The following is a 115343-nucleotide window of genomic DNA, read 5'->3' on the forward strand; positions in this document are numbered from 1 at the left end:
CGAAGCCGTCGCCTGGCATGAGCGCGCGCTACGGGTGGCGCAGGAGCAGTCGAGCCGGTCCGCGGCCGCGTTCGCCGGCACCGGGCTGGCGTTGGCGGCGCGGCGGCGCGGCGACCTGGACGCCGCCGAGGCCCGGCAGCGGGACCTGCTCCAGTGGAACCGCCACGCCGGCTACCTGCCGGGCTGTGCGCTCGCGCTGGCCGAGTTGGGGTTCATCGCCGAACACCGCGGTGATGCCGCCCTCGCTGAGCGCCGGCACCGTGAGTCGCTCGACGCGGCGCGCGCCACCGGAGACCAGCGGGCCGTGGCCCTGGCCCTCGAGGGCCTGGCCGGCGCCGCCAGCCTCGACGGTGACCACCGCCGGGCCGCGCGGCTGCTGGGCGCGGCCGGGGCGCTGCGCGAGGCAGCCGGAGCGCCACTGCCGGCCGGCGAGCAGCATGACGTACGGCGCATCACCGCCCGCGTCCGCGAGGCGCTCGGCGGCGAGGAACTCGCTGCCGAGATGAGCCGCGGCCTGCGGCTGGACCTCGACGAACCTGGGCTCGACGGCGTCGGTAAGCCGACGGTCAGCAGCCGGTAAGCCGCCTCGGCACGGTTGATCGGGAACCGAGCCGACCAAGGAGGCAACCATGCAGGCGGACGCCAGAATCGCCGTCATCTACTACTCCGCCACCGGCACCGTGCACCGACTCGCGCGGGCATTCGTCGACGGCGCCGCCGACGCCGGCGCGGAGGTGCGCCTGCGCCGGGTGGCGGAGCTGGCCCCGGAGCAGGTCGTCGATGCCAAGCCGGAGTGGCGGGCCCACCTCGACGCCACCGCCGACATCCCGCTCGCCACCCTGGACGACCTCCGGTGGGCCAACGGGTACGCCTTCGGCACGCCGACCCGTTTCGGCAACGTCTGCTCCCAGCTGCGCCAGTTCCTCGACACCACCACCGCCCCGTGGCAGGCGGAGGAGCTGGCCGACAAGCCGGCGACCGGCTTCACGGCCACCTACGAGGAACACGGTGGCCAGGAGGCGACCCTGCTCAGCCTCTACCAGACCTTCCACCACTGGGGGTCGATCATCCTGCCCACCGGCTACCTGAACTACGACATCGCGCACGCCGCGGGCGGGAACCCGTACGGCGTCAGCCAGGTGGAGAGCCGCGCCAGCCGGGATCCGGAGTACGCCAAGGCCGTCCTCGAAGCGGCCCGCTTCCAGGGCGCACGCCTGGCCCGCATGGCGGCCGCCGTCGCCGCCGTCCGCGCGGACAGCCGGCTCGGGTAACCCCGGCGGCTCGGCGCCCCACGGGTGTGCCGCCGAGAGCGCCGAGCGACCCAGCGGAACCCTGCCCGGGTAGCGCGACCGCCGTCGAGGGCCGGTCGCGCTACCGGGCCGCGCGGGGGACTACGCCCACCACCGGCTCGGCGGCACGACCTGCGAGACTCGCTGCACACCGGCGACGCTGCGTCCGTGCCGCCAAGCCGGAACCGTCCGCGCCAGGAGGGAGCGAACGGCCATGACCCGACGAGCCGAGCGCCGCCACGACGAACCCGCGGGCACCGGTGCGGCCACCGCGTCGCGGAGCGGACGGTCTCGACGGAGGCGCCTCGGTCGCCCCGACATCGCCGCGCACGCCGGGCTGTTCGGCGTCCCGCCGGCCGCCGCGCACGAGCTCGGGGTGACCTTCCTCGGGGTCGCGACGCTTCTGCTGGACGACGGCCGGACGGCGATCATGACCGACGGCTTCTTCTCCAGACCCTCCCTGCTCAAGGTCGGCCTCGGCCGGATCGGTCCGAACGACAGCCGGATCGACGCTGCGCTGACCCGGCTGCGGCTCGGCCCACCGCCGGCTGGTTGCCGACTCGCCGCCGTGATCCCGGTACACACCCACTTCGACCACGTCATGGACTCGGCGGTGGTCGCACAGCGAACCGGGGCGGTGCTGGTCGGCAGCGAGTCGGCGGCAAACGTCGGACGTGGCGCCGGCCTCGCCGCGGACCGGATCCACGTGGTGAGAACGTCCAGACCCGTCACGTACGGCAGCTTCACGCTGACCTTCGTCGCCTCGGCGCACTGCCCTCCCGACCGGTTCCCGGGGACCATCACGGCGCCCGTCGTCCCGCCCGTCCGGGCAGCCGCCTACAGGTGTGGTGAGGCCTGGTCGGTCCTGGTCGAGCACACCAGCGGACGGACGGCTCTCGTCCAGGGCAGCGCCGGGTTCGTCCCCGGCGCGCTGGACGGCCAACGCGCCGACGTCGCATACCTGGGAGTCGGTCAGTTGGGCGTGCTGGACGAGGCGTACGTCAGGGCCTACTGGCGGCACACCGTCGAGGCGGTCGGAGCCCGGCGGGTGATCCTCATCCACTGGGACGACTTCTTCCGCTCGCTGGATCAGCCACTACGGGCGCTGCCCTACCTGGGTGACAACCTCGACGTCACCATCGGGATCCTCCGGCAACTGGCGGAAGCGCAGGGCGTGGCGCTGCGGATGCCCACCGTCTGGCGGCGAGAGGACCCGTGGACCGCACTGCCGTAGTCGGGTCGACCGGGACGTACGCCGGTCGCTAGGGCTTCCATCCGGGGTCGCGGCCGGTGAGCCCGAGGACCTGGTCGAGCAGGGAAGCGCCGGCGGGCCGGGTGATCGACGGCCCGAACAGGCCGGGGGTGCCGTCGCTGCTCGCCTGCTGGGACACCAGGCGGTGGACCGTCTCGACCGTCCGGTGGTCGACGTCGTAGGACTGCCCGGTCGCGCTGGCGAGATCCCACCCGTGGACGACCAGTTCGTTCAGCGCGACGATGCCCATGATCTCGGCCGGCAGGACCACCCCGCCGGCCGCCGTCTCGCCCGTCCAGGCGCCCGGTGCGCGCCACGCGGCGACCAACTCGTCGAGCCGCACCGGCAGTCGGCTGCGCCACCGCGGGTCGAGGTTGGCGACCGAGGGATCCCCCGGGCCGCCCGGTGCGGCGTCGGAGCCCTTCTCGGCGGCCGTGCGGAACGCGACCGTCAGCCCCATCAGGTGGTCGAGCAGATCGCCGACCGTCCATCTCGCGCACGGAGTGGGGGAGGTGAGCTGGTCGTCGGTGACCCCGGGCAGCAGCGCCTCCAACGCGCGCGCCGCGGGCTCGAAATCCACCCTGTCGTTACGGTCGGTCATCTGGCTTCCCTCCGTCGCGGACACCTTCCAGACGGTACGCGGCCGGACCGACAAGACAGCTCGCTCGGGCATGCTGCTGGTGACCACCGATCACCCTCTCGGGCACGGCGGGCCGGATCGGCGGCCCGCCGATCCGCTACGGCGCCGTCGGACGATCCAGCTGCCGGTCAGGCGGGCAGTTCGGGGAGAGGACCGGCGGCGACCAGCGCGGCGAGCGTGCGGGGCTGGTCGCCGTCGCTGTGCCCGAGGACGACGGCGAGGCGCCGGTCCGGTGCCTGGTCGGGCGTCCAGACGTGCAGGTCGCCGTAGAGATCCTGCCGGAGCAGCGCGTCGTAGACCGGCGGACGGTCGGCCAGCGGGTTCCGGATGAGGTGGTCGATGGTGAGGACGCGGTGCCGGCCCCACCGCTCGTCCAACGTCGCGGTCACGGTGGCCAGGTGTCGATCGCCGGCTTCCAGTTGCTCGGTCCACTCCGGGTCCCGCAGGCCGGTGAGGTCCGGTCCCTCCCACAGCGGAGCGAGGACGAAGCCGGCGGCACGGGTGGCCAGCCACTCGCCGGTGTGCGGGTCGGGGTCGACCAGGGTGGGGTGGCCCGCGGACGGGATCGGCCCGGTCAGGAGCGCCGCGATGGCCCCGAGGGCCCGGGATGCGTCGAAGGCGAGGCCACGAACGACGGTCACGGCACCCATCCTCACCGCAGGCCGCCGAATTGCCCAGACAAATCCGGGGCCGGCCTCTACCCTTCCGGGCATGGATTTCGATGATCTTCCACGCGCCGAGTTCGCGTTTCCTGGGCCGTTGCGGGACAAGCTGGTGAGCGCGATCCTGTCCGGCGCGAAGACCTCCACCACCGGGCTGCTGGTCGGGTACGAACGCGCGAACGAGCCGCTGCCCGAGGTCGGCCAGCGGTCGGCGGTGGTGGACTCCGCGGACCGGCCGGTCGCGGTGATCGAGGTGACCGAGGTGCGGGTGATCCCACTCGCCGACGTCGACCTGCGGCACGCTCTGGACGAGGGCGAGGGAGACGAGTCGGTGGCACAGTGGCGGGCCGGGCACGAGGCGTTCTGGCACAGCCCGGAGGTGCGCGCGGAGTTGGGCGACCCGGGTTTCACCGTCGACGACGACACCCTCGTGGTGGCCCAGCGGTTCCGGCTGGTGCACACCGTCTGAGCGGACTGGCCGTCCCGCAGATACGACACAGGGTGTCAGGTTTTCGGCGGAGAATGCCCTCACCGGCCGGCGTCGACGACGAGCGTGACGCGGCCCCGGATGGATGAGGACCTCAATGCGCGAAACCCCCGAAGAGCTCACCACGCTGCAGGCGCTGCTCGACGCGTCGCTGTCGCGTTCCACCGCTCACCTTCGCTCCATCGTCGTCGAGCGCACCATGACCGCGGAGCAGCTCACCCGGGTCCTGACCGGAATGTGCACGCTCGCCCTGTCGACCGTGACGGCGAAGGGCGAGCCACGGATCAGCGGGGCGGACGGGCACTTCCTGCACGGCAGGTGGCACTTCGGTACGGCGCGTGACGCCGCCAAGGCCCGGCACCTCGCCGCCCGCCCCGCCGCCAGCGTCGCCCACCTGCGCGGCGAGGACCTGGGCGTGTTCACGCACGGGACGGTGGAGATCCTCAACCCCCGCGACGGCGAGCCGGCCGCGGACTGGCCGGATCTGCTCGCGTACTTCAAGGACTACTACGGCGCCGACGCCTTCGACTGGGACAACGACGTGGTCTACTACCGGCTGCACCCGCACTGGATGACCGTCTACGCCCCCGACGTCGACAAGCTCATCGCCACCTCGTGAGCGGGCCCGCGGCGGCCCGACCCGCGGGGCCGCGCGGGACGTCGACCGATAACCGGTGGCTTATCCGGCGGTTCGATTTTTGGCGTTGTTCCCGCCGGCGGTCGGAGCGATCGTTGGTCCCATGCCCGAAGCCTTGATCAGCGTCGTCGCGGTGCCGGTCCACCCCCGGCGTCGCGGTGACACGCCCTGCCTGTCCCGACGGTGGTCCAGGACGTCGGACCCGCCCGTTGTTCCCGTAAGGAGCCCGCCGCCCCCGAGCCGAACCGCTCGGCGAACACGCCTCGTCGGCGCGACACCAGGGACACCGAAACGATGAAGAACCGACCTCCCACCAGCGACCACGGCGGGAAAGCCGCGCCCCTGCAACGGGCACCACCGCCTGGCGGCGCCCGGCACCGCCGGGGCGCGTGCGGCTCCAGGAGTATCCGGCGCCAGGACGACCCGCAATCGTGCCTCGGGAGGACTGCCGGCCGGCGATCCACGGGGCACGACGCCGGGTGGACCGGCACCGTGCTACCGACCTGCGCCGCCGGGGGTCTACTCGTCCGGCCGGCCTTCGCGCAGTTGCACGATGGCCGAGGCGATGAGTGCCACCAGCGGGTCGTCGTCTCGCGTCAGTTGCCGCAGGACGTCCAGCGCGACGGTTCCCGGCATCTCGGCGAGGGCCTGGGTCAGTCGCATCCGTACCGCCCGGTCCGCGGTGGGGCCGGCGAGTTCGTCGAGCAGCGCGCCCACGATCCGATCCGCCCACGCCGTGTCCCGCGCCAACGTACCCAGGACCTCGGCCGCCTCGACATCGTTCGGGCCCTCGACGACCATGCCGACGAGCGTCGGGACGGCTCGGGTCACGCCGCGTGCGCCCACGGCGAGAGCGGCCTGTCGGCGGATCGTCGGGTCGGTGTCACCGAGGGCGTCGGTGAGCACCGCTGTCGCCTCGTCCCCGGGTAGCTCGGTTAGCGCCAGGACCGCGCGCCGCCGGACGTCGACGTCGGCGGAGCGCATGCCGGACGCGAGGGCCGTCACCCGGTCACCGCCGGCCCGCGCGAGGGCCCATCGCAGGGCCCCGGCGACGTTCGGATCGGATTCGGTGAGGACCGCCCTGGCCAACAGCTCGGCGGGAACCGACGCGGGTTCGCCCGGGGCCAGGACGGCCTGCTGGCGCCGCGCGGCACTCCGCGAACCCAGTCCGTGCAGGAGAGCGACGATCCGCGCGACGTCCTGCCAGCCGACGGGCTCGGCCGCATCGACGGTACGGAGCCGATCGAGCAGTTCGCGCTCCCGGTTCAGCCGTTCCTCGGTCTTCCGGACGAGGTCGCCGACCAGTGCGGACGGGGTGAATCCGGGATCGTCGAGGGTGCGGGCGACCTCCCGCAGCGACAGTCCCAGCGACCGCAGGCCCTCCACGTAGAAGATCCGCCGGATGTCCTCCGGGGTGTACTCCCGGTAGCCGCCCACCGTGCGGCCCGTCGGCCGGACCAGCCCGAGGGAGTCGTAGTGTCGCAGCATCCGGGCGCTCACCCCCGAGCGGCGCGCCACCTCACCGATCAGCACCCGGTGTCTCCTCCGGCCGGGGACCGAGCGCGACGACCCGTACCGCTTCGTCGACGGCGAGGTCGAACCCGGCATCCGGGTCGCGGAGGAGCCGCTCGGTGGCGCTGGCATGGGCGCGCACAGTCGGGTCGTGATGGGTCATCGCCCGTCGCAGGATCGGCTCGACCACGTCGCCGAGTGCGACCAGGGCGCGGCTCAAGCTCAGCCGTACCTCCCGGTCGCCGCGACCGAAGTGCGTCGCGAGTGCGGCGGCCAGCGCCTCCTTCTCCTCCTCGGGCACGAGGACGACCGCGGCGCGCCACGCGGTCCGCGCGACCTCGTCATCGGGGTCGTGCAGCAACGACGGCGTGATCGCGGGCCACGCGGTCCGGTCCCCGATCTTGGACAGGGTGTGCAACGCCTGGCTACGGGCCTGGGCACGCGCGGAGCGGAGTTCCGCGCGCAGCCTCGGCACCGTGACCTCCGGCGGAAGACGGGTCAGCGCCCAGGTGAGCATGTCGCGCACGAAGAAGTTCGGCTCGACCGCGCACCGGGTCACGAGCACATCCACGAAACCGGGCTCGGGATGCGTACCGATGGCCAGGGCCGCCTTCAGTCGCGTCGACGCGCTCCCCGCGGCCAGGGCGTCGAGCAGGCGGCTGTGCCGGTTGTTCCGGTCTGTCGGGTCGATGGGGACCACCTCCGACCGCCAGTCAAGACCTTGTCACAGTGACAATGTCAAGACTGCGTGGAATGCTGCCCCCGCACGATGCCGTCCGGCCGGATGGTCATGGGCAGCGGACGATCTGCCCGGCGTACGACAGCCCTCCGCCGAAGCCCAGCAGCAGCACCGGTGCACCGGGCTGGAGCTCTCCGCGCCGGAGCAGTTTCGACAGCGCGATCGGGATGCTCGCCGCCGAGGTGTTGCCCGATTCGGTGACGTCGCGGGCGACGACCGCCGTCGTCGCCCCGATCCGCTGTGCGACCGGCTCGATGATGCGCATGGCGGCGTCGAGCAGCGCGTCCGGATCGGTGGCGCCGGTCGCGAGGGTGAGGCTGCCCCAGCCATCCCGGTGCGCGTCGAGGCGCCGGCGGACATCCGCCGGCTCACCGACACCCTGATGGCCACCATCCAGTCCCTCACCTGTCAGGAGTACGTGCAGCACTACGCCCGGACCTGACCGCGACACAGCTGTCCCGCAGCGCCGGGTGACGCTGCTGCTCGGGCACGGCGGCACCGGGGTCGGCGACCCGCCGTGCGACGGGCCCGAGCCGCCGCCGCGGCTGTTCCTCCCGGTTCGGGCTGGGGCGGTTGGACCGCGCCCGGGCCCCGGCTCCCGTTCGTCCCGGCTGGGCGTGGGTGGGCACCGGCGGGGACCGCCGCGCCGGCTGGCCCCGCTCCGAGCTTCCTGGCGTCGGCGGCCGGCGTCGCCGCGCCGTTGGCGGTGATCGGGCGGGGCATGCCGGGAGTTCGTCCGGGTATCCGCCGATGGTGACCTTCTCGATCGCCGCGCGGTGTCCGCGTACCGGCCAGCTCGGGGTGGGCGCCCTGACGGCCAGGCCCGCGGTGGGCAAGCTCGTCGCACACGTCCAGTCCGGGGGTGGCGCGGTGGCGACGCAGGCCACCCCCAACCCGTTCCTGGCCTACGACGGCCTACCGCTGCTCCGCGAGGGCCGCGCGCCGCGGGACGTGCTGACCGAGCTGCTGGCCCGGGACCCGGGGCGGGAGGTGCGGCAGGTCGGCATGGTCGACCACCAGGGTCGCTCGCACGCCTTCACCGGCTCGCGCACCGTCGAGTGGGCGGGGCACCACACCGGGCCGGGTTACGCGGTACAGGGCAACCGCCTGGTGGGCCCGGAGACCCTCGCGGAGATCGTCCGGGTGTTCGAGGAGAGTCGCGAGCTCGACCTGGCGGAGCGGCTGGTGCTGGCCATCGAGGCCGGCGAGGAGGCCGGCGGTGACCGGCACGGCGCCCGGTCGGCGACCGTGACGGTGAGCTGCGATCAGCCGTACCCGCTCTGGGACATGCGGGTCGACGACGCCGAGCATCCGGCCCGGGAACTGCGCCGGCTGCACGGCGTCTTCCGGGAGGAGGTGTTCCCGACCATCCAGCGACTGCCCACCCGGGAGGACCCCATGGGCGAGGGCGCCCGGCAGGCGCTCGGGTAGCCCTCGGGACCGCCTGACGGGACAGCGACCTACGTGTCGTGCTGCCGGCGCACCATCTCGCTGATCCAGATGGGCGCGAACGGGGACGTGCAGCCCGGGGGAGTCGGGTAGTCCTTGAGCACCTCCAGGCGCTCACCGATAGCGATCGCCCGGGCGCGGTGCTCGGCGTGGTCGATCCCGATCTGGGCCAGGCAGTGGTTCATCGCCCACTGGAGGCGATCCGGGGCGTCCTTCATCTCCGCCTCGATGACGTCGAGCAGGCCGGCGAGATCGAGGCCCTCGGGCTTCCTCGACACCCGTTCGGTGGTCAGCGCCCAACCCGCGCTCCGCACCACCGGATCCGGATCCGCGGACCAGGCCAGGCGCAGCTCCTCGGCGTGCGGGTTCTTCTTCACCACGTAGTTCACGAGCCAGTCGTGCACCTTGGGTGTGCGGGCCCCGCGCAGCATGACGTCCAACTCGTCACGCGCGAACGCCTTCGGGCGGCAGATCAGGATCGCCAGGAGTTTCGCCGCGGTGTCGTCGGTTGCCCAGAGCTGGCGCGCGAGTTCCTGCTGGGTCTTCAGCCGCTTGGCGAGCGCGCGCAGCTTGCCGAGGTTCACACCGTGATCGTCACCGTGCTTCTCGTTCACCGCGCGTGCCTTCGGGTCCTCCAGCTCGGCCAGCTCGGCCAGCACGTCGGCGACCGTCGTCCCGCTCAGCGTCGTCTCGGCCACCTCAGCCTCCTGTCCGTCATCCGCGAGATGCAGCCTACGACGGAAGTCCGCCCCGGTCGTACCCGTCGATCCGGGGCGGTTGCGACGCGCTGTCGGAACCTGGCTCGCGCCGCCCATCGAGGGCGGGCGGTGAACCGCCCGCCGGGACCGGTCCGGCCGGCGCCCCGGCGCCCCCGATCCGTCTCCGTCCCGGGTGACGCGATCGGGTGGGGTGCGGGCATGTCGGCGGTCGGGGCGGGCAGGACCCACTGGTATGGGTGGCGTGCTGGGCGAACGGTGGCTGTCGGAGGCGGTGGACCTGCTGGTGCGGGTGGTGGAGGCCGCCGGCGCCCTGGTCATCTTCGTCGGCGCCATGGTGGCGCTGGTGCGTTTCGTCGTCGTCGGGCTCCGGGATCGGCGCAGCCGCGCGTTCGTGCCGGTACGACTCGGCCTGGGCCGGTTCCTGGCCCTGGGCCTGGAGTTCCAGCTCGCCTCCGACATCCTCCGCACGGCCATCGCGCCCACGCTGCGGGAGATCGCCGAACTGGCCGCCGTCGCGGCGATCCGGACCGCGTTGAACTTCTTCCTCGCCCGGGAGATCCGGCAGGAGCGCCGCGAACTCACCGAGGCCGGCCACCCCCGCCACGTCGACCCGGCCCACCCCGGCGGTCACCCGGCGTGACGACACTCCTCGGGTACGCCTCCCTCGCCTGCGTCGCGGCGGGCCTCGTCTCGGCCGCGGTGGTGCTGCTGGTGTCCCGCAGCGGCCGGCTGGCCCTCCAGGCCGCCCTCGACCTGTGGGTGGCCGCGGGCCTGCTGCGGCTGACCATGCCGCCGGAGTGGGAGCACCTGCTCGGCGCGGCCGCGATCATCGCGATCCGCCAGCTGGCCGGGGCGGCACTGGCACACCGCGCGGACCGGGAGGCGGGCGGGACGGGCGGTGTCGTCCGGCCGCCGCTCGGACCGTAGGCCCCCGCCGGCACACGCCCCCGAGGTGGTGACGGCCACGCGGTCGAGGACCGGCCGCAGCGGTCACCGCGGCGATCACGCCGGCCCTCGCCGTGGTCGGCGCGACCGGTGGCGCCTAACTGGGTGGTCCCGTCGGGGTGGGTCGGCGACCATGGTCGGCATGGCAGGGGACCGGGCATGAGATTGCCGCTCCAGGGCGGCCTGCCTCCGGTGGAGACCGTCGCCGGCACGGCGGTGGAGATCGCCTGTGACGAATCGGGGTTCTCCGGCACCAACCTGCTCGATCCCGCCACCCCCGTGATCACCCACGCGAGTGTCGACCTGAGCGGCGGGGAGGCGGCCGAGCTGATCGCGACACTGCGCTCCGGCTTCCGGTTCTCGCCGGACGAGGTGAAGTCCCGGCAGTTCCTCCGCCGGCCACAGGCGGGCGAGGCACTGGAGTGGTTCCTGGTGGCGCTGCGCGGCCGGGCACACGTCCACCTGGTCGACAAGCAGTACTTCCTCGTCACCCGCATCGTCGACCTGCTGCTGACCGAGCCGTCCTACGCGGCCGGGACCCGCCTGACCCAGGAGCACCGGCCGGCCGCCCTCGCCCTGTACCGGGCCGGACGCTCGGCCGGGTCCGACTGGGCGGCCTTCCTCGCGGCCTTCGTCGAGATGCTCCGGACCAAGGGGCGGCACCGGCCGGATCAGCGGACCGTCGACCGGTTCTTCCAGGCCCGGGACGCGCTGGTACGACCCGGGTTGGGCGCGCCGGCCGAGGCCGTCCTCCACCGCCTCAGCCGCACCCGGGTGCGCACCCTCCTCGGCAGGCTGAGCGACGAGGACCGGTCGATCCCGCCACCGCTGGAGCCGATGCTGCCGGCGCTGGCCGAGACCGTCCTGTTCTGGAGCGGCGGGGTGCGGCGGGTGCTGGTGATCCACGACGAGCAGAGCGCGCTGACCGCCGACCGCTTGCGCCGCCTCCAGCAGGTGCTGGCCGAGGGGGCCGGGCTGTCGCCGGGCGGGGGGTCGCCGCTGGCCGGGCTGGTGATGGTCGACTCGCGGGACGACCCGCGGGTCCAGGTCGCCGACCTGCTCGCCGGGGTGGCCCGGCGGCTGCCGGGGATCGTCGACGACGGCCCGCTCCAACCGTTGCTCTCGCCGACCTCACTGCGCGATCCGGTCCGAAACGCCCTGCCGACCTGACCGCGCGGGTTCTCCGGGGACCAGCCGGCCGGGCCGGAGCGCGAAATCGCGTTCCGGTCCGCCGGTCGTCGGACCGGTGCGACGATGGGCGCGTGCCAGCCCCGCCGGCGCCCCGGCGCCGGTCGACCTGAACCGGCAGGTGGAGAGCATGCCCAACGACAAGGAAATTCGTCCCTTCCGGCTCGACACGCCGGACGAGGCGATCACCGACCTGCGCCGCCGGATCGCGGCCACCCGCTGGCCCACCCGGGAGCTGGTCGACGATCGTTCCCAGGGCGTGCAGTTGGCGACGGTCCAGGAGCTGGCCCGCTACTGGTCGACCGATCACGACTGGCGTGCCTTCGAGGCGAGGCTGAACGCCCTGCCGCAGTACACGACCCTGATCGACGGCGTCGAGATCCACTTCATCCACGTGCGGTCGCCGCACGAGGACGCGCTGCCGCTGATCATGACGCACGGCTGGCCGGGCTCGGTCGCCGAGCTGCTCGGGGTCGTCGGCCCGCTCACCGACCCGACCGCGCACGGCGGACGGGCCGAGGACGCCTTCCACCTGGTGCTGCCGTCCCTGCCCGGCTACGGCTTCTCCGGCGAGCCGACCGAACTCGGCTGGGAGAACGGCCGGATCGCCGGCGCGTGGGCGGAGCTGATGGCCCGCCTCGGCTACTCGCGCTACGTCGCCCAGGGGGGCGACGTGGGCGCCGCCGTGACGGACGCGATGGGCCGCATGGCACCCGAGGGGCTGCTCGGCATCCACGTCAACCTGCTCGCCGGGGCGATCGGGCTCAAGGACCGGCTGCCGGCGAACTCCGATCAGGAACGCGCGGCGCACGACGCGCTCAACATGTTCACGACGGACGGCTTCGGCTACTTCCTGGAGCAGTCCACCCGGCCGCAGACGATCGGCTACTCGCTGCTGGATTCACCCGTCGGGCTGGCGGCCTGGATGCTGGACCACGACACGGACAGCTACTACAAGATGTCCCGGGCCCTGGTCGACAAGCAGCCGACGGGTGGCCTCACCCGGGACAGCATCGTCGACAACATCACGCTGTACTGGCTGACCGGCACCGGCGCCTCGTCCGCCCGGTGGTACTGGGAGTTCGGGCGGTTCCGGGCCGCGATGGGCGGCCAGGCTCCGCCGCCGGTCAGGGTTCCGGTCGGCTTCACCGTGTTCCCCGGTGAGATCTGGGCTTCGCCGCGCAGCTGGGTGGAGACGGTCTACCCCGGCCTCGCGTACTTCAACGAGGTCGACAGGGGCGGCCACTTCGCCGCCTGGGAGGAGCCCGAGCTGTTCGCGGCCGAGATGCGGGCCGCCTTCGGGCCGCTGCGGACGTCCTGAGCCCGCGCCGGATCGCGCCCCCGGCGGTCGTCCGCCACCGCTGACGGGCGACCGCCGGATCCGGGCACGGCTGCGGGCGGGGAAGGTGCGAGCCGCCGCGTCAGGCTCCCTTGACCCAGTCGAGGCTGAACCGGGCGAAGTAGATGCCTCCGCTGTTGCCGACCTCGTAGAGGTTGCCGACCGTCCCGTCGGAGAGCACGGCCATCGTCGAGTAGCCGGCGCCGCCCGGCTTGAGCAGCGCGCGGGCCGGCCAGGTGGCGCCGTCGTCGGTGGACATCCGTACGGTGAGGTCGTTGCGTGCCGTCGGGTGCGCGTTGTTGCTGAACAGCGCGGTACGGGTGCGCACCGGCGCCCCGTTCGCGCCCACCTCCGACGGGCGCAGGTAGGACAGCTCGTCGGCGTTGCACAGCGGATCGGTGAGCACCGGGCTGGCCGACGCGGGGCCGAACGTCGCGCCGCCGTCGGTGGAGGTGGCGTAGAAGCGGCTGCGGGTCGAGTTGTGGCGCATGTTCTGCACGACCGCTCCGGTGCCGCGCTCGATCGCCTTGCTCTCGTTGACGGTCCCGCCGGCTGACCCGCCGCGCCGCCAGGTCACGCCGTGGTCGTCGCTGTAGACGTTGCCGGCATGGCTGGTGCCCGCCGCGTCCCGGTAGACGATCGGCTGGATCAGCCGTCCGGTGCTGGTCTGGATGCCGTGGCCGGAGGAGAAGAACACCTGCTGCCACGCCGGGTCCTTGAGCACCGGGTTCAGCTCCACCGGCGCGCTCCAGGTGGCGCCGTCGTCCCTGCTGGTGATGTACCGCAGGTGCAGGCTGTTCGGGTCGTCCGCGGTGTTGACCCCGGACCCGCCCGACCAGAAGCTGACACCCGGCCGGGGGGAGTAGGTGAAGAAGCAGTAGACGACGCCGGTGCCGCGGTCCACCAGCAGGCTGGGATCGCCCGCTCCCTCCCGGGTGGTGGCGGGGGCGTGGATGACGCGCGGCTGGTCGAAGGTACGGCCGCCGTCGGTGCTGCGGACCATGGCGATCTGGATGTTGTTGGTGCCGCCGCCCAGGTCGTACGAGCCGTCGACGCGCGCGTCGGCGACGGCGATGACCGTGCCGTTGTTGGTGACCGCCATGCCCGGGATGCGGACCGAGGCGGCGGTGCCGTCGTAGCGGCCGTTGGCGCCGTTCAGGTTGCGGATGACGGTCTGCGTGGTGAGCAGGGTGGTGGTGGTCATCTGCGGGGTGCCGGCCGCCATGCCGCAGGCGGCCACACCCCGCTGCGTGGTGTCGAAGCCCGCCGCGGTGACCCGCAGGCTGTAGGGGGTGCCGGCGGCGACCGTCCAGTAGTGCAGGACGTTGCCCCCGGCGGCGACCGTGCGGGTCCACGGTGAGCCGGTGCGGCCGGGCCACGTGACGGTGAAGTCCCGGGCGGTCGTGGTGCGGTTCTCCAGCACCAGTTGCAGCCGGCTGGCCGTGCAGTCGAAGCTGGTCAGCGCGGACATGCCGGTGCCGCAGTGGAAGATGCCGGCGGAGGTGTCGTCCAGCCCGGTCGGGGTGGTCGTCCGCAGGGTGTACGCGGTGCCGGCCGCCAGGGTCCAGTACAGCTGGGTGCTGCCGCCGGCGGGGACCGTCCGGGTCCAGGGCGAGCCGGGACGCCCCGGCCAGGTGACGGTGAAGGTCTGTGCCGTGGTGCCGCGGTTGTCGAGCAGCAGGAGCAGCCGGCTGGCCGGGCAGTCGGCGCTGACCGTCGCGGTGACTCCGGCGGGGGCGGCGTGGGCGGGCGTGCCGGGCAGCATCCCGGCCAGGCACAGGGCGGCGGCCACGACGGCCACCGCCCTGCGCGGTATCGCTCGGACAGCAGACACGGGACTTCCTTCCGGGGGTGGGGCGAAGGAACGAGGGCGAGGATAAGACGTCAGATGTCTGACGTCATGACGCTAAGCCGCCCCGTGCGGATCGTCAAGACATCGATATGCGCGGACATCCGGCCCTGGTGGCCACCGCCGCCGGCCCGCGGATCACGAGTACATCAGGTGCAGCGTCATCCCGGCGTCGGCGTGCGCGAGGTTGTGGCAGTGGTTGGCCCACATCCCCGGGTTGTCGGCCCGGAACGCCACCTCCCAGACGTCGCCGGCGCGTACGTCGAAGGAGTCCAGCCACAGGGGACTGCCGGTCGCCGGCCTCCCGTTGCGGGTCAGCACCAGGACGTGGTGCCCGTGCAGGTGCCACGGGTGCACGATCTGGGACCGGTTCACGATGGTGAACGCGACGACGTCGCCGCGGCGGACGACCTGGGACGGGATGTCCGGGTCGGCCGCACCGTTGACGGTGTGGGCGTACCGGGGGAGCAGTCCGCGCAGGTCGAGGCCGCGGTCGAGGACGAGGGTGAACTCCTTGTCGGTGCGCGACCACGGCGCCGGGGCGGCCGCGCCGTAGCCGAGCGGATCCAGCACCGGCCAGGCGTCGGTCGCCGTCGACACCGGCCCGGTGGAGTAGACCTCGCGCCCGTCGACGAACAGCGCCACCGGCGTGGCGGGCGCGGTGAACACCAGGTCGTAGCGGCCCCCGGCCGGGATCAGCACGGCGGTGTCCACCAGCGGGGTGGGGCCGCGCAGGTCGGAGCCGTCGATCGCGGCGACCCGGAACGGCGTGCCGGCCAGGGCGTACCGGTGCGTCGTGCTGTCGGTGTTGATCAGCCGCAGCCGCACCGCCACCCCGGCCCCGACCGGCTCCGTTCTCGGCGCGGGCAGCGGAACGCCGGACAGGGTGTGCACCGGCACCGTGACGTCGACCCCGGTCACCGGCGCCGGGCGCACCACCAGCACACCGTAGAGCCCCTTCCGCACGCCGACGTCGGACGCCGAGTGCGTGTGGTACCAGTACGTCCCGACCTGGTCGGCCCGGAACCGGTAGACGAACTCCTGGCCGGGCAGCACCGCCGCCTGGGTCACCCCGGGCACCCCGTCCTGGCTGTTCGGCACGTCGTACCCGTGCCAGTGCAGGGTGACCCCGCGCGCGATGTCCCGGTTGCGCAGGGTCACCTCGAGGACGTCGCCGACGGTGGCGGTCAGCTCCGGCCCGGGCACCTGCCCGTTGAACGCCCACGCCGCGACGTCCCGGCCGCCGGCCTTCACCGTGGCGGTCCCGGCCGTCAGGGTGAACCGCCTGGTCGGTTCGCCGACCGGCGGCGCGTCCGGATACCGGTGGTCGTGCGGTACGGCCGGAGCGGCGCTCGGGGTGACGGCCAGCCCGGTCCCGGTCACCAGTGCCGCGGCCGCCACCGCGAGGGCCGCCCGGGACACCGCCGGGGACGGGCGGGAACCGAGCAGGCGCCAGGTGGCCGCGGTCGCCGCGACGACCCCGGCGACCGCCAGCAACCCGACACCCGGCGACGCCGGATAGCCGTGCAGGACCGTCACGAGCAGGCCGCCGCTCGCGGCGTACCCGGCGAAGAGGAGCGGTACCGCGACGGACCGGATGTCGGCCGGGGCCCGCACCAGCCGCGGCCCGGCGACCACCACCCCCGCGAGCGACAGCGGCGCGGCGATGAGCACCTTCTCCGCGGCGAACCACCAACCGGCCCGGGCGAGCGCGGTGACCGTGGCCGCGCGGGCGAGCGTGGCGAGCAGCGCCAGGGCGGCCAGGCCCAGGGCGAGCGGTCGGCGCCGGGCGGCCGCGGCGGCGCCGCCGCCCAGCCAGCCGGCGGCCGCGAGGACCGCGATCACCAGGTCGGCCGCGAGCAGCGAGCCGGTGGTCATGCCGGCTCCCCTTCCGGTACGGCCACCGCGGTGGCGTCGGCCGGCGCCGGCTGGGCCAGCTTCCGCGCGGCCTGGAGGACGGCGACCACCACGTGTACGGCGATGATGCCGTTGAGCGCGTGCAGCCCGGCGACGGTCAGGCCGAACGGCGTGCTGGCGCCCGCGGCGTCGGTCAACCCGTTGGCGAGCCCGGCGATGAGCGCCTGGAGCACGACCAGGCCCAGCGGCAGGGCCGCCAGTGCGACGACCCGGCCCGGCGCCTTCGCCAGCGCGGCGAACAGGATGGTGAGCAGGGTGAGGACGGGGATGACCGCCATTCCGGTGACGCTGTGCAACGTGTACGCGTCGTCGCCCGCTGGCTTCGTGAACGCGCCCACCGCGGCGAAGATGAACTGCAGGGCGAACGCGACGAGCGACCCGGTGCTGGCGATGACGAAGGCCTTGCGCATGGTGGACTCCTAGCGGTGAGCGGGGGACAGTGCCTGGGCGACGTGCTCGGTGGCGGTGATCGCGCCGTACGCGACCAGCCGCACCAGATCGGCGTCGTCCGGATGGGAGTAGCGCCAGAGCGCGACGTCGCCGGGGCTGATCGCGCTGGGCGCGAACGCCGCCAGCAGCGCGATCCGCGTGCCGACCCGGTCGGTGCCGGGCACGTCCCGGACCAGGTCGACGGCCCAGTCCGCGGGCCGGTTCGGGTACCGTCCGTCCTCCCACCGCACGGTGGCGGTGACGGTCTGGCGGGCCACGTCGCCCAGGAGTTCCCCGCCCCGGGTGGCGGCGTCCGTCAACGCCGCGTACGCGACGCCGACCGGGCTGTCGCCGGCCCAGGCCGGCGCCGGGGAGCCGGCGTCCAGGAGCGGGAGGCTGCCGCCGGGCTCCCTCGGCTCCCGGGCCGCCCGGGCGTAGAGCCGGCCCCCGACCGACCGCACCAGCGGGGAGCGCTGCAGGCCGCCCGGCAGCAGGTCCGGATCGAGCAGTGCCGAGACGATCCGGTTGATGAAGTGGAAGGCGAGCAGGGTGCCGGTGACCTCGGGGCGGTACTCGCTGGTCCAGTCGGCGGCCCGGGGGTTCCGGCTGGCCTCGGCCCAGGTGACCAGCTCGACGTGCCTCGGCTCCGATGGCATCCCACCCCGGGCGATCACCTCGGCCAGCTCGTGCTCGCCCAGGGCGTGCAGCAGCAGCACGTGCGCGTCGACACAGAACCGGCAGCGGTTGGCCCGGGACACCGCCGACGCGACGACCTCGCGGTCGACCCGGGACGCGTCCCCGGCGAGCAGGGCCTCGCGCATCAGCGCCCAGGTCGCGGCCTGCACCGCCGGCACGGCCGAGAGCGCCTGGAAGGTGGGCACCGGGCCGAGGAACTCGTCGCGCAGCTGCCGGTAGACCGCCGCGCTGAGACCGGTCGCGGCCTTGACCGGAGCGGGGGTGAAGAAGCGGTATGTCATGGCGTCGATGCTCGTCGCCGGGGGCGGGGAAGGCGTCGTGCCGCCGCAGGCACCTGCCCGCCACCGATACCGCGTCCGCGGTACGCCTCGGCTACCGCGGACGGGGGATGCTCCCCGCTGACGGCCGCTCTACAGTTCGATCATGCGCCGCGATCTGCCGTACGCCCTCAGCGGCCTCGCCCTCGGCGGCCTCCTGCTCGGCAACGCCGCGCTGGCGCCGGACGCCGCACCGGTCGGGGCGCTCGACGTCGCCCTGGTCCTGGTCATGGCGGCGGCCCTGGCGGTGTGCCGGCGCTACCCGGTGCTGGCGCTGAGCGTGGTGACCGCCACCATGCTGGCCCTGCACCTCCGGGTACACGCCGGGGTGTCCGCCGCGTTCCCCGTCCTCGGCACGGTCTACCTCGCCGCCTGGCGCGGGCACCGGGCGGCCGCCGCCCTGGCCAGCGTCGTCTTCCTCGGCGGCTTCCTGGCCCGCGACTTCTCGGTCGCGCCCGCCGACCGGCCCAGCCAGCAGATCGCCGAGCGGAGCGCCCTGCTGCTCGGCTGGTTCTTCGCGGCCAACGTCGCCGGGCTCGTCGCGCGGCAGCGCCGGGCGTATCTGGAACAGGTCGAGCAGCGGGCGATCGAGGCCGAGCGCACCCGCGAGGAGATGGCGTTGCGCCGCGCCGGGGAGGAGCGGCTGCGCATCGCCCGCGACCTGCACGACTCGCTGACCCACAGCATCTCCGTGATCAAGGTGCAGGCCGGGATCGCCGTGCACCTGGCCCGCAAGCACAACGAGGAACCCTCGGCCGCGCTGCTGGCGATCCAGGAGGCCAGCGGCGCCGCGATGCGGGAACTGCGGGCGACGCTGGACGTCCTGCGCGCACCGTCCGACGGGGACCGGATCGGGCTGGCCCGGGTGGACGAACTCGCCGAGCGGACCCGGGCGGCCGGCGTACCGGTGCGGGTGACCGTCACCGGTACGCCGCGGGACCTGCCCGCCGAGGTCGACCAGGCCGGCTATCGGGTGATCCAGGAGGCGCTGACCAACGTCGCCCGCCACGCCGGCCCGGCCACCGCGCAGGTCCGCATCGAGTACGCCCCGGAACGGCTGGCCGTCGCGGTGGACGACGACGGCCGGGCGTCGCCGGACCGGCCGGTGACCCCGGGGGTGGGCCTGCGCGGCATGCGGGAACGGGTCACCGGGCTGGGCGGGACGCTGCGGACCGCCCCCCGCGACGGCGGCGGGTTCGCGGTACACGCCACGTTTCCGCTGGACGGTCTTGCATGATCCGGGTGCTGCTCGTCGACGACCAGGCGCTGATGCGGGCCGGATTCCGGGCGCTGCTCGACGCCGAGGACGACCTGGAGGTCGTCGGCGAGGCCGCCGACGGCGCCGCGGCCGTGGAGCTGGCGCGGCGGCTGCGGCCGGACGTGGTGCTGATGGACGTGCAGATGCCGGGACTCGACGGCATCGAGGCCACCCGGCGGATCGCCGCGGCCGGGGACCTGGCGGCGGTCCGCGTCCTCATCCTCACCAACTACGGGCTCGACTCCTACGTCTTCGCCGCGCTCCGCGCCGGCGCCAGCGGGTTCCTCCTCAAGGACGCCGACCCGGCCGACCTGCTGCAGGCGATCGCCGTGGTGGCGCGCGGCGACGCGCTGCTCGCCCCGACGGTCACCCGCACGCTGATCAGCGAGTTCGTCGCGGGACCGCCGCCGGCCGACCCGGCGGCCGGGCGCGACGTACTGACCGCCCGGGAACAGGAGATCGTCGAGCTGGTCGCCCGGGGGCTGAGCAACGACGAGATCGCCGAGCGCATGGTGATCAGTCCGTTGACCGTCAAGACCCACGTCAACCGGGCGATGATGAAGCTGCACTGCCGCGACCGGGCCCAACTGGTCGTGTGGGCGTACGAGTCGGGGCTGATCTCGCCCCGCCGCCGGTGACCCGACCCGTGGGAGCGACCAGTGCGCGTCAGCATGGCGACCAGCGCCGGTAGGGCCGGCCAACCGAACGAGGACTTCGTCGGCGCCGTCCCCGGGGCCGTCGTGCTGCTGGACGGTGCCGGCATCCCGGGCGCCGGGTCGACCTGCCGCCACGGTGTCGCCTGGTACACCCACCGGCTCGGCGGCGCGCTGCTCGGCCGGCTGTCGCGCGACGACGGGCGGGACCTCGCGGCCGTCCTCGCGGCCGCGATCGCGGAGACGGCCGACGGCCACCGGGACACCTGCGACCTCGCCGACCCGAGCAGCCCGCAGGCCACCGTGGCGATCGTCCGCGCCCACCGGGGCCGGCTGGAGCATCTCCTGCTCGCGGACTCCTTCCTCGTCCTCGACCCGGTCGGCGGTGGCCCGCGGGTCGTCACCGACGAGCGTGAGGTCGCCGCGCGGCGGATCTGCGCGGCGCCCCTGGACGGCGTCCCCCGGGGAACCCCGGAGTACGACCGCGTCCTGGACTCCTGCCGCCGGGCGTTGCGGGCCCGGCGGAACCAGCCGGGCGGCTACTGGATCGCCAAGGACGACCCGCGCGCGGCCGAGGAGGCGGTGACCGGCAGTCAGCCCCTCGCCGACCTGGCCGGCGTGGCGCTGCTCAGCAACGGCGCGAGCCGCATCGTCAGCCCGTACCGCCTGACCGACTGGCCGGGCGTGCTGGATCTGCTCCGCGTCGCCGGGCCGGCCGAGGTCGTCCGCCGGGTGCGGGAGGCCGAAGCCGGCCCGGGCCCCGACGCGCCGGCCCCGGACGACGCCACCGTCGCGTACTGGACCCACCCGTCCGGCCCCGGGGCCGACGACCTGCCCTGAGTGCCCGAGCTGCCGGGGCGCCCGTTGGACCAGCGTGTCCAGCGTCGGAGCCGGCGGTGCGCTACGGCGCCTGCTGGGCGCCGACCGCCCGGCCCATGCGGGTGACGGCCTCGGTGAGCACCGCGGGGGTGGTGGCGAAGTTGAGCCGTACGAAGCCGGTGCCGCCGGTGCCGAAGACGTGCCCGGAGCTGAGCGCGACCCGCGCCCGGTCGAGGAACATCCTCGCCGGCCCGGCGAGGTCGCTGGCCACGCCGGGTTCCCCGGCCGGCGGCTCGGTGTCGACGCCGAGCCCGGTGCAGTCCAGCCAGGCGAGGTAGGTGCCCTCGGGGCGGCGGTAGCCGACCGACGGCAGGTGCTTGGCCAGCAGCGTCTCCAGCAGCGTGCGGTTGGCGTCGAGGCCGTCCAGCAGCAGGTCGAGCCATCCTCCGCCGCCGCGGAACGCGGCGGTGTGCGCGAGGATGCCGAGGTGGCTGGGGCCGTGGCCGACCTCCTCCGGCATCCGGGCGAGGTCGGCGGCGGCCCGTGGCCCGGCGATCGCGAGCGCCGCCTTGAGCCCGGCGAGGTTCCACGCCTTCGACGCGGAGGTCAGGGCGAACGCGTTCTCGGCGCCGGGCACCGTCAGGTACGGGGTGAACCGCGCCCCGGGCAGCGCCAGGGGAGCGTGGATCTCGTCGGAGACCACCCGTACGCCGTGCCGGTCGGCGAGTTCGGCGACCGCCTCGAGTTCGTCCCGGCGGTGCACCACACCGGTCGGGTTGTGCGGGTTGCAGAGCAGGAACGCCGGCCGGCGACCGTACTGCCGGGCGCGGCGGAACGCCTCGTCGAGGGCGGCGAGGTCGATGCGCAGGTCACCGCCGAGCGGGGCCTCGATCACCCGCCGGTCGGCGTGGCTGACGAACGCGTAGAAGGGCGGGTAGACGGGGGAGCAGACCACCACCGCGTCGCCGGGGTCGGTCACCAGCCGGAGCACCTCGACCACGCCCATCATCACGTCCGGGACGACGGTGGTGCGGTCGACCCGGAAGTCGTGCCAGCCCCAGCGCTCGGCGGCGAACCCGCCGAGCGCCTCGGCGTACGCGGTCCCGTGCGGGTAGCCGGTGTCGCCGAGGTCGATCGCCCGGCGCAGCGCGCCGGCCACCGCGGGAGCCAGGGGTACGTCCATCTCCGCCACCCAGAGCGGGAGGACGTCGGGCGGGTGCATCCGCCACTTCACGCTGGTGCGCTGCCGGAGGTCGTCCAGCGTCAGCAGGGTGAGCGGATTCTGTGCCGGGGAGCCGTCGGCGGTGGGGCCTGCCATGCCGCCAACCCTAGGCCGTGGCGCGCCGCCGCTGCCCGGGCGTGATCGAATTCATGACCCGTCGCCCCCGGCCGACCGCCCGTCGCCGAAGACGGAGACACGGGACCGATGGTGGCGCGGGGTCTCGATCTCGTCGACCACCGCCACCGCCAGGTCGGCGTACGACAGCTGCCCGGACTCCGGGTCGGGAGCCACCTCCCCACCGATCCGGTAGCGGCCGGTACGCGGACCGTCCACCCGCAACAGCACCGGTGGGGTGAGCATGAGCCAGTCGACAGTGGTGCCCGCCGCCCGGAGCCGGTCCAGGCCGGCGGTGTGGGCGAGGGCGAAGGGTCGCAGCTCGACGGGGAAGACGGCGGGATCGTCGAGCAGGAGCCGGCCGTGCGCGTCGGTGAGGTTGGCGAACAGGCCGATCACGACCAGCCGGGGCACTCCACCCCGGGCGAGGCCGTGCAGGAGGGCATCGGCGGCCTTGGCGAAGAAGTCCGGGTCGAGGTCGAGGGTGGCGAGCGCGGCCGGCCCGGACGCCGGACTGACCGCGTGGACCACGGCGTCGTGGTCGGGCACGATCGCGGAGACCGAGCGTGGGTCGGTGACGTCGCCGCGGACCGCGCCGGTGAGGTCGGGGTGCCGGTCCGGGTCCCGGACCACCGAGGTGACGCGGTGCCCCCGCCGGCGTGCCTCGGCGGCCACGGCGCGACCCGCCCGGCCGCCCGCTCCGAAGATTGCGATGCTGGACATGGCGGGACGCTAACCGGCGGGGGGCCGGTTACCGCAACGGAACTGGGGGAGGTTCGGGCGGTGACGATGCGGCTGGACGCGGACATGTTCGATCCGATGTGCCCGTCGAGTGCGCTGCCGTTCCAGGTCGGCGACAAGTGGACCGGGATGGTGGTGCGGTGCCTGGAGCACGGACCGCGCCGGTTCGGCGAGCTGCGGGCGCCGCTGCGGGCGGTCACGCCCAAGGTGCTGACCGAGACGCTGCGGGCGATGGAACGCGACGGTCTGGTCACCCGCACCGCCTACGAGGAGAACCCGCCGCGGGTCGAGTACGCGCTCACCCCGCTCGGCCGGAGCCTGTTGACGCTCATCGAGGCGGCCCGGGTGTGGACCAGGGAACACCTGCCCGACCTGCTGGCGGCCCGCGCGGCGTACGACGCGGGTGGGGCGCCTGCCGCACCGACCGGGTCGGGTGTCTCCGCGGCCGGGGTGGTCTCCGGTCCGCCCGACAACGCCTGAGGATGCCCGGCGGCGGCCGGTGGGCGGCCGGGACCGGGGCGGGCACGACCCCGGTCCGGGCCCGCCGTGATCGGTGGACCGCGTGCTCGCGGCCGGCGCGGGGTGGTCCATCATGTGCTGACCGCCGAGGAGGTCGCCATGTCCGTCCCGCACCGGGTGCCGCCCCCGGCTCCGCCGAGCGCCGAGGTCCGCCGCGCCGGGCCCGCGCCCACCGGCGATCCCGCCCGGCTGCGCGCGCGGGCCTGGGTCGCGGTGGTGCTGCTCGGCCTGGTCGGCCAGATGGCCTGGACGGTCGAGAACATCTACCTGAACCTCTTCGTCTACGACACCGTCACCGACGACCCGACGGTGATCGCCACGATGGTGGCCGCCAGCGCCGCCACCGCGACGCTGGCCACCCTGCTGCTGGGCGCGCTCTCCGACCGCCTCGGGCGGCGCCGGGCGTTCATCGCCGGCGGCTATCTGCTCTGGGGTGTCTGCACGGCCGCGTTCGGGTTCCTCACCGTGGGCGCGCTGGACGGCGTCGCGCCGGTGGCGAACGCCGTCCTGCTCACCGTGATCGCGGTGATCGCGCTGGACTGCCTGATGTCGTTCCTCGGCTCGGGCGCCAACGACGCGGCGTTCCAGGCGTGGGTCACCGACGTGACCCGGCCGGCCAACCGTGGCCGGGTCGAGGCGGTGCTGGCGATCATGCCGCTGCTCGCCATGCTGGTGATCTTCGGCGGCTTCGACGGGCTGGCCCGTGCCGGTGACTGGCGGACCTTCTTCCTGGTCATCGGCGCGGTGATGGCAGTGGCCGGCGTCGCCGCCTGGTTCCTGGTGCGGGAGAGCCCCGCCCTGGTCCGCAACGACGCCGGTTACCTGCGCGCGGTGGTCCACGGCCTGCTGCCGTCCGCGATGCGCGCCAACCCGCGCCTCTACCTGGCCCTGGCCGCCTGGTCGGTGTGGGGCGTCTCGACCCAGGTCTTCCTGCCGTACCTGGTGATCTACCTCCAGCGCTACCTGGAGGTCGAGGGGTACGCCCTGGTGCTCGCCACCGTGCTGGTGACCGCCTCGGTGGTCAGCGTGGCCTGCGGCCGGGTGATCGACCGGGTGGGCAAGGTCCGGTTCGTGCTCCCGGCCGCGGCGGTCTACGGCACCGGCCTGCTGCTGATGTTCCTGGCCCGGGGCACGCTGCCGGTGATCGGCGCCGGGATCGTGATGATGTCCGGTTTCATGCTGGTGCTGGCGCCGCTGGGCGCGCTGGTGCGCGACCACACGCCGCCGGGCCGGGCCGGTCACGTGCAGGGACTGCGGATGGTCTTCGCCATCCTGGTGCCGATGCTGGTCGGCCCGTACCTGGGCGCGGCGGTGATCAGCAACGCCGGCGAGACGTACCAGGACCTCGGCGTGGTCCGGCAGGTGCCGACGCCGGGCATCTTCCTGATGGCGCTGGCCGTGCTGGCGTTCATCGTCGTACCGGTGCTGGCGCTGCGCCGGCGGGACGGGAGGGCCGACGCGTGACGCTGACGACCCGGTGGGGCGAGGCCCTCGACCCCGACCAGGTGCTGCCCGAGTACCCGCGCCCGCAGCTGGTCCGGGACAGCTACCTCAACCTCAACGGCCGGTGGGCGTACGCCATCACCGACGACGCGCGGGAGCCGCAGCGCTACGACGGCGAGATCCTGGTGCCGTTCTCCCCGGAGGCGCCGCTGTCCGGCGTGGGGCGGCAGCTGCTGCCCGGCCAGACCCTCTGGTACCGCCGCACGGTGCGCCTGCCCGACGGTTTCCACCGGCCCGGCCACCGGGTGCTGCTGCACTTCGGCGCGGTGGACCAGACCTGCGCGGTCCGGCTCAACGGGGTGCCGGTGGGCGGGCGCACCGGCGGCTACCTGCCGGTGCGCTGCGACGTCACCGACGCGCTGCGCGAGGGCGAGAACGTGCTGGTCGTCGAGGTGCGCGACGACAGCGACACGAGCTGGCACGCGCGCGGCAAGCAGAAGCTGCGCCGGGGTGGCATCTGGTACACCGCGCAGTCCGGGATCTGGCAGACCGTCTGGGCCGAGTGCGTCCCGGCGGCCCACGTCGAGCGGCTCACCCTCACGCCGCACCTGGCGCAGGGCTGCGTCGAGGTGACAGTGCACGCCAGCGCGGAGGCCGGTGCCGCCGAAATCCGGATCCTGGCCGACGGCGCGGTGGTGGCCGAGGCGAGCGCGGTCGCCGGGACCGCCGTGCGGTTGCCGCTGCCCGCGGTGCGGCCCTGGACCCCCGAGGACCCCTTCCTGTACGACGTGACCGTCGACTACGGCGACGACCGGGTCCGCGGCTACGTCGGGATGCGCTCGTTCGGCGTCGGGCCGGACGCCGACGGGGTGCCGCGGCTGCTGCTCAACGGCGAGCCGTACTTCCACGCCGGGGTGCTCGACCAGGGCTACTGGCCGGACGGCCTCTACACCGCGCCGTCCGACGCCGCGCTGGTCGCCGACATCGTCGCGATGAAGCGGCTCGGCTTCACCATGCTGCGCAAACACATCAAGATCGAGCCACTGCGCTGGTACCACCACTGCGACCGGCTCGGCATGCTGGTCTGGCAGGACATGGTCAACGGCGGCACCGGGTACCGCCCGCTGGTGGTCACCGCGCCGGTGCTGACCCCGCTGCGGCTGCCCGACCGGGGCCGGTGGCGGCGCTGGTTCGGCCGGGCCGACGCGGCCGGGCGCGCGGAGTTCCGCGCCGAGCTGCGGGAGACCGTCGAGCACCTGCGCAACGTGGTGAGCGTCGCCGTCTGGGTGCCGTTCAACGAGGGCTGGGGGCAGTTCGACGCCGCCGAGGTGGCCCGGGAGGTGGCCGCCCTCGACCCGACCCGGACCGTCGACCACGCCAGCGGCTGGCACGACCAGGGCGGCGGCGACCTGCGCAGCCTGCACGTCTACTTCCGCCGCTTCCGGGTGCCCCGGCGGCGACCGGGACGCGACGCCCGGGCCCTGGTGCTCTCCGAGTACGGGGGTTACACGCTGCGGGTCGACGGGCACAGCTTCGGGCCGGCCGAGTTCGGCTACAAGCGGTACCGGGGCGCGGACGGGCTGGCCGAGGCGTTCACCCGGCTGCACGACGAGCAGATCGTGCCGGCCATCCCGGACGGGCTCGCGGCCACCGTCTACACCCAGCTCTCCGACGTGGAGGACGAGCTGAACGGCCTGCTCAGCTACGACCGGCGGGTGCTCAAACTGCCCGAGGAGGTCATCCGGCGGGTCAACGACCGGCTGCGCCTGCCCCGGCCCTGAGCCGCCACCGCCGGCCACGCCGGCGCTACCAGCGGTTGCGCGCCTCCTCGGCCCACCCGACCAGGCCGGCCAGGTCGACCCGCTCGCCGTCGTCGGTCGCCGCCCAGCCGGTGAAGTGCCCGAAACACTGGTGCGTCTCGTTGGCGAGCACCCCGAAGTTGGTCCGGGCGATCTTCTCGTGGAAGGGGTGGAACTCCACCGCCACCCGCTCGCCGCTGATCCGCCACGGCCGCAGCCAGTCGGTGCGGTCGTACTCCCAGCGCAGCTCGTCGCCGATCTTGTGCAGCCGGCCGTCGACGAAGAGGCCGTTCTCGGTCGAGCCGGTGCCGTCGGTCCACGTGCCACCGAGCTGGATCGCCCGGCCCGGGCCGCTGCCGGCGGCCCAGTTCCAGCGGATCGCGTACGGCCACCGGCCGCGACCGTGGTCGAGCACGGCGAAGGAGTCCGTCTCGGCGACCGGGTGCTCCACCCCGTTCACCCGCAGCGTGCCGCGCACCGGGCGGCCGACGTCCTTGACGGTGTACTGGAACCGGCGGGTGCTCCAGGGCACCACCACGGCGAGCGACTCGTGCCCCGCCGGCAGCGGCACCACCAGGTCGACCTCCAGACCCGGGGCGGTGGCGCGGATCGTGGTGCCCGACGGATCCTGGTCGATGTCGATGGCCAGCCCGCCGCCGCGGGCCCGCACCGCGCCGGCCCCGCTGACCGGCGGGAAGTGCGTGCCCCGGGCGAAGGGGACCGCCGCGTTGCGGTCGATCTCCACCTTCGTCGCCCGGTCGAGCACGTAGAGACCGTGCACGCCCGCGTAGTCCAGCGACGAGGCGACCAGGCCGACGATGTGGCCCGGGGTGACGATGCCCCAGTACTCCCAGCGCTTGGTGCGGCCCCAGCCACGCAGGTTCGCCCGGTGCACCGGCCGGCGGCTCCAACCCACCGCCGCCGGGTGCAGCCGCCCGTTCGGCAGGCACAGGTCGACCGGCTCGGTGATCTCCTTCTCGTGCGTCACGACGGCGAGGGTATCCCCCTGCGTCGCGCCGGCTCTCCGCCGGCAGGACGCGCTGCCGCGGTCTTGCTCGTGTCGGCTTGCGGCGGCCTCAGGCGATGGTGGGATCGGCAGCCATGGCGGCCCGCTCGATCTGCGCGCGCCTGGTTTCAGGCGGCCGGGGGCCGCCGCGGATCCGTGGGCGTGCGGAGCCGCTCGACCAGCTCGCGCGCCGCCTCGACGAACCGCTGGTCCGACTCGCAGGCCCGGTGCCCCTGGATCGGCGGCGGGACGCTGTCGCCGGGCGGGGTCACCACGTCGGTGGGATCCCGGAGCCGGCGGTCCACCGTCGCGGCGGGGCGGTCGACGGTGACCTGCGCGGCCGGCCGGTGGGCGGAGAAGACCCAGCCGCCGATCGGGTCGGTGTCGCGCCACAGGTTCACCCACCGCCAGCCGACCCGGGCGCCGACCTCGTGCAGCACGTCGTCGTCGATGTAGGCCGGGAAGATCCGGCCGTAGACCCGGCGCAGGGGTGACGCGTGGGTGAGCAGGGCGACCCGGCTGCTGACCCGGGGCGGCAGTTGGAGCACCGTCGCGGCGGCCAGGACCGAACCGTAGCTGTGCCCGGTGAGCAGCACCGCGTTGCCGCGTCCGACCAGGTACGTGATCCGCCGGGTCAGCTCCGGCACGGCCCGCTCGGCGTAGCAGGGCGGCGCGAACGGATGGGCGGCCCGGGGCCAGAACGTGCCCAGGTCCCACAGCACGCCGACATGGCGCCGGAACTCGGCGGTCCGGTAGGCGAAGATCCCGCCGGCTACCAGGGCCAGGATGGCCGCGGCGGTCACCCAGCTGCCGAACGCGATGGCGAAGGTGACCAGGTCGCCGGGGACCCCCGCGTACCGTTCCAGGGCGTCGCCCGGCAACAGGTCGAGCAGGCCGATGGTGGTGGTGGCCGTGCCGATTCCGGCGAGGCAGGCGTAGACCACGGCCAGCGGGATCAGTTTCTCGGTGAACCGGGCCTGGGCTATCGCCTTCCGCACCTGGCGCAGGCGGGTCGCCGCCTCCGGTGGCGGGTCCGGGTAGTCGTGCGCGACGATCGCCGCGGCGGCGCGGCCCCGGCCGCGCCGGGAGACCAGCGCGACCAGGGCCGCGACCACCGCCGTGATCAGCACCGCCCGGAAGAAGCCGTAGATCGCCCAGCTGTACGCCCGCGGCGGGCCGCTGGCGATGCCCACCCCGGTCGGGGTGTCGCGGTCCAGGAAGTCCGCCACCCGGTAGACCAGTTCGGCGGAGTACGCCACCGCCAGGCTGATCGCCACGGCCACGATCACCAGCGACCCCAGCCCGAACAGCGGCATGGCGTCCGGCCGGCGGTCCCGGCCCCAGAGCAGTACGGCGCCCAGCGCGACCAGCAGGGCCGTCTGGGTGACGAACAGCCCGGTGAGGATCGGGTCGTATCCGGGCAGGCCGCCCCCCGCGGGCCAGGGCGCCGGGCTGGTCAGGACGTGCGCCGTCACCACGGCGGTGAGGACGAGTGCGGTCGTGCGCAGCGTGCGGGTGATCCGGTCCCGCCGCCGGTGCGTGGCGGCCCGGTCGATCAGCGCGGGCGTGCAGAGCAGCACCGTACACGCGGCCAGCACGGCCCCGGCGGCGACCGCCAGCGTGATGGTGCCGGCCGAGGCGCTGGCGGAGAGCCGGGCGGCGAGCAGGGTGAGGTCCAGCGTCGCGAACGCCGCCGCGACGTGGATGGCGCGCAGCCGACCCACCAGCGGCTCGGCGTCCCACTGGCCGACCGCGCTGAGCCGGTGCCGGGAGACCTGCGCCTCGGGAGCGCGGAACGCCTCGAACACCCGACCCGGGCGGGTGCTGGCCCGCCAGAGCAGGCCGATGGCGGCGGCCGGCACCAGCGCGGACACCGCCAGCCGCAACCCGGCCGGCCGCCCACCCAGCCAGGACAGCCACCCGCGCCCGGCCACGCAGGGCGCCGAGGCCAGGCACTTCCACGCGATCAGGTCCAGCGCGACGCCGGCGACGGCCAGCACGTACAGCGCGGTGAGGGAGAGCGCCAGCAGCCGGCACAGCGACCGGACCACCGGGTCGGAGCCGGGACGCGCCGGGCGCATCCAGATCGCCACGTTGACCAGCATGAACGGCAGCAGGAACACCAGCGACAGGGTGCGGGCCATGGTCCCCGCGGGCAGGTCACCCCAGCGGTACGCCTCCAGCGTCACCCGGCCGCCGTCGTCCGTGCCCGACGGCGTGCGGGCCCGGTAGAAGCCCCCGCTGCGGTCGCCCGCGACCTGCTCGATCCGCGGCAGGTCCAGCACCTGGCCGGCGCTCGCGCTGGCGGCCCCGTGCACCCGCAGCTCCACCACCTCGTCGGGCAGCCCCGGCCCGCCCCACCGCGCTGACGCATCCGACATCGGCCCCCCGAGCCGTCCTGGCGGTCCGGAACCGGGCGAACCCGGCCGGGGACCGCCCCGCACAGTCGCGGCGGTCTACCCCACCCGGCCGGGCCCAACCGTCGTCCAGCGGCCCGGCCCGCTCCGCCGGAGGCCGGGGGAGCGGGCCCGATGACCTCCGCCCGGCGGGTTACCGCAGGTGCGCCTCGATGGCCTCGATGACCCGCGGACGGAGTTCGGCCGCCCGGATGACCGCGTCGACCGAGCCGACCTCGACCGCTCGCTGGATGCTGTGCACCCGGTCGAACTCGGTGGCCACCTCGCCGAGCTTCTCGGCGCGGACCGACGCGCGCAGCTCGTCGAGTTCCGCGGTCAGCGCGGCCCGGTCCGCGCCGGCGGCGGCCGCGACGCGGGCCTCCAGGTCCCGCACCCGGGGGTCGGCAGCGGTACGGGCGTCGACGTCGCCGGAGAACACCACAGCGGCGGCGGGCGCGCCACCGAGCACCGACGCGAACGAGCCCTCCAGCGCCAGCACCGTCATGTTCGGGTTCAGCGCCTTCGAGAACACCACGAACGCGCCGCCGTGGTACCGCGAGATCACGCAGAACACGATGGGCCCGCGGAAGTTCACGATCGCCCGGCCGATCTCGGCGCCGTACTCCAGTTGCAGCTTGCGCATCGACTCGGGCGAGCCGTCGAAGCCCGACAGGTTGGCCAGCACCACCAGCGGCCGGTTGCCGCTGGCCGCGTTGATCGCCCGCGCGGCCTTCTTCGACGAGCGTGGGAAGAGCGTGCCGGCGGTGTAGGTGTCCGGGCCGTCGGTGGGCGGGAAGCCCCGCCGGGGCACCGAGCGCGACTCGATGCCGAGCAGGCACACCGGGATGCCGCCGAGGTGGACGTCCTGCACCACGGCGGTCTCCGCGTCGGCCATGCCGGCCCAGCGTTCCAGCACCGGGTGGTCCTGGTCGGCGAGCGCCCGCATCACGGTCCGGATGTCGAACGGCTTCTTGCGGTCCGGGTTGGCCGTGGCCGAGAAGATCTCGCCCACGGTGGTGAAGTCGCTGCCGGCCACCACGTGCGGGAAGTCGGAGATGTCCCGGTCGGTGGGGTCGGTGGTGGCCGCCCGCCGCGGCGCGTCCTCGCCCGGCGCGACGTACGTGTGGTCGTAGTGCGCCATCAGCACGTCCCGCGCGGCGGGCAGGCTCGGCGCCCAGTACTGCGCCTGCCCGTTGGGGCCCATCACCCGGTCGTAGCCGCCGATGCCGAAGTTGTCCTCGGCGGACACGCCACCGGAGAAGTCCAGCGACTGCTTGCCGGTGAGCACCATCGCCGAGTCCGGCGTCATCACCAGGACGCCCTTGGTGTGCATCAGCATCGTCGCCTCGGCGTTCCAGTACGGCTGCGCGCCGACGTTGATGCCCGCGACCACGATGTTGATCTCACCGCCGCCCTGGGTGAACTCGACGATCCGCTTGAGCGCCGCGGCCACCCAGTCCATGTTCTCGGTGCCCGAGGTCATCGAGATGCGGGCGCCGGCGGAGAGCGCGTACCACTCCAGCGGCACCCGCATCCGCTCAGCCAGGTCCAGCGCGGCGATCACCCGCCGGCACTCCGGCTCCGACAGCGCACCCAGCGACTTCGTCGGGTCGCCGAGCAGCACCACCCGGGTGACCCCCTCCGGGTGCCGTACGGTCGGCGTGGTCACCACGCCGGCGACGATCGCCGCGGTGTTGCGTCCCCTGGGCCGGTCGACCGGCACCAGCGCGTGGTCGTCGTCGAGGTCGTGCTCGACGAAGTCGCCGAGCAGGCCGGTCAGCTCGTACGGGTACACCGTGTTGCGGCTGGCCGCCCGCAGCACCTTCAGTCGGTAGTCGTCGAGCGGCTCGACCGGGTCGACCGGCGGCTCGCCGATGGTCAGCTTGGCGCCGCCGGTGGCGTCGAAGGAGATCCGTACCGCCATCTTGGTCAGCTCGCCGGTCGTCCGGTCGCGCTGGCGCGCGATGAACAGGATCTCCTCCAGGCGGGCACCGCCGGTCGTCGGGCGCACGCGCCCGGCGATCATCTCCATCTCCTCCCGGGTGAGCTCGCTCGGCGGCCAGACGTAGATCACGATCCGGTTGGTGTTGAACCGCGCCTTCGACGAGCGCCGCGCCTGGGCGCGGCGGATCGAGTCGAGGCAGGCGGCCACGGTGTCCTCGGTCGTCGGCAGCGCGACCAGCCGGCCGTCGTGATCGCGCAGCTCGGTCAGGTCGCGCACCTGAGCGAACGCGATCAGTCGCTCGTCCGACGGGTTCTGTCGCGCCACGCAGCGGAAGAGGTAGACCTCCTCGTCCGCCGACGGCAACCGGGTCAGGTCGAACTTGTGCAGCCGCTCCAGCTGCATCCGCTGCGCGATGTAGGGGTGCAGGCCGCGGATCAGCCGCTCCTCGGCCATCCCGGCGCCGGACGGGCGGAAGGTGAAGTGGTGGTGCATCACCGCTCCGGCCCGGCCCGCGACGGTGGTGGTGACCCGGCGGACCTGCGGCGGCAGCGGGTGGGCGTTGATGACCTCGAGCAGCGCAGCCACCGTCGCGTCGAAATCCTCCGGCTGGCTCTCCCAGGCGAGGTAGATGTCGGCGTCCACGGCGTCCTCGCCGCTGGCCAGCTCGGCCAGCCCGCGCAGGGCGCCGTCCAGCGCGTCGAAGCGGACCGCGGCGGAGACCACGCACGAGTCGGCGCGCTCGGCGACCACGAACGTGCAGCCGGCGACCCGACGGGTGCCGACGGCGGTCAGCCCCTTGTTGCCGTAGTAGCGCCGGGTCAGCACCTCCAGCATCACCGCGTTGTCGAGGTGGTCGCGCACGAGCCGCTGGCCGAGCAGCCGCACCAGCGGCTCGGTGCTGCGGACCATCTCGGCGACCCGCTCGGCCCGGTCCGGCGCGTCCGGGTGCGCGTCCAGGTGGCGCAGGTGCCGGCGCACCTCGGCGTAGACCCGGGCCCGGTTGCGGCGCAGCAGCGGCTGGGCGAACCAGGCGAACACCACGCCGCGGGCGAGGTCGGCGACCACGGGGAAGCGGACCTGCGTCGCGGCCACCAGCCGCTCCAGCGCGAGGCCCGCCGGTTCGCGCAACGACTCGTCCGGCGGTGACTCCCGCAGCCACGCGCGCAGCAGCGTCGCGACGACAGTGGCGTCGGCGGCGGCGCGCTGCTGGGCGAGGAAGATCCGGAACACGGCGGCTTCCAGCTCGGGGGAGCGCTCCAGCTCCGTGACGCCGTAGTGCCCGAGCGCCTTGGCGAGCTTGGCCTGGAACGAGGTGGGCAGTCCGGCCCGCTCGACGTCGAGGCTCTGCAGGTAGGTGTGGAAGTACTCGCGGGCGCTGTGCACGTGGGCCTCGCCGCCGCCGTCCTCGCCGGTGGGCCGGTTGCGGCTCAGCTCGGCGAGGTCGACGAAGACGGTGACCAGGTCGAGTTCCTCGGCCAGCGGCCGGTGGCCGTCCTCGATCATCGCCCGCCGCGCGGCGAGGTAGTCGTCGATCACCCGGCGGTCGTCGTGCGGGTCGACGTCGAAGCCGAGCAGCAGCCCGCGCAGGTCCTCCCGGCCGCGGGCGGCGCGCTGCCGCGCCGGCGCCCCGCCGTTCGCGGCGGGCAGGTCCAGCTCGACGGCCACGGCGGCCGGACCGTCCGCCACCTCCTCGGCCGCCTCGGCCAGCGGCTCCAGCCGCAGCAACGGCGCGCCGGCCGCCACCTGGCTGCCCACGGAGACGGCGCACTCCTTCAGCCGCGCCCGGAACGGCGCCCGCAGCACCGTCTCCATCTTCATGGCCTCCAGCACCAGTACCGGTGCGCCGGCCTCGACCTCCGCGCCCACCTGCAGCGGCGTGGCCACCACCAGCGCCGGCATGGGCGAGCGGACCACCCCGCCCTCGTCGCGGCTGATCCGGTGCGTCACGCCGTCCACCTCGACCAGGTGGATCGGCCCGTGCGTCCCGGTGAGCAGGCGGTACCGCGCGCCGTTGACGGCGATCTGCCCGGTGTGCCGGTCGAAGCGGTCCAGCTCGACGTCGGCGGTGCGCACCGCCGTGCCCACCTCGATGCCGACCCGGAACCGGTGCGCGCCGACCCGCGCCACCCGCATCCGGTAGCTGACGCCGCGCAGCTTGAGGTCCAGCGGTCGGCCACTGGCGTGCCGCACCTGCGGGCGCCCGCCGGCCGCCGTGGCGAGCAGCCGCTGCCGCTCGACGCGCTCCTCCTCCTCGTACGCCTCGATGGCGGCGGCCGCCAGCGCGACGGCGGAGTGCCGGTGCGCGACGAGCCGGCCCGCGCCACGGACCCGGTCGATCCAGCCGGTGTCCGCGCTCGCGTCGATGACCTCGGGCTGGTCCAGCAGGTCGAGCACGAAGCTCTTGTTGGTCGCGCCGCCCTCGATGACCACCGTGGTGTTCGCCATCGCCCGGCGCAGCCGGCCGAGCGCCTCGTCGCGGTTCCGCCCGTAGGCGATGATCTTCGCGATCATCGAGTCGAAGTCGGCGGGGATGGTGTCGCCCTCGCTGACGCCGGTGTCCACCCGGATGCCCGGCCCGGCGGGCAGGTCCAGCCGGGCGATCCGGCCGGGGGCGGGCGCGAAGTCGCGGTCCGGGTCCTCGGCGTTCAGCCGGGCCTCGATGGCGTGCCCGCGCTCCACCGGCGGCTCGCCGTCGAGCCGCCCGCCCGCGGCGACGTGCAGCTGCGCCTTGACCAGGTCGAACCCGGTGGTCGCCTCGGTGATCGGGTGCTCGACCTGGAGCCGGGTGTTGACCTCGAGGAACGCGAACAGCCGGTCGCCCGGGTGGTAGAGGAACTCGACGGTCGCCGCGCCCCGGTAGCCGACCGCGACGGCCAGCCGCTCGGCCGACGCCTTGAGCTCGGCCGCCTGCGCCGGGCTGAGCACCGGCGACGCCGACTCCTCGATGACCTTCTGGTTGCGCCGCTGCACCGAACAGTCGCGGACCCCGAGCGCCCACGCCGTGCCCTGGCCGTCGGCGATGACCTGCACCTCGACGTGCCGGGCGCCGGTGACCAGGCGCTCCAGGAACACGACGCCGCTGCCGAACGCCCGCGCCGCCTCCTGGCTGGTGCGCTCGTACGCGTCGGCGAGTTCGGCGGAGTTGGTGACCACGCGGATGCCGCGCCCGCCGCCGCCGGCGGTCGCCTTCAGCATCAGCGGGTAGCCGATCTCGTCGGCCGCCGCCAGCGCGGCGTCCAGGGTCTCGACCGCGCCGCGGCTCCACGGCGCGACCGGCACGCCGACCTCCTCGGCGATCAGCTTCGCGCCGATCTTGTCGCCGAGCTTGCGCATCGCCTCCGGGCTCGGCCCGACGAAGGTGACCCCGATCTTCTCGCACAGCTCCGCGAACGCCGGGTCCTCGGCGACGAAGCCCCAACCGACCCAGGCGGCGTCGGCCCCGGTCTCCACCAGCGCGCGTTCCAGCGCCGTCAGGTCCAGGTACGGACGGGCGGACGCGGGACCGAGGTCGTAGGCGACGTCCGCCTCGCGCACGAACGTGGCGGTGCGGTCGACGTCGGTGTACAGGGCGACGGTCTCGATCCGGACCCCGGTCTCCGCGGCCAGCTCCCGGACCGCGTGGATGAGCCGCATGGCGGCCTCACCACGGTTGACGATGGCGACACGGCTGAACACCCGACCGACCCCTCCGGTTGACCCACGATGTACGCGCCGCGAGATTCCGCCCCCCGGCATTGGTCACCTTTCCGCCTGCCGGCGGGCCGCGCCATGTCGTAACCACCGAACCCTGTGCGGCACCGTTTGTAGGAACCGAACAAAACTTTTTGGCGTCCACACTTCGGGCTCGGACTGGTGCTAAAGGCGGTGACGGAGCGGTCCCGAAAGGGTTGGAGTTCGTGCGGCCGGATCGGGCAGCATCGCGCGGGTGATGCTCCTCGTTCCCGCCGACCCGCTGCGGCCGCGCCGCCCCGACGAGCACTTCGCGCCGGAGGCGCGGGCGGCCCGGGAGGCGGGCCTGACCGTCGCGTTGGTCGACCACGACGCGCTGGCGCGCGGCGACGACCCGGATCGGGCGGTGGCGTCCGTACCCGCCGGCGGCCCGGCCGTCTACCGCGGCTGGATGCTGCGCGGCGAACGGTACGCCGAGCTGACCGAGGCGCTGGCCCGGCGTGGGGTGAGCGTCCGCACGACCGCCGAGCAGTACCGGCGCGCGCACGAGCTACCGGGCTGGTATCCGGCGCTGGCCGCTGTCACGCCCCGCTCGGCGTGGACCACCGGCGCGGAACTGGCCGACTTCGACCGGGCCCGGCGGGCGCTCGGCGCGGGCCCGGCGATCGTGCGCGACCACGTCAAGTCCATGAAGCACCACTGGCACGAGGCCACCTTCATCCCGGACCTCGGCGATCGGGACGCCGCGTGGGCGGTCGCCCGCCGGCTGCGGCAACTGCGGGCGGACGACTTCGTCGGCGGGTTCGTGCTGCGCGCGTTCGAGCCGCTCGGCTCGGCCGAGGTGCGGACCTGGTGGGTGCGGGGCCGGTGCGCCCTGGTCGGGCCGCACCCGGACACCCCGCACGACCACCCGGCGGGCGAGGTCGACCTCGGGTGGCTCGCGCCGCTGGTCGCCGGATTGCGGCTGCCGTTCGTCACGGTGGACCTGGCGCTGCGCGCCGACGGGGTGTGGCGGGTCGTCGAGGTCGGGGACGGGCAGGTCAGTGACCGGCCGGTCACGGTCGAGCCGACCGCGCTCCTCGCGGCCCTGACCGCGGAATCCCGCTGACCGGAGCCACCGCACCGGAACCCCTCGTCGCCCGCCGCCCGGACGCGCCGGAACTCCGGCAGCCGACGCGCGGCGCGGCGGCGGGTCGTGGCCGCCTGGTCCAGCAGCGGGTACCGGCCGTGCGGGAGGCCGCCGCCGGGGTGTCGGCACGGCGAATCGATTGACTTTCGATAGGAACCGAGTGATAGTCGATGCATGATCGAAGTGCGCGGGCTCACGAAGCGCTACGGGGACGTCCTGGCCGTCGACGACCTGAGCTTCGTCGTCGAGCCGGGAAAGGTCACCGGGTTCCTCGGGCCGAACGGGGCGGGGAAGTCCACGACGATGCGGATGGTGCTCGGCCTCGACCGGCCCACCGCCGGCCGGGCCCTGGTGAACGGCCGGGCGTTCGCCACCCTCGGCGAACCGCTCCGGGAGGTCGGTGCGCTGCTGGATCCCGGCGCCGTGCACCCCGGCCGCACCGGACGCAGCCACCTGCGGGTCGCCGCGCGAGCCAACGGCATCCCGGAACGCCGGGTGGCGGAGGTGATCGAGCAGGTCGGCCTCGGCGGCGCGGCCCGCCGCCGGATCAAGGGCTACTCGCTGGGCATGCGCCAGCGCCTCGGGATCGCCGCGGCACTCCTCGCCGACCCCCGGGTGCTGCTGTTCGACGAGCCGATGAACGGGCTGGACCTGGACGGCATCCGCTGGGTCCGCGGGCTGCTGCGCGAACTCGCCGACCAGCAGCGCACCGTGCTGGTCTCCAGCCACCTGCTCAGCGAGATGCAGCAGACCGCCGACCGCCTGATCGTCATCGGTCGGGGCCGGCTGATCGCCGACGCGACGACAGAGGACATCCTGCGGGGGCTGGGACACGTCGAGGTACGCGTCCTCAGCACGCAGGCGGACGCGCTGCTCGCCCGGCTCCGGGAACGCGGCCTCACCGTCCGGCGGGTCGACCCGGACGAGTTGCGGGTCGAGGGCGGCACCGCCGTGCAGGTCGGTGAGGTCGCCAACTCCTGCCACATCCCGCTGCACCACCTCTCCGAGGTCCAGCAGTCGCTGGAGCACGCGTACCTCGAACTGACCAGCAACCACGTCGAGTACCACGGCCGCCAGCCGACGGCGGCCCGGGTGAGCCCGGAGGGGGAGCGGTGACCGCTTCGTCGACCATTCCGGTCCAGCGCGGTGCGGCCGCCGAGCCCGCCACCGGACGCCTGTTCGCGCGTACCTGCGCCGCCGAGTGGACCCGGCTCTGGACGGTCAAGGCCACCTGGTGGTTCCTGGCCGCGGCCGCCGCGGCGATGGTGGGGATCGGCGCTGTCGCCGGCTTCGAGGCCGCCGCGAGCCCCGACCCGCCACAGGGGGAACCGGCCTGGGCCATCTCGGCGATCACCGCCATGCCGGCGCAGTTCGCCCTGCTCGCGCTCACCCTGACCGCTGTCACCTCCGAGTACGCCACCGGCGGGATCGTGCCGACCCTGCAGTGGACGCCACGCCGCGGCGTCCTCTTCCTCGCCCGGACCGTGGTCACGGCCGGCGCCGCCACGGTCGCCGGGGTGCTGCTCGGGCTCGCCTCCGCGCTGGCCGCCTTCGCCGCGGCCCGGCCGGGACTGCGCCTGCCGGTGGGCGAAGGCGTCGAGGTGCTGGCCACCGTCGCGTTCGTGCTCGCGGCCGGCACCGTCCTCGCCGTGGGGCTCGGCTTCCTGCTGCGCAACACGGCCGGCGCCCTGGTCGCGGTGTTCCTGCTGATGCTGGTGCTGCCGCTGCTGCTGCCGCAGTTCGGCTACCAGTGGATGTCCGCGCTGGCCGACGTCCTGCCCGGGACGGGGGCGGCGTTCCTCCTGCTCGGCGAGGTGCCGGGGATGACGACGGCGTCGTCGGTGCTCGTCCTGCTGGCCTGGGCCGCCGGCGCGCTGCTGCTCGGCGGGCTGCGCCTGATCCGCGACGACGCGAACCGATGAGCGTGGACGTGCTGGTGGTCGGGGCCGGGCTGGCCGGCCTGCATACCGCCACGCTGCTCGCCCGGGCCGGTCACCAGGTGCTGCTGGTCGAACGGCGGCCCACGCTCACCGGCGCGATCCGCACCACGGGGATCTTCGTCCGGCGTACGCTCGACGACTTCGCGCTGCCGCCCGGGTGCCTCGGGCCACCCATCCGGCGGGTGGTGCTCTACCCGCCGGGGCTGCGCCGGCAGGTCACCCTGGTCAGCGCGCGTGACGAGTACCGGGTGGGCGACATGGCCGCGCTGTACGTGGCGGCCGCCCGCACCGCTGCCGAGGCCGGCGTACGGATCGCGCTCGGCACCCGCTACGCCGGGCGGCGAGCCGGCTCCCACCTGCTGGCCGGGGATGACGGGCCGACCCGGGTCCGGGCCCGGTTCGTCGTCGGCGCCGACGGCGCCCGCTCCCGGGTCGCCCGGGAGCTCGCCCTGGACCGCAACCGCCACCTGCTGGTCGGCGCCGAGGAGGTGTTCCCGATCCCCGCCGGGGCGGAGCCACCGGCGTTCCACTGCGTGCTCGACCCGTCGCTCGCGCCCGGCTACCTGGCGTGGGTCGTCAACGACGGCCGGCACGCCCACGTCGGCGTGGCCGGCTACCCCGACCGCTTCCCCGACGGTCTCCGGGGGGCCCTGCAGCGGTTCCGGACGGTGGCGCCCGGACTGCCCGGCGTCGACCGCCCCGAGCAGGTCGAGCGGCGCGGCGGCCCGATCCCGGTCGGCGGCGTGCTGCGCCGGATCAGCTGCCCGGACGGGCTGCTCGTGGGGGACGCCGCGGGTGCCGTCTCGCCACTCACCGCCGGCGGTCTGGATCCGTGCCTGCGGCTGTCCGAACTCGCGGCCGCCGTCCTCGACGAGGCCCTGCGCACCGGCCGGCCGGACGTGTTGACCCGCTACGACGGGGCCGCGCTGCGGGCCCGCTTCCGTGGCCGGCTGATGCTGCGCCGAGGGCTTGCCCAGGTGCGGACGCCCGCCCTCGCGGCGGCGGCGTTCACGCTGCTGCGCACGCCCCCCGGGCGGGCCGCGGCCAGCCGCATCCTCTTCGGCGACGGGTCCTTTCCCGACCCCTGACTCCTCGGTGACGCCGACGGCCCCGGCGGTCGACCAGGCGACCGCCGGGCGGGGCGACTGCGTCGGTGCCTCAGTTCGCCTGGTCCAGGAAGGCGAGCGTGACAGCGGCGAAGAGCGGGGAGCGGAAGATGTCGTAGTGCGTCAGCCCGGGCAGGATGGCCAGGGCGTGGCCGCCCGCCGGCCGGCCCTCGCCCGCCCAGCCGCCGTCGCGCAGCCCGCCGTCGAGCAGGTTGAAGACCTCGACGTAGTGGCTCGGCGGCGCCATGTCGGCGTCGGCGGCGACCACCAGGGTCGGCACCCGCAGGCCGCGCACCTCCTCGGTGAGGTCGAAGTCCTTCGCCATCGCCTCGCCGATCTTGTCCAGCAGGCGGGGGAAGTCCTCGGGGCGCGGCGCGACCCGTTGGTAGAGCTCGTACATCGGGGTGTCCTTCATGAACTCGGCGGCCGCCCCGGTGACCTGGCCCTGCTGCTGGAGCATTTCCGGGTAGATGGCGTTGCGGCGGATGTTCGCCGACGCCGCGACCAGGCGGCCCACCTTCTCCGGGTGCCGGATCGCGACCTGGAGCGCCACGCCGCCGCCGAGCGAGTAGCCGACGACGTCCGGCTTCTCCAGCCCGAGGTGGTCGATCAGGGCGGCCACGTCGTCGGCCATCAGGGCCACGTCGATCGGCCGGTCGATGTCGGCGGTGCGGCCGTGCCCCTGGAGGTCGACGGCGATGACCTGGTGCTGCTCGGCCAGCGTGGGCAGGACGGGCCCGAACATCTCACCCGAGCCGAGGCCGCCGTGCAGCAGGATCATCGGGCGGCCCGTCCCGTGCGTCTCGTAGTACAGGTTGATGCCGTTGACGTCGGCGTACTGCCCGGCGGTGGTGGTCTCGGCGCTCCACTGGGTGGTGGTCATGACGTGCTCCTCGTCTGGTGTCGTGTGCTGACAACCGGTAGACCGGGCGGGGAGCACGGACTCATCGGCGCGGGGGCGACGAATTTTCCACCGGGCGGCTACGTTGTCGGAGTGGGTGATGTGGCGACGAGCGCACCGATCGAGTCGCACCTGGAGGCGTACCGGTCGGAGCTGACCGGCTACTGCTACCGGATGCTGGGCTCCGCCTTCGAGGCCGAGGATGCCGTGCAGGACACGTTCGTGCGGGCCTGGCGCGGTTTCGACCGCTTCGAGGGGCGGGCGGCCCTGCGCACCTGGCTGTACCGCATCGCGACGAACGTCTGCCTGAACATGCTCTCCAGCGCCCAGCGCCGGGTCCGGCCGATGGATCTCGGCCCCGCCGGGTCCGGCGACGCCACCCATCCCGGGGAGCCGCGCCCCGAGGAGATCTGGGTGGGCCCGGTGCCGGACAGTCGGGTCCTGCCGGAGGGCAGCGACCCGGCCGAGGTGGTCGCCGGGCGCGAGTCGGTCCGGTTGGCGTTCGTCGCGGCGTTGCAGCACCTGCCGCCGCGGCAGCGGGCCGTGCTGATCCTGCGCGAGGTGCTGGCCTGGTCGGCCCAGGAGGTGGCCACCCTGCTCGACACCTCGGTGGCGAGTGTCAACAGCGCCCTGCAACGGGCCCGGGCCACGCTCGCGGCCGCCGACGTCACCGCCGAGGTCTACCGGCCGATGGACGACGAGCAGCGGGCGCTGCTCGCCCGGTACGTGCGCGCCTTCGAGGCCTACGACCTGGAAGCCCTCACCACGCTGCTGCACGAGGACGCGACGCTGTCGATGCCGCCGCTGCCGCTGTGGCTGCGCGGCCACGCCGACATCCTCGCCTGGATGGCCGGCACCGGGTGCGGCTGCCGCGGGTCCCGCCTGGTGCCGGTGGTGGCCAACGGCATGCCGGCGTTCGGGCAGTACCGGCCCAGCCTCGACGGCGCGGGGCACGACCCCTGGGCGCTGATCGTGCTCGAGTTGTCAGCCGGCCGGATCGCCGCGGTCAACAACTTCCTCGACACCGCCCGCCTGTTCCCGCTGTTCGGCCTGCCCGACCGGCTCGAATAGCACGTCGCTCAGGCCGAGCAGGCCGGCGAGCTCGCGCAGGCCGGGGCCGGCGCCGCTGACCACGAGCCGCCAACCGTGCCGTCGCGCGGTCAGCCGCAGCCGGGCCAGCGCCTCGATCGCTACCAGGTCGGGGCCGGCCAGGCCCGTCACGTCGCAGACCACCACGCCACGCTCACGCCCGCGCAGCTCGTCGGCCAGGTCGGTGCAGAGGACGGGCAGGTCCGCGCGGGTCACCGTGGCACCGACGGCGAAGCGGATCGTGGAGGTGGTCATCCGGGTAGGACCGCCGGGCACCGGGAAAGTCATCGCTGCCGCGTCGATGAGTTCGGGACCAGCCCGGGGTCTGACGGGCATGACGATTCAGCAGACACTCCGCATCGACGGCCACGTCCTCCTCCCCGGCGACGAGGGCTACGACCACCATCGCAAGGCCCTCAATCCGGCGCTCGACCCGCGGCCGGCCGTCGTGGTGCGGGCCGCCGGCGCCGCCGACGTCCGCCGGGCGGTGCTGGCCGCCCGTACCCACGGCCTGCCGTTCGCCGTCCAGGCCACCGGTCACGGGACGCACGTGGCGCACGACGGCGCGCTGCTGCTCAACACCGGCGCGATGACCTCGGTCGTGGTCGACCCGGACCGCCGGGTCGCCCGCGTCGGTCCCGGGGCCCGGTGGCGCGACGTGCTGGCGGCGGCCGCGCCGTTCGGGCTCGCGCCGCTGTCGGGCTCCTCGCCCGACGTGGGGGTGACCGGCTACACCCTCGGCGGCGGCCTCGGCTGGCTGGCCCGCGCGCACGGCCTGGCGGCCGACAGCGTGCTGCGCGCCCAGGTCGTCACGGCCGACGGCACGCCGCGGACGGTCAGCGCCGACCGCGACCCGGACCTGTTCTGGGCGCTGTGTGGCGGTGGCGGCTCGTTCGGCGTGGTCACCGCGCTCGAGTTCCGCCTCTACCCGGTCACCCGGGTGTACGCCGGCGCGCTCACCTTCGGCCGGGACCGGGCCGCCGAGACGCTCGCCTACTACCGGCGGTGGATCGAGCGGGTGCCGGACGCGCTCAGCACCGCGGTGCTCCTCACCCGCGACGGCTCGCTGGTGGTGAAGGCCATGTACGCCGGTGACGCCGACCGGGGCCGGGCGCTGCTGGAACCGCTGCGCCGGGTGGCCGGGCCGGTCGTCGACGACGGCATGCGGGTGGTCGACTTCGCCCGGGCGGCGATGGGCGGCACCTTCGCGCGCACCTTCGACCAGGTCCGCGCGCTCGACGACGACCTCGTCGCCGCGCTCGTCGACGAGCCGGACACCACCGTCGAGATCCGCCACTGGGGCGGCCGCATCGCCGCCGGCTCCGGTGCCGCCGCCCACCGGGACGCGCCGTTGTCGGTGGTCCTCGACAGCGTGGCGTCGCCGCGGACCGCGGCGGCGCTGAGCCGCTGCGGGCTGGGCAGCGGCTTCCTCAACTTCCTCCACGACCCGGCCCGGCTGCCGTCGGCCTTCACCGCCGCGAACTGGGCGGCGCTGCGCCGGATCAAGGGCACCTACGACCCGGAGAACGTCTTCGCCGCCGGCCTCGCCGTCCCGCCCGCCGCACTGGTCGCCGCCTAGCCGCGCACCCCGTCCGGTACCGCTCGGCGTGGTCGGGACGCGACCGCCGGCCCGCCCTCAGAGCGCGAGGACGACGGTCATGGCGGCGTAGCTCACCAGCAGCAGGACCCCCTCGAAGCCGAGCCGGCCCCATCCGCAGGTCTGGCGGATGAGCAGCCCACCGAGCAGCGTGGCGGTCATGAAGAGACTGGTGGTCGTGGCGAGCAGTTCGGGATCGCCGGCGCTGTGGTAGATCGATCCCTGCCCGTAGGCCAGGTCGCCGGCGACCAGGGTGAGCACGTCCAGGATGTTGCCGCCGAGGACGGCGGCGATGGCGAGGGTCACCGCGCCCCGGCGGACGGCGGCGATGGCGGTGACCGTCTCCGGCAGCGCGTTGACGATGCCCATGAGCACCGCCCCGACGAACCCGGCGGTGAGGCCGGTGAGGTCGACGATGCTCTCGGCGGCCAGCGCCACCAGCCAGCCGCCGGCGGCGACCACCAGCCCGACCAGGGCGAAGCGGCTCCACAGCCAGCCCGGCGGACGGCGGTTGAGGGGACTCTCGTTGTGCGGGACGTCGGGTCGGGTCTCGGCGGTGGCGATCGCCTGCCACATCGGTTGCGCCCCGGCCCGGCGGATGAGGACCAGCCCGCCGACGTAGGTGGCGACGAGGACGACGGACATCGGGTCGACGCCGACGATGGTGGTCTCCGGCACGTAGCTGGCCAGCAGGGCGAGCGCGAGCAGCGCGATGAGCAGGCAACCCGAGAGCAGGTTCGACAGCGACGCCGCCGCGTGTTCGAGGTTGGCGCGCCGATGGAAGGCGTCGGCGACGGCCACCGCCGTGGTCTGCGCGGCGATGCCCCCGACGGCGTTGCCGTAGCCCAGGCTGGCCTCTCCGCTGGCGGCGGCGACGATGGTCATGATGATGCCGGACAGGCCGGTGACGAGGCCGAAGAACGCCACGCCGAACAGGGCCTCGCCCCAGCCGGTCCGGTCGGCCAGGGCGTCGCCGAGGCTGGCCAGGCGGATGCTGCCCGCGACGGTGACGACCCCGGCCAGGACGAACACGGCGGCACTCCAGGGCAGGGGCCAGGGCAGAGCGGTCACGTCCGGCACCGGCCGGTGGTTCCCCGAACCGCGCCGGTGATGCCCCCGTATCCCACCCGGGGTCGCCCGGCCGGCGCCGGCCGCCGCGACGCCGGCGCCCGGATCGGCCGTGGTGGCGTGGGTCCTCGGTCGACGCTACGTGGCTCCCCGGGGCAACAATAGTAAGGTTTGTGAACAGAAGGTGTTAGAGTCACTCCCGTCGATGGGTTACGGCCATCGGCCCGTCTCCCCGGAAGGAGTGGTCAGATGTCGAGACTGCGCGCACTGGTCGCGCTCGCGGCGCTAGCCGTCGCCGGCGGACTGGTGGCGATCATCCCGTCGACCGCCGCGTCGGCCGCCGCCTGTGCGACCCCCTGGCAGTCCTCGGCCGTCTACACGGGCGGCGCCCAGGTCTCCCACAGCGGTCGCAACTACCAGGCCAGGTGGTGGACCCAGAACGAGGCCCCGCCGGGCACCACCGGCGTCTGGCAGGATCTGGGCGCCTGCGGCGGCGGCAGCACGCCGCCGCCCACGGGAAGCTGCAGCCACCCGAACTGGGTGGCCGGCACCCGGTACGCCGCCGGCGCCATCGTGCGGTACACCAACGGCCTGTACTACATCGCCGAGCACGACAACCCGGGCTACGACCCCACCATCAGCACCTGGTACTGGAACCCCTACAGCTGTAGCGGCACGCCGCCCACCAGCAGCCCGCCGCCCACCAACCCCGGCGGCTTCGTGGTCACCGAGGCGCAGTTCAACCAGATGTTCCCGAGCCGCAACTCCTTCTACACGTACTCCGGGCTCGTCGCCGCGCTCAGCGCCTACCCGGCGTTCACGAAGACCGGCAGCGCCACCGTCCAGCGCCAGGAGGCCGCGGCGTTCCTGGCGAACGTGCACCACGAGACCGGCGGGCTCGTCCACATCGTGGAGCAGAACACCGCCAACTACCCGCACTACTGCGACAGCAGCCAGCCGTACGGCTGCCCGGCCGGGCAGGCCGCCTACTACGGGCGCGGGCCGATCCAGCTGAGCTGGAACTTTAACTACAACGCGGCCGGCAACGCCCTCGGGCTGCCCCTGCTGACCAACCCCTGGCTGGTGCAGAACGACGCCGCGGTGGCCTGGAAGACCGCCATCTGGTACTGGATGACCCAGAACGGGCCGGGCACCATGACCGCCCACCACGCGATGGTCAACGGCGCCGGGTTCGGCGAGACCATCCGGAGCATCAACGGCTCGATCGAGTGCAACGGCGGCAACCCCGCCCAGGTGCAGAGCCGGGTCACCCGGTACCAGCAGTTCGTCGGCATCCTCGGGGTGCCGGCCGGAGCCAACCTGTACTGCTGACCCCCGGACCGGGCCTCGTCACCCTCGCGCGTCGAGGGCGACGAGGCCCGGTGCGTGGGCGGCGCCGGTGGGGGCGGACGCCGCCGCGCGGTCGACGCCGCGGGCGAGCCGGCGGTGCTGGCTGGGGCTGATGCCGCGGACCCGCTTGAAGGCGGCGCTGAAGGCGAACTCGCTGGCGTAGCCGATCCGGCGGGCCACCGCGGCCAGCGTCATGCCGCCGTCGGCCAGCAGTTCCGCCGCCAGCGCCATCCGCCACGAGGTCAGGTAGGTCAGCGGCGGCTCGCCGACCAGCGCCGTGAACCGCTTGCCGAGCGCCGCGCGGGACACCGAGGTGTGCGCCGCCAGCGCTGCCGTCGTCCACGGCCGGGCCGGTGCCTCGTGCATCGCGCGCAGCGCCGGGCCGACGACCGGGTCGGCGAGCGCGCGGTACCAGGCGGGCGGCGCGGCGTCCGGACCGTCGAACCAGGCCCGCAGGGTGCACACCAGCAGCCAGTCGAGCAGCCGGTCCAGCACGACGGTCTGCCCGGCGCGGTCCTCGGCGATCTCCGCGCTGATCAGGCGCAGCAGGCTGTCGTCGCAGGTCGCCGGCACGACGAGCACCGGCGGCAGCGCGCCGAGCAGCCGGCGTCCGGTGTCCCGGTCGTTCCGGTACACGCCGACCGCCAGCGCGGTGGCGCCGTCGCCCGCGCAGATCTCGGGCCGGACCGCGGCGCACGCCGCCCGATCCAGGCAGCGGACGTCGATCGGTACGCCACGCGGGGTCGGGCCGTCGGCGAACAGGAACGGCTCCGGCCCGCGAACCACCGCGATGTCGCCGGTCCGCAGCTGCCGCGGTTCGCCGTCGGTGGGCACGATCCACCCCGAGCCGCGGGTCATCACGCACAGCGTCAGATCGGCTCCGTCGGCGAACCGGAGCGACCACGGGGCGGCCAACGACGTCTCGCCCAGTACCGCGCCGTCGCTGCGTACCCCGCGCAACAGGTCTCCCAGTACATCCACGGGTTTCACGGTAGCCGGACGGACATGCGCCGGAGCCGCTGACGTATGGTCCGCCCGGACGGCGCTCGGTTGACTGGACCCATGACCGCAGGAACGACCCTGGTATTGGGAAGCACCGGCAAGACCGGACGTCGGGTGGTGCGGGCGCTCAGGTCGCGCGGCGTCCCGACCCGCGCCGCGTCCCGCTCAGCGGAGACGCACTTCGACTGGAACGACCGCGCGACCTGGCCCGCCGTGCTGCGCGACGTGCGCGCGGCGTACCTGGTGGCGCCGGAGGAGCCCGACCTGGCCGCGGAGTTCGTCAAGACCGCGACGGCGGCCGGGGTCGAACGGTTCGTGGTCCTCTCCGGGCGCGGCGTGGACGTGTGGGCGCAGCGTGCGGGTGCCGACCAGAGCATGATCGCCGCGGAGCGGGCGGTGCGCGACTCCGGCGCCGAGTGGGCGATCATGCGGGCGAACAACTTCGCCCAGAACTTCAGCGAGGACCTCTACCACGCGCCGTTGCTGGCCGGGCGGTTGGCGCTGCCGACGGGCGGCGTTCCGGAGCCCTTCGTCGACGCCGACGACCTCGCGGAGGTCGCGGTCGCGCTGCTGACCGAGGACGGGCACGCCGGCCGGACGTACGAGCTGTCCGGCCCGCGCGCGCTCGGCTACGCCGAGGCGGTCGACATCATCGCGCGCGCCAGTGGCCGGCGGATGCGCTTCGTGGAACTGACACCGGAGCAGTACGAGGCGGAGCTGCGAGCCGACGGCGTCGAGGACCCGTGGGTCGGGCTGTACACCTCGCTGTTCGAGGTCACCCGGGAAGGGCTCCTGGCCGAGCCGGTGGACGGCGTCCGGCAGGTGCTGGACCGGGAGCCGACGGACTTCGAGTCCTACGTCGCCGCGGCGGTGGCGGCGGGGGCGTGGCGCTGAGCCGGCGCCCGTCGCCGACCGCCCGGGCGGTGCGGCGGAGGCCAGGGCTCCCCCGGGAGCCCTGGCCTCCGCACGCTCGGCTCAGCGGCCCTGGAGCGCCTTGACGTTGTCGCCGAACGTCCAGCCCTTCGACCCGTCCCAGTTCAGCGACCAGGTCATCAGCCCCTTCAGGCCGCCGCGGTAGGTGTTCCACGCCTGGGCGACGGTCGCCGGGGCCATGTGGCCGCCGCCGGCGCCGGGTTGCGCCGGCAGGCCGGGGACCTGCTTGTCGTACGGGACGCGGATGGTGGTGCCCTGGATGACCAGGCCGGCGTTGAGGCAGTCGGTCTGGACGGTGAACCCCTGCACGGTGCCGGCCGGGTAGGAGTCACCGGAGCAGCCGTACATGCTGCCGTTGTAGTACTGCATGTTCAGCCACCAGAGCCGCCCGTTGTCGGCGTACCGCTTGATGATCGGCAGGTACGCGCCCCAGATCGACCCGTAGGTGACGCTGCCGCCGGTGACGTACGCGGTCTCCGGCGCCATGGTGAGGCCGAAGGTCGGCGGCATCTGCGCCAGCACCCCGTCGATGATCCGGATCAGGTTCGCCTGCGACGCCGAGAGCTGGGCGATGTTCCCGCTGCCGGTGAGCCCGGTCTCGATGTCGATGTCGATGCCGTCGAAGTTGTAGCGCTTGAGGATCGGCACGATGGTCGCGACGAACCGGTCGGCGACGGCGGACGAGCTGAGATCGATCCCGGCGGTGGCGCCGCCGATCGACATCAGGATGGTCAGCCCGGCGGCCTTGGCCCGGCACATCTCGGCGGGGGTCGGCACCCGGACCGTGGCGTCCATGCCGTCCTCCCAGAGCACCGTGCCGTCGGCGCGGATCACCGGGAACGCCGCGTTGATCACGTTGTAGCCGTGCGCGGGGATGCGCGGGTCGGTGATCGGGATCCAGCCCAGCGGCGGGTGGACGCCGTTAGCGGCTCCGTCCCAGTTCTCCCAGTAGCCCTGGAGCACCTTGCCGGCCGGCTTCGGCTTGCCCGCGCAGGTCTCCGGGCCGGGTGGGGTGCTCGTCCCGGTGGGCGTGGGCGTCGGGGTGGGGGAGGGCGAGGACGTGCCGGTGGGCGTGGGCGACGGCGCGCCGTCGCAGGCGCCGAGATCGGTCCACAGCGAGGGGGTGGCGGCCGGGTTCCAGCCGGCGCCCGGTGGTGGGGTGTGGGTCACCAGCGCCTGGTACGACCGGCCCGCGTAGCTGACCCGGCTACCGGCGGGGTAGGTGGTGCCCTCCGCCCAGGCCGGCGCCGTGCAGGCGGCCAGCGTGTCGTGCTGGCCCGTCGTGGTCGCGGCGAAGCCGTCCACTCTCGGCAGTGCCGCGAGCGCGGCGACCAGTGCCACGCCGGCCAGTACGGCGGGCATCGTCCGTCGAAGTCCCATGACATTCCTCCTCGTCGATGAACCGGAGGCTATCAATTAACTTTGTTAAAAGTAAGAGGCGGCGTGCTCGGCGGGGTTTCACCCGCGTGCGGGTCGTTATCCTGACGCTCGTGCCGGCACGTCTGTCGCCCCGTCTGGCCGCGATCGTGGCCGCGCTGCCGATCCGGCCGGACTCCCGGGTCCTCGAGATCGGCTGCGGTCCGGGCGCGGCGGCCCGAGCGGTCGCCGCCCGCCTCGCCACCGGCCACATCCTGGCCGTCGACAGGTCCGCCAGCGCCGTCGCGCAGGCCCGGGCCGCGGCGGCGGCCGAGATCCGCTCGGGCCGGATGAGCGTCCGCCAGGTCGCGGCGGAGGACCTCGTGCTGGGCCGGGACGAGGAGCCGTACGACCTGGTGTTCGCCGTCCGGGTCGGCGCGCTCGACGGGCGGCACCCCGAGGCGGGCCGGCGGGCGTTGCGACGGATCGCGATGGCGACCACCGCGGACGCCCGGCTCTTCGTCGACGGCGGCGACCCGCTTCGCGCGCTGGAGATCCCGCGACCCTGAGCCGCCGGGGACGCGGGATGGGCCCGGCCGGCGCGGCGGTTAACCTGTGCCCATGCGGGTTGCGACATCCGGCGGCGACGTCCATGGCTGACGCGGACGACGTCCGCCGCCTGGCCCTCGCCCTGCCGCACGTGGTCGAGATCGACAGCGAGGGTTTCGACTTCCGGGTGGCCGACAAGGGCTTCGTCTGGTCCTATCCGGAGCGCCGGCCGGGCCGGCCGCGGGTCATCCGGACCGACATCGCGGTGCTGTACGTCGGCGACGAGGCGGAGAAGCAGGCCCTCCTGCTCGGCGAGCCGGAGCTGTTCTTCACCACGCCCGCCTACGACGGGTTGCCGCTGGTCATGGTGCGGCTCGCCGAGGTGAGCGTGGCACGCCTGCACGAACTCGTCACCGACGCGTGGCGGATGCGCGCACCGGACGCGCTCCGCGCCGACCTCGACGACCACGCCGACCCGTCCAGCCCGACCCCGGCCTGAACGCCCCCGGCCCGAGCGGTCCCGGCCCGAGCGACCTGGGTCCGAGCGGCCCCGGCCCGAGCGGCCCCGGCCCGAGCGGTCCCGGCAGGTCGCCGGGGCGACTCCGCCGGACGCCACCGGCCCGCCGGGCGGTGCGGCGGCGGGCCGGTGGGGGATCGCCGGGTGGACCGGGTGCGGCTACCGCGTCCCGAGCCCCAGGCCGATCGTCTTGGTCAGCGTGGCGTTGTCGTCGTCGCCGTCCAGCGACCAGACCATCGCTCCGCCCAGCCCGGCCCGCCGGATGTACAGCGTCTTCTGCAGCACCACCGCCGGATCGTCGTACGTCCAGAAGGTCGTACCGTCGAACAGCCAGGCGTGCCCGGCGCGCAGGTCGCGGTGGACGGTGTAGCCCTTGCCGGGCAGGGTCTTGAGCTGCTTGTAGTCCTCGAACCCGGGGGCGTGGGTGGCCGGCGCGGGCCCGGCGGCGGGCTGGAACAGGCCGTTGCCCCCGCCGGTGACGCCGGTCCAGCCCTGGCCGTAGTACGGGATGCCGAGGACCAGCTTGCCGCGCGGGGCGCCGCGGGCGATCCAGCCGTCGATCGCCACCTCCACGGAGAAGTCCGGGTTGTCCGGCGCACCCGCCGGCACCCGCAGCGCCGACTGCTGGTTGGTCACCCGCTCCCAGGTGCCGTGGAAGTCGTAGCCCTGCACGGTGGCGAAGTCCAGGTACCGGAAGATCTTGCGGCCCTCGAATCCGGCGTCCATGGCGGCCGGGTTGGCCGGCAGGAAGGCGGTCAGCGGGTAGTGCTTGCGGGTCTGCCGGCCGTACGCGTCGAGCTGCCGGCGGAACTCGGCGAGCAGCTTGGTGAAGTTCTCCCGGTCCTCCGGGCGGACCACGTTGCCCGGCTCGCCCGGCCAGTTCGGCCACTCCCAGTCCAGGTCGATGCCGTCGAACACCCCGGCGGCGGATCCGGGGCCGCCGCTGCCGCCGTCGAGGATCGGCAGGTTGCCCTTGAGGTAGAGGTCGATGCAGGAGGCGACGAACGCCTTGCGGGAGGCGTCGGTGCGGGCGGCGTTCGAGAAGTACGTCGACCAGCTCCAGCCGCCCAGTGAGATCATCACCTTCAGGTCGGGGTGCCGGGCCTTCAGCTTGGCCAACTGGCCGAAGTTGCCGTTGAGCGGTTCGCCCCAGGCGTCGGCGACGCCGTCGACGCTCTCCTCCGCCGGGACCGGACGCTGGTAGTCGGCCCAGGCGTCGCCCTCGCCCGGCCCGCCGTCCACATAGCAGCGACCGTCCTCGCTGACGTTGCCGAAGGCGTAGTTGACGTGGGTGAGCCGGCTGGCCGCCCCGGAGGTGTCGAGCTTCTTGACCGGGAAGGCCCGGCCGTAGATGCCCCACTGGGTGAAGTAGCCGACCCGGTGGTACCCGGGGCGCTTCCCGCCGTCACCCGCGCTCGCCGCGGTCGGCGGGGCGGCGGCGACCAGCACGGTCGCCAGGGCGGCGAGGGCGGTGAGACGGCGGTGGCGGAATGGTCGCATCGGCACTCCCGGGAGGGACGCGGCTGAATTAGTTAAGACACCTTTCTGATCGATGAAGCTAAGCGGATCGTCGCCGGCGGTCAAGAGCCCTGAGGTCGCCCGCGGCCGGCCGCACGGGGGATTGTGAGCGTGTTACCGGGCGGTGACCATGTCGTGTCATGGACTCGGCCCTGACCCTGATCGGACTGCCCATCGCCCTCGGCATCATCATGCTCGGCCTGGGTCTCGGGCTGACCGTCGACGACTTCCGGCGGGTGGCCCACCACCCGAAGGCGGCCGTCATCGCGCTGGTGTGCCAGGTGCTGCTGCTGCCGGCGCTCTGCTTCGCGCTGGTGCTCGCCTTCGACCTGGCCCCGGAACTGGCCGTCGGGATGATGCTGCTGGCCGCCTCCCCCGGCGGCACCACCGCCAACCTCTACAGTCACCTGTTCGGCGGGCACGTGGCCCTGAACATCACCCTGACCGCCGTCAACTCGGTGCTCGCCGTGTTCACCCTGCCGATCGTGGTCAACCTCGCCGCCGGGCACTTCCTGGCCGACGGGCGGAGCATCGGCCTCCAGTTCGACAAGGTGCTCCAGGTCTTCGCCATCGTGCTCGTCCCGGTCGCGATCGGCATGCTGGTCCGGGCCCGGGCGCCGCGGGTCGCGGAGCGGCTGGACCGTCCGGTCCGGATCCTGTCCGTCGTCGTGCTGGTCGCGGTGATCGCCGGCGCGGTGCTCGGCGAACGGGACAACATCGCCGACTACTTCTTCTCGGTCGGCCTGGCCGTGCTCGCGTTCAACCTGCTGAGCCTCGCGATCGGATACGGCGTGCCGCGGCTGGCCGGGGTCGACCGGCGGGCCGCGACGGCGGCCGGCTTCGAGATCGGCATCCACAACAGCACCCTGGCCATCACGATCGCGCTCAGCCCGGCGCTGCTGGACAGCACGCAGATGGCGATCCCGGGGGCCGTCTACGGCATCGTCATGTTCTTCACCGCGGCGGGCTTCGGCTACCTGGTGACCCGCGGCCGGTCCGTCGCCCCGTCGACCGAATCCGCCACCGCCTGAGGCGCCGGCGGGCGCCTCGTTCCGGCCCGGCGGCGGCTTAGCTGATCGTTAAGTAATGGGCCCGGCTGTTCACCCGGCGGTCCGGGCTGGGCAGACTGGGGCGATGCCCGGCCCCGACCCGTCCGCTCCCGCCACCCACCGCCGTCGTACCAGGACGCCGGTCGCGGTGGCCGTCGCGCTCGCTGTGGCGGTGGGGGCCGGCGCCTGGTCGCTGCGGGACCGGGTCGACGGCGACGGCGGTACGCGGGCGCGCGGTGACGCCGCCGTCGTCGGCGTGGCGCCGGACCCGGCGGGCGGCGCCCGCGACTGCGCGGGACGGGCGGCCGGGGCGCCCCGCGAGCTGCGCGGCATGTGGATCACGACGGTGAACAACATCGACTGGCCGAGCCGGCGCGGGCTGCCGACCGCGACCGTGCAGGCCGAGTTCCGGGCCTGGCTGGACCTGGCCGTGCGCAACAACCACAACGCGGTCTTCGTGCACGTGCGGCCGAGCGGGGACGCGCTCTGGCCGTCCAGCTACGCGCCCTGGTCGGAGTGGCTGACCGGCCGCCGCGACGGCCGCGACCCGGGCTGGGACCCGATGGAGTTCATGGTCGCCGAGGCGCACGCCCGCAACCTGGAGTTCCACGCCTGGTTCAACCCGTACCGGGGCGGGCAGCCGGCCACCGTGGGCGGGCCCGGCCCCCGGCTGGACCAGTTGGCGCCGACCCATCCGCTGCGGCGGCACCGCGACTGGGTGGTGACCTATCCCAGCGCCGACCGGCCCGGCAGCCGCCTCTACTTCAACCCGGGCATCCCGCAGGCGCGCGCGTTCGTCGAGGACTCGATGCTGGAGGCGGTCCGCCGCTACGACGTCGACGGGGTGCACTTCGATGACTTCTTCTACCCGTACCCGGAGGCCGGGCAGGACTTCCCGGACGACGCGGCGTTCGCCCGGTACGGCCGGGGCTTCCCGGACAAGCACGCCTGGCGCCGGCACAACGTGAACACGCTGGTCCGCGAGATGAGCGAGCGGATCAAGGCGATCAAGCCGTGGGTGAAGTTCGGCATCAGCCCGTTCGGCATCTGGCGCAACAAGCGCACCGACCCCGCCGGCTCGGCCACCGCCGGGTTGCAGAGCTACGACGCCATCTACGCCGACACCCGGCTCTGGGTACGCGAGCAGTGGCTGGACTACGTCGTACCGCAGCTCTACTGGCACATCGGGTTCGACAAGGCCGACTACGCCAAGCTGCTGCCGTGGTGGACGGCCACGGTGAAGGGCACCCGGGTGCAGCTCTACATCGGCCAGGCCGACTACCGGGTGGGCGAGCGCGGCGCCTGGCGCGACCCGGCCGAGCTGGACCGCCAGCTCGCCCTCAACCGCCGGCACGGCGTGCACGGAAGCGTGCACTTCAGCGCCAAGCAGGTGCGCGCCGACAAGCTCGGGGCGGTGAGCCGCTATCGCGCGGCGCACTACGCGGGCCCGGCGCTGCTGCCCACGATGGCGCAGCTGCCGGCGGCGCCCCCGGCCGCCCCGACGGTCACCGGGACGCGGCGGGCGGACGGCGGCGGTGTCGAGCTGGCCTGGCGCGGCGACGGCGCGACCAGCTTCGCCGTCTACCGGGTGGACGGCGACGCCGCCCGGCTCGTCGGCACCACCCGGGACACCGGCTGGGTCGACCGCACCGCCCCGGCCCAGGGGCCGCTCACCTACTGCGTGTCCGGCCTGGACCGCAGCGGGAACGAGGGCGGGCTCAGCGCGCCGGCCGCGGTCGCCGGCTGACGCGGCGGCCGGACCGGGAGGGTCCGCTCGGGGCGGGCGCTCGCGCTGTGACCTGCGTTACCTCGGGTCGGACCGGGAATCAGATCATCGGATCCGGATTTGGAGTCAGGTGTGACTCCTGAGCTGTTTCCCGCCCGACTGCCCGCCGACCGCCCGGAATCGACCCGATGAGCGCCGTCGTCGAGGTTCCGGAGGCGGCCCCGCCGACGCCCGGTGACCTGATGAGCACCCGGCAGCGCCTGCGGCTGGTCCTCGTGCTCGGGTCGCTGATCGCGGTCGGACCGTTGACGATCGACATGTACCTGCCGGCGCTGCCCGCGATCGTCGCCGACTTCCACACCACGTCGGCGGCGGTCCAGCTGACCCTCACCGGCACCCTGGCGGGCCTCGCCCTCGGCCAGTTGCTGATCGGCCCGCTGTCCGACGCCGTCGGCCGCCGCAAACCGCTGATCGCCGGCATCGCGCTGCACGTCGTGGCGTCGCTGCTCTGCGTCGTCGCACCGAACGTCACCGTGCTCGGTGTCCTGCGGGTGGTGCAGGGCCTCGGCGTCGCGGCCGCCTCGGTGGTCGCCATGGCGGTGGTCCGCGACCTGTTCAGCGGCGCGGCCTTCGCCCGGCTGCTCTCCCGGCTGCTGCTGGTGATGGGAGCCGCGCCGATCCTCGCGCCGACCCTGGGCGGCGGGCTGCTGCGCTGGACCGACTGGCGCGGCGTGTTCGTGGCCCTGGCGGCGTTCGGGGTGCTGCTCGTCGTGGTCGCCGCCCTCGGCCTCCGGGAGACGCTGCCGGCCGATCGGCGCCGGCCCGCCGGGGTGGCCGCGACGGTCGCCGTCTACCGCTCGCTGCTGCGGGACCGGACCTTCGTGGGCCTGGTCCTGGTCGCCGGACTGGCCATGGCGGCCCTGTTCGCCTACGTGGCCGGGTCGTCGTTCGTGCTCCAGGAGCAGTACGGGCTGGACGAGCAGCAGTTCGGCCTGGCCTTCGGCGCCGGGGCGGTCGGGCTGATCGCGGCGACCCAGTTCAACGTACGGCTGCTGCGCCGCTATCCGCCGCAGCGGATCCTCGTCGTGGCCCTGGGCGTGGGGACCGCGGCGGGGCTGGCGCTGCTCGCCGTCGCCGCCACCGGGTTCGGCGGGCTGCCGAGCCTGCTGGTGTCGCTCTGGGTGGTGCTCGCCGCCGCGGGCCTGGCGATGCCGAACGCGCCGGCCCTGGCGTTGTCCCGGCACGGGGAGGCGGCCGGAACCGCGTCCGCGCTGCTCGGCGCCGTGCAGTTCGGCGTCGGCGCGCTGGCCGCGCCGCTGGTGGGCGTGCTGGGCACCGGCGCGGTGGCGATGGCCCTGGTGGTGGCCGGTGGCATGGTCGCCGCGACGGCGGTGCTGCTCGTGGTGGTCCGGCCGGCCCGGCTGGCCGAGCTGGGGTCGGAGCCGATCGTCGTGGCGGCGCACTGACGACCGGCGCGCCGGCGGTCACGGGCGTTCGACCCGGGTGGGGTTGCCGCGGACGAGTTCGTCGTGGACCCGCCAGCGGGCGGCGGTGACCGCCTGCCGGGCCGCCTCGTCACCGCGCTCGACGCGCTGCCGCAGCAACTGGACGGCGATCCGGCGGTTGAGGCTGAACCGCCGTTCGGTGTCGACCACGACGACCTGGCCCGACGGGCGGTGGGTCGCCCGCACCGCCGTGCTGACCTTGTTCCGGTGCTGGCCGCCGGGGCCGCCGGTGCGGCAGGCCACGATGTCGACGTCCGCTTCGGTGAACGTCGTGGTCGGGGCGTCGAGCGGGCACGGGTGGGCGATCACGTACCAGTTCTTCCGGCCGGCGCTCGGCCGGTACGGGCTCGGCGCCTGCCAGCACAGGGTTCCGGTCCACGACGCGGCGAACGGCTCCGCGCCGGCGCCGGCGATCCGGATCAGGACCGACCGGTAGGTGTCGCGCCGGTCGCCCGGCACCGTCCGGAGTCGACCGGTGGTCAGGCCGTGCCGGGTGGCGTCGGCTTCCAGCCGGCGCAGCAGCCGACCCAGCGCCCAGGCGCACTCCCGCGGGCCGCGTCCGGCGGAGATCAGCAGGTGGACGGTCACGGCCGGCCCCGCCGCCGACGGTCGTCCCGGCGGTTCGGCCGGGCTGCCGATCCGACGTCGGCGGTCTTGTAGGTGACCAGCGGAACCGTGGTGGCCACGGGCGTGGCCAGGCCGTGGTCGGCGAGGTCGCCGATCACCCGCTCGATCCGCTTGTAGGCGGTGGGCGCCTCCTCGAAGAGCAGTTGGCGGTCACCGCAGACCACCAGCGACCCCACCGGGGTGCGGCGCAACTCCTCGACGGTGTGCTTGGCCCGGCCCCGGCGCAGGGCGTCGGCGCGCGACATCTTCCGCCCCGCGCCGTGCGCCACCGAGTGGTTCGCCTCCGGCCCGGCGTGGGTGACCACCAGGTAGGAGGGGGTGCCGCGGGTGCCGGCGACGAGCACGTCCCGCCCGTCGCCCGGCGCCGCGCCCTTGCGGTGCAGGTAGACCCCGTCGTGGACCTCGACCAGGTTGTGGCACTGGTCGAGGACCGGCTCGGTGGGCTCCGCGCCGAGGGCGTGGGCCACCCGGGCGGCCAGCAGCCGCCGGTTGAGCGAGCCCCACCGTACGGCGTCGTCGTGCGCCGCCAGGTAGGTGGCGGGGTCCGGGGCGGGGCCGGCGCCGTGGACCTCGGTGTGCGCCCGCAGGATGCGCTCGCCCAGCCCCCGGGAACCGCTGTGCACGACGAGCACGAGGTCGCCGGCGTCGAGCCCGAGCCGGCTCGCGTGGCCCGGTTCGAAGACGGTGCCGATCCGGGCCAGTTCGACGAAGTGGTTACCCCGGCCGACCGTCCCGAGCCCCTCGACGTGACCGGCGGGCAGGTCGCCCGGCACGACCGCCCAGGCCGGGTCGTCGGCGTCCCGGTCCGGGTCGAGCGCCCGGTCGAGGTCGGGGAACCGGGCGGCCAGCCGCTCGGGCACGGCGCGCTTGAGCGCGATCGGGAAGACGGCGATGCCGCAGCCGATGTCGGAGCCCACCAGGAACGGATACAGCACCGTCGAGGTCATCGCGGCGCCGATCGGGGCGCCCTTGCCGGGGTGCAGGTCCGGCATGCCGGCGACGTGGATCATGCCGGCGAGGGCGGCCACCTGGTGGCACTGGGCGACCGCGGCGGACTCGATCCAGCTCGTGGGGGAGGCGAAGACGGTGACGGTGGCAGGGCCGGGCGGCGGCAGGGGCTCCTGCCGCACGGGGTGCTGGGACAAGGACGCTCACTTCCCGACGGGAGAGGGATGGACGGACGGAGGCGGCACCGGTCGGCGCCGGGCGGCCTCGGGCGGGGTGGGTCCGTCAGAACGTCATGGCTGTCACCCTGCCGGAGCCGGCCGTACGGCGGCAAGCGACTTTCGGCGGCGGACGGACGCCCCGCCGCCACAGCCCGCTGACCTCGCGCGGCGGGCGGCCCCGGCGGGGTCCCGGGTGGCGTCCGACATTCTTTCTTGACTCATTCCAGAAAACCGGCCACACTTCCGGCGTGACCACGGCTCTGGACCTCCAGCAGATGCTGCGTGGGGCCGCGTTGCGCGTGACCCGCCCCCGGGTGGCAGTGCTGAACGCGGTGCACGCGCATCCGCACGCCGACACGGACTCGATCATCGGTGCCGTGCGCCGGGACCTCCCCGAGGTCTCCCGCCAGGCGGTGTACGACGTGCTGCGCGCGCTGACCGCGGCGGGTCTGCTGCGGCGCATCGAGCCGCCCGGCTCCGTGGCCCGCTACGAGGCGCGTACCGGTGACAACCACCACCACGTCGTGTGCCGGTCCTGCGGCCTGATCGCCGACGTCGACTGCGCCGTCGGCGCGGCGCCCTGCCTGACCGCGTCCGACGACCACGGCTTCGCCATCGACGAGGCCGAGGTCGTCTACCGGGGCCGCTGCCCCGACTGCTCCACCGCTGGCAACTCCTGATCCCACTGTTCCCCCCACCACGGAAGGAAAGCGTTGTCCGAGAACCCGATGTCCGAGCACCACGAGGCCGTCGTCCACGACGCGGAGGCGGGTAGCGAGTCCCGCTGCCCGGTCGCGCACGGCCGCGCCCCCCACCCGACCCAGGGTGGCGGCAACCGCGCCTGGTGGCCGGAGAGCATCAACCTCAAGATCCTCGCCAAGAACCCCGCGGTGCGGAACCCCCTCGGCGAGGAGTTCGACTACGCCAAGGCGTTCCAGAGCCTCGACCTGGCCGCGGTGAAGCGGGACATCGCCGAGCTGCTGACGACCTCGCAGGAGTGGTGGCCGGCCGACTTCGGCCACTACGGGCCGCTCATGATCCGGATGGCCTGGCACAGCGCCGGCACGTACCGGATCAGCGACGGCCGGGGCGGCGCCGGTGCCGGCATGCAGCGCTTCGCGCCGCTCAACAGCTGGCCGGACAACGCGAACCTGGACAAGGCCCGCCGCCTGCTCTGGCCGGTCAAGAAGAAGTACGGCCAGAGCATCTCCTGGGCCGACCTCATGATCCTCGCCGGCAACGTCGCCCTGGAGTCGATGGGCTTCAAGACCTTCGGCTTCGCCGGCGGCCGGGCCGACGTGTGGGAGCCGGAGGAGGACGTCTACTGGGGCCCCGAGACCACGTGGCTGGGTGACCAGCGCTACACCGGCGACCGCGAGCTGGAGAACCCGCTCGCCGCGGTGCAGATGGGGCTCATCTACGTCAACCCCGAGGGCCCGAACGGCAACCCCGACCCGCTCGCCTCGGCCCGGGACATCCGCGAGACGTTCCGCCGGATGGGGATGAACGACGAGGAGACCGTCGCGCTGATCGCCGGCGGCCACACCTTCGGCAAGACCCACGGCGCCGGCCCCGCCGACCACGTCGGCCCGGAGCCGGAGGCCGCCCCGATCGAGCAGCAGGGCCTGGGCTGGAAGAGCAGCTTCGGCACCGGCAAGGGCGCCGACACGATCACCAGCGGCATCGAGGTGACCTGGACCTACCACCCGACCCGGTGGGACAACGAGTTCTTCCACATCCTGTTCGCCTACGACTGGGAGCTGGTGAAGTCCCCGGCGGGCGCCAACCAGTGGCGTCCGAAGAACGGCGCGGGCAGCGACATGGTGCCGGAGGCGCACGACCCGACGAAGCGCCGCGAGCCGCGGATGCTGACCAGCGACCTCGCCCTCCGGTTCGACCCGATCTACGAGCAGATCTCGCGGCGCTTCCACGAGCACCCGGAGGAGTTCGCGGACGCCTTCGCCCGGGCCTGGTTCAAGCTGACCCACCGCGACATGGGCCCGATCCAGCGCTACCTCGGCCCGGAGGTCCCGTCCGAGGTCTTGGTCTGGCAGGACCCGGTCCCGGCGGTGGACCACGAGCTGGTCGACGCCGACGACGTGGCCGCCCTCAAGGCGCAGATCCTCGCCTCCGGGCTGTCGGTGCCCCAGCTCGTCTCCACCGCGTGGGCGTCGGCGTCGACGTTCCGGGGCGGCGACAAGCGCGGCGGCGCCAACGGCGCGCGGATCCGCCTGGAGCCGCAGAACAGCTGGGAGGTCAACAACCCCGACGAGCTGGCCCGGGTGCTGCACACCCTGGAGGGGATCCAGCAGGCGTTCAACGCCGCCCAGACCGGCGGCAAGAAGGTCTCGCTCGCCGACCTGATCGTGCTCGCCGGCGGCGCCGGCGTCGAGCAGGCCGCCCGCAACGCCGGTTTCGACGTCGAGGTTCCCTTCACCCCGGGGCGCACCGACGCGACCCAGGAGCAGACCGACGTGGAGTCGTTCGCCGCGATGGAGCCGACCGCCGACGGCTTCCGCAACTACCTCGGCAAGGGCAACCGGCTGCCGGCCGAGTTCCTCCTGGTCGACAAGGCGAACCTGCTGACCCTGACCGCGCCCGAGATGACCGTCCTCGTCGGTGGTCTGCGCGTCCTGGGTGCCAACCACCGGCAGTCGCCGCTGGGCGTCTTCACCACGAACCCGGGCTCGCTGACCAACGACTTCTTCGTCAACCTGCTCGACCTGGGCACCACGTGGCGGGCGACGTCCGAGGACGCGAACACGTTCGAGGGCGTGGACGCCGCCACCGGCGAGGTCCGCTGGACCGGTACCCGCGTCGACCTGGTGTTCGGCTCCAACTCGGAGCTGCGCGCGCTCGCCGAGGTCTACGCGGGCGACGACGCGCGGGAGAAGTTCGTCCGGGACTTCGTCGCGGCGTGGGTCAAGGTGATGAACCTGGACCGGTTCGACCTCGTCTGATCCCGACGGAGCGGGCCGGCCGGCGTACCCGCCGGCCGGCCCGCTCGTCGTCGGTCGGGTGGTCGGCCGCCCGGCAGCGGTGCCACGGGACGGCGGGGCGACCGGGGGTGGTTGCGGGACGCCTGATTTGTCGCATACCCGTCCCGGCGGTGCCCCGTGCCTGTGCGAGGATCGACGGGCGTCACGTCGACCGGCTCGCCCGCCGGTCCGCCCACGCACGATCGCCGGCCGCCAGGCAGGTGAGCAGCGACCACTCCTCGTACCTCCTTGGAGAGCACCATGTCCCTCTCGCCGGCCCGGGTCTTCGCGGCGCTGAACCAGGTGCGACCCCCGCAGCGGTCGTGGCCGGTGCTGGGCAAGGCGGTGGTGGTCGGCGGCAGCGTCGCGGGGTTGCTGGCCGCGCGGGTGCTGTCCGACCACGCGGAGAGCGTCGTCGTCCTCGACCGGGACGACCTGCACGTGCCCGGCGGGCGGCCCGGCGTGCCGCAGGGCACGCAGCTGCACGCGCTGCTGCCCGGCGGCTTCCTCCAGCTCGAGCAGCTGTTCCCGGGCTTCCGCGAGCAGGCCCTGGCCCAGGGGGCGGTCGAGGCCCCGCCGGCGGCCCGGCGGAGCTATCTCGACGGTCGACGGAAGGTGGTCGTCCCCGACGACGCCGACAGCCTGGCGGGCAGCCGGCCACTGCTGGAGGGGCTGATCCGCCAGCAGGTGCTACGCCTGCCCAACGTCAAGACGGTCACCGCCCGGGCCACCGGTCTGGTGATCGACGGGGCCGTCACCACCGGGGTGCGCTTCGACGTCGGCGGGATGTCCGGCGTGGAGAGCGGAGATCTCGTGGTGGACGCCATGGGGCGGTCGAGCCGGCTGTCCGACTGGCTGGAGCGGGCCGGTTGGGACCGGCCGGTCACCCGGCGGATGCCGGTGCACCTCAACTACGCGACGGCCCTGTTCCGCCGCCGGGAGGCCAACCCGGCCCTGACTGTCGTCATGGCGCTGCACACCCCGAGGATGTCGTCCGACGTGGCCGGGGCCGCGTTCTTCGCCATCGAGGACGGCCGGTGGATGGCCATGATGGCCGGTTACGGGGACCACCGGCCGGGGTGTACCGCCGAGGACTTCGTCCGCCGGCTGCGCGAGCAGTTCCCGCCGGAGTTCGGCGAGGTCGCCGACAGCGAGCTGCTCGGCGACGTGCAGACCTACCGCCATGCCGACAGCCGGCGGCGGGAGTTCGCCGCGTTGGAGCGGTTCCCGGCCGGGCTGGTCAGCGTCGGCGACGCGGTGGCGTCGTTCAACCCGGTGTACGGGCAGGGCATGACGGCGGCGGCGCTGCACGCCGCCTGCCTGTCGACGTACCTGCGATCCCGGCCGGACCTGCGGGTGCCCGCGCGCCGGTTCCTCGCCCTGCAGAAGGTCGTGGTCGACGCCGCCTGGTCGATGTCGACCTCCGCGGACCTGGCACTGCCGCACGTCGACGGGCCCTACCCGCGCGGCTACCGGCTCTCCAGCTGGGTCAGCCGGCAGATCGTCGCGGCGACCGTCACGCACGTGCCGACCGCGCGGCGCTTCAACGAGGTGGTCTCCATGCGCGCGCACCCGCGATCGCTCGCCACCCCCGGCGTGGTCCTGGGCGCCCTGCGCGCCAACCTGCGCGCCCGCTGACTGGGTCACCGCCGGGTCAGCGCCGGGTGGCGCCGGGTCAGCGCCGGGTGGCGCCGACCTGGAGACCGTTCCCGGTCATCCGGGCCGGGCGGCGGCGGTCGGCCGGACCTGCCGCCCGGGGATCCGGGTCGCTGTCGGCCAGGAAGTTCTCGATCCCGGGATCGCGGCCGGTCACGCAGTTGTCCAGGATCTCCCGCGCGGCGGACCGGCTCGACTCGGCGAGGCCGACGTCCCCGGTCATCTGGTGAACCCGGGCGGACTGCCGCAGCACGATGCCGTACAGGAAGGGGCGGCCCAGGCCCTCGGCGAGGTGACCGGCCCGGTGCAGGTCGGCGAGGGCGGCCTCGGCTTCACCGCGGCGCACGGCCACCTCGGACCGGACGATCAGGCCGTGCCACTCCGCCTCGCCGTATCCCACCTCGCGGGCCTCGGCGATGCCGCGGTCCAGCCACCAGATCAGCGGCGTGCCGTCGGTGTAGAACTCGTGCTGGTCCTGCCGCCGGCACATGCAGGTGTAGCAGCCGGTCCGATCCGGCAGGAACGAGCCGACGACCGTCATCGGGCCGGTGTAGAGGGCCATGAACCAGGGTGTGCGGGTGCGCAGCGCCGCCTCGTTCGTCCAGCTCTGGATGAGCTGCACGGGCTTGTCCGCGCAGAGCACGAAGGCGTCGCGGTCGGCCATCAGCGGGGCGAGGTCCGCGGCGGAGCGCACCTGGCACTCCTCGCCGGTCACCTCCACCCCGGAGTTCATCGCCCGCAGTCGCTCCACCGCGACCTTCACCTTCGGCTGGCCGACGTCGCGCTCGGTGTAGAGCAGCTGGCGGGTCAGGTTCGGCTCGTCGACGACGTCGAAGTCGACGCAGTGCAGGCTGCCGACGCCGCTGGCGACCAGGCCGGCGGCCACCGCGGTGCCCGTGCCGCCGAGGCCGAGCAGGGCCACGCGGGCCCGCCCGATCCGCGCCTGGACCTCGTAGGGCGACCGGCGCGGAGTGGGGTCGATCCAGGAGTAGAAGTGCCGCGCGCGGTCGTACCGGGCGGCGGCCTCGGGCGGGAAGCCGTCGGGCAGCGGCGCGCCGGCGTCCTCGACGAACCCCTGCTCGATGAGCTGGTCCACCACCTCCCGGACGCTCTCCTCGTCCAGATCCGGGTGGGTGACGGCGAGATCGGCACAGACCTGGGCCAGGTCGCGGGTGCCGTCCAGCAGCGCCAGGATCCGGGCTACGCTGCCCTCCTCGTCGTCCTGGATCTCGGCGGCGACGCCGTACTGCATCAGCCCGATGAGCAGTCGACTCCCCGGCAGGCGGTACGGCTGATGGACACGCTTGACACGTGGCCTGAGCATGGGCATCCGCGACCTCACAACCCTCGCTGGGACAGGGGCGCCCGGGCCGGCCGGGAAGGACCGGAGCCCGGACGAAACCTGGTCTGGCGACGGCACTTCGGTCGCTACCCCCGATATTCCGTAGCGACCGAAGCGCCGTCGCCGGATCAGCCGCCGACGGCGTCGCGGACGCCCGTCGTCTCCAGCTTCTCCAGCTTGCGGACCTTGAGCGCCAGCTTCTTCGTGCCGGTCTGCTCGACCTTGGCCTTCTCCATGGCATGCCTCCTCGGGTCGCATCGCCTCCCGGTCACCCCGGCAGGTGAACCCCACCCTGTCGCCCGCCGTCATCAGCTCGACACAAGTCGATCATCAACGATCGGCCGCGACCGTCGCGGCGGTGAGTTCGCCAGCGCTCCGGTAGTGCTGGCCTGCCCGCGCGGGACGGCGGCGCGGCGACCGCGATCCACTGGTGGCGGGAGAGCCGACCCGATCGGGTGGTTGGATGTGCGCCGTGCGGCTGTCTGCTGGAACGGTGTGCTGGTCGGTGGTTGCCGGCGCGGTGGTGGTGCACGTACTCGGGGCGCTGTCGGACGCGCCGGTGCTCGCCGGGCAGGCGACCGGGGTGGCCCTCGCCGGGCTCGCCGCCATCGTGCTGCTCGGCGGCGGGCGGGGGCGTGTCCTGGTGGCTGCCGGTGCCGGCGTCCTCGCGGTCGACGCCGCGCTGTCGGCGCGCGACGTGGGCGGGCCGAGGTACCTGTCGCCGTTCTACGCGCCGCTGGGCGCGCCCGAGCCGTACTCCGTCGGCGCGGATCTGTCCTGGCTGGGGGAGGCGTTGTCGGCGCAGCTCACCGCGCACTGGCCGATGGTGCTGGGCACCTGGTTGATCTGCGGCGGCACGGTGGTGACGCTGGCCGACCGGCCGCGGACCGAGGCGCGCTGGCCGCGTCGCGTCGCCTGGGCCGTCGTCGCGGTGGTGGCGGCCGTCCTGCTCGTCGACGTCGACGGCGGGACGCTGGCCCGGCGGCTGGTCACGCTCGGCGCGCGGGTGCCGACCATGGTGGCGGTCGCCGCCGGGCTTGCGGTGCTCGTGGTGGCCGCCGGCCGACGGTGGCGCTCCGGGGTGCCGGCCGTGCTGGGCGGTTTGCTGCTGATCACCGCCGTGCTCGCCGCCGACCTGGCGGGCGCGGGGCCGGCCCGGCCGATGGTCTGGCAGGCGGCAGAGGTGGTCACCGGGGGCTCGGCGTTCCTGGAGCCCGGGTACCGCCGGGAGGCGGTGGTCGCCGTGGCGATCGGCCAGCCCTCGTCGCCGGGGCCGGCCACGGCACCGCTGCCGGCGTTGCTGCCGGTCCTCGCGGTCGCGCTGCTCGCGCTCGCGGTGCCCGGCCGGCGCCGCAGCGGGGCCGTCCGTGGTGACGGCCCCGACGCGACCGGCGACTGAGGGCGGCGGGCGCGCGGCCGCCGTGAATGGACGGATCGGCGATGGATCGATCGACGGGACTGCCGCCCACGCCCGCCATGTGACATGTTCGGGGGCACCCCTGGCCGACCGTGGCCACGGCCCGACGAAGGGAGCCGCGCGTGCGTCGATCCCCCTATCTGGCCCTACTCGGCGTCGGCGTGTCCGGCGCGTTGCTGCTCAGCGCCGCCCCGGCGGCGGCCCGACCCGCGGCCGCCCCACCATCCGGCATCGTGGTCGTCGACGGCATGACCCAGCCGGTCTTCTCGCTCGCCGACGCGATCGAGGAGCGGGTGTACGTGCAGACCACCGTCGACACCGACCACGGCGGCCGGCTCGACCGGGTGGCGATCGACATCTCCCGGCCCCGGGAGACCGCCACCCAGGGGCTCAAGGTGCCGGTCATCTTCGAGCACAGCCCGTACCGCAAGGACGTCTGGGGCGACGTGCCGTACCCGAGCGTGCTGGTGGACGAGCTGCCGCAGAACGGGCTGACCCGCGGCTCCGGGCTGCGGGCGCTCGACCTGGGCGTGCAGCGCGCCGGGGCGAAGGCCAACCTGCCCGGCTCGCTGGACGACTACTACGTCCCGCGCGGCTACGCGGTGGTGCTCGGCCAGAGCGTCGGCACCGGCGACTCCGACGGCTGCCCGACCAGCGGCGACCACGCCGAGACGCTCGGCACCAGGGCGGTCGTCGACTGGCTGAACGGGCGGGCGCCGGGGTACGACGCGAACGGCGCGCCGGTCACCGCCGGCTGGACCACCGGCGCGGTCGGCATGACCGGCGTCTCCTACAACGGCACGCTGCCCAACCAGGTGGCCACCACCGGGGTCGAGGGACTCCGCACGATCGTGCCGGTCGCCGCGATCAGCAGCTGGTACGACTACTACCGGGCCAACGGTCTGGTCGTCGCGCCGGGGACGTTCCAGGGCGAGGACACCGACGTCCTGGCCCGGTTCACCGCCGGCCGGGCCCGGGCCGAGGGTCCCTGCGCCGACGAGATCGCCCGGCTCACCGCGGAGCAGGACCGGGTCACCGGCGACTACACGAGCTTCTGGGGGGACCGCGACCACCTCGACGCCCGGCGCGTCGAGGCGAGCGTCTTCGTGGTGCACGGCCTCAACGACTGGAACGTGAAGACCGAGCACTTCGCCGGCTGGTGGGACGAGCTCGCCCGGCGGGACGTACCGCGCAAGATCTGGCTGCACCAGGGCGGGCACGGCGGCCCGGGCAGCAACGCGTCGGTGACCCTGCCCGACGGCCGGACCTGGACCTACAAGCAGACCGAGAACCGCTGGTTCGACTACTGGCTCTGGGGCGTGCGCAACGGGATCATGGAGGAGCCGACCGCGGTGGTGCAGCGGGAGAACCGCGTCTACACCACGTACCGCAACTGGCCCGACCCGGGCGCCCGCGCGGTCGCCCTGAAGCTGGCCGCGACCGACGCCACCGGACCGGGCACGCTCACCACGGGCGGGCGGCCACAGGGGAGGGTCGAGCAGGGCTTCGTCGACGAGGGCCGGACCATCCACCCGGACGCCCTGGTGGCCAACCCGGACGCGGCGAGCCCGAACCGGCTCGTCTACCGGTCCCCGGCGCTGAGCCGGGACGTCCGCATCTCCGGTCGCCCCGAGATGCGGTTGCGGATGGCCATCGACAACAAGCCGGACGCGAACCTCACCGTGTACCTGGTCGACTACGGCCCGGCCGGCTCGACCGCCACGCCGACCGTGGTGACCCGGGGCTGGATGGACCCGCAGAACCGCAACGACCCGGCCCGCACCCAGCCGGTGAAGCAGGGCAAGCGGTACGACTACCGGTGGACCCTGGAGCCGAAGGACTACGTCTTCCCGGCCGGCCACCGGATCGGGGTGGTCGTCTTCTCCAGCGACCAGGAGTACACCCTGCTGCCGCTCGGCGGCACCCGGCTGCGGGTCGCGCCGGGCGACAGCGAGCTGCGGCTGCCGGTGGTCGGGGGCAGGGCCGTCCTCGGCTTCTGAGCCGGCCCCGAGCGGCGGGAGCGACCGGCGGCTTCAGGTGGCCGGCGGTCGGCTGTGGCACTGACCGAGGTGGGGCGGTTCCGGCGGGTCGGAACCGCCCCACCGGGCCGTCCGGTGGCCGCCTGGTCAGGCCCAGCCCCGCCGGTTGCGGCGTCCGCGACGTTCGCCGCCCGGCGTCGGGCCGCCGGCTACGAGGGCACTGATCCGGATCTGCCCACCGCCCGTCGTCCGGCGAACGGCGTGCTCGCCGGGATCGGGCCGCGGGACGCCTTCCACGTGCACAACCTGACCGGACGCGCGGATGTGGTCCGACGTGGTCGGCGGCTTCTACCTGTATCCGGGCACCGCCAGCGCCGCGGGCGCCGTGGCCGGCCTGGCCGGACCGGCGGCGGTCGCGCCGGGCGGCGGGGAATACGTCCGCCGCTGAGCCGCCGACCGAACGGGGGCGCGCCGGTCCCGCCGGTGCGCCCCCGCCGCGCGCCTCACGCCGTCGCGGTCAGGAAGGCCACGAGCGGGTCGACCAGTCGGGCCGGCGCGCGGTTGATGCCGTCGTGGCCGCAGCGCGGCACCGGCAGCACCCGCATCCGCGGCAGGGCGGTGGCCAGGGCGGCCGCGATCTTCGGGTAGTACGGCGGCCCGGCCTGCCCGTAGGCGAACAGCACCTCCGCGTTCACGCCCGCGTACTGCTCGGGCGCGCCGCCGTGCGCCGCGACCAGGGCGGTCTCGTCGAGGGTGATGTCGAGCAGTTCGCTCATCTGCCGCCCGATCCGGGTGCGCAGGAAGAGCCGGCAGAGCGCGGTCTGCGCGCCGAGCGGCAGTCGGGACGCCGGGAGGTGCGGGTTGGCGGCGGCGCCGACGATCGCCATCGCGCGGGCGGGGTCGCCGGCGCGCAGCGCGGCCCGCGCCGAGGCGATGAACTCGCCGGTGAGGATGCCGTCGACCGAGACGGCCGGGTCGTAGAGCGCGAGCCGGGCGATCGGCAGGGTGAGCGCGGCGCGCAGCGCGATGAAGCCGCCCGAGCTGTGCCCGACGACGGTGCGGGCGCCGGTGTGCGCGAGCACCGCGCCGAGGTCTTCGATCTCCTGCGCCACCGTGTACGGCTCGCGGCGCGCGGGGGCGTCCGCCCGGCCGCGCCGGTTGTAGAGGTGCACGGTGCAGCGTTCGGCGAGGGCGGTGGCCAGCCTGCGGTAGGGCTCGATGGTGACCCCACCGCCGTGCACCACGACGACGTCCGGGCCGGCGCCGGTGGAGTGCAGCACGATCTTCTCGCCGTCCGGGGCGATGATCCGGTCCATGGTGTTCCGCCTTCCCCGCGTCTCCGCGTCGGCCAAAAACTGCGAACGGCGTTTGCAGTTTACAGTGGATCGGTGAGCGACGCAGCCCCGAAATCCGGCCACTCCCAGCGGGAGTCGATCTGGCGCCGACCCGAACGTGGCACCCGGGGCCCGACCCCGGCCCACAGCCGGGACGACATCGTGGCCGCGGCGATCGCCATCGCGGACGCCGACGGGCTGGCCGCGGTGTCGATGCGGGCGGTCGCCACCCGACTGGAGACCGGTGCGGCCTCGCTCTACCGGTACCTGTCCTCCCGGGACGACCTGCTCGACCTGATGGCCGACCGGGTGGCCGCCGAACTGCGGCCGTATCCGGAGCCGGAGGGGGACTGGCTGGACGCGATGCTGCGGATGGCCCGCGCCCAACGGGCCGTGCACGAGCGGCACCCCTGGCTGTCGGAGTTGAGCCAACGGGCCTCCGCGATCGGCCCGGAGGCACTGGCGTTCTTCGACGCCTGCCTGCGGATCATGGCACCGGTCCCGGCGACGCCGGTCGCCAAGTTCGAGGCGATCGGCGTGATGAACGGGATCTCCATCCTGTTCGCCCGCAAGCGGACGGCCGGGGAGGGGTTCACGTTCGCCGGCCTCGACGTCGGTCCGTACCCCCATCTGGTGGCAGCCCTGACCCAGCCGCCCGCCGCACCCCCGGCCACGGACCTCTTCGAGCGGGCCCAGCGGAGCCTGCTGTGCGGCCTGCTCGCGACTGACCCCGCCTGAGCCGTGCCGCGCGGCACGTCGACGCCGGACGGGGTGCACACCGCGGAGACCGCGCGCACCCGCCGCCGGGTCACGACACGCACCTACCAGCCGCGCCGAAGCACCGAGGTCCGTGCCCGGGCATAGTCGGCCGCCCGCAGGGGTAGAAGTACATCACTGCGCCGGCGGTGGCTGGCGGCAACGTCGCCGGGCCAGCCAGGGCTCGACCTCCCCGCCGGCGGTGCACCGGACGTAGCGCGAGTGGAGGCGGTCAGCATGATCTTGTTGAACGGATGCGTAGCTCGGCAGGCGGCGCTGCCCGGGACGTCCGGCAGCGTGCCGGCCCGGCGCCCGTACCCGGTGGTCACGTCGCGCCGGCGGCACGGCCCGGCCAGTTGTCCGGGGCGGTGACGGCGATGTCCGCGCTGTCCACCACCCGACTGGAGTTCGCCACCCCGTCGATTCCCCGTGAGTACGTGGCGTATCTGCAGTCCAGGCTGCTCGAGGCGGAGGCCAGCCTGGCGGCGATGACCGAGAAGTACGACCGCACCAAGGCCCGCTTCGACCGCTGCTGCGCGCGCCGGGGCATCGACCCGGAGACGGACATCGTCAACTACATCAACTCCAAGTCGATGAACCCGGAGCTCAAGTACTGGTACGCCAAGGTCGAGCACTTCCAGCGCGAGTTGACCGCGTACGGGGCGGCGCTGACCGGGCTCGAGGCCGCGCGCCGGATGCTCGGCGCCGACGGCCGGACGGAGAACGTCCGCCGAGGCAACGGCCGGCGCGGCCTGAGCCGGGTCACCTGACGGTCGCCCGACCGGCCCCGCGGACCTCGCCGCTCGCGCGTACCCCCGCGAGCGGGCGGGGTCCCGCCGGATGCCTGCCACCGGCCGACCATCGTGCGCCCGTCGCGCCCGGGCGGTCCCGCTGCCTGACGTGGGATGAACCGGCGCTGTCCGGGTACCCCGCCGTGTCCTGTCGCGGTGGGACCTGCCACGGCCGTCGCACCGCGGACCGCCCGTTCGCGCGCAGGAGGTGCGGAAAGTGCCCGTGTTGGCCGCGCTCGACCCTCGGCACACCGTCGCGCCCCCCGGATACAGCCGGTGGCTGATCCCGCCGGCCGCGCTCGCTGTGCACCTGTGCATCGGCCAGGTCTATGCGACCAGCGTGTACAAGAACTCGCTGATCGCCCGGTTCGACGTCAGCCAGACGGCGATCGGCGTGATCTTCAGCATCGCGATCGTGATGCTCGGTCTCTCGGCGGCGGTCGGCGGCACCTGGGCCGAGCGCAGCGGGCCCCGCAAGACGATGTTCACCTCCGCGTGCTTCTGGGCGGCCGGCTTCCTGATCGGCGCGCTCGGCATCGCCACCCGGCAGCTCTGGCTGCTCTACCTGGGCTACGGCGTGATCGGCGGCATCGGGCTCGGCATCGGCTACATCTCGCCCGTCTCCACGCTGATCAAGTGGTTCCCGGACCGACCCGGGCTGGCCACCGGTCTGGCGATCATGGGATTCGGCGGCGGCGCGCTGCTCGCCAGCCCGGTGTCGCGCCAGCTGCTCTCCCTCTACGACCCCGGCTTCGACCCGGCCAGAGCGGGGGCGGTGGCCTCGGGCGGCGCGCTCGTGGGGCTCTTCCTCACGCTCGGCATCGGCTACTTCGTGATCATGATGTTCGGCGTGTTCAACGTGCGGGTGCCCCCGCCGGGTTGGCGCCCGGCCGGCTTCGATCCCTCGTCGGTGGCGCGGAAACCCATGATCACCCGGGCCAGCGTCTCGGCCGCGAACGCCATCCGCACCCGCTCGTTCTGGCTGCTCTGGATCGTGCTGTTCACGAACGTGACGGCCGGTATCGGCATCCTCGAACAGGCCGCACCGATGATCCAGGACTTCTTCCGGGACAACGGGGTGTCGGCGGTCTCGGTCGCCGCGGCCGGCGGCTTCGTGGGCCTGCTGTCGCTGTTCAACATGGCCGGGCGCTTCGTCTGGTCGACGACGTCCGACCTCATCGGCCGCAAGCCGATCTACGTGCTCTACCTCGGCCTCGGCATGGTGCTGTACACCCTGCTGGCGGTGGTCGGACAGAACGCCACCGTGCTGTTCGTGCTCCTGGCCGGCGTCATCATCTCCTTCTACGGCGGCGGTTTCGCCACCGTTCCCGCCTACCTGCGGGACCTGTTCGGCACCCACCAGGTCGGCGCCATCCACGGCCGGCTGCTGACCGCCTGGTCCGCCGCGGGCGTGGCCGGCCCGCTGATCGTCAACGGGATCCTCGACACGCAGGGCAAGCCGGGCACCCTCACCGCGTCGGCCTACCGGCCGGCCCTGTTCACCATGGTCGGCGTGCTGGCCGTCGGTTTCATCGCCAACCTGCTGGTCCGCCCGGTCCCGGAACGCTTCCACGAACCGGACACCGGCGGCGCCGTGCCGGTGGCGCCGGCCGAGAAGACCGACCCGGTCGCGCTCGGGCCGCAGAGCCGACCCCCGGCGCCGGCCGTCGGCACGCAACAGGCCCGGCTCTGGATCTCCTGGGCGCTGGTCACCGTGCTGCTCGGGTACGGCGTCGTGCAGACCCTGACCACCGCGGCGAAGCTCTTCACGGAATGATCCGCCGCGCCACCCGGGAGCCGGAGCCTTGCCGGCGTCTGCCATGCTTCGGGCGGTGACGACCGGCCACCCTCCAGCCCGACGCCGCACCCGCCGCCACGCCCGCAGACGCAACCTCCGGTGGATCCTCGCGCTCGCCGCGGCCCTGGCGCTCGTCGCCGTCGCGGTGGTCGTGGTGCCGCTGCTGCGGCCGCCCGGCCCGCGTCCGCTCTTCCAGCTCCCGGTGGCCTGCGGGGAGACCTGGCAGCTCGGCACCTACCCCGGCCACGACGACTTCGACGTCGACCTGTTCCCCACCACCGGCGAGGCGTGGGGGAGGCCGGTGCTCGCGTCCTACGCCGGCACGGTCACGGTCGCCGGGATCAACGGCTCCCTGGGCGGGCGTACCCCGGACAACCCGAACGGCCCGCGCGGCCGGGGCGGCGGTTACTGGGTGAAGATCGACCACGGTGGCAAGTGGGAGACGCAGTACCTGCACCTGCTCGAACCGCCGCTGGTCGCCGAGGGCCAACGGGTCGCCCAGGGCCAGCAGATCGGCCGGGTCGGCAGCACCGGCAACTCCGGCGCCCCGCACCTGCACTACGAGCAGCGCCGCGGCTGGGAGAAGGTGGAGACCTACTTCGACGGCCAGCCGTCGGGCATCACGAACGACGACACCGAGTACACCGTCACCCGCAAGAGCAACAACTGCGCCGCCGGGCAGCCGTAGCACCGTCGGCCGCCCGCACCCGCCTGTCCCCGGTCATGGGCCGGGAGAGGCGGGTACGGGCGACCGCGTCACGGCGCCGGCTCACCCCGCCGGGTCGCCCGCCGACCGCTGGCGGCGAACACGGTGTCAGGAACTGGTCAGGATGACCAGCTGCTGGGTCGCCCGGGTCATCGCGACGTAGCGGTCCACCGCCCCCTCGATGCCGTCGCCGAACGTCTCGGGGTCGACGAGGACGACCAGGTCGAACTCGAGCCCCTTCGACAGCTCCGGGGTCAGCGAACGGACCCGGGACGTCGCGGCGAAGGTGGGATCGCCGATGACGCAGGCGATCCCCTCGGCGTGCGCGGCGAGCCAGGTGTCCAGGATCGGGCCCAGCTCGGCGGTGGACCCGTGGACGACGGGCACGCCGCCGCTGCGGATGGAGGTCGGCACATTGGCGTCCGGGAGCGCCGCCCGGATGACCGGCTCGGCTGCCGTCATGATCTCCTTCGGCGTCCGGTAGTTGATGGTCAGGGACGCCAGGTTGATCCGGTCGAGCCCGATCCGCCCGAGCCGGTCCTGCCACGACTCGGTGAACCCGTGCCGGGCCTGGGCGCGGTCGCCGACGATGGTGAAGCTCCGGGACGGGCAGCGGAGCAGCAGCATCTGCCACTCCGCGTCGGTCAGCTCCTGGGCCTCGTCCACGACGATGTGCGCGAACGGGCCGGCGAGCCGGTCCGGCTCGGCGCCGGGCAGTGCGCCGTCGTCGACCAGGGCGTCCTTCAGGTCCTGCTGACGCAGCATCGTCATCAGGCCTTCGCCGTCGTCGTACGCGTCGGATGCGATCAGGTCGTCGACGACCTGGTCCATGTGCTCCCGCCGGGCGGCCACGGTGGCCTCGTGCCGGTGCCGGCGTCGGGACGCCTCCGGGTCGCCGAGCCGCTGCCGGGCCGCGTCCAGCAGCGGCAGGTCGGACACGGTCCAGGCGCGGGGGTCGTCGCGCTGTAGCGTCCGGATCTCGTCCGCGCTCAGCCAGGGGGCACATGTGCGCAGGTAGGCGGGGACCGACCAGAGGTCTCCGACGAGGTCGGCCGGGTCGAGCAGCGGCCAGGCGCGGTTGAAGGCCCGGCGTAGCTCCGCGTTGCGCAGCAGCGACCTGCGGACCAGCTCCTCCGGCTCGTCGCCGTCGTACCTGTCCGTCAGGATGGTGAGCAGCTCCTCCCAGATCTCGTCGCGCGCCTCGTTGTGCGGGGTACCGGGATCCGGTGCGTCGAACGCCTCGGCCCAGTCGTCGGCGGTCAGCCGGATGTCGGAATCGTCGGTGCTGACCGTCATCCCCTTGCGGGGCGGCTCCTCGTAGAACCGGACGGCCGCCTCGATCGCCCGCACCAGGTCGGCCGACGACTTCAACCGGGCCACCTCCGGGTCGGTCTCCACGGTCGCCGCGGCGCCCTCGGGGACGAGGTCCCGCAGGGTGCAGATCTGCACGTCCTCCTCGCCGAGGCTGGGCAGGACGTCGGCGACGTAGGCCAGGTAGGGCTGGTGCGGACCGACGACGAGCACGCCGCCCCGGCGGCTGCCGAGCCGCGGGTCGGCGTAGAGGAGGTACGCGGTGCGGTGCAGCGCGACGACCGTCTTCCCGGTACCCGGACCGCCGTCCACCACGAGCGCGCCGCTCGAAACGGCGCGGATGATGGCGTCCTGGTCGGCCTGGATGGTGCCGAGCACGTCCCGCATCCGGTTCGACCGGCTGCCGCCGAGGCTGGCGATGAAGGCGGACTGGTCGTCGAGCGCGGCGGCGTGCCCGTCGAACCCGTCCGGGCTGAACACCTCGTCCCAGTAGTCGGTGATCCGGCCCTTCGTCCAGCGGTACCTGCGGCGGCTGGCCAACCCCATCGGGTTGGCGTGGGTCGCGCCGAAGAACGGCTCGGCGGCGGGGGAGCGCCAGTCGAGCAGCAGCCGACGCCCCGAGCTGTCGGTGAGGCCACGCCGTCCGATGTACACCGGCTCGGGGTCGTCGGCGCTGACCATGTGCCCGAGGCAGAGGTCCAGACCGTAGCGACTCAACGTACGCAGGCGGGCGGTCAGCCGGCGGATCTCCTGGTCCCGGTCCACCGCCTGCCGGCCCTTGCCGCCGGGCGCCCTGCGCGCCGCGTCGAGGCGGTCGGTCAGGTCGGCGAACACCTGCTCCAGGCTCTCCGCCATGGCCGCGAAGTGCTGCTCGTCGCGGCCGATCAGCGCTGGGTCGGCCTTGGCGGCGAGCTGGTCGGGCAGGTCGAACACGCTGCTGGTCGGGGGAGCCGTGTCGCCGGCCGCGCGGCCTCCGGCGCCACCGGCCGCGGGTCCCGCCACCGGTCCGCCATCCCCATCCGCCCCAGACGTCGACAAGACGGTACCCATATCGCAATTCCCCCCAATTCCCGAGGTTCCTGACCTCGGCCAGCGATTCTGCGGCACGACCCGGGTCTTGCGGCAAGCCCCCCGGTCCGCTATACCTTGAAAATGGAGGGGAGCGATTCCCTCTTTTTTCGTGCCCGTCGACCCTCCCGGAGACCCTCCGCACGCCGCGACGGCACGCCGCGGACGGCGGCGCGACGGCACGCCACGGCGGTCCGCCGGCCGGGGAGGAGCGCCTGGGCCTGGCCCTACCGCCGCGGACCCGCTCCGATCGCGGCCGGTCCGCCGGATCGCGGTGCCCGGGTGCTACCGGGACGCGCCGGCCGGTGGGGTGATCCGGTCCCAGGCCGGGATCGGCAGCGCGATCACCGCCGCCGGGAAGAGGCCGTGCTCCTCGTTGTCGATGTGCCGGTGCAGCCGGTCGAGGGCGGCCAGCACGGCCGGCCAGTCCGGCGCCGCGCGGTCCACCCCGCCGAGCACGCCGTGGATGTCGTCGTGCTCGGCGCAGAGCTTGGCCACCGCGTCGGCCAGGCTGTCCTCCTCCCGCAGCGCTACGAAGAGCCCCTGCTCCTCGGTGGCGGTGTGCGGCAGCAGGAGGTCGAGCAGGTCGTCGAGGGCCGCGTACGGGTCACCGCCGTCGCGTACCGCGGTGCGGAGCCGGCCGGCGGCGTTGGCGATCGCCTCGTGCTCGGCGGAGAGCCGACCGATCAGCGGGAACTCGCGGCAGCCGCAGTAGTTGCACACCGCACTCACCTCCCGGTCCGGTCGGACGCCTGCCGGCATCGTCCGCCCGGCGGGCACCCCGCCGGCAGGGCCGGACGACCCGGAAGACCGGGACCGTCGGCCCACCGCTGGCGGGTTTTCGCGGACCTACTGCCTTGTAACGTTGGTCAGCGTGGAAACGCCGAGAAACGGGCCGGTCGGCGAGCGGATCGATCCCCGCCGCCATCGGGCGCTCGGCGCCGCCAGCCGGGCCGAGATCCTCGACCTGGTGCGCAACGCCGACACCGGGCTGACCATCGCCGAGGTGGGGGAGCGGACCGGGCTGCACCTGTCCACCGTCCGCACCCACCTGGACCGCCTGGTCGACGCCGGGCTGCTGGTCCGGGCGCGGGCCAGCGGTGGCCAGCCGGGGCGGCCGGCCTGGCGCTACCGGGCCGCCACCGTCGCGGCGCCCGCCCCGGCGCCGTACCGGGCGCTCGCCGCCGCCCTGCTCGACCACCTCTCCCGCCGCGACCCCGGCGCGGCTCGGGCCGAGGCCGTCCACGCCGGCCAGGGCTGGGGGCGCCACCTCGCCGCGGCCGCGACCGCCACCGGCGACGATCCGGTCGACACGTTGCTCGACGTGCTCCGCGGCCTGGGCTTCGACCCCCGCCGGCACCGGACCGCCGACGGGACGGTCGAGGTCCACCTGCGCACCTGCCCCTTCCTGGAACTGGTCAACCGCAGCCCGGACACGATCTGCGCGCTGCACGTCGGTGTGGTCCGGGGTGCGCTCGAACAGGCCGGCGCGCCGGCGACCGGCGCCGTGGTCGAACCATTCGGCGCACCCGACGCCTGCGTGGTGCGGCTGGCCCTGCCCACGGTCGCCGCCGACCCGGCGCCCGTGCCGTCCGTGAGGTGACCCGTGTCCGCCGCCACCAGCACCGCGCGACCGGTCGGCCCCCGCCGGCGGGTGCGCCGTTTCCTGCCACCGCAGCACGGGGCCTGGGCGATGCTCCTGCTGCCGTACACCGCCGGGGTGGCGCTGGTCGGCCCGCGCTGGCCGCACCTGCCGCTGCTCGGCGCCTGGCTGGCCGGCTACCTGCTGTCCTACTACGCCTTCCAGGCGATCAAGACCCGCCGACCGCGCCGTTTCGCCGAGCAGTTGCTGGTCTACGGCCTGGTGGCCGCGCCGCTGGCGGTGACCGTGCTGCTCGCCCGGCCGGCCGTGCTCTGGTACGCCCCGGGCTACGCCGCGCTGCTGGCGGTCAACGCCGGATACGCCTGGCGCCGCCGGGAGCGCGCCCTGCTCAACGACCTCGCCTCGGTGGCGCAGAGCTGCCTGCTGGTCTTCGTGCTGGCGACCATCGCCGGGGTGCCCCTCGCCGAGGTAGTCCCCGCGTTCCTGGCCCTGCTGCTGTACCTGGTCGGCACCGTGTTCTACGTCAAGACCATGATCCGGGAACGCGGTGACGCCGGTTACCTGCGCCTGTCGGTCGGCTTCCACGCGCTCGCGCTGCTCGCCGCGGCGGCGCTGGACCCGCTGCTCGCGCCGGTCTTCCTGCTGCTCCTGATCCGGGCGGTGGTCCTGCCGGGCCGGGGGCTCCGGCCGGCGCAGGTCGGGATGATCGAGATCGGCTGCTCCCTGCTCGTGCTCGCGGTCGTGCTGATCGCGCTCTGAGCGCCGGCTCGATCGCGCTCTGAGCGCCGGCGCTCCGGCCGGTGGCCAATCCGGGCTCGTTGGGCACCGGTCGCCAGCGCTCCGTCCCGACCCTGACCCGCCCTCCGCGACCCCCTGCACCGGGCCCCGAGGCCGGTTTCACCGGGTGCGCGTGAAAACCGCGTCAATAACCGCGCGGTCGCCGTCACGGTCGCGTCAAAGCCCCTGTCGGCCCGGTTCGGGCGGCGCTTTGATTGCCCGGCGCGGCCGGGAGGCGGCCGCGGGAACTCGTCCGGTTGGAGGAGTCAGGCGTGTCTGACGTGCTGTTCGTGGGGTTGACGGTGGGGCTGTTCCTGGCCCTCGCCCTCCTGGTGCGGGCGGTGGAGAAGCGGTGAGCGCGGTCAACGCCGTCGGCCTGGTGCTGGCGATCGGTGTGGGTGTCTTCATGGTGGTCGCCCTGCTGTTCCCGGAGCGCTTCTGATGACCATGACAACGGCCGGTGCCGTCTTCGTCCTGTCGCTGGTGGCGGCGCTGGTCGCCGTGTACAGGCCGTTCGGCGACCACATCTACCGGGTGGTCGCCGGCACCCGGCAGTCCCGCGTCGAGCGCGGGATCTACCGGCTGGTCGGGGTCAACCCGGCCGCCGAGCAGACCTGGGGCGTCTACGCCCGCAGCGTGCTGGCCTTCTCGGCCGTCTCGCTGCTGTTCCTCTACCTGTTCCAGCGGGTGCAGGACCGGCTCTGGCTCTCCCTGGGTTTCGACCCGGTGGTGCCGCACGGAGCCTGGAACACAGCGGTGTCGTTCGTGACCAACACCAACTGGCAGTCGTACTCGGGTGAGTCGACCATGGGTCACCTCGTGCAGATGGCCGGCCTGGCGGTGCAGAACTTCGTCTCCGCGGCGGTCGGCATCGCCGTCGCGGTGGCCCTGCTGCGCGGCTTCGCCCGGCACCGGACGGAGCAGTTGGGCAACTTCTGGGTCGACCTGACCCGGATCACCGTGCGCATCCTGCTGCCGGTCGCGGTGCTCGGCGCGCTCGCGTTGATGATCGGCGGGGTGGTGCAGAACCTCTCCGCCGGCACCGACGTCAGCACGCTGACCGGCGGCAGCCAGACCATCACCGGCGGGCCGGTGGCCAGCCAGGAAGTGATCAAGGAGCTGGGCACCAACGGTGGTGGCTTCTACAACGTCAACAGCGCCCACCCGTTCGAGAACCCGACGGCCTGGACCAACTGGATCGAGATCTTCCTGATCCTGTTGATCCCGTTCAGCCTGCCCCGGGTGTTCGGCCGGATGGTCGGCCAGAACCGCCAGGGGTACGCGATCGCCGCCGTCATGGCGATCCTCGCGCTGACCAGCGTCACCCTGACCAACGTCTTCGAGTCGACCGGCCACGGCACCGTGCCGCAGGCGGTCGGCGCGGCGCTGGAGGGCAAGGAGGTCCGCTTCGACGTGTCGAACTCGGCCACCTTCGCCGCGGCGACCACGCTGACCTCCACCGGCGCGGTGAACTCGTTCCACGACTCGTACACCGCGCTGGGCGGGATGATGCCGCTGGTCAACATGATGCTCGGCGAGGTCGCCCCGGGCGGCGTCGGCGCCGGCCTCTACGGCCTGCTGGTCCTCGCGGTGGTCACGGTCTTCGTGGCCGGGCTGATGGTCGGCCGGACGCCGGAGTACCTCGGCAAGAAGATCGGCGCCCGCGAGATCAAGTTCGCCGCGCTCTACTTCCTGATCACCCCGACGCTGGTGCTGATCGGCACGGCCGCGGCGTTCGCCACCGGCAACAACGCCACCGCGCTGAACGTCGGCCCGCACGGGCTGTCGGAGGTGCTCTACGCGTTCACCTCGGCCAGCAACAACAACGGCTCCGCCTTCGGCGGCATCACCGTGAACACCACCTGGTGGGACACCGCGCTCGGACTGTGCATGCTGCTCGGCCGGTTCCTGCCGATCATCTTCGTGCTCGCCCTGGCCGGTTCGCTGGCCCGGCAGCAGCCCACCCCGGCGTCCGAGGGCACCCTGCCGACCCACCGACCCCTGTTCGTCGGGATGGTCGTCGGCGTCACGGTCATCCTCGTCGCGCTGACCTTCCTGCCCGCCCTCGCGCTCGGCCCGCTGGCCGAGGGGCTCTGATCTCCATGAGGAACGAGAACATGTCCGTCCCGTCGGTGACATCGGGGGCCGGCGACGCGCCGACCGCCGGGACGCCCGCGACCCGGGGCAACCGGGTCGGCGGCGGCCTGCTCGACCCGAAGCAGCTGTTCCGGTCCCTGCCGGACGCGCTGCGCAAGCTCGACCCGCGCACGCTCTGGCGCAACCCGGTGATGCTGATCGTCGAGATCGGCGCCGTCTTCACCACCGTGCTCGCGGTCGCCGACCCGTCCGGGTTCGCCTGGGCGATCACCGGGTGGCTCTGGCTGACGGTGCTCTTCGCCAACCTGGCCGAGGCCGTCGCGGAGGGCCGGGGCAAGGCCCAGGCGGCCACCCTGCGCCAGGCCAAGCGGGACACCGTCGCCACCCGCCTGATCGGCTGGACCCCGGGCCTGCCCGCGAACCGGTACCGGGACGAGGCCGTACCGGGCCCGGAGCTGAAGCAGGGCGACATCGTCCTGGTCGAGGCGGGCGGGATCATCCCGGGCGACGGTGACGTGGTCGAGGGCATCGCCAGCGTCGACGAGTCGGCCATCACCGGCGAGTCCGCGCCGGTGATCCGGGAGTCGGGCGGCGACCGGAGCGCGGTCACCGGCGGCACCCGGGTGCTCTCCGACCGGATCGTCGTGCGGATCACCCAGCAGCCCGGCGAGAGCTTCGTCGACCGGATGATCGCCCTGGTCGAGGGGGCCAACCGGCAGAAGACGCCGAACGAGATCGCGCTGAACATCCTGCTCGCCGCGCTCACGATCATCTTCCTGCTCGCGGTGGTCACCCTCCAGCCGCTGGCGGTCTTCTCCAAGGGCTACCAGGCGGCGGCGCCGGACACGACAGCGATCACCGATGCCGGCGTCAGCGGTGTGGTGCTGGTGTCGCTGCTGGTCTGCCTCATCCCCACCACGATCGGTGCCCTGCTGTCGGCGATCGGCATCGCCGGCATGGACCGCCTGGTGCAGCGCAACGTGCTGGCGGTCAGCGGCCGGGCGGTCGAGGCGGCCGGCGACGTGAACACCCTGTTGCTGGACAAGACCGGCACGATCACCCTGGGCAACCGCCAGGCCGACGAGTTCCTGCCCGTCGAGGGCGTCGCGGCGGCGGACGTGGCGGACGCGGCGCAGCTCGCCAGCCTGGCCGACGAGACCCCGGAGGGGCGCTCGGTGGTGGTGCTCGCGAAGAACGAGTACGGGCTGCGCGAGCGCGAGCCCGGCGTCGTGCCGCACGCCACCTTCGTGCCGTTCACCGCCCAGACCCGGATGAGCGGCGTCGACCTCGGCGCGGAGAGCGTCGACGGCGGCGTACGCCGGATCCGCAAGGGCGCCGCGGCGGCGGTGCTGGCCTGGGTACGCGACAACGGCGGGCACCCGAGCGGCCAGGTCGGCGAACTGGTCGACGCGATCAGCGGCAGCGGCGGCACCCCGCTGGTCGTCGCCGAGCACCTCGACGGCCAGCCGGCTCGCGCGCTCGGCGTCATCCACCTCAAGGACGTGGTCAAGTCCGGGATGCGCGAGCGGTTCGACGAGATGCGCCGGATGGGCATCCGGACCGTGATGATCACCGGTGACAACCCGCGGACCGCCAGGGCGATCGCCGACGAGGCCGGCGTGGACGACTTCCTCGCCGAGGCCACCCCGGAGGACAAGCTCGCCCTCATCCGGAAGGAGCAGCAGGGCGGGCGGCTGGTCGCGATGACCGGCGACGGCACCAACGACGCGCCGGCGCTGGCCCAGGCGGACGTCGGGGTGGCGATGAACACCGGCACGTCGGCCGCGAAGGAGGCCGGCAACATGGTCGACCTCGACTCCGACCCGACCAAGCTCATCGAGATCGTCGAGATCGGCAAGCAGTTGCTGATCACCCGGGGCGCGCTGACCACGTTCTCCATCGCCAACGACGTGGCGAAGTACTTCGCCATCATCCCGGCCATCTTCGCCGGCCTGTACCCGAGCCTGGACGCGCTGAACGTCATGCGGCTGGCCAGCCCGGAGACGGCGATCCTGTCCGCCGTCATCTTCAACGCGATCATCATCGTCGCGCTGATCCCGCTCGCCCTGCGCGGCGTGCGGTACCGGCCGGCGAGCGCGTCGAAGCTGCTCAGCCGGAACCTCTGGCGCTACGGCCTGGGCGGCCTCCTCGTGCCGTTCGTCGGTATCAAGATCATCGACCTGTTCGTCCAGCTCATCCCGGGGATCTCCTGATGCGCCTTCCCAGCTGGCTCGCCCAGCACCTCGCCGCCCTGCGGGCCCTGCTCGTCTTCACCGTCCTGCTCGGCCTGCTCTATCCGCTCGCCCTGGTCGCCGTGGGCCGGCTCCCCGGTCTCGACGGCAGGGCGGCCGGCTCCCTGGTCAGCGCCGACGGGCGGACCGTCGGCAGCCGCCTGATCGGGCAGTCGTTCACCGACGCCGACGGCAACCCCGTCCCGCGCTACTTCCAGAGCCGCCCGTCCGCCGCCGGCGACGGCTACGACCCCACCGCCACCGCGGCCAGCAACCTCGGCCCGGAGAGCGTGGTGGACACCATCGCCACCGACCCCGAGGAGTCCACGCCGAGCCTGCTCACCCAGGTCTGCGCGCGCAGCAAGGCGGTCGGCGCCCTCGACGGTGTGGACGGCGGCCGCCCGTTCTGCACCCCGGACGGGGTCGGCGCGGTGCTCGCGGTGTTCCGCGCCGACGGGCTCACCGGCCCGGTGACCCGGGCGGTGAGCGTCAACCAGACCGCCCCGGCCACCCCGTTCCTCGCCAGCTACCAGGGCGTCCCGGTCGAGCTGGCCGAGCCGGGCCGGGACTACGTGGCGGAGGGCGGCATCGTCACCCCGATCCGGGGCGACGCGCCCGCGGAGCCCGCGGTGCCCGCCGACGCGGTCACCGCCAGCGGCAGCGGCCTCGACCCGCACATCTCCCCGGCGTACGCCGAGTTGCAGGTCGACCGGGTCGCGCGGGAGCGTGGCGCGGACCCGGACGCGGTCCGCCGCCTGGTCGCGGCGCACACCACCGGCCGGGCGCTCGGCTTCATGGGCGAGCCCGGGGTCAACGTGCTGGCGCTCAACCTGGCCCTGGACCGGGAGTTCCCGGCCCGCTGAGCCTCCGGTCGCGCGGGGCGGGGCCTCCTCGGCGGCCCCGCCCCGTACCGTCATCGCAGCGAGAGGATGGTCCCGTGCCACGAGGAGAGCTGCGCATCTACCTGGGCGCCGCCCCGGGCGTCGGCAAGACGTACGCCATGCTGGAGGAGGCCCACCGGCGGGCCGAGCGGGGCACCGACGTGGTGATCGGGCTGGTGGAGACGCACGGGCGCAAGCACACCGCGGCGATGATCGGCGACCTGGAGCAGGTGCCCCGCCGCGCCGTCGAGTACCGCGGCGCCGAGTTCGCCGAGATGGACGTCGACGCGGTGCTCGCCCGCCGGCCGCAGGTCGCCGTGGTCGACGAGCTGGCGCACACCAACGTGCCCGGCTGCCGCAACGGCAAGCGCTGGCAGGACGTGCAGGAGCTGCTCGACGCCGGCATCGACGTGCTCTCCACGGTCAACATCCAGCACCTCGAGTCGGTCAACGACGTGGTCGCGCAGATCACCGGGACCGTCCAGCGGGAGACGGTGCCCGACGAGGTGGTGCGGGCCGCCGAGCAGGTCGAGCTGGTCGACATGACCCCCGAGGCGCTGCGCCGGCGGATGGCGCACGGCAACATCTACCGGCCCGACAGGATCGACGCGGCGCTGGGCAACTACTTCCGGGTCGGCAACCTCACCGCGCTGCGCGAGCTGGCGCTGCTCTGGCTGGCCGACAAGGTCGACGAGCAGCTCGGCCGCTACCGGGACCAGCAGGGCATCGCCGAGACCTGGGAGGCCCGGGAACGGGTGGTCGTGGCGCTGACCGGCGGGCCGGAGGGGGAGACCCTGATCCGCCGGGCCGCGCGGATCGCCGCCCGCGGCAAGGGCGCCGACCTGCTCGCCGTGCACGTGGCCCGCAGCGACGGCCTGGTCGGCGCCGACCCGGCACGGCTGGCCCGGCAGCGGGTGCTCGTGGAGAGCCTCGGCGGCACGTACCACCAGGTCCTCGGCACCGACGTGCCGGCCGCGCTGCTGGACTTCGCCCGCGGCGTCAACGCCACCCAGCTCGTGCTCGGCGCCAGCCGGCGCGGTCGCTTCGCCCAGGTGTTCTCCCGGGGCGTCGGGGTGACCACCATCGCCCAGTCCGGCGCCATCGACGTGCACCTGGTCACCCACACAGAGGCTGGCCGCGGGCGCCGGGCCGTCGGGGTGCCGGCGGCGCTGTCCCGGCGCCGGCGACTGCTGGGGTACGCCCTCGCCGCGCTCGGCCTTCCCCTGCTCACCCTGCTGCTCAGGGTCCTGCCGGACCTCACCCTGGCCAGTGACATCCTGCTCTTCCTGGCCGGCGTGGTCGCCGTCGCGCTGGTCGGCGGGCTCTGGCCGGCGCTGGTCGCCGCGCTCGGCGGCTCGCTGATCCTCAACTGGTTCTTCACGCCGCCCTTCCACACGCTGACCATCGCCGAGCCGGACAACCTGCTCGCGCTGGCCGTCTTCGTCGGGGTGGCGGTCTCGGTCAGCTGGGTCGTGGACGTCGCCGCTCGGCGTACCCGGGAGGCCGCCCGTGCCGCTGCCGACGCCCAGACCCTCGCCACGGTGGCCGGTGGGGTGCTGCGCGGCGGGCGGCCGCTGACCGCGCTGCTCGACCAGCTCCGCGAGACGTTCGGGCTGCGCGCCGTCAGCATGCTGGAACTCGCCGAGGAGGCCACCGGACGGCCGGCCCGCACCCGGGAGGAGCGGGCCTGGCGGGTGGTGGCGAGCGTCGGCGAGCGGCCGGCGACCACCCCGGACGCGGGGGAGACGACGGTGCCGGTCGACGAGCGGATCACCATCGTGCTCACCGGCCGCCGGCTGGCGGCCGCCGACCGGCGGCTGGTCGAGGCGTTCGCCGCCCAGGCCGCGGTGGCGCTGCGGCAGGAGCGGCTGGCCGAGGAGGCGGCGACGGCCCGGCCGCTGGCGGAGGCCGACCGGATGCGGACGGCGCTGCTGGCCGCGGTCAGCCACGACCTGCGTACCCCGCTCGCCTCGGCCAAGGCGGCGGTGACCAGCCTGCGCAGCCCGGACGTGGAGTTCGACGAGGAGGACCGGGCGGAGTTGCTGGCGACCGCCGAGGAGTCGCTGGACCGGCTGGCCCGGCTGGTGGCGAACCTGCTCGACATGAGCCGGCTCCAGGCGGGCGTGCTCGGGCTCACCCCGGCCGCGATCGGCCTGGAGGACGCGGTGCCGCGCGCCCTGGACGAACTCGGGCCGCCGGCCGCGGGCGTCACCGCCGACATCCCGGCCGACCTGCCCGCCGCCACCGCCGACCCCGGTCTGCTGGAGCGGGTGCTGGTCAACCTCATCGCGAACGCCCTGCGGTACAGCCCGCCCGACCAGCCGCCCACGGTGACCGCGAGCGCCCACGCCGGCCAGGTCGAGCTGCGGGTCATCGACACCGGCCCGGGCATTCCGGAGGACCAGTGGGAGCACGTGTTCCTGCCGTTCCAGCGCCTCGGCGACCGGGACAACCAGACGGGGGTGGGGCTCGGGCTGGCGCTCTCCCGCGGGTTGGCCGAGGCGATGGGGGGTAGCCTCACCCCGGAGACCACGCCGGGTGGTGGACTGACGATGGTGCTGCGGCTGCCGGCCGCCAGCCACGGCCTGGTGGAGGGACCACCGGAATGACACGGGTCCTGGTCGTCGACGACGAGCCGCAGATCCTGCGGGCGCTGCGGATCAACCTGCGCGCCCGCCGGTACGACGTCGAGGTCGCCGACACCGGCGCCGGCGCGCTGAAGGCCGCCGCCAGCCACCCGCCCGACCTGGTCGTTCTCGACCTCGGCCTGCCGGACATGGACGGCGTCGAGGTGATCCGCGGCCTGCGCGGCTGGACCGGCGTGCCGATCATCGTGCTCTCCGGGCGGGCCGGCAGCGAGGACAAGGTGGAGGCGCTGGACGCGGGGGCGGACGACTACGTGACCAAGCCGTTCGGCGTCGAGGAGCTGCTCGCCCGGATCCGGGCGGTCACCCGGCGGCTCGGTGCCACGACCGACGCCAGCGCGACGCTGCGGGTGGGGCGGCACACCGTCGACCTCGCCGACCGCACGGTCAGCCGCGACGACGGCACCGAGGTCAGGCTGACCCCGACCCAGTGGGCGGTGCTGGAGAAGCTGCTGCGCCACCCCGGCAAGCTGGTCAGCCAGCGGCAGTTGCTGCACGACGTGTGGGGGCCGGAGTACCAGAACGAGACCAACTACCTGCGCCAGTACATGGCCCAACTGCGCCGCAAGTTGGAGGACGACCCGTCCCGCCCCCGGCACCTCATCACCGAACCGGGAATGGGCTACCGCTTCCGCCCGTGAGGCCGCTTCCTCAGGCCCGGCGAGCGGGTGATGGCCCGCTGTTGACCGAACGGGGATCATCGGAATGGTCGGGAGTTCCGAGCGATGGGGTGTGCCATGGTCGTGGAACCGAACGACGCTCGCACCGAGCGTTCCTACGCAGTGGAGGTCGCCGACGGTTCGTACCGGTGGTATCTGGTGGCCGCGAAGCGCTCCCGCCGGTCACACCGGATATCGGAACTCACCACCGTGGTGCTCTCCGCGGCGATCCCGCTCGCCGCTCTGCTCGTGCCGAGTCGCCCGCAGATTCCCGCGATTCTGGGTTCGCTCCTGGTGGTCATCGCGGGGTGCCGCGCGGTGTTCCAGTGGCAGGAGAACTACCTGCGGTTCAGTCAGGCGCGGGAAGCGGTGGAGGAACAGCGCCGGCTCTATCGGGTGGGCGCGCACCCGTACGACGATCCGGCCCTGCGCGACGTCGAACTCGTGAAGGCGGTGACCCGGATCGAAGGCGATGAAATGCAGCGATGGGCGCAAATCGCCCAGGAGCGCGCGGAGCCGGGCCGGTCGTTGCCGAACTAGACGTGTCCTTGAGTCGGATATTTGTAGTCGTTTTCGCATCTGCGGTTTGTTTTAATGCAGGGAAGTGAGGCAATTTCGCCGGCCAGGGGGCGGGTATGCCACTAGCTGACGTGTCAGTCCAGCCGACCCGCCCGACCAGCGTCGGTCCCGGCAGCGCGAGTGCCGCCACCGCGTCCGACGAGGACGAGGGCTTCGACGTCCTGTCCCACCACCTGCGCGCGGCCCGCCATCGGCAGCGCGATCCGGAGTCGACGGACCAGGTCGCGCCGTGGAACTCCGCGGTCTGACGCCCTCGCTCCCGTTCCGGCAGTTCGTGGTGAAGATCCACGGCTGGTGCGACCTGGCGTGCGACTACTGCTACGTGTACGAGCACGTCGACCAGAGTTGGCGGGGACGCCCCCGGGCCATGTCCGCCGCCGTGGTCGACGCGACGGCGGCGCGGATCGGCGAACACCTGCGGCGGCACGGGGTCCGGGAGGCCCGGGTCATCCTGCACGGCGGTGAGCCGTTGCTGGCCGGCCCGGCGCACCTGGCGAGGACGGTGGCCGCGGTCCGCGCGGCCGCGCCCGCGGACGCCGACATCGGCTTCACCGTGCAGACCAACGGCGTCCGGCTCGGGCACGAGTTCCTCCGGCTCTTCCGGGACCAGGGCGTCCGGGTGGGGGTGAGCCTCGACGGCGGGCTCGCCGAGCACAACCGGCTCCGCCGCTCGGCGGCCGGCGCGGAGAGCTTCCCCCGGGTCGCGCGGGCGCTGGCCCTGTTGCGCAGCGAGGCCTACCGGACGGTCTACGGCGGCATCCTCTGCACCATCGACCTCGCGAACGACCCGCTGGAGGTGTACCACAGCCTCCTGGCGTTCGGGCCACCGATGATCGACCTGCGGCTGCCGCACGGGAACTGGGTCCACCCGCCCCCCGGGCGGCACCCCGCCAGCACCGGGACGCCCTACGGCGACTGGCTCGTCGCGGTCTTCGACGAGTGGTACGACGCTCCGCGCCGTCGCGTCGCGATCCGGCTCTTCGACTCGATCATCCAGCTGCTGCTCGGTGGGCCGAGCGGCACGGAGGACATCGGCACCACCCGCACCGGCGCGGTGGTCATCGACACCGACGGCAGCATCCAGGGCAGCGACGTGCTGAAGACCACGGTTCCCGGCGCGCCGGAGACCGGACTCGACGTGCTGTCCCACTCGTTCGACGACGCCCTCACCGTGCCGTCGATCCGCGCCGAGCAACGGGGGGCAGGCGCCGTACCGCGGGCCTGCGGCGGCTGTGACGTGCTCGACGTCTGCGGCGGCGGGCTGTACGCGCACCGGTTCCACCCGACCGCCGGGTTCGACTTCCGGTCCGTCTACTGCCTCGACCTGTTGCGGGTCATCCGACACGTGCGCAGGCGCGTCTCGGCGGACCTCGCCGCCCGGCGACCGCCGGCCGCACCGGCGCCGTTCACATGACGAACGGCTCGATGTCGAGGTCGACCCGGCGCTTCTGCCGCCCCAGCTCGGTGATCGGGTGGTCGCTGCCCAGCACCTGCGCCGAGTAGGCCACCGCGTCGTTCCAGCCCGACTGGTCGTAGTCGCCGCCGGCGAGGCGGCCCACCGCGACGTTGAGCATCGCGCCGATCAGCGCGATGTTCTCCGGCCGCAGCGCCTCGCGGAGGATGTCGTAGGCGCGTTCGTCGGTGTGCCGGCCGTACTCGGCGTCCCCGGCCGCGTGCGCGGCGTTCGCGACGTTGACCAGGGCCAGCGCGGTGATGGTGTGCGCGGCGCCGAGCACCTGCTCGAAACCAGCCGCCGCCCGCTCGGCCATGTCACGCCCGGCCGGCAGGTCACCGCACCGGCGGGTGAAGACCCCGAGGTTGTTGAGGGCGACCAGGTACAGCGGATGCGTGGCGTCGAACAGCTCCCGGTACGCCCGCTCGGCGTCCGCGGCGAGCCGCCGGGCCACGTCGTCCTCACCGAGGTCGGACGCCACGTTCGCGCGTTCCAGGCGGCACCCGACGGTGGCCGGGTGACCGCCGCCGAGGACCCGCTCGTAGCGTGGCAGCGCGACGTCGAGCAGGCTGGCGGCCAGCCGGGTCTCGCCGAGCCAGCGCAACGTCGTCGCGAAGTTGCGCAGCGTCCGCAGGGTGTCGGGATGCTCCTCGCCGAGCACCTCCTCGCAGGCCTTCCACGCCGCCTCGAGCGTCTTGCGCGAACCCTGAAGGTCCCCGTTGTCCCGCTGGTCGGTGCCGTAGGCGTCGGCCGAGGACAGGGTGAACGGGTGCCGCTCGCCCAGCAGCCGGCGCCGCTTGTCCAGGGTCTGCCGGTCCAGCCGCAGCGCTTCCGCGTAGTTGCCGGCCAACCGCATGGTCAGCGCGTAGTTGAGCGCCGCCATCAGCGTCCGCGGATGGTCCTCGCCGAGCACGACCGGGATCAGCCCGAACGTCTTCGCCTCCCGCTCCTCGGCCTCGGCCCACCGGCCCTGCTCGCGCAGGTCCTGGGCGTAGCTGCCGGCCACCATCAGGGTGTACGGGTGGTCCTCCCCGGCCACCCGGGTGAACCGCTCCATCAGGTCGTTGTCGATCCCGTACGCGTCGGCCATCCGCCCCAGGTCACGGATGATGTTGGCGTACTGGAACCGCAGGAGCAGCGTCATCACGTCGTCGGGATCCGGGAACAGCTCCGCCCAGGCGGCGATGGCCCGGTCGGCGAGCTGCTCGCCGCCGGCGTAGTAGCCACGCAGCCGCAGGTAGCGGACCAGGTCGATGATCAGCTTGCGGACGTTCGGCGAGTCGGAGGTGACCGCGTCGAGCGCGTCGACGTGCGGCCGGAGCGCCTCGTAGAGCGGCCAGTTGTCGGCGTTGTCGGCGTCGCCCGGGTTGATGTCCGCCAGCGCCTCCTGGCCGATGCTCCGGTTCGCCGTCCGCTCGTCCGGGCTGAGGCCGTGCCGGATGGCCTGCTGGGTGAGCACGTGCATGCTGATGCTGCGGCTGGCCGGGTCGGACTTGATCAGCCCGAACCGTCCGATGTGCTGGATCAGCCGGCTGAGCAGGAGCGGGTCGCGCAGCGCGGCGTCATGCTCGGCGAGCAGCGAGCCGATCCGCTCGGACTTCAGGATGGCCGTGGGGATCGGGTTGGGGGCGAAGAAGGCGAGCAACTCGACCAGCCGGGCGGCGGCCGGGCTCCGGCCGCGCAGCGACTCCATCGCCACCGAGAACGTCGCGGTGATCGGCGCCTCGTAGCCGGGCACCTGGAGCGCCTCGGCGACGTGCCCCTCCAGCAGCCGCAGGTACTCCGGCACGGTGCCGGCCGTGCTCGCCAGCCAGTAGCCCGCCGTCTCGACCGCCGCCGGGAGGTCACCGAGCCGCTCCGCCAGGACCCCGGACTCGCTGGTGGCCAGCTTCGCGCCGCGCCGGGCGAGCAGCGCGACGCTCTCGGTGCGCTCGAAGACGTCGACCGGCATCTCCCTGGTCGAGCGGGACCACGCCTGGTCCCGGGTGGTGATGATGGTGTCGCCCGGGCCGGTCGGCACGAGGTCGGCCAGCTCGGCCGGATCCTCGGCGTTGTCCAGCACGACGAGCCAGCGGGTGGCCGGGTCCCGCTCGCGCAGGGCGCGCAGGACCGCGTCGACCCGCCCCGTCCCCTCCCGGTTGGGCGGCAGCCCCAGCACCTCGCCCAACGCCTCGAAGCCCGCGGTCACCTGTTCGACGCTGTCGGCGGAGATCCACCACACGATGTCGTACGCGGCCGCGAACCGGTAGACGTACTCCAGGGCGATCTGCGTCTTGCCGACGCCGCTCATGCCGATCAGCGAGACCGCGGCCGACCCGTTGAGGTCGAGCAGCCGGTCGCGCAGCTCCTCGATCGCCGCCTCCCGCCCGACGAACGCGGGGTTGCGCCGGCTCGGCACCCGCCAGTGCCGGGTGTGCTGCGCGGGAAAGCGGATCCGGGAGAGCTCACCGGCGGCCGATCCGGGCGGCGTGTAGCGGATCCCGAGGGCGGTGAAGACGGCCTGCACCGCCTCGTCGGCGCGCAGGTTGGGGAAGTCCACGGTGCCGGCCACCGACGCCGGCACCGGCAGGACCGGTCCGTTGACGCGCATCGGCACCAGGAAGTCGGCCGGACGCAGGTCGGCCCGGTCGACCTCGCGCCGCCAGTACCGTTCGATGCCCTCGTAGGTCAGCCCGTCGTGAGACAGCAGCACCACCACCCGGTCGATGCCCTCCAGCGCCGGCGCCTCCGGCCGGCCCGGCCCGACCAGCAGGCAGTCGTGCCCGATCCGGGTCAGCTCCTGGCTGATCCACTCGGCCCAGATCCGGTCGATCGCGGCGTAGTGCACGATCACCTGGATCGGCGCGGAGGTGGCCGTCCGTTCGAACCGGGCCAGCACCGACAGCCGCTGCTTCTCCGGGGTGTCCGGTGTTTCCAGCGTCCGCTCGGCCAGCAGTTCGGCGAGGGCCACGAACGCCGACAGCGGCGAGTTCGGCTCGCTCGGGCGGTCGCCGAAGACCGCCAGGATCTCCTCGTACGCGTAGTACGGCTTGTACGGCACCTCGACGCTGCGCCAGTAGCGGTCGCCGTCGAGATCGAGCGCGTCGGTGTACGGCCGGAACTTGCGCTGCGCGTAGTCCCGACCCCGCTGGAGCTTGGCCTGCTCGCCCGGCTCGACCCGGCCCGGCAGCGGGTAGATCCTGATCTTCGGGTCCGCGCGCACGATGGACCGGGCGACGCTGACCGCGCCGTCGACGCCCTGCGTGTTGAGGGCGAAGCAGTCGACCACGGTGTCCGGCAGGCTGATGGTGCACACCCCGGCGCTGTCGCTCAGCCCCGTCCGGCTGTCGACCAGCACGAAGTCGTAGTCGCGACGCATACCCGCCGCGAGCGCGTCGATGAAGCCCTTGCCGTTGAGTCGCTGCCAGAAGTTGTCCCAGTCGAACTTCGAGACCTTCACCGAGTACCGGCCGTCCTGCTTGCCGGACGGGAGGAAGTCCAGCACACCGCCGTGCGGGAACATCCAGTTCAGCGACATCGTGGCGCTGTCGAGGCGGCTCACCTCCTCGAACCACGAGGGCGAGCTCTCCTGGGTGACGGTGGCCGCGCTGTAGCGCTGGAGCAGCTCGATCAGGCCCTCGGTCCGGCGCAGCTCGTCGTCGACCAGGAACGGGTGGAAGTAGCGGTGCAGGCCGGGGGATTCGAGGTCCCAGTCGATCGCCAGCACCTTGTAGCCGTTGCTGGCCAGGATCCACGCGGTGTTGGCCAGTGCCATCGTCCGGCCGCTGCCGCCCTTGTACGAGTAGAAGGTGATGATCCGCCCGTGCCGCGGCTCACCGGCCGGCTCGGGGACGCTACCGGACACCGTGGACCTCCCTCTGGATCGCTGTCACCGGTCAGTTGCCGTGCAGTCGCGGAAGCTCACCTCTACCGCCCAGATCGGGCGGCGTGCGGGGTCTGCCGCCAGGGTGTTGCCGAGCGGTCACCTCGGCGTCCCGTTGCCGGGGAACCGCCGCGGCGCCGCCCCCCGTGGGCGGAACGGTCGGAAACGCGGCGGGCAGGCGATAGAAATCCGGACCCGGCCGGGACGGCGGAATCGGATGACTCCGCGCCGTGCGAACGATCAGAGCCGCGAGCCTGCCCACGAATTCATGGTAGGCATCACGATGCCGGGTCAACCGCATGACGTGGAGCAGGCCCTCGTCGAACACGATGGTCGACAATGACCGGTCGGCGTACTGAATCGTGCCGAGGTGTTCCGGAATCTCGGTCGGCCGCCACGAAACAGGCAGCAACGAGGGCGCGGCCCGACCGGTGGCCGCGCGATATGCCGACAGGCGGTCGGCGAAGGCCTGCCATTCCCGGCCGCAGGATTCGCTGCCGAAATAGGTGGGTGAGCTGAGCGCGACGAAGACCCGACAGGTGCCGAGGGCGGTCCTGATCTCCTCCGACCAGTCGGCGCCGAGTCGCAGGTTCGCGATGCTGAGGAACCCGGTGGGCGCCGGATCACTCTTCCGAGTCCCGCTGACCGCCCGCACCTCGCTACGCAGATCCTTGAAGAAGATCGCCACCAACTCGTCGTCGGTGTCGCTCGACTCGGCGAAGCTCAGGAAGAAGAAGACGTCGGGGTCCGCCTCCGCGCCCGCCGGGCCGCGCCGACCGGCTGCCCCGCTCAAGGGGCGTCGAGCAACGGGCGGCTGCCGGCAGGGGCGCCCGGGGCGACTCTGCGGACATCCGCGGAGCGGAAGGTGAGGTTGCGCGACGCCTCCAGGATGCCGCCCAGCTCCTGCTCGAACTCCTCGGCGGAGTCGGGGCCGATCCGCAGCATCGGGTTGCACCGCGCGGAGCGCAGCGCGAGCAACCGCGACAACGCCTCGGTCAGCTGCTCCCGCGCCTGGCTCGTCTCCGGGTCGGTGGCACTGATCGGCACCACGAATCCGGTGGCCGGGTCGGCTCGCCGGTCGACCTCCGCCAGCGCTTCCCGGTGCGCGGCGAGCCGCACCACCCAGGCGTCGATCAACATGACGAGCAGTTCCTGGTCGGCATCCGCCCGCTCCAGCACACCGACGATGTCCTCGATGTCGTCGACGACATCGGAGTCGAACAGGTGCTCGGCGGCGACCGCCTGCGCCTGGGTGGCGAGGGCCTCCGGCCGCTGCGGACGGTACGGCCGCCAGTCGGCTCGCCGGGGACCGTAGAAGTCGAGGTCGTCGCGGACCGGGGCCATCTCGTCGCGACGTCCCGCCGCGACGACGAAGCGCACCGACGGCGACGGGAATCCGGCTCTGGCGCCGGCCGGCCGGGCGGCGTGGTCGCCCACCGCCCGGAAGGCGTTCGGCGTGGCCGCGTAGGGCAGCAGGGTGACTGCGGGGCGTACCGGATCGTTCCGGCTGACCTCGGCGATGTGGCGGGCGAGCCCGCCCAGCAGGTCGCGGTAGCGGGACCGGTGGCTCCTGAGCCGGACCAGGGCACGGATGTCGGTCCGCCGGGCGACGTCAGTGGTGAACTCGCCGGCCGGGAGTTCGCCGTAGAGCCCGTTGTCTCCCCAGGCGACCGGGACCAGCGCCTTGGGTCGACGTCCGGTGACCGTCTCGTGCTGGCTCAGCCGGTCCTGGAAGACCGACCATTCCCGGCCGCACCGTTCGGTGAGGAAATACCGGTGCGAACAGATTGCGAGGAACACTGTGCATTCCGCCAATGCCCGCGCGGCCGGTCTCGTCCATTCACCGTCGACGACCGCGTCGTCGCCGGAGATGAAGACCGTCAACGACGTGTCACCGCCGCTGAGCAGCCGGATCGCGTCACAGAGCTCGCCGAGGAACGCTTCGGCGTAGGCGCCGTCGTCGTCTGGTCGATAACTCAGAAAAATGGATGCCACAACCCCTCCGGACACGCTCGATTGGACGCGGAGGCGCGGTCTCGGCGCAGGTCGCAGGATCCTCCAGAGCTACATACATACACGCAACAGTGTTGAGAACGCAATCGGGTGCACAGTCGGATAAGCGCTGGTGCAAATCGGACGATAACCGGCTGTCCGGCGGCCCGACCCGACGGTCGTACCGTCTCGACCCTGCTCGATGCCGGCGCGTCCCGATCCGGTCGTCGCCGTCGCACAGCGGACCGGCGTCGCGGCCGGGAGTCGCGGCCCGCCCGGACGGTGCCCCGATCCCGGCGGGGGCCACAGCGCTGATGACCCGCCGTGCCCCTGCTCGCCATGCCGGTGAGTGTTCCGCACGGCCGGGGGGAGCGGACCTCGTGTGTCGGAAAGTTCGCGGAGCCGGCTTCCGGGGACGGCGGCGCTGCGTCGGATCGGATGGCGGATTCCGCCCGGCCGGTGCTGGTCACGGGGCGCCGACGGTGTCCGCGCCCCGGGGCAGCAGGCCGTTGCCGCCCGCGGGCGGCCGGGCAGCGACCCGCTGGCGCTCCTGTTTCGCCCGGTAGAGCCGCTGGTCGGCGGCGAGCATCAGCGCTTCGAGGGAGTCGCCGTCGTACGGCGCGGTGGCCGAGCCGACGCTGACGCTGCTGTGCTGGCCCACCGCCGCGCCGATCCGGGCGGCGATCGCCCGTGCGGTCGGTTCGTCGGCGTCGACCAGCACGACGACGAACTCGTCGCCGCCGACCCGGGCGATGGCGTCCTCGACGCGCAGCACGTCCCGGGCCGCCGTCACCGTCCGCCGTAGCAGCTCGTCGCCGGCGGCGTGCCCGAGGCGGTCGTTGACCAGCTTGAAGTCGTCCAGGTCGAGGCAGAGCAGGGACGGGCCGGGACGGCAGCCGGCGTGGAAGAGGTGGCTGGCGAACTCGGCCAGGCCGCGCCGGTTCAGGGCACCGGTGAGCGGATCCAGCGCCGCCAGCGCCCGCAGTTGGGACCGCTGCCGCGCCAGGATCCGGGCCTGCGTCGAGCAGACGGAGGCCAGCACCAGCATGCCCGCGAGGTAGATGAAGACATGACCGGAGTGCGCCGGTCCGCCGGTGACGGCGACGGCGAGGTAGGAACCGACGACGAGCACCTCGAGCGCGATCATCAGCCGCAGGTGCGGCGTGTAGTTGGCGACGAACACGGTGGTGGTCACGAAACCCAGGGCGGCCGGCGAGGTGACACCGCCGTCCCAGTGCGCGCCGAGCGCCGCCGTCAGGAGCGTGACCAGCAGGATGGTGAACGAGAGACGGTATCCCGCCACCTGCGTCGTCACCCGCCGCGCCGCCCACACCCCCACCAGCCCGGACGCCATGCCACACAGGTAGGCGGCGAGCATGAGGGAGCGGTTCGGCTGGTGGAGCGTCAGCAGACAGTAGATGACGGCCACCGCGTGCGAGACGGCGTGCAACGCCGCGCCGAGGAGGATCCTTCGGCGACGCTCGTTCACCCGACTGTCCACCGTAGCCACGGCACTCCGCCGACGATCGCAGGTGACGTGGTAGCGCTACCGGTGTCGTCGCCGCTCCGGTGGCGCGTCCCACCACCCCGACATTGAAGGGTGCGCCTCCGTTCACCGTCAATACCCGCGCCGGTAACCTCACCAGCTCGTGTGCGTATCGGCACGCAGTGTCGCGGACCAGTGGAAACGTCCCGGCGTCCCACGCGCCCCAGCCGCCACCGGCCGCCGGCCGGCGCCGGGCCGGTGCTCCCCATCCGGAACGAGCCGACCGGTGCTAGGGTCGACGGGAGTGATCGAGCGAGGGAGAGCAGACATGGCAGGTGACGACGACATCTCCGGGTGATACCGGAGTTTCCGGCCACCGGCCGGCGCGGTGACCAGCGCCGCCGCCGTGGCCATGCCGTCGTTCCACCAGCCCTTGTCTCCGCCGGGCCGGCGCCGCCGCGCTCACGTCACCTCTGAGGTCTTCCGATGTCCGATGCGTTCATCGTCTGCTCCAACCTGTCCTTTTCCTGGCCGGACGACACCCCGGTCTTCCAGGACCTGTCCTTCTCGGTCGGCGCCGGCCGTACCGGCCTGGTCGCGCCGAACGGCGCCGGCAAGACCACCCTGCTCAAGCTGATCGCCGGCGAGCTGCGTCCTACCGGCGGCACGGTGACCGTCAACGGCGTGCTCGGCTACCTCCCGCAGAACCTGTCCCTCGTCGGCGACCTGACGGTGGCCCAGGTCCTCGGGATCGACCCGGTGCTGCGGGCGCTGAGCGCCATCGAGTCCGGTGACGCCAGCGAGGAGCACTTCACCACCATCGGCAACGACTGGGACATCGAGGAGCGCACCCGCGCCGAGCTGGACCGGCTCGGCCTCACCGACGTCACGCTCGCCCAGCCGCTGGGCACCCTCAGCGGGGGCCAGGTGGTCTCCCTCGGCCTGGCCGCGCAGCTGCTGAAGCGGCCGGACGTGCTGCTGCTCGACGAACCGACCAACAACCTCGACATCGACGCCCGGCACAAGCTCTACGGGGTGTTGGAGAACTGGAGCGGCTGCCTGCTGCTGGTCAGCCACGACCGGGCGCTGCTCGACCGGATGGAGCGGATCCTTGAACTCGACAGGGGCGAGGTCCGCTCCTACGGCGGCAACTACACCGCGTACTCCGACGCGGTGCGGGCCGCGCGGGAGGTCGCCGAGAAGAACCTCCGCAACGCCGCGCAGGAGGTCAAGCGGGAGAAGCGGGAGATGCAGCAGGCCCGCGAGCGGGCCGAGCGCCGGGCCAGCAACGCCTCCCGGAACCTCAAGAACGCCGGCCTGCCGAAGATCTTCGCCGGCACCATGAAGCGCGGCGCCCAGGAGTCGGCGGGCCGGGCGCGCGAGACGCACGCCGCCCGGGTCAGCGAGGCGAAGGCCCGCCTCGACGAGGCCGGCCGCGCCGTGCGCGAGGAGGAGAAGATCGCGCTGGACCTGCCCGAAACCAACGTCCCCGCCGGGCGTACGGTCTTCCTCGGCGAGCGGTTGCAGGTGCGCTACGGCGGACGCGCGCTCTTCGCCGGCGACGGCCTCGACCTGGCCATCCGGGGGCCCGAGCGGATCGCCCTGACCGGGCCCAACGGCGCCGGCAAGTCCAGCCTGCTGCGCCTGGTCAACGGCGATCTGGCGCCGGAGAGCGGGGTGGCCCGGCGGGCCGAGGGCCGGGTGGCCTACCTGAGCCAGCGCCTGGACCTGCTGGATCTCGACCGCACGGTGGCCGAGAACCTGGCCGCCTTCGCCCCGGACCTGCCCGAGGCGCGGCGGATGAACCTGCTGGCCCGGTTCCTGTTCCGGGGTGCCCGCCCGCACCTCCCGGTCGGCGTGCTCTCCGGCGGGGAGCGGCTGCGCGCCACGCTGGCCTGCGTCCTGTTCGCCGAACCGGCGCCCCAACTGCTGCTGCTGGACGAGCCGACGAACAACCTCGACCTGGTCAGCGTGGGGCAGTTGGAGAGCGCGCTCAACGCGTACCAGGGCGCCTTCGTGGTGGTCAGTCACGACGAGCGGTTCCTGGAGAACATCGGGGTGGAGCGCTGGCTGCGGCTCGCCGAGGGCCGGCTGCTGGAGACCGGGGCGCCGGACGGCGCGGCTACGTGATCTTCGGGCCGGTGAGCCGGTAGCCGTCCTCGGTCAGGGTGCGGGTCATGTGCTCGGCGTACCACTGCGGCCAGTCCGGGTCGGACCGGCCCAGCTTCTGCTCGTGCACGCCGTGCGCCTCCGCGGCGCGCTTCAGCGCGTCCAGCAGGACCTCGGTGGTCGGATCCATCGCCGTCCCTTCCGTTCCCGCGCGCCGTCCGGGCGCTCGTGCCGCAACCCGCGGACGCCGGCCGTCGGTCGGCACGGTCGGCCCGCGACCCCCTCCCCAGGGGCAGCCTAGGCGGAGGTGTCGGGCGGGGAGGCGGAACGGCGACTCGCCGTCGGGACCGCCGCGTACCGGTCGCGCATGACCTCGCTGGCGGCCGGGCCGGCGGCGAAGACGAAGTTCTCCGGGTCGAGGAGTCGGCCGGTGGCCCGGTCCACGACGACCGGCTCGACCTCGGCGCCGGTCTCCCGGTCGACCAGGACCATGCTGCGCTCCTCGGGGCGCAGGCGGGAGTTTCCCCAGGCGGCGAGGGCCACGATCACCGGCCGCAGGCTGCGGCCAAGGTCGGTGAGGACGTACTCGTAGCGGTCCGGGTGGGTCTGGTAGCGGCGGCGTTCCAGCAGGCCGTTGGCGGTGAGCGTACGCAGCCGGCCGGTCAGCATGCTGGAGGAGATGCCGAGGTTCTCCTGGAACTGGTCGAAGCGGGTGTAGCCGTCGAAGGCGTCGTGGAGGATCAGCAGGGTCCACCACTCGCCGACCACGCCGAGGGTCGCCGAGAGCGGACACTCCCGGTCCTCGAGCCGGACCTTCCCCGCCATGGCTGGCTCCTCGCAAGTCGGTGCTAATGTCGAAGTCACTGACTTCTAGTTCAGCAGTAAGGGTACGCCGGATGGCGGGAGGCGGGATCCGGCGCGCCTTGCCGACCGGCGGCGCGAGCCGCGGCGTACCCGGGGAGGAGTTCCCGTGACCGGAGCACCAGAGATCATCCGTCGCTACTTCGAGCTGGCCGGCCAGCCGGACACGGAGGCGTACCTCGCGCTCTTCGCCGACGACGCCGTGGTGCAGGACGAGGGCCGGGAGCACCGCGGCGTCGCGGCCATCCGCGCCTGGCGACGGGAGACGCCGCTGGTGTCGTACGAGATCACGGACGTCGCCGCCACGGCGGAGGGCACCGTGGTCACCGCCACCATCACCGGTGACTTCCCCGGCAGTCCGTTCGCCGGGCTGCGGTTCCGCTTCGAGGAGTACGACGACGACCGCATCCGCCGGCTGCGCATCGCCCCCTGACGGCGCACGGGCCGGAGCCGATAACCGGCTCCGGCCCGTGCTGTCGGTCGCCGTTACGGGACGGGGTACTGCGCGACGTAGACCGGCGCGCCGACCCGGGTGGTGTCGGCCGCCTCGCCCACGCCGTTGACCACGTGGTCGATCGTGCCGGCGCTGAGGTTGACGGTCATCACGTGGTGCAGCCGCACGCCCGGGGTCACCGGGACCTCGAAGCCGTTCTCGGTGTGGATCGACGGGTTGTTCTGGTTGAACACGTAGACGCCGCCGCCGTACAACGTGTGGTGCCGGACCCGGTCGCCGACCTTGTACCCGGCCCAGCCCTCGACCCCGCCGTTCATCCAGTCGGCCTGCGTCGGCGGGTCGTACGGCAGCTCGTTCTGGTACAGGACCGTGGTGCCGTGCTCGCCGTTCCAGACGGTGTTGTAGCGCTGGAAGTGCTCGACGAAGAGCCCGGTCGCGGTCACGTGGTCGCCGTTGATCACCGCGCCGTACCGACCGGTGTTGGTCCGCCACCGGTCGGTGTCGCCGTTGACGCCCTCGGTGAAGCCCTCGACGCCGTGGTCGCCGCGCCACACCCAGGTGTGGTCGATGAGGACGTGGTCGCTGTTGACCTCCAGCGCGATGTCCGTCCGGCCGATGTGCGGGCCGCCGACCCGGAAGTACACGTCGGAGAGGGTGGTCGGGTTCCACGGCGTGCTGTGGTTGCGGCCGTGCTTGGCGCCCACCCGCAGCAGCACCGGCGACTCGGTCGGGCCCGCGTCGATGGTGACGCCGGCGATCACCACGCCGGGCACGCCGGCGACGTCCAGCGGCACCGACCCGTCCACCGCGGTGAGGGTGGCGTGCCCCAGGCCGAGGACCACGGTGTTCGGCCGCTTGACCTGGATGCTGCGGGCGATGTCGTACACGCCCGGGGTGAGCAACAGGTGCTTGCCGCGGGCGAGCTGGCTGTTGATGACCCGGACCGGATCGGACGGCTTGGCGATGAAGAAGTCGCCGATCGGGATGGTCCGGCCCGGGGTCAGGCCGTCGGCCCAGGTGACGCCGCGGCTGTCGCGTCGCACCGCGGGCACCCGGACCTGGTAGCGGCCCTTGGCGTCGACGAACAGGTAGGGCTTCTCCCGGCTGAGCGGGGTGGTGTCCAGCGTGGTGTACGGCGGGTCGGGGAAGCCGGCGTCGTCCGGCGCGCCCACCACGCCGGCGAAGACCTGGTTCCACACCGCGTTGGACCAGCCGGCGACCTCGCTGTTGCGGGTCAGCCACTGCTGCTGCGAGCCGTTGGTGGTGGCGGGCAGCCGGGAGTCGGCGATGAAGCCGCCGCTGGCGTACTGCGGGCCGGCGGTGCAGTAGTCCATCAGCGACAGGTTGCCGCCGGCGATGTCCAGCCGGCGCATCGACACCGCCTGGGACACGGCCCAGAAGTTCGCCGACGACCGGCAGCCGTCCTGGCCGGTGGCGTCGATGTCGATGGACAGGTTGGACAGCGTGCGCCAGAAGTTGACCAGGGCGATGCAGTTGCCCGCGCCGCCGTCGGCCAGGCAGCGGTTGTAGACCTCGATCTTGCCGTTGACGTCGACATCGGTGGGTGTGGCGCCCAGCCCGGCGACCTCGGTGTAGTAGCCGACCTTGACCTGCAACGGCTGCTCGGCGGTGCCGTAGCTGCCCGGCTTGAACAGGTAGGCGTGCCGGGCGGTGCCCATTTCGGCGTCGACCTGGCGGGCGTGCGCCGCGTCCAGGGTCGCCTGGATCTCGCCCACCGGCATGCTCGGGTCGAAGATGGTGACGTTGGGCCCGAAGTCCGGCGTACCGTGCCGGGGCGGGCCGGCGGTGGCGGCGGTGCCGGTCAGGGCGGCGCTGGCGGCCAGCGCGAGTCCGAGGGCGAGCGCCCGGCCGGCGGTGCGCCGCCGTCGGGCGCGGGGATGCGTCGTCATGCGGTTCGTCCTCTCCGCTGGCCGGCACCTGCTCCCGGACGCAGCGACGTGGGTGGGGGGAAGGAGACCTGCCACTGGCGGCTGCCGAGGGGGCCCTGTGAGAGCGCTCTCTCGATCTCGCCGACTTGTATCACGTTGTGAAAGAAGGGGGTGGCTTGTTTCTACCCTGTGAACCGGGTCGCCCGCTACCGGCGGGAGCATCGATTTTCCGGACGGCCGGCGACCGGGCGGTCCACGGCGGACCCTCGCCCCCGGGGGCCGGGCCGGCACACGCGCGGGGGTGGCGACGCGCCGCGTCGCCACCCCCGGTCGGGTGTCGTCGGGTCAGGAGGCGGTACAGGACCGGACCTGGGGCCGGGTCCAGTTGCCGTTGGCCATGGTGGTGAAGCCGAAGACGTTGCCGCTGCCGTTGGACCGCATGGTCATCACGTTGCCGCTGCTGTCCCAGCTCGGGGTGCCGTTCCAGGTCGCCGAGACCTTCTGCGGCGGGGTCACCGCGACGACGACCGTCCAGTTGCTGGCTCCGCTGACGGTGACCTCGCTGTTGAACCGGTCGCCCCACCGGGTGCCGTCGCGCAGGGTCGCGGTGCAACTGCCGCCGGGCGGCGGGGTGGTCGGCCCGGTGGTCGGCGGGGTGGTGGGGGGAGTGCTCGGGGTGGTGCCGCCGTTGAGGGCGGCCAGGACCGCGTCGTACGCCGGCTTCTTGGCGCCGCTGCTGGTGAACAGCAGCGGGTTCTGGTCGGCTCGCCAGGAGTCGCTGTCCCGGATGCCCCAGACGGTGATCCCGGTGCAGCGGGAGACGGCGAGGCAGTCGTTGACCACGTTGCGGTACGTGTCGGCCGGGGCGTTCTGGATGTCCAGCTCGGTGATCTGCACGTCGACGCCGAGGGCGGCGAAGCTGGACAGCGTGGTGCGGTAGTTGGCCGGGTACGGCGAGCCGCTGTTGAAGTGCGACTGGAGGCCGACGCAGTCGATCGGTACGCCGCGCTGCTTGAAGTCGCGGACCATGTTGTACACGGCCTGGGTCTTGGCGTGCGTCCAGTCGTCGGTGTTGTAGTCGTTGTAGCAGAGCTTCGCGCCGGGGTCGGCGGCCCGGGCGGCGCGGAACGCCGCCTCGATCCAGTCGTTGCCGGTGCGCTGGAGGTTGGAGTCGCGGCGGGCGCCGGTGCTGCCGTCGGCGAACGCCTCGTTCACCACGTCCCACGCCACGACCTGGCCGCGGAAGTGGGTGGCCACCTGGGTGACGTGGTTGAGCATGGCCTGACGCAGCGCGCTGCCGCTCATGTTCTGCATCCAGCCCGGCTGCTGGGAGTGCCAGGCCAGGGTGTGGCCGCGCACGCTCATCCCGCGGCTGCGGGCGTGGCTGACGATCCGGTCGGCGTTGGTGAAGGTGAACTGCCCCTGCTGCGGCTCGGTGGCGTCGATCTTCATCTCGTTCTCGGGCGTCACCGAGTTGAACTCGCGGTTCAGGATCGTGGTGTACGCGCTGTCGCTGAGCTTGTTGGCGGCCACGGCGGCGCCGAAGTACCGGCCGCGCTCCGCCGCGGAGGCGCCCAGGGTGGTGCCGGCGCTGGCCGCGACGGGCAGCACCACGGCTCCGCCCGCGGCGAGCAGACCAACGGCGGCGAGGGCGAGGGCCGCCCGCCTTCGTGCTGTCGATTTCGGACGGTTGTCCCGCTGGCAGCTGTCGATCATCTCTGCCCCTTCTGCTGGCGACCGGGCTTGGTGGCGCGCCGGCCTGGTGTGGTGGGGGTGTGTCGGGGTCGCGACCGGCCGCCGGTGGAACGCCGACCGGGTATCGACCCGAATAGATGTGGAGTATCGCAGCGACCGATCGGCGCGGCAAGAATTTCCGGAAAACTAACGATAGCTAAGGAGGGGGTTGCGAGGTCTCCTCGGAGAAAACAGGCAGGCCAGAGCCTCTATCCAGCAGTCGGCGAAGCTGGCCACGGTTACCCGGGATGATCTGCTGGATATCCCTCTGGATGGATGTTCCGGGGGAGTTCCGTAACGCGTGGCCGGTGGTTCGCCGGTCCGGCGCCGGTCCGGCCCGCCGGCGGTGTCCCGGTCCAACCGGGCCGGTTATCCGGCGGGACGGCCAGGCGGGGGCCGGCGACTCCGTAGAATCGCTGGGTGCCGCGGATCGTGCAGTTGCTGGCCTCGCCGGTGCACCGCTACGTGGGCCGGCCCGCCGACGGCCCGGCACCGGCCCCACCCGGCGAACTGGTCGACCAGGTCCAGCTCCGGGCCGGCCTCGGCATCGTCGGCGACCGGTACTTCGGCAAGCCGGCGCACCGCGAGGCGAGCGTGACAGTGATCGCGCGGGAGTCGTTGCCGCCCGGGGTCGACCTGGTGCAGGTCCGGCGCAACGTGCTCACCACCGGGATCGCCGTGGACGAACTGATCGGAGCCGTGCTCACGCTGGATTCCGGCGCGGGTCCGGTCCGGCTGCGGGTCAACCGCCCGGCGAACCCCTGCGCCTGGATGGAGGTCACCATCGGCCCGGGCGCGTGGAAGGCGTTGCGCCGCCGGGGCGGCGTGCGCTGCACCCCGCTGGACGACGGCACCCTGCGCGTCGGGCCGGTCGACGTGACGATCAGCCGCTGACGCCCGCCGGCGGCACCGGCCGGGGCGCCGCTAGCCGGGCTGGACGGTGAGCGGCACGTCACGCAGGTCCGGCACCTCCTGCCGGCGCGGTTCCCGGGTCAGCGTCGCGGTGAACTCCGCCGGCCGCACCTCCAGGTAGGGCGGGGCCTCGGTGGCGGTGAAGCCCCCGGCGGCCACCGCGGTCGGGGTGGGGCACTGCTTCTCCGGCCGCACCTGGATGACCTGCCCGGGGCGGACCAGGTACGACGGTTGGTTGACCTTGCCGCCGTCGAGGGAGAACGTGTTGTTCCCGATCAGGTGACGGGCCTCGGTCACGGTGCGGGCGAAGCCGGCCCGGTGCACCAGCGCGTCCAGCCGCTGTTCCAACTGCCCAGCCAGGTTCTCCGCCGCGTCGCCCGGTTGCCCGGCGGCCGTCACCAGGGCCCGGACCAGTTGCCGCTCCCGCAGGTCGTACGCGGTCCGGAGCCGGTGCCGCTCGGCGTCGGGCAGCCGGTAGCCGCGGGGAGCCCGGCGCGGCCCGCCCCGCCGGCCGATCGGATGCTGCTGCCGGCGCAGCCGGTAACCCCACGCCGGCTTGAGCGGCACCTCGTCGGTGGGCGCGACGTTGACCTTGGACCGCAGCATGGTGTCCTCCCTCGACTCGCCGTGGCCCTCACCCTGCCCCCGACCCGGGTGAACCGGCCTCACCCGATCCGGGTGACCCGGCCGGCGAGCTCCCGCCCGCCGGCGCCCGAGCCTCGCCCGACCGGTCGGCCGGCGGTGCCAGCGCCCGGCGGCACCGATCGCCGAGCGCGCGTACCGCGTCGACGAGTTCCGGTGGCCCGGTGACGGTGACGTCGAGGCCGATCACCGCCACCATCCAGGCCAGGTCGGCGGCCGTGTCGGCGCCGAGGTGGACCAGGCAGCTGTCCGGGCCGACCGGCTCGACCGCGCCCATGCCGGGCCAGATCCGTTCGGCGACCACGGCGGCCGGCCGGTGCACGGTGACCGTGGCCCGCACCGCCCACACCCCGGCGGAGAGCTGCCGGGCCAGGTACGCCGTCACGTCGCCGTCGGGGGGATCGCGCCGGGCGAAGCGGGGGCCGGTCGGTATCCGGGGGTGGAGCCGGTCGACCCGGAAGGAACGCCAGTCGGCCCGGTCGGTGTCCCAGGCGACCAGGTACCAGTGCCGACCCCAGTTGACCAGCGCCTGCGGCTCGACCAGCCGCACCGACCGTGCGCCGTGGTGGTCGGTGTAGTCGAAGCGCAGCCGTTCCCGCCGGTGGCAGGCGTCGGAGACGGCCACCAGGACGTCGGCGTCGACGGTGAGTCCGGGCGCGCCGGCCCGTACGGTGGCGTGCTGCACGGTGGTGACCCGGTGCCGGAGCCGGGCCGGCAGCACCCGCTCCAGCTTGGTCAACGCGCGCAGCGCCGTTTCGTCGATGCCGGTCACCGAACTGGCCGCGGCGGTGCGCAGACCGATCGCGACGGCCACCGCCTCGTCGTCGTCGAGCAGCAGCGGCGGCAACGCGGCGCCGGCGCCGAGCCGGTAGCCGGCGGTGCCCTGGACGGCGTCCACCGGGTAACCCAGCTCGCGCAGCCGGTCCACGTCCCGGCGGATCGTGCGCACGGTGACCCCGAGCCGGTCGGCCAACTCGGCGCCGGACCAGTGCCGGTGGGTCTGCAACAACGACAGCAGTTTGAGCAGCCGCGCCGGAGCCTTCAGCATGCCGACCAGAATGCCAGCAGGTTAGGACCGGAACTGTCCTGAGCGGCTCCTAGCGTGGCCACCATGACGACGGCAGACCCCGACATCCACCCGTTCCGCATCGACGTCCCGCAGGACCGGCTCGACGACCTGCGCGCCCGGCTGGCGAACACCCGCTGGCCCGAGCTGCCCGACGTCCGGGCCTTCTTCCGGAAGGTCCGCTGAGATGGGCGCCCGCCGGCCGGGAACCACCGGCGCGCCGGTCGAGACGCTCGACCGGCGGGCGCTGGGCCGGGCCACCCTGGCCCGCCAACTGCTGCTGCGGCGGGCGCCGCTGGACGTCGTCACGGCCACCGCCCGGCTGGGCGGCCTCAACGCGCAGCACGCCAACGACCCGTACCTGGCCCTGCACTCGCGGCTGGCCGGCTTCACCGCCGCCGACCTGACCGCCGCGATCGAGACCGGCCGGCTGGTGCGGTCGACGATGATGCGGGCCACCCAGCACCTGGTCACCGCCGCGGACTACCGGGCGTTGCGGCCGGTACTGACCCCGCTGCTGACCCGGGTGCAGCGCAACGCGTTCGGCCGGCGTACCGCCGGGATCGACCTGGCCGCGGTGGTCGCCGAGGCGCGGGAGATCCTGGCCGGGGCGGCGCTCACCCGGCCGGACCTCGGGCGGCGGCTCGCGGCCGGCCGGCCCGGCGCCGACGGCACCGCCCTGGCCTGGTCGGTGCAGTACCTGCTGCCGCTGCTGCACCCCGCGCCCAGCGGCACCTGGGACGCGACCGGGGCCACCCCGTTCGCCCTGGCCGAACCGGTGCTGGGGCCGCTGGACCCGCCGGACCCGCGCCGGCTGGTCCGGCGCCATCTGGCCGCGTTCGGCCCGGCCACCGCCGCCGACGTACGGGCCTGGTCGGGCGTCGCCGGCCTGCGGGAGGTCATCGCCGGGATGGCCGCCGAGCTGCGCGTCTTCCGGGACGAGGACGGGCGCCTGCGGTACGACCTGCCGGACGCGCCCCGGCCCGACCCGGCCACCCCGGCGCCGGTGCGCCTGCTCGCCGGCTTCGACAACCTGCTGCTCGCCCACGCCGACCGGAGCCGGGTCATGACCGACGAGGTCCGCCGCCGGGTCTGCGTGGGCGACCTGGTGGCGCCCACCGTGCTGGTCGACGGCATGGTGGCCGGGATCTGGGAGCTGGACCGCCGCGCGGGCGTGGTGACCGTGCGGCCGTTCGCCCGCATCCCGCCCGACGAGCTGGCGGCGGTGCGGGCCGAGGGGGAGCGGGTGCTCCGGTTCGCCGCGCCGGACGCGGCCGCGCCCGAGGTGCGGATCCTGCGTCCCTCGTGACGGCCGGCGCGGCCCGGACGCGGCTGCGCGTCCACCTCGCTGGCCGGCCGCCGCACCTCATCGATCGCCGGCGCCCGCCTCGGCCCGCCGCCCGGCCGGGCCCTCGCCGCCCGGTGCGGCGTCGAGCAGCACACCGGGGTTGAGCACCCAGGACGGGTCGAGCGCCGCCTTCGCGGCGCGCAGCGCCAACCCGACCGGCTCCGGGCGCTGCCGGTCGTACCAGGGCCGGTGGTCCCGGCCGACGGCGTGGTGGTGGGTGATGGTGCCGCCGGCGGCGAGCAGCGCCTCGGAGACGGCGTGCTTGATCTCGTCCCACTGGGCGAGCGTGCCGCCCCACCGGCCGGTGGCGTAGACGCCGAAGTAGGGGGCCGGCCCGTCCGGGTAGACGTGGGTGAACCGGCAGGTGACCACGCCGGTCGCGCCGACCTCGCGCAGCGCCGCCGCGGCGGCGTCGAGCACCGCGGCGCGCAGCGCGGGGAAGCGGTCCCAGGTGCAGGCGGTCTCGAAGGTCTCCACGATCATCGACCGGGCGGCGAGGGCGTCGCGCTGGTACGGCATCCGCAGGAACGCCGAGCGCCAGGTGTCCACGGCGCCACCCCGCTCGCTGGACGCCGGGCCGACCCGGGGCGGGTCGGGCAGCGCACCGCCGTGGTCGCGGCACAGCTCGACGGCGCGGTCCAGCCCCGGCCCGACCGGGTGGTCGGCGGACTCGAAGCCGAGCACGAGAACCCCGCCGGTGCTGGCGACGCCGGCGTTGAGCAGCGCCTCCGCCGGGTCGAGCAGCCGGCAGTTGCTCGGGTGCAGCCCGGACTGGGCGATCGCCCGGGTGGCGGCCACCGCCGCGTCGTACTCGTCGAAGTGCACCGCCGCGTCCGCCCGCCAGCGCGGCCGCTCCTGCAGGCGCAGCCACGCCTCGGTGATGACGCCGAGCGCGCCCTCGGAGCCGAGGAAGAGCCGGTCGGGCGACGGCCCCGCGCCGGAGGCGGGCAGCCGGCGGGACTCGCTGGTGCCGGCCGGGGTCACCACCCGCAGCGACTCCACCAGGTCGTCGATGTGGGTGAGCACCGTCGCGTAGTGGCCGCCGGCCCGGGTGGCCAGCCAGCCGCCCAGCGTGGAGAACTCGAACGACTGCGGGAAGTGCCGCAGCGTGAGATCGTGCCCGCGGAGCTGGTCGGCCAGCGCCGGGCCGAACACGCCGGCCTGGATCCGCGCCGCCCGGCTGGTCCGGTCGACCTCCCGCACCCGGTCGAGCCGGCCGAGGTCGAGGCTGACCCCGCCGGGGTAGCCGTCGGCCACCCGTGGTTCCACGCCGCCGACCACCGACGAGCCGCCGCCGTACGGGATCACCGCGATCCCGGCCCCGGCGCACCAGTCCAGCACGTCGACCACGTCCCGTTCGGACGCCGGGCGGACGACCAGGTCCGGCGGGTGCCGGACGTCGCCGTGCAGGTTCCGGACGACGTCCCGGAACGCCTTGCCGTGCGCGTGCGCCGCCCGGTCGGTCTCGTCGGTGGAGCAGAGGTGGGCCAGCGACGCCGGCGGGGCCACCCGCGGGGCCCGCAGACCCAGCTCGGCCACCGGCGGCGGGACGCGCGCGGTCAGGTCGGCGTCGGGCAGCAGGGCCCGCACCCGGTCGGTCAGTGCCGCGGCCTCCGCGCCGGTCACCGCGTCCTCGACGTGACCCCAGCCCCACCACGAACGGTGCTTCCCGGCCATCCGGCCTCCCCGCCGTCACCCAGCCCAGCCCGATCCGCCGTAACGTACTCGACCGGCGCGGTGTCCGGTATCCCGGCGGCCGGCGGCCCCTGCGCCGAAGGGGTGGCCGCCGGCGGCGGCCACCCCCGTGTACCTCGGTCAGGAGGTGGCCGGTACCGGCTCGGCCGGGCGGTGCCGGGCGGCCCGGGACGCCGGGCGGGCCAGCGCGCTCGGCCACCAGGTGCGGCGGCCGATCTCCAGGGCGAGCGCCGGCACGAGCAGGCTGCGCACCAGGAACGTGTCGAGCAGCACGCCGACGCCCACGATCACGGCGGACTGCACCGACGGCACCAGCGGCAGCACGCTCAGCGCGCCGAAGGTGGCCGCCAGCACCACGCCCGCGCTGGTGATCACCCCGCCGGTCACGGTCAGCGCGTGCAGCACGCCCTGCCGGTGACCGAGCAGCGCCGCCTCCTCCCGCGCCCGGGTGGTGAGGAAGATGGTGTAGTCAACGCCCAGGGCGACCAGGAACAGGAACGTCTGCAACGGGATCCCGACGAACAGCTTGGCGTGCCCCATCGCGTCGAGGATCAGCCCGGCCGCGCCCAGCGCCGCGAGGTACGACAGCACCACGCTCGCCAGCAGCAGCAGCGGCGCGACCAGCGCCCGCAGCAGCACGATCAGGATGACGAACACCACCGCCAGGATCAGCGGCACCACCAGCCGGTTGTCCCGGTCGACCGTGCGTTCCTCGTCCAGCAGGTAGGCGGTGTCCCCGCCGACCAGCGCCTGCGCGCCGGGCACCGCGTGCACGGCGGTGCGCAGCCGCTCCACGGTCTCCAGGGCGGCGGCGCTGTCCGGGGTGTCCGCCAGCACCGCCGCGATCCGCACCCACCGGCCGTCCGGCGAGCGTTCCGGCGCGCCCACCTCGGCCACCCCGGGCACGGCGCGGGCGGCCGTGACCACCTGGTCGGCGCGGTCCGCGGTGGCCAGGATGTCGGCGGGCGCGACCGTGCCGCTCGGGTAGTGCGCCGCGATCATCCGCTGGCCGGTGATCGAGCCGACCTCCCGGGTGAACGTCTCGTCGCCGGGCAGGCCGACGCTGAGGTTGCCGATGCCGAAGCTGAGCGCGACCAGCGCCGCGGCCGTGCCGATCCACACCGTCCGGGGCCGGCGGCCGACCAGGCCGGCGATCCGCCGCCACACCCGGTGGTCGGCGGCCACGTCCACGTCGGCCGCGTCCGGCGCGTAGCGCGGCACGAACGGCCAGAACAGCCAGCGACCGAACAGCACCAGCACGGCCGGCAGCAGGGTGGTCATGGCGAGCAGGGCGGCCACGATGCCGACCGCGCCGACCGGGCCGAGCCCCCGGGTGGACGGCAGTTGCGCGGCCAGCAGGCAGAGCAGACCGATCGCCACGGTCGCCGCGGAGGCGCCGATCGCGCCGAGCGAGCGGCGCAGGGCCACCGCCATCGCGGCGTGCCGGTCGGCGTGCCGGCGCAGCTCCTCCCGGTAGCGGGCGATGAGCAGCAGCGCGTAGTCCACGCCGACGCCGAACACCAGCACGGTGAGGATGCTCTGGCTCTGGAAGTCGACCGCCAGCCCGGCGTGCCGGGCCAGCAGGTAGACGACAGCGCTGGCGAGCTGGCTGGCGAACGCCGCGGTGAGCAGCGGGATGAGCCAGAGCACCGGACTGCGGTAGGTGACCAGCAGCAGCAGGGCGACGGTGGCCGCGGTGGCCAGCAGCAACGCGCTGTCCATGCCGCCGAACGCGTCGAACACGTCGTGCTCGGCGGCGGCCGGGCCGGTCAGTGCGGTCCGCAGGCCGGCCGGGGGGTCGGCGGTGAGCCGGTCCTTGAGCTCGGTGACCGCGGTGCCGCGGCGCTCGTCGTCCCCGGCGACCGGGAAGGAGAGCAGCAGCGCCCGGCCGTCCTCGCTCGGCACCGCCGCGGGCACCTGCCCGCCGTCGGCGTACGCCGCGAAGGCGGCCCGGTCGGCGTCGACCTTCGCCCGGTCGGCGGCGGTGAGACCGCCGTCCCGGACGTAGACCGCGATCGCCAGCGGGGCCCCCGAGTCGGGGAACGCGGACTCCGCCCGCTGCGCCGCCCGGCTGTGTTCGACGCCGGCGGGCAGCGCGCCGAGGGTGTCGTTCTCCTGCACCTCGGTGAGCTTGAGCGCCAGCGGCCCGGCCGCCGAGATGACGATGAGCCAGAAGACGAGCAGGACGTACTTGGATCGTCGACCGGACGGCAGGCCGGCCAGGCGGTGCCGGAACATGGCGGGTTCCCTCCGCGGGTTGGTTGTTCTCACGCCGTCGATCCTTCGGCCCCGGACCGGCCGGGGCAGGGGTGTCACGTCCCGAACTCCGGTGGTGCTGGCACCACCGATGCGGCGGCGGCCGTGGCCCAGAATGGGAGCCGTGCACAGCTCCGTACGCCTGTTCGCCCGGCAGTGGCTCCGGCCGGGCGCGATCGCCGCCGTGCAGGGCCTGGCGCTGGCGCTGCTCTGCCTGACCACCAACGTCGCGCTGTTCGCGCTCTCGGTGGTGTCGCTCGCGCTGATCCCGGTGTTCGGCATCGGGTTCGCGCTCTTCCCGGTGGTGACCGCGCTGGTGCGGCTCTGCCTGGGGGCGCAGCGCCGGCTGGCCCGGTGGGGCGGGATCCCGATGGCCACCCCGTACCGGCCGAAGCCGGCCGACGCGCAGATCGGCACCTGGCGGCGGTTCCGGTGGGTGGTCGCCGACCCGGCCACCTGGCGGGACTTCGCCTGGCTGGTGCCGGGTGCGATCACCGGCGCGGCCTGCCTGCTGGCGTTCGTGCTGCCGGCGTACGGGCTGGAGGGCGTGCTGCTGGTGCCCCTGGTGCTCTACCTGACCATCGACTGGTACGGCTACGGCGTGTTCTGGCCGATGGACAACATCGTCGAGGCGTGGGCGTCCGTACCGCAGGGATGGTTCTTCCTGATCGGCGGGCTGGCGGTGGCGCCCTGGCTGGTCTGGCTGCACCTGCGCTTCGCCGGCTTCTTCCTCACCCCGACCAGGGCGCAGGAGCTGGCGCTGCGGGTGCGGCAGCTGACCGTCACCCGGGCCGACACGGTCGACACCCAGGCGGCCGAGCTGCGCCGGATCGAGCGCGACCTGCACGACGGGGCGCAGGCCCGGCTGGTGGCGCTGCGCATGAGCATCGGGCTGGCCGGGAAGCTGATGGCCGACGACCCGGCGGCGGCGCGACGGCTGCTGGCCGAGGCCCAGGAGGCCAGCGGGCAGGCCCTGGTCGAGCTGCGCGACCTGGTCCGCGGCATCTACCCGCCGGTGCTCGCCGAACGCGGCCTCGGCGGGGCGGTCGAGGCGCTCGCGCTGGCCGTGCCGCTGCCCGTGACGGTGGACGTGGAGTTGCCGGGCAGCCCGCCGGCGGCGGTCGAATCGGCGGCGTACTTCGCGGTGGCGGAGGCGCTGGCCAACGTGACCAAGCACAGTGGCGCGGCGCGCGCCTGGATCCGGATGGCGCACCGGGACGGCCGGCTGGTCATGGTGGTCGGCGACGACGGCCGGGGCGGCGCGCGACCGGACGCGGGGACCGGCCTGGCGGGTGTGCGGCGCCGCCTGGCAGCCTTCGATGGAACGATGTCGGTGACCAGCCCGCCGGGCGGGCCCACCGTCGTGACCATGGAGCTGCCGTGCGAGTTGTCATCGCCGAGGATCTCGCCCTCCTCCGGGACGGGCTGACCCGCATCCTCGACGCGTTCGGCTTCCAGGTGGTCGAGGCGGTCGCGGACGGGCCGTCCGTGCTGCCCGCGCTGACCCGGCACCGTCCCGACGTGGCGGTGGTCGACGTACGCCTGCCGCCCACCTTCACCGACGAGGGCCTCCAGGCGGCGTTGCAGGCCCGCACCCGGCTGCCCGGCCTGCCGATCCTGGTGCTGTCCCAGCACGTCGAGCAGCTGTACGCCCGGGAGCTGCTCTCCGACCGTGCCGGGGGAGTGGGCTACCTGCTCAAGGACCGGGTGTCCAACGTCGACCAGTTCGTCGACGCGGTGCGCCGGGTGGCGGCCGGCGGCATGGTGATGGACCCGGACGTGGTCTCCCAGTTGCTGGCCCGCAACACCGGCGGGCAGCGGCTGGCCGAGCTGACCGCGCGCGAGCGCGAGGTGCTGGGCCTGATGGCGGAGGGGCGGTCGAACGCGGCGATCGCCGGCCGGCTGTTCGTCACCGAGAAGGCGGTCAGCAAGCACATCAACAACATCTTCAGCAAGCTCGGCATGCCGCCGTCGGACGACGACAACCGGCGGGTGCTGGCCGTGCTGGCGTACCTGAACGGCTGAGAGCGCGGCCGCCGCGACCCGGTCAGGCCGGCGAGCCGGTGCCGCCGCGCATGGCGTCCGCGGTGACCGCGCAGCGGTCCGGGTCGTGCGCCACGCCGTTGGCCGCCTGCCGCAGCAGCCGGTGCAGCAGCGCGCGCTCCGCCTCGGGCAGGGCGCCCAGCAGCTCCTCCTCCACCTGGCGCACCCGGGCGTCCAGCTCGTCGAGCCGGCGGCGCCCGTGCCCGGTGGGGACGATCCGGCGGGCCCGCCGGTCGGTCGGGTCCTGCTGGCGCTCCACCAGGTTGGACTCCACGCAGCGGTCGATCAGGTAGGTCATCACGCTGCGGTCGATGCCCAGCCGGGTGGCGAGCGAGGCCTGGCTGGGCGGTTCGTCGCGGACCACGGCCGCGAGCACCTGGTAGCCCCGGGTGCCGTACGGCAGGTCGCCGACCGCCGCCGCCACCCGGGCGCTCCACTCCCGCAGCAGCACGGTCAGCGCCCAGCCGAACTCGCCGACGAACTCCGGTTCGCCGTCGGTGCCGACCGGGGTGGGAACGCCAGCGGTGGTCATGCCGCCGATGCTACCAGCCAGTGATTGAGCAGACATATCATCGACGAGACAGATGAGTTGGAGCGTGTATCGTTTGTCGCGCAAACAATATGGCGGACGACGGAGCGGATCCATGACCGACTACGGGCACGAGCTGACATTCGGGACGTTCATCACGCCCCAGAACGAGAACCCCCAGGTGCCGGTCCAGCTCGCGCAGCTCACCGAGGCGGCCGGGCTCGACCTCGCCACCTTCCAGGACCACCCGTACCAGCCGGGATTCCTGGACACCTGGACCCTGCTGACCTGGGTCGCGGCCGCCACCGAGCGGATCTCGGTCTCCGGCAACGTGCTCAACCTGGCGCTGCGCCCGCCGGCGGTGCTGGCGCGCTCGGCAGCCAGCCTGGACCGGCTCTCCGCCGGCCGGTTCACCCTGGGGCTCGGTGCCGGCGCCTTCTGGGAGGCCATCGAGGCGATGGGTGGCCGGCGGCTCACCCCGGGCCAGGGCGTCCAGGCGCTGGCCGAGGGGATCGAGATCATCCGGGGGATCTGGGACACCGCCGAACCGACAGCGCTCACCGTGGACGGCACGTACCACCGGGTCGCCGGTGTGCAGCGCGGCCCGGCGCCGGTCCACGACATCCCGATCTGGCTGGGTGCGCTCAAACCGCGGATGCTGCGGCTGACCGGCCGGGTCGCGGACGGCTGGGCGGTCACCCTGCGGTATGTCGGCGACGACGGCCTGGTCGAGGGCAACGCGACCATCGACGAGGCGGCCACCCGGGCCGGCCGCCACCCCGCCGAGATCCGCCGGGTGCTCAACATCGGCGGCGCCTTCACCCCGCGCGGCCGGGGCTTCCTCCAGGGGCCGCCCGCCCAGTGGGTCGAGCAACTCGCCCCATACGTCCTGGAGCGGGGGATCGGCACCTTCATCCTGATCGGCGACGACCCCCGCGCCATCCAGACCTTCGGCCAGGAGGTCGCCCCGGCGCTGCGGGAACTCGTCGCCGCGGAGCGGGCCTCCGCCGGCACCGCGCCGGTCGCCCGGCGGCGGGGCAGCGCCGCGCTGGCGGCTCGCCGGGCCGGCATCGCCTACGACGACGTGCCCGCCGCGCTGGCCAGCCGGGTGGTGGAGCCGGGTGACCGGGAGTACGAGTCGGTCCGCTCCGGCTACCTGCGCGCCGGCCGGCCCGGCCTGGTGCTGCGCCCGCGCAGCGCCGAGGAGGTCGCCGAGGCGCTCGCCTACGCCCGCAAGCAGGAGGTGCCGATGGCGCTCCGCTCCGGCGGCCACGGCATCAGCGGGCGCTCCACCAACGACGGCGGCATCGTCGTCGACCTGGGCGCCCTCGACGGCATCGAGCTGCTCGACGAGCGCACCGGGCTGGTCCGGCTGGGCGCCGGCGCCCGCTGGGGGCAGGTCGCCGAGAAGCTCGTCCCGCACGGCCTGGCGATCAGCTCCGGCGACTACGGCGGGGTCGGCGTGGGCGGGCTGGCCACCACCGGCGGCATCGGCTTCATGGGCCGGCTGCACGGGCTGACCATCGACCACGTCCGGGCCGCCGAGGTGGTCCTCGCCGACGGCCGGATCGTCCGCGCCGACGCCGAGCACCATCCCGACCTGTTCTGGGCGCTGCGCGGCGCCGGCGCCAACGTCGGCGCGGTCACCTCGCTGGAACTCGCCGCCGACCGGGTGGGCGACATCGTCCACTCCGTCATGCTGCTCGACGCCTCGGACACCGCCGGGGTGCTGGCGCGCTGGGGGCAGGTGGTGGAGACCTCGCCGCGCGAGCTGACCAGCTTCATCATCCTGTCCCCGAACCGGGGCGCGCCGTCGGTGGTGGCCCGGGTGATGACCGTCTACGCCAACGACGACACCGACGCCGCGGTCGCCGCGCTGCGCCGGCTCGCCGACGTCGCCCCGGTGCTCGACCACGAGGCCCGACTGATGCCGTACTCGGGGGTCGTCTTCCCCACCGAGCCGCACTACGCGTCCGGCGGGCTGGGCCCGATCACCCGCTCGGGGCTGTTCACCCACCTCACCCCGGAGGTGGCCGGCGGGCTCGCCCGGCTGGTCACCGAGGGTGTCTCGTACTTCCTGCAACTGCGCGCCGTGGGCGGGGCGGTCAACGACGTGCCGGCCGGCGAGACCGCGTACCCGCACCGGCACCAGAACTTCTCCGCCGTCGCCTTCGGCGGCGGGGTGCGCCGCTCCGCCCTGGACGAGCCGTGGGACGCCTGGGTGTACCCGCACGCCGACGGCCTCTACCTGAGCTTCGAGACCGACCCGCGCCCCGAGCGGCTGCGCGACGCCTTCCCGGAGCCCACGCTGAGCCGGTTGCGCCAGGTCAAGCGCGCCTACGACCCGGACGCGGTGTTCCACACCAACTTCCCGGTCCCGCCGGCCACCCGGTGACGCGGCGGCGGGGTGGGCCGATCGCCCACCCCGCCGCCGTACGGGTCAGTGACCGGCCGCCTGGGCGGCGGCCTCCTCCCGGGCCCGCCGCTCGTCGCCGCTGAGCGTGTGCAGCGGCTTCTCCTTGATGAACAGCACCACGATCAGGGCGAGCACCGCGAACGGGGCGCCGACCAGGAACAGGTCGGCGGTGGCGACGCCGTAGACCTCCTGCACGACGCGCAGCACCGG

At 73.8% G+C, this 115343-nt stretch carries 98 protein-coding genes and 1 pseudogene (2 of these 99 cut by a window edge); 58 read left to right on the plus strand and 41 right to left on the minus strand.

Features of this window, described 5'->3' with window-relative positions; genetic code table 11:
- The 3 genes from SM577_RS25245 to SM577_RS25255 all read left to right on the plus strand — a co-directional run.
- Positions 1-580: the 3' end of an AfsR/SARP family transcriptional regulator gene (locus SM577_RS25245; RefSeq protein WP_474588139.1), read on the plus strand. It extends 2684 nt beyond the left edge of the window; 580 of the gene's 3264 nt are visible here — the last part of the coding sequence; its start codon lies off the left edge, out of view; it ends in the stop codon at positions 578-580.
- Positions 581-629: 49 nt separating this feature from the next.
- The gene (gene wrbA / locus SM577_RS25250; RefSeq protein WP_302917307.1) at positions 630-1271 is read left to right on the plus strand and encodes an NAD(P)H:quinone oxidoreductase; all 642 of its coding nucleotides are present in this window, start codon (positions 630-632) and stop codon (positions 1269-1271) included.
- Positions 1272-1503: 232 nt separating this feature from the next.
- Entirely contained in the window at positions 1504-2523 is a 1020-nt protein-coding gene (locus tag SM577_RS25255) for an MBL fold metallo-hydrolase (RefSeq protein ID WP_302917306.1), read from the plus strand.
- A 28-nt stretch (positions 2524-2551) separates the two neighbouring features.
- Here the strand turns inward: SM577_RS25255 and SM577_RS25260 are convergent, their stop codons facing one another.
- Positions 2552-3142, minus strand: coding sequence for a TIGR03086 family metal-binding protein (locus tag SM577_RS25260; RefSeq protein WP_474588140.1), 591 nt, complete (start codon positions 3140-3142; stop codon positions 2552-2554).
- 167 nt (positions 3143-3309) lie between these two features.
- A complete protein-coding gene (locus tag SM577_RS25265; RefSeq protein WP_474588141.1) occupies positions 3310-3822 on the minus strand; it encodes a hypothetical protein in 513 nt (170 codons plus the stop codon).
- Between the two features lie 70 nt (positions 3823-3892).
- On the opposite strand from SM577_RS25265, the gene SM577_RS25270 reads away from it, so the two are divergent.
- Positions 3893-4312 carry an ASCH domain-containing protein gene (locus tag SM577_RS25270; protein ID WP_474581699.1) on the plus strand — a complete coding sequence of 140 codons (420 nt, stop codon included), beginning with the start codon at positions 3893-3895 and terminating at the stop codon, positions 4310-4312.
- 115 nt (positions 4313-4427) lie between these two features.
- Complete coding sequence (locus SM577_RS25275; RefSeq protein WP_474588142.1) at positions 4428-4949, plus strand: pyridoxamine 5'-phosphate oxidase family protein; 522 nt, start codon at positions 4428-4430, stop codon at positions 4947-4949.
- A gap of 537 nt (positions 4950-5486) precedes the next feature.
- On the opposite strand, the gene SM577_RS25280 is transcribed toward SM577_RS25275, so the two are convergent.
- The 3 genes and pseudogenes from SM577_RS25280 to SM577_RS25290 form a co-directional block, all read right to left on the minus strand.
- Complete coding sequence (locus SM577_RS25280) at positions 5487-6500, minus strand: HEAT repeat domain-containing protein (protein WP_474588143.1); 1014 nt, start codon at positions 6498-6500, stop codon at positions 5487-5489.
- The gene (locus SM577_RS25285) at positions 6487-7170 is read right to left on the minus strand and encodes a HEAT repeat domain-containing protein (protein WP_474588189.1); all 684 of its coding nucleotides are present in this window, start codon (positions 7168-7170) and stop codon (positions 6487-6489) included. The genes SM577_RS25280 and SM577_RS25285 overlap by 14 nt, the downstream gene beginning before the upstream one ends.
- A 97-nt stretch (positions 7171-7267) precedes the next feature.
- Positions 7268-7489: pseudogene (locus SM577_RS25290) on the minus strand (3-oxoacyl-[acyl-carrier-protein] synthase III C-terminal domain-containing protein); the annotation flags it as partial.
- A gap of 482 nt (positions 7490-7971) precedes the next feature.
- Here SM577_RS25290 and SM577_RS25295 point away from each other — a divergent pair.
- Positions 7972-8649 carry a DUF1028 domain-containing protein gene (locus SM577_RS25295; RefSeq protein WP_474581701.1) on the plus strand — a complete coding sequence of 226 codons (678 nt, stop codon included), beginning with the start codon at positions 7972-7974 and terminating at the stop codon, positions 8647-8649.
- Positions 8650-8678: 29 nt separating this feature from the next.
- On the opposite strand, the gene SM577_RS25300 is transcribed toward SM577_RS25295, so the two are convergent.
- Positions 8679-9365, minus strand: coding sequence for a DNA alkylation repair protein (locus SM577_RS25300; protein ID WP_474581702.1), 687 nt, complete (start codon positions 9363-9365; stop codon positions 8679-8681).
- Between the two features lie 253 nt (positions 9366-9618).
- On the opposite strand from SM577_RS25300, the gene SM577_RS25305 reads away from it, so the two are divergent.
- From SM577_RS25305 to SM577_RS25320, 4 genes are all read left to right on the plus strand, one after another.
- On the plus strand, positions 9619-10026 hold the full coding sequence (locus SM577_RS25305) for a DUF1622 domain-containing protein (protein WP_302917298.1): 408 nt from the start codon (positions 9619-9621) through the stop codon (positions 10024-10026).
- Positions 10023-10313, plus strand: coding sequence for a DUF1622 domain-containing protein (locus SM577_RS25310; protein WP_302917297.1), 291 nt, complete (start codon positions 10023-10025; stop codon positions 10311-10313). The genes SM577_RS25305 and SM577_RS25310 overlap by 4 nt, the downstream gene beginning before the upstream one ends.
- 177 nt (positions 10314-10490) lie before the next feature.
- A complete protein-coding gene (locus SM577_RS25315; protein ID WP_474588144.1) occupies positions 10491-11501 on the plus strand; it encodes a DUF3800 domain-containing protein in 1011 nt (336 codons plus the stop codon).
- A 148-nt stretch (positions 11502-11649) separates the two neighbouring features.
- The gene (locus SM577_RS25320) at positions 11650-12840 is read left to right on the plus strand and encodes an epoxide hydrolase family protein (protein ID WP_474588145.1); all 1191 of its coding nucleotides are present in this window, start codon (positions 11650-11652) and stop codon (positions 12838-12840) included.
- Between the two features lie 100 nt (positions 12841-12940).
- On the opposite strand, the gene SM577_RS25325 is transcribed toward SM577_RS25320, so the two are convergent.
- The 4 genes from SM577_RS25325 to SM577_RS25340 form a co-directional block, all read right to left on the minus strand.
- Entirely contained in the window at positions 12941-14692 is a 1752-nt protein-coding gene (locus tag SM577_RS25325) for an exo-alpha-sialidase (RefSeq protein WP_474581705.1), read from the minus strand.
- 153 nt (positions 14693-14845) lie between these two features.
- Positions 14846-16585 carry a multicopper oxidase family protein gene (locus SM577_RS25330; RefSeq protein WP_474588146.1) on the minus strand — a complete coding sequence of 580 codons (1740 nt, stop codon included), beginning with the start codon at positions 16583-16585 and terminating at the stop codon, positions 14846-14848.
- A complete protein-coding gene (locus SM577_RS25335; protein WP_302917292.1) occupies positions 16582-17034 on the minus strand; it encodes a DUF6220 domain-containing protein in 453 nt (150 codons plus the stop codon). The genes SM577_RS25330 and SM577_RS25335 overlap by 4 nt, the downstream gene beginning before the upstream one ends.
- 9 nt (positions 17035-17043) lie before the next feature.
- Positions 17044-18030, minus strand: a complete 987-nt coding sequence (locus SM577_RS25340) for a carboxymuconolactone decarboxylase family protein (RefSeq protein ID WP_474588147.1) — start codon at positions 18028-18030, stop codon at positions 17044-17046.
- Positions 18031-18172: 142 nt separating this feature from the next.
- On the opposite strand from SM577_RS25340, the gene SM577_RS25345 reads away from it, so the two are divergent.
- The 3 genes from SM577_RS25345 to SM577_RS25355 are packed head-to-tail and all read left to right on the plus strand — an operon-like array spanning position 18173 to position 20817.
- Entirely contained in the window at positions 18173-19303 is a 1131-nt protein-coding gene (locus tag SM577_RS25345; protein ID WP_474581708.1) for a sensor histidine kinase, read from the plus strand.
- Positions 19300-19962, plus strand: a complete 663-nt coding sequence (locus tag SM577_RS25350; RefSeq protein WP_302917289.1) for a response regulator — start codon at positions 19300-19302, stop codon at positions 19960-19962. Before SM577_RS25345 ends, SM577_RS25350 begins: the two co-directional genes overlap by 4 nt.
- A gap of 21 nt (positions 19963-19983) precedes the next feature.
- On the plus strand, positions 19984-20817 hold the full coding sequence (locus SM577_RS25355) for a hypothetical protein (protein ID WP_474581709.1): 834 nt from the start codon (positions 19984-19986) through the stop codon (positions 20815-20817).
- A 61-nt stretch (positions 20818-20878) separates the two neighbouring features.
- Here the strand turns inward: SM577_RS25355 and SM577_RS25360 are convergent, their stop codons facing one another.
- A complete protein-coding gene (locus SM577_RS25360; RefSeq protein ID WP_302917287.1) occupies positions 20879-22114 on the minus strand; it encodes a MalY/PatB family protein in 1236 nt (411 codons plus the stop codon).
- Positions 22115-22165: 51 nt separating this feature from the next.
- Complete coding sequence (locus SM577_RS25365; RefSeq protein WP_474588148.1) at positions 22166-22855, minus strand: NAD(P)-dependent oxidoreductase; 690 nt, start codon at positions 22853-22855, stop codon at positions 22166-22168.
- Between the two features lie 66 nt (positions 22856-22921).
- Here SM577_RS25365 and SM577_RS25370 point away from each other — a divergent pair, with 66 nt between their 5' ends.
- From SM577_RS25370 to SM577_RS25380, 3 genes are all read left to right on the plus strand, one after another.
- Positions 22922-23353 (plus strand): winged helix-turn-helix transcriptional regulator, encoded by a 432-nt coding sequence (locus SM577_RS25370; protein WP_474588190.1) that lies wholly within the window; start codon positions 22922-22924, stop codon positions 23351-23353.
- A gap of 138 nt (positions 23354-23491) precedes the next feature.
- A complete protein-coding gene (locus SM577_RS25375; RefSeq protein ID WP_302917285.1) occupies positions 23492-24856 on the plus strand; it encodes an MFS transporter in 1365 nt (454 codons plus the stop codon).
- The gene (locus SM577_RS25380; protein WP_474581710.1) at positions 24853-26616 is read left to right on the plus strand and encodes a glycoside hydrolase family 2 protein; all 1764 of its coding nucleotides are present in this window, start codon (positions 24853-24855) and stop codon (positions 26614-26616) included. The genes SM577_RS25375 and SM577_RS25380 overlap by 4 nt, the downstream gene beginning before the upstream one ends.
- 25 nt (positions 26617-26641) lie before the next feature.
- On the opposite strand, the gene SM577_RS25385 is transcribed toward SM577_RS25380, so the two are convergent.
- From SM577_RS25385 to SM577_RS25395, 3 genes are all read right to left on the minus strand, one after another.
- A complete protein-coding gene (locus SM577_RS25385) occupies positions 26642-27622 on the minus strand; it encodes a DUF2804 domain-containing protein (protein WP_474588149.1) in 981 nt (326 codons plus the stop codon).
- A 146-nt stretch (positions 27623-27768) separates the two neighbouring features.
- The gene (locus SM577_RS25390; RefSeq protein WP_474588150.1) at positions 27769-30021 is read right to left on the minus strand and encodes a hypothetical protein; all 2253 of its coding nucleotides are present in this window, start codon (positions 30019-30021) and stop codon (positions 27769-27771) included.
- 169 nt (positions 30022-30190) lie between these two features.
- The gene (locus SM577_RS25395) at positions 30191-35656 is read right to left on the minus strand and encodes an ATP-binding protein (protein WP_474588151.1); all 5466 of its coding nucleotides are present in this window, start codon (positions 35654-35656) and stop codon (positions 30191-30193) included.
- A gap of 253 nt (positions 35657-35909) precedes the next feature.
- On the opposite strand from SM577_RS25395, the gene SM577_RS25400 reads away from it, so the two are divergent.
- From SM577_RS25400 to SM577_RS25415, 4 genes are all read left to right on the plus strand, one after another.
- Positions 35910-36758, plus strand: coding sequence for an ATP-grasp domain-containing protein (locus tag SM577_RS25400; protein WP_474588191.1), 849 nt, complete (start codon positions 35910-35912; stop codon positions 36756-36758).
- Positions 36759-36953: 195 nt separating this feature from the next.
- Entirely contained in the window at positions 36954-37895 is a 942-nt protein-coding gene (locus tag SM577_RS25405; RefSeq protein ID WP_302917280.1) for an ABC transporter ATP-binding protein, read from the plus strand.
- A complete protein-coding gene (locus SM577_RS25410; protein ID WP_474588152.1) occupies positions 37892-38701 on the plus strand; it encodes a hypothetical protein in 810 nt (269 codons plus the stop codon). Before SM577_RS25405 ends, SM577_RS25410 begins: the two co-directional genes overlap by 4 nt.
- Complete coding sequence (locus SM577_RS25415) at positions 38698-39807, plus strand: NAD(P)/FAD-dependent oxidoreductase (protein ID WP_474588153.1); 1110 nt, start codon at positions 38698-38700, stop codon at positions 39805-39807. The genes SM577_RS25410 and SM577_RS25415 overlap by 4 nt, the downstream gene beginning before the upstream one ends.
- Before the next feature lie 70 nt (positions 39808-39877).
- On the opposite strand, the gene SM577_RS25420 is transcribed toward SM577_RS25415, so the two are convergent.
- Complete coding sequence (locus tag SM577_RS25420; protein ID WP_302917277.1) at positions 39878-40708, minus strand: alpha/beta fold hydrolase; 831 nt, start codon at positions 40706-40708, stop codon at positions 39878-39880.
- 111 nt (positions 40709-40819) lie between these two features.
- Here SM577_RS25420 and SM577_RS25425 point away from each other — a divergent pair, with 111 nt between their 5' ends.
- The gene (locus tag SM577_RS25425) at positions 40820-41797 is read left to right on the plus strand and encodes a sigma-70 family RNA polymerase sigma factor (protein ID WP_474581717.1); all 978 of its coding nucleotides are present in this window, start codon (positions 40820-40822) and stop codon (positions 41795-41797) included.
- Here the strand turns inward: SM577_RS25425 and SM577_RS25430 are convergent.
- Positions 41711-42070, minus strand: a complete 360-nt coding sequence (locus SM577_RS25430; protein WP_474581718.1) for an STAS domain-containing protein — start codon at positions 42068-42070, stop codon at positions 41711-41713. The two genes, SM577_RS25425 and SM577_RS25430, sit on opposite strands and share 87 nt — an antisense overlap.
- Before the next feature lie 79 nt (positions 42071-42149).
- Here SM577_RS25430 and SM577_RS25435 point away from each other — a divergent pair, with 79 nt between their 5' ends.
- Positions 42150-43394 carry an FAD-binding oxidoreductase gene (locus tag SM577_RS25435; RefSeq protein ID WP_302917274.1) on the plus strand — a complete coding sequence of 415 codons (1245 nt, stop codon included), beginning with the start codon at positions 42150-42152 and terminating at the stop codon, positions 43392-43394.
- A 57-nt stretch (positions 43395-43451) separates the two neighbouring features.
- Here the strand turns inward: SM577_RS25435 and SM577_RS25440 are convergent, their stop codons facing one another.
- Positions 43452-44492: a sodium:calcium antiporter gene (locus SM577_RS25440; protein ID WP_302917273.1), complete on the minus strand. Its 1041-nt coding sequence runs from the start codon at positions 44490-44492 to the stop codon at positions 43452-43454.
- Positions 44493-44729: 237 nt separating this feature from the next.
- Between SM577_RS25440 and SM577_RS25445 the strand changes: the two genes are divergently transcribed.
- Positions 44730-45812, plus strand: coding sequence for a glycoside hydrolase family 19 protein (locus SM577_RS25445; RefSeq protein WP_474588154.1), 1083 nt, complete (start codon positions 44730-44732; stop codon positions 45810-45812).
- 18 nt (positions 45813-45830) lie between these two features.
- On the opposite strand, the gene SM577_RS25450 is transcribed toward SM577_RS25445, so the two are convergent.
- The gene (locus SM577_RS25450) at positions 45831-46811 is read right to left on the minus strand and encodes an AraC family transcriptional regulator (protein ID WP_474588155.1); all 981 of its coding nucleotides are present in this window, start codon (positions 46809-46811) and stop codon (positions 45831-45833) included.
- Between the two features lie 81 nt (positions 46812-46892).
- On the opposite strand from SM577_RS25450, the gene SM577_RS25455 reads away from it, so the two are divergent.
- Positions 46893-47726, plus strand: coding sequence for an NmrA family NAD(P)-binding protein (locus tag SM577_RS25455; protein ID WP_302917269.1), 834 nt, complete (start codon positions 46893-46895; stop codon positions 47724-47726).
- Positions 47727-47807: 81 nt separating this feature from the next.
- Here the strand turns inward: SM577_RS25455 and SM577_RS25460 are convergent, their stop codons facing one another.
- Positions 47808-49145, minus strand: coding sequence for a carbohydrate-binding protein (locus SM577_RS25460; RefSeq protein ID WP_302917268.1), 1338 nt, complete (start codon positions 49143-49145; stop codon positions 47808-47810).
- Between the two features lie 110 nt (positions 49146-49255).
- On the opposite strand from SM577_RS25460, the gene SM577_RS25465 reads away from it, so the two are divergent.
- Together SM577_RS25465 and SM577_RS25470 are read left to right on the plus strand one after the other, a co-directional pair.
- Positions 49256-49690, plus strand: a complete 435-nt coding sequence (locus SM577_RS25465) for a methyltransferase domain-containing protein (RefSeq protein WP_474588156.1) — start codon at positions 49256-49258, stop codon at positions 49688-49690.
- A gap of 83 nt (positions 49691-49773) precedes the next feature.
- Positions 49774-50169 (plus strand): MmcQ/YjbR family DNA-binding protein, encoded by a 396-nt coding sequence (locus tag SM577_RS25470; RefSeq protein ID WP_302917266.1) that lies wholly within the window; start codon positions 49774-49776, stop codon positions 50167-50169.
- Positions 50170-50346: 177 nt separating this feature from the next.
- Here SM577_RS25470 and SM577_RS25475 read toward each other — a convergent pair whose 3' ends face one another.
- Positions 50347-51687, minus strand: a complete 1341-nt coding sequence (locus SM577_RS25475) for a glycoside hydrolase family 18 protein (RefSeq protein WP_302917265.1) — start codon at positions 51685-51687, stop codon at positions 50347-50349.
- 158 nt (positions 51688-51845) lie between these two features.
- Between SM577_RS25475 and SM577_RS25480 the strand changes: the two genes are divergently transcribed.
- The 3 genes from SM577_RS25480 to SM577_RS25490 all read left to right on the plus strand — a co-directional run bounded on the left by SM577_RS25480 (position 51846) and on the right by SM577_RS25490 (position 55946).
- The gene (locus SM577_RS25480; RefSeq protein ID WP_474588157.1) at positions 51846-52736 is read left to right on the plus strand and encodes a bile acid:sodium symporter family protein; all 891 of its coding nucleotides are present in this window, start codon (positions 51846-51848) and stop codon (positions 52734-52736) included.
- A gap of 103 nt (positions 52737-52839) precedes the next feature.
- Entirely contained in the window at positions 52840-54501 is a 1662-nt protein-coding gene (locus SM577_RS25485) for a glycoside hydrolase family 10-like protein (protein ID WP_474588158.1), read from the plus strand.
- 221 nt (positions 54502-54722) lie between these two features.
- On the plus strand, positions 54723-55946 hold the full coding sequence (locus SM577_RS25490; protein WP_474588192.1) for a multidrug effflux MFS transporter: 1224 nt from the start codon (positions 54723-54725) through the stop codon (positions 55944-55946).
- An 18-nt stretch (positions 55947-55964) separates the two neighbouring features.
- On the opposite strand, the gene prfH is transcribed toward SM577_RS25490, so the two are convergent.
- Entirely contained in the window at positions 55965-56573 is a 609-nt protein-coding gene (prfH, locus tag SM577_RS25495; RefSeq protein ID WP_302917260.1) for a peptide chain release factor H, read from the minus strand.
- Complete coding sequence (locus SM577_RS25500; RefSeq protein WP_474581726.1) at positions 56570-57757, minus strand: RNA ligase RtcB family protein; 1188 nt, start codon at positions 57755-57757, stop codon at positions 56570-56572. The genes prfH and SM577_RS25500 overlap by 4 nt, the downstream gene beginning before the upstream one ends.
- Positions 57758-58053: 296 nt before the next feature.
- Here SM577_RS25500 and SM577_RS25505 point away from each other — a divergent pair, with 296 nt between their 5' ends.
- The 3 genes from SM577_RS25505 to SM577_RS25515 all read left to right on the plus strand — a co-directional run bounded on the left by SM577_RS25505 (position 58054) and on the right by SM577_RS25515 (position 62394).
- Positions 58054-58458 (plus strand): Fur family transcriptional regulator, encoded by a 405-nt coding sequence (locus SM577_RS25505; protein WP_302918684.1) that lies wholly within the window; start codon positions 58054-58056, stop codon positions 58456-58458.
- 48 nt (positions 58459-58506) lie between these two features.
- Positions 58507-60738: a catalase/peroxidase HPI gene (gene katG, locus SM577_RS25510; protein ID WP_302917258.1), complete on the plus strand. Its 2232-nt coding sequence runs from the start codon at positions 58507-58509 to the stop codon at positions 60736-60738.
- A 279-nt stretch (positions 60739-61017) separates the two neighbouring features.
- Positions 61018-62394: an FAD-dependent oxidoreductase gene (locus tag SM577_RS25515; RefSeq protein ID WP_302917257.1), complete on the plus strand. Its 1377-nt coding sequence runs from the start codon at positions 61018-61020 to the stop codon at positions 62392-62394.
- Between the two features lie 37 nt (positions 62395-62431).
- On the opposite strand, the gene SM577_RS25520 is transcribed toward SM577_RS25515, so the two are convergent.
- A complete protein-coding gene (locus tag SM577_RS25520) occupies positions 62432-63664 on the minus strand; it encodes a HesA/MoeB/ThiF family protein (RefSeq protein WP_474588159.1) in 1233 nt (410 codons plus the stop codon).
- 562 nt (positions 63665-64226) lie between these two features.
- On the opposite strand from SM577_RS25520, the gene SM577_RS25525 reads away from it, so the two are divergent.
- From SM577_RS25525 to SM577_RS25535, 3 genes are all read left to right on the plus strand, one after another.
- Entirely contained in the window at positions 64227-65153 is a 927-nt protein-coding gene (locus SM577_RS25525) for a hypothetical protein (RefSeq protein ID WP_474588160.1), read from the plus strand.
- Positions 65154-65293: 140 nt separating this feature from the next.
- The gene (locus SM577_RS25530) at positions 65294-67171 is read left to right on the plus strand and encodes a Xaa-Pro dipeptidyl-peptidase (RefSeq protein WP_474588161.1); all 1878 of its coding nucleotides are present in this window, start codon (positions 65294-65296) and stop codon (positions 67169-67171) included.
- Between the two features lie 301 nt (positions 67172-67472).
- Positions 67473-67598: a hypothetical protein gene (locus SM577_RS25535; protein WP_474588162.1), complete on the plus strand. Its 126-nt coding sequence runs from the start codon at positions 67473-67475 to the stop codon at positions 67596-67598.
- A 55-nt stretch (positions 67599-67653) separates the two neighbouring features.
- Here SM577_RS25535 and SM577_RS25540 read toward each other — a convergent pair whose 3' ends face one another.
- Complete coding sequence (locus tag SM577_RS25540) at positions 67654-68466, minus strand: alpha/beta fold hydrolase (protein WP_302917250.1); 813 nt, start codon at positions 68464-68466, stop codon at positions 67654-67656.
- Between the two features lie 72 nt (positions 68467-68538).
- On the opposite strand from SM577_RS25540, the gene SM577_RS25545 reads away from it, so the two are divergent.
- The 4 genes from SM577_RS25545 (at position 68539) to SM577_RS25560 (ending at position 72517) form a co-directional block, all read left to right on the plus strand.
- Positions 68539-69222 (plus strand): TetR/AcrR family transcriptional regulator, encoded by a 684-nt coding sequence (locus SM577_RS25545; protein WP_302917249.1) that lies wholly within the window; start codon positions 68539-68541, stop codon positions 69220-69222.
- A gap of 395 nt (positions 69223-69617) precedes the next feature.
- A complete protein-coding gene (locus SM577_RS25550) occupies positions 69618-70010 on the plus strand; it encodes a hypothetical protein (protein WP_474581735.1) in 393 nt (130 codons plus the stop codon).
- Positions 70011-70254: 244 nt separating this feature from the next.
- A complete protein-coding gene (locus SM577_RS25555) occupies positions 70255-71808 on the plus strand; it encodes an OFA family MFS transporter (protein ID WP_474588193.1) in 1554 nt (517 codons plus the stop codon).
- 55 nt (positions 71809-71863) lie between these two features.
- The gene (locus SM577_RS25560) at positions 71864-72517 is read left to right on the plus strand and encodes a M23 family metallopeptidase (RefSeq protein WP_474581736.1); all 654 of its coding nucleotides are present in this window, start codon (positions 71864-71866) and stop codon (positions 72515-72517) included.
- Between the two features lie 126 nt (positions 72518-72643).
- Here the strand turns inward: SM577_RS25560 and helR are convergent, their stop codons facing one another.
- Positions 72644-74779 carry an RNA polymerase recycling motor ATPase HelR gene (gene helR / locus SM577_RS25565; RefSeq protein ID WP_474588194.1) on the minus strand — a complete coding sequence of 712 codons (2136 nt, stop codon included), beginning with the start codon at positions 74777-74779 and terminating at the stop codon, positions 72644-72646.
- 420 nt (positions 74780-75199) lie between these two features.
- Positions 75200-75637, minus strand: a complete 438-nt coding sequence (locus tag SM577_RS25570; RefSeq protein ID WP_474588163.1) for a hemerythrin domain-containing protein — start codon at positions 75635-75637, stop codon at positions 75200-75202.
- 151 nt (positions 75638-75788) lie between these two features.
- Between SM577_RS25570 and SM577_RS25575 the strand changes: the two genes are divergently transcribed.
- From SM577_RS25575 to SM577_RS25625, 11 genes are all read left to right on the plus strand, one after another.
- Positions 75789-76517 carry a helix-turn-helix transcriptional regulator gene (locus tag SM577_RS25575; protein ID WP_302917245.1) on the plus strand — a complete coding sequence of 243 codons (729 nt, stop codon included), beginning with the start codon at positions 75789-75791 and terminating at the stop codon, positions 76515-76517.
- A 3-nt stretch (positions 76518-76520) separates the two neighbouring features.
- Positions 76521-77276: a YwiC-like family protein gene (locus tag SM577_RS25580; RefSeq protein WP_474588164.1), complete on the plus strand. Its 756-nt coding sequence runs from the start codon at positions 76521-76523 to the stop codon at positions 77274-77276.
- A gap of 370 nt (positions 77277-77646) precedes the next feature.
- Positions 77647-77736 (plus strand): potassium-transporting ATPase subunit F, encoded by a 90-nt coding sequence (locus SM577_RS25585; RefSeq protein WP_302917243.1) that lies wholly within the window; start codon positions 77647-77649, stop codon positions 77734-77736.
- Positions 77736-79391, plus strand: coding sequence for a potassium-transporting ATPase subunit KdpA (gene kdpA / locus SM577_RS25590; RefSeq protein ID WP_474588165.1), 1656 nt, complete (start codon positions 77736-77738; stop codon positions 79389-79391). Before SM577_RS25585 ends, kdpA begins: the two co-directional genes overlap by 1 nt.
- 20 nt (positions 79392-79411) lie before the next feature.
- Positions 79412-81604: a potassium-transporting ATPase subunit KdpB gene (gene kdpB, locus SM577_RS25595; protein WP_474588166.1), complete on the plus strand. Its 2193-nt coding sequence runs from the start codon at positions 79412-79414 to the stop codon at positions 81602-81604.
- Positions 81604-82485: a potassium-transporting ATPase subunit C gene (locus SM577_RS25600; protein ID WP_474588167.1), complete on the plus strand. Its 882-nt coding sequence runs from the start codon at positions 81604-81606 to the stop codon at positions 82483-82485. The genes kdpB and SM577_RS25600 overlap by 1 nt, the downstream gene beginning before the upstream one ends.
- Before the next feature lie 74 nt (positions 82486-82559).
- A complete protein-coding gene (locus tag SM577_RS25605; RefSeq protein WP_474581739.1) occupies positions 82560-85112 on the plus strand; it encodes a DUF4118 domain-containing protein in 2553 nt (850 codons plus the stop codon).
- Complete coding sequence (locus SM577_RS25610) at positions 85109-85789, plus strand: response regulator (RefSeq protein WP_302917238.1); 681 nt, start codon at positions 85109-85111, stop codon at positions 85787-85789. Before SM577_RS25605 ends, SM577_RS25610 begins: the two co-directional genes overlap by 4 nt.
- Positions 85790-85891: 102 nt before the next feature.
- Positions 85892-86347, plus strand: coding sequence for a DUF4231 domain-containing protein (locus SM577_RS25615; RefSeq protein ID WP_302917237.1), 456 nt, complete (start codon positions 85892-85894; stop codon positions 86345-86347).
- A 110-nt stretch (positions 86348-86457) separates the two neighbouring features.
- Entirely contained in the window at positions 86458-86634 is a 177-nt protein-coding gene (locus SM577_RS25620; RefSeq protein ID WP_302917236.1) for a hypothetical protein, read from the plus strand.
- Positions 86616-87800, plus strand: coding sequence for an FxsB family cyclophane-forming radical SAM/SPASM peptide maturase (locus tag SM577_RS25625; protein WP_474588168.1), 1185 nt, complete (start codon positions 86616-86618; stop codon positions 87798-87800). The genes SM577_RS25620 and SM577_RS25625 overlap by 19 nt, the downstream gene beginning before the upstream one ends.
- Here the strand turns inward: SM577_RS25625 and fxsT are convergent.
- The 4 genes from fxsT to SM577_RS25645 all read right to left on the minus strand — a co-directional run bounded on the left by fxsT (position 87793) and on the right by SM577_RS25645 (position 95182).
- A complete protein-coding gene (fxsT, locus tag SM577_RS25630) occupies positions 87793-91683 on the minus strand; it encodes an FxSxx-COOH system tetratricopeptide repeat protein (protein ID WP_474588169.1) in 3891 nt (1296 codons plus the stop codon). The genes SM577_RS25625 and fxsT overlap by 8 nt on opposite strands.
- A 31-nt stretch (positions 91684-91714) precedes the next feature.
- Positions 91715-92494 carry a TIR-like protein FxsC gene (locus SM577_RS25635; RefSeq protein WP_302917233.1) on the minus strand — a complete coding sequence of 260 codons (780 nt, stop codon included), beginning with the start codon at positions 92492-92494 and terminating at the stop codon, positions 91715-91717.
- Positions 92491-93696 (minus strand): FxsC protein, encoded by a 1206-nt coding sequence (gene fsxC / locus SM577_RS25640; protein ID WP_474588170.1) that lies wholly within the window; start codon positions 93694-93696, stop codon positions 92491-92493. Before fsxC ends, SM577_RS25635 begins: the two co-directional genes overlap by 4 nt.
- Positions 93697-94159: 463 nt before the next feature.
- Positions 94160-95182 carry a GGDEF domain-containing protein gene (locus SM577_RS25645; RefSeq protein WP_474581744.1) on the minus strand — a complete coding sequence of 341 codons (1023 nt, stop codon included), beginning with the start codon at positions 95180-95182 and terminating at the stop codon, positions 94160-94162.
- Positions 95183-95665: 483 nt separating this feature from the next.
- Between SM577_RS25645 and abc-f the strand changes: the two genes are divergently transcribed.
- Entirely contained in the window at positions 95666-97309 is a 1644-nt protein-coding gene (gene abc-f / locus SM577_RS25650; protein ID WP_474588171.1) for a ribosomal protection-like ABC-F family protein, read from the plus strand.
- Here abc-f and SM577_RS25655 read toward each other — a convergent pair.
- Positions 97302-97478: a hypothetical protein gene (locus SM577_RS25655; RefSeq protein WP_302917229.1), complete on the minus strand. Its 177-nt coding sequence runs from the start codon at positions 97476-97478 to the stop codon at positions 97302-97304. The two genes, abc-f and SM577_RS25655, sit on opposite strands and share 8 nt — an antisense overlap.
- Positions 97479-97585: 107 nt before the next feature.
- Positions 97586-98113 carry a winged helix-turn-helix transcriptional regulator gene (locus SM577_RS25660; protein WP_302917228.1) on the minus strand — a complete coding sequence of 176 codons (528 nt, stop codon included), beginning with the start codon at positions 98111-98113 and terminating at the stop codon, positions 97586-97588.
- A gap of 145 nt (positions 98114-98258) precedes the next feature.
- Between SM577_RS25660 and SM577_RS25665 the strand changes: the two genes are divergently transcribed.
- Positions 98259-98582, plus strand: coding sequence for a nuclear transport factor 2 family protein (locus SM577_RS25665; RefSeq protein ID WP_302917227.1), 324 nt, complete (start codon positions 98259-98261; stop codon positions 98580-98582).
- 53 nt (positions 98583-98635) lie between these two features.
- On the opposite strand, the gene SM577_RS25670 is transcribed toward SM577_RS25665, so the two are convergent.
- Together SM577_RS25670 and SM577_RS25675 are read right to left on the minus strand one after the other, a co-directional pair.
- Positions 98636-100513: an adenylyl cyclase gene (locus tag SM577_RS25670; RefSeq protein WP_474588172.1), complete on the minus strand. Its 1878-nt coding sequence runs from the start codon at positions 100511-100513 to the stop codon at positions 98636-98638.
- 324 nt (positions 100514-100837) lie between these two features.
- The gene (locus tag SM577_RS25675; protein ID WP_474588173.1) at positions 100838-102208 is read right to left on the minus strand and encodes a glycoside hydrolase family 10 protein; all 1371 of its coding nucleotides are present in this window, start codon (positions 102206-102208) and stop codon (positions 100838-100840) included.
- A gap of 438 nt (positions 102209-102646) precedes the next feature.
- Between SM577_RS25675 and SM577_RS25680 the strand changes: the two genes are divergently transcribed.
- Positions 102647-103120, plus strand: coding sequence for a molybdenum cofactor biosysynthesis protein (locus tag SM577_RS25680; protein ID WP_474588174.1), 474 nt, complete (start codon positions 102647-102649; stop codon positions 103118-103120).
- A 30-nt stretch (positions 103121-103150) separates the two neighbouring features.
- Here the strand turns inward: SM577_RS25680 and rpsD are convergent, their stop codons facing one another.
- Together rpsD and SM577_RS25690 are read right to left on the minus strand one after the other, a co-directional pair.
- On the minus strand, positions 103151-103744 hold the full coding sequence (gene rpsD, locus SM577_RS25685) for a 30S ribosomal protein S4 (protein ID WP_474588175.1): 594 nt from the start codon (positions 103742-103744) through the stop codon (positions 103151-103153).
- Between the two features lie 28 nt (positions 103745-103772).
- Positions 103773-104828 (minus strand): helix-turn-helix transcriptional regulator, encoded by a 1056-nt coding sequence (locus SM577_RS25690; RefSeq protein ID WP_474588176.1) that lies wholly within the window; start codon positions 104826-104828, stop codon positions 103773-103775.
- A gap of 63 nt (positions 104829-104891) precedes the next feature.
- Between SM577_RS25690 and SM577_RS25695 the strand changes: the two genes are divergently transcribed.
- Together SM577_RS25695 and SM577_RS25700 are read left to right on the plus strand one after the other, a co-directional pair.
- The gene (locus tag SM577_RS25695; protein WP_474581749.1) at positions 104892-105032 is read left to right on the plus strand and encodes an epoxide hydrolase N-terminal domain-containing protein; all 141 of its coding nucleotides are present in this window, start codon (positions 104892-104894) and stop codon (positions 105030-105032) included.
- Between the two features lies 1 nt (position 105033).
- Positions 105034-106155, plus strand: a complete 1122-nt coding sequence (locus SM577_RS25700) for a winged helix DNA-binding domain-containing protein (RefSeq protein ID WP_302917220.1) — start codon at positions 105034-105036, stop codon at positions 106153-106155.
- Positions 106156-106212: 57 nt separating this feature from the next.
- Here the strand turns inward: SM577_RS25700 and SM577_RS25705 are convergent, their stop codons facing one another.
- Positions 106213-107871, minus strand: coding sequence for an FAD-binding oxidoreductase (locus tag SM577_RS25705; protein ID WP_474588177.1), 1659 nt, complete (start codon positions 107869-107871; stop codon positions 106213-106215).
- Between the two features lie 138 nt (positions 107872-108009).
- The gene (locus tag SM577_RS25710; protein ID WP_474588178.1) at positions 108010-110127 is read right to left on the minus strand and encodes an MMPL family transporter; all 2118 of its coding nucleotides are present in this window, start codon (positions 110125-110127) and stop codon (positions 108010-108012) included.
- A gap of 142 nt (positions 110128-110269) precedes the next feature.
- Here SM577_RS25710 and SM577_RS25715 point away from each other — a divergent pair, with 142 nt between their 5' ends.
- Positions 110270-111574 (plus strand): sensor histidine kinase, encoded by a 1305-nt coding sequence (locus SM577_RS25715; RefSeq protein ID WP_474588179.1) that lies wholly within the window; start codon positions 110270-110272, stop codon positions 111572-111574.
- Positions 111526-112170: a LuxR C-terminal-related transcriptional regulator gene (locus tag SM577_RS25720; RefSeq protein WP_302917216.1), complete on the plus strand. Its 645-nt coding sequence runs from the start codon at positions 111526-111528 to the stop codon at positions 112168-112170. Before SM577_RS25715 ends, SM577_RS25720 begins: the two co-directional genes overlap by 49 nt.
- 22 nt (positions 112171-112192) lie before the next feature.
- Here the strand turns inward: SM577_RS25720 and SM577_RS25725 are convergent, their stop codons facing one another.
- Positions 112193-112720 (minus strand): MarR family winged helix-turn-helix transcriptional regulator, encoded by a 528-nt coding sequence (locus SM577_RS25725; protein WP_474581753.1) that lies wholly within the window; start codon positions 112718-112720, stop codon positions 112193-112195.
- 112 nt (positions 112721-112832) lie between these two features.
- Here SM577_RS25725 and SM577_RS25730 point away from each other — a divergent pair, with 112 nt between their 5' ends.
- Positions 112833-115112, plus strand: a complete 2280-nt coding sequence (locus tag SM577_RS25730; RefSeq protein ID WP_474588180.1) for an LLM class flavin-dependent oxidoreductase — start codon at positions 112833-112835, stop codon at positions 115110-115112.
- Between the two features lie 45 nt (positions 115113-115157).
- On the opposite strand, the gene SM577_RS25735 is transcribed toward SM577_RS25730, so the two are convergent.
- Positions 115158-115343, minus strand: partial view of an MDR family MFS transporter gene (locus tag SM577_RS25735; RefSeq protein ID WP_302917213.1) — the 3' portion only. Its footprint extends 1395 nt past the window's final position; the window shows 186 of its 1581 coding nt (coding positions 1396-1581); the start codon falls outside the window, past its right edge; the stop codon is at positions 115158-115160.

The organism is Micromonospora desertarenae, from assembly GCF_056150265.1.

Excerpts from the sequence above, each read along its gene's own strand:
- wrbA (WP_302917307.1), top strand. The coding sequence starts at position 630 with ATGCAGGCGGACGCCAGAATCGCCGTCATCTACTACTCCGCCACCGGC.
- SM577_RS25255 (WP_302917306.1), top strand. The coding sequence starts at position 1,504 with ATGACCCGACGAGCCGAGCGCCGCCACGACGAACCCGCGGGCACCGGT.
- SM577_RS25260 (WP_474588140.1), bottom strand. The coding sequence starts at position 3,142 with ATGACCGACCGTAACGACAGGGTGGATTTCGAGCCCGCGGCGCGCGCG.
- SM577_RS25270 (WP_474581699.1), top strand. The coding sequence starts at position 3,893 with ATGGATTTCGATGATCTTCCACGCGCCGAGTTCGCGTTTCCTGGGCCG.
- SM577_RS25275 (WP_474588142.1), top strand. The coding sequence starts at position 4,428 with ATGCGCGAAACCCCCGAAGAGCTCACCACGCTGCAGGCGCTGCTCGAC.
- SM577_RS25305 (WP_302917298.1), top strand. The coding sequence starts at position 9,619 with ATGGGTGGCGTGCTGGGCGAACGGTGGCTGTCGGAGGCGGTGGACCTG.
- SM577_RS25315 (WP_474588144.1), top strand. The coding sequence starts at position 10,491 with ATGAGATTGCCGCTCCAGGGCGGCCTGCCTCCGGTGGAGACCGTCGCC.
- SM577_RS25320 (WP_474588145.1), top strand. The coding sequence starts at position 11,650 with ATGCCCAACGACAAGGAAATTCGTCCCTTCCGGCTCGACACGCCGGAC.
- SM577_RS25330 (WP_474588146.1), bottom strand. The coding sequence starts at position 16,585 with ATGACCACCGGCTCGCTGCTCGCGGCCGACCTGGTGATCGCGGTCCTC.
- SM577_RS25335 (WP_302917292.1), bottom strand. The coding sequence starts at position 17,034 with ATGCGCAAGGCCTTCGTCATCGCCAGCACCGGGTCGCTCGTCGCGTTC.
- SM577_RS25340 (WP_474588147.1), bottom strand. The coding sequence starts at position 18,030 with ATGACATACCGCTTCTTCACCCCCGCTCCGGTCAAGGCCGCGACCGGT.
- SM577_RS25345 (WP_474581708.1), top strand. The coding sequence starts at position 18,173 with ATGCGCCGCGATCTGCCGTACGCCCTCAGCGGCCTCGCCCTCGGCGGC.
- SM577_RS25350 (WP_302917289.1), top strand. The coding sequence starts at position 19,300 with ATGATCCGGGTGCTGCTCGTCGACGACCAGGCGCTGATGCGGGCCGGA.
- SM577_RS25360 (WP_302917287.1), bottom strand. The coding sequence starts at position 22,114 with ATGGCAGGCCCCACCGCCGACGGCTCCCCGGCACAGAATCCGCTCACC.
- SM577_RS25365 (WP_474588148.1), bottom strand. The coding sequence starts at position 22,855 with ATGTCCAGCATCGCAATCTTCGGAGCGGGCGGCCGGGCGGGTCGCGCC.
- SM577_RS25370 (WP_474588190.1), top strand. The coding sequence starts at position 22,922 with ATGCGGCTGGACGCGGACATGTTCGATCCGATGTGCCCGTCGAGTGCG.
- SM577_RS25375 (WP_302917285.1), top strand. The coding sequence starts at position 23,492 with ATGTCCGTCCCGCACCGGGTGCCGCCCCCGGCTCCGCCGAGCGCCGAG.
- SM577_RS25390 (WP_474588150.1), bottom strand. The coding sequence starts at position 30,021 with ATGTCGGATGCGTCAGCGCGGTGGGGCGGGCCGGGGCTGCCCGACGAG.
- SM577_RS25400 (WP_474588191.1), top strand. The coding sequence starts at position 35,910 with ATGCTCCTCGTTCCCGCCGACCCGCTGCGGCCGCGCCGCCCCGACGAG.
- SM577_RS25405 (WP_302917280.1), top strand. The coding sequence starts at position 36,954 with ATGATCGAAGTGCGCGGGCTCACGAAGCGCTACGGGGACGTCCTGGCC.
- SM577_RS25415 (WP_474588153.1), top strand. The coding sequence starts at position 38,698 with ATGAGCGTGGACGTGCTGGTGGTCGGGGCCGGGCTGGCCGGCCTGCAT.
- SM577_RS25420 (WP_302917277.1), bottom strand. The coding sequence starts at position 40,708 with ATGACCACCACCCAGTGGAGCGCCGAGACCACCACCGCCGGGCAGTAC.
- SM577_RS25430 (WP_474581718.1), bottom strand. The coding sequence starts at position 42,070 with ATGACCACCTCCACGATCCGCTTCGCCGTCGGTGCCACGGTGACCCGC.
- SM577_RS25435 (WP_302917274.1), top strand. The coding sequence starts at position 42,150 with ATGACGATTCAGCAGACACTCCGCATCGACGGCCACGTCCTCCTCCCC.
- SM577_RS25445 (WP_474588154.1), top strand. The coding sequence starts at position 44,730 with ATGTCGAGACTGCGCGCACTGGTCGCGCTCGCGGCGCTAGCCGTCGCC.
- SM577_RS25455 (WP_302917269.1), top strand. The coding sequence starts at position 46,893 with ATGACCGCAGGAACGACCCTGGTATTGGGAAGCACCGGCAAGACCGGA.
- SM577_RS25460 (WP_302917268.1), bottom strand. The coding sequence starts at position 49,145 with ATGGGACTTCGACGGACGATGCCCGCCGTACTGGCCGGCGTGGCACTG.
- SM577_RS25470 (WP_302917266.1), top strand. The coding sequence starts at position 49,774 with ATGGCTGACGCGGACGACGTCCGCCGCCTGGCCCTCGCCCTGCCGCAC.
- SM577_RS25475 (WP_302917265.1), bottom strand. The coding sequence starts at position 51,687 with ATGCGACCATTCCGCCACCGCCGTCTCACCGCCCTCGCCGCCCTGGCG.
- SM577_RS25480 (WP_474588157.1), top strand. The coding sequence starts at position 51,846 with ATGGACTCGGCCCTGACCCTGATCGGACTGCCCATCGCCCTCGGCATC.
- SM577_RS25485 (WP_474588158.1), top strand. The coding sequence starts at position 52,840 with ATGCCCGGCCCCGACCCGTCCGCTCCCGCCACCCACCGCCGTCGTACC.
- SM577_RS25490 (WP_474588192.1), top strand. The coding sequence starts at position 54,723 with ATGAGCACCCGGCAGCGCCTGCGGCTGGTCCTCGTGCTCGGGTCGCTG.
- SM577_RS25505 (WP_302918684.1), top strand. The coding sequence starts at position 58,054 with ATGCTGCGTGGGGCCGCGTTGCGCGTGACCCGCCCCCGGGTGGCAGTG.
- katG (WP_302917258.1), top strand. The coding sequence starts at position 58,507 with ATGTCCGAGCACCACGAGGCCGTCGTCCACGACGCGGAGGCGGGTAGC.
- SM577_RS25515 (WP_302917257.1), top strand. The coding sequence starts at position 61,018 with ATGTCCCTCTCGCCGGCCCGGGTCTTCGCGGCGCTGAACCAGGTGCGA.
- SM577_RS25520 (WP_474588159.1), bottom strand. The coding sequence starts at position 63,664 with ATGCAGTACGGCGTCGCCGCCGAGATCCAGGACGACGAGGAGGGCAGC.
- SM577_RS25535 (WP_474588162.1), top strand. The coding sequence starts at position 67,473 with ATGTGGTCCGACGTGGTCGGCGGCTTCTACCTGTATCCGGGCACCGCC.
- SM577_RS25540 (WP_302917250.1), bottom strand. The coding sequence starts at position 68,466 with ATGGACCGGATCATCGCCCCGGACGGCGAGAAGATCGTGCTGCACTCC.
- SM577_RS25550 (WP_474581735.1), top strand. The coding sequence starts at position 69,618 with ATGTCCGCGCTGTCCACCACCCGACTGGAGTTCGCCACCCCGTCGATT.
- kdpA (WP_474588165.1), top strand. The coding sequence starts at position 77,736 with ATGACCATGACAACGGCCGGTGCCGTCTTCGTCCTGTCGCTGGTGGCG.
- kdpB (WP_474588166.1), top strand. The coding sequence starts at position 79,412 with ATGTCCGTCCCGTCGGTGACATCGGGGGCCGGCGACGCGCCGACCGCC.
- SM577_RS25600 (WP_474588167.1), top strand. The coding sequence starts at position 81,604 with ATGCGCCTTCCCAGCTGGCTCGCCCAGCACCTCGCCGCCCTGCGGGCC.
- SM577_RS25610 (WP_302917238.1), top strand. The coding sequence starts at position 85,109 with ATGACACGGGTCCTGGTCGTCGACGACGAGCCGCAGATCCTGCGGGCG.
- abc-f (WP_474588171.1), top strand. The coding sequence starts at position 95,666 with ATGTCCGATGCGTTCATCGTCTGCTCCAACCTGTCCTTTTCCTGGCCG.
- SM577_RS25655 (WP_302917229.1), bottom strand. The coding sequence starts at position 97,478 with ATGGATCCGACCACCGAGGTCCTGCTGGACGCGCTGAAGCGCGCCGCG.
- SM577_RS25660 (WP_302917228.1), bottom strand. The coding sequence starts at position 98,113 with ATGGCGGGGAAGGTCCGGCTCGAGGACCGGGAGTGTCCGCTCTCGGCG.
- SM577_RS25670 (WP_474588172.1), bottom strand. The coding sequence starts at position 100,513 with ATGACGACGCATCCCCGCGCCCGACGGCGGCGCACCGCCGGCCGGGCG.
- SM577_RS25675 (WP_474588173.1), bottom strand. The coding sequence starts at position 102,208 with ATGATCGACAGCTGCCAGCGGGACAACCGTCCGAAATCGACAGCACGA.
- rpsD (WP_474588175.1), bottom strand. The coding sequence starts at position 103,744 with ATGCTGCGGTCCAAGGTCAACGTCGCGCCCACCGACGAGGTGCCGCTC.
- SM577_RS25690 (WP_474588176.1), bottom strand. The coding sequence starts at position 104,828 with ATGCTGAAGGCTCCGGCGCGGCTGCTCAAACTGCTGTCGTTGTTGCAG.
- SM577_RS25695 (WP_474581749.1), top strand. The coding sequence starts at position 104,892 with ATGACGACGGCAGACCCCGACATCCACCCGTTCCGCATCGACGTCCCG.
- SM577_RS25700 (WP_302917220.1), top strand. The coding sequence starts at position 105,034 with ATGGGCGCCCGCCGGCCGGGAACCACCGGCGCGCCGGTCGAGACGCTC.
- SM577_RS25705 (WP_474588177.1), bottom strand. The coding sequence starts at position 107,871 with ATGGCCGGGAAGCACCGTTCGTGGTGGGGCTGGGGTCACGTCGAGGAC.
- SM577_RS25710 (WP_474588178.1), bottom strand. The coding sequence starts at position 110,127 with ATGTTCCGGCACCGCCTGGCCGGCCTGCCGTCCGGTCGACGATCCAAG.
- SM577_RS25725 (WP_474581753.1), bottom strand. The coding sequence starts at position 112,720 with ATGACCACCGCTGGCGTTCCCACCCCGGTCGGCACCGACGGCGAACCG.
- SM577_RS25730 (WP_474588180.1), top strand. The coding sequence starts at position 112,833 with ATGACCGACTACGGGCACGAGCTGACATTCGGGACGTTCATCACGCCC.